This is a genomic window from Cupriavidus sp. 05T41 (assembly GCF_056396525.1).
In genome coordinates, this window is the sequence record NZ_JBFTLQ010000016.1 from 1 (window position 1) to 110,106 (window position 110,106).

The 110,106-nt window shown below is 68.5% G+C and carries 89 protein-coding genes and 1 pseudogene; 40 read left to right on the top strand and 50 right to left on the bottom strand.

The features are described from left to right. The 4 genes from AC1DKV_RS12145 to AC1DKV_RS12160 all read right to left on the bottom strand — a co-directional run. Window positions 1-930: glycosyltransferase family 2 protein (locus AC1DKV_RS12145; RefSeq protein ID WP_477137612.1), on the bottom strand; the 930-nt coding region annotated here is incomplete at its 3' end. After that, window positions 927-2,237 carry a hypothetical protein gene (locus AC1DKV_RS12150; protein WP_441611771.1) on the bottom strand — a complete coding sequence of 437 codons (1,311 nt, stop codon included), beginning with the start codon at window positions 2,235-2,237 and terminating at the stop codon, window positions 927-929. The genes AC1DKV_RS12150 and AC1DKV_RS12145, both read right to left, overlap by 4 nt. Window positions 2,238-2,248: 11 nt before the next feature. Then, a complete protein-coding gene (locus AC1DKV_RS12155; RefSeq protein WP_441611772.1) occupies window positions 2,249-3,463 on the bottom strand; it encodes a glycosyltransferase in 1,215 nt (404 codons plus the stop codon). 39 nt (window positions 3,464-3,502) lie between these two features. Then, window positions 3,503-4,351: a class I SAM-dependent methyltransferase gene (locus AC1DKV_RS12160; protein ID WP_441611773.1), complete on the bottom strand. Its 849-nt coding sequence runs from the start codon at window positions 4,349-4,351 to the stop codon at window positions 3,503-3,505. Window positions 4,352-5,237: 886 nt separating this feature from the next. Between AC1DKV_RS12160 and AC1DKV_RS12165 the strand changes: the two genes are divergently transcribed. The 4 genes from AC1DKV_RS12165 (at window position 5,238) to AC1DKV_RS12180 (ending at window position 10,416) form a co-directional block, all read left to right on the top strand. Next, window positions 5,238-6,134, top strand: coding sequence for a helix-turn-helix transcriptional regulator (locus tag AC1DKV_RS12165; RefSeq protein WP_441611774.1), 897 nt, complete (start codon window positions 5,238-5,240; stop codon window positions 6,132-6,134). A 465-nt stretch (window positions 6,135-6,599) separates the two neighbouring features. Beyond that, complete coding sequence (locus AC1DKV_RS12170; RefSeq protein ID WP_441612253.1) at window positions 6,600-7,694, top strand: polysaccharide biosynthesis/export family protein; 1,095 nt, start codon at window positions 6,600-6,602, stop codon at window positions 7,692-7,694. An 11-nt stretch (window positions 7,695-7,705) separates the two neighbouring features. Continuing rightward, window positions 7,706-8,170 carry an arsenate reductase/protein-tyrosine-phosphatase family protein gene (locus tag AC1DKV_RS12175; protein ID WP_441611775.1) on the top strand — a complete coding sequence of 155 codons (465 nt, stop codon included), beginning with the start codon at window positions 7,706-7,708 and terminating at the stop codon, window positions 8,168-8,170. Further along, on the top strand, window positions 8,167-10,416 hold the full coding sequence (locus tag AC1DKV_RS12180) for a polysaccharide biosynthesis tyrosine autokinase (protein WP_441611776.1): 2,250 nt from the start codon (window positions 8,167-8,169) through the stop codon (window positions 10,414-10,416). The genes AC1DKV_RS12175 and AC1DKV_RS12180 overlap by 4 nt, the downstream gene beginning before the upstream one ends. Window positions 10,417-10,528: 112 nt before the next feature. Here AC1DKV_RS12180 and AC1DKV_RS12185 read toward each other — a convergent pair whose 3' ends face one another. The 15 genes from AC1DKV_RS12185 to AC1DKV_RS12255 form a co-directional block, all read right to left on the bottom strand. Continuing rightward, a complete protein-coding gene (locus tag AC1DKV_RS12185) occupies window positions 10,529-10,837 on the bottom strand; it encodes a hypothetical protein (RefSeq protein WP_441611777.1) in 309 nt (102 codons plus the stop codon). A gap of 26 nt (window positions 10,838-10,863) precedes the next feature. Beyond that, window positions 10,864-11,055, bottom strand: a complete 192-nt coding sequence (locus AC1DKV_RS12190; RefSeq protein ID WP_441611778.1) for a DUF2141 domain-containing protein — start codon at window positions 11,053-11,055, stop codon at window positions 10,864-10,866. Between the two features lie 57 nt (window positions 11,056-11,112). Further along, a complete protein-coding gene (locus AC1DKV_RS12195; protein ID WP_441611779.1) occupies window positions 11,113-12,960 on the bottom strand; it encodes an alpha/beta fold hydrolase in 1,848 nt (615 codons plus the stop codon). A gap of 207 nt (window positions 12,961-13,167) precedes the next feature. Further along, complete coding sequence (locus tag AC1DKV_RS12200; protein WP_441611780.1) at window positions 13,168-15,561, bottom strand: polysaccharide biosynthesis tyrosine autokinase; 2,394 nt, start codon at window positions 15,559-15,561, stop codon at window positions 13,168-13,170. A gap of 42 nt (window positions 15,562-15,603) precedes the next feature. Continuing rightward, a complete protein-coding gene (locus tag AC1DKV_RS12205) occupies window positions 15,604-16,326 on the bottom strand; it encodes a Crp/Fnr family transcriptional regulator (RefSeq protein WP_441611781.1) in 723 nt (240 codons plus the stop codon). Window positions 16,327-16,604: 278 nt separating this feature from the next. Then, window positions 16,605-19,184, bottom strand: a complete 2,580-nt coding sequence (locus tag AC1DKV_RS12210) for a glycosyl hydrolase 2 galactose-binding domain-containing protein (RefSeq protein ID WP_441611782.1) — start codon at window positions 19,182-19,184, stop codon at window positions 16,605-16,607. Window positions 19,185-19,209: 25 nt separating this feature from the next. Then, complete coding sequence (locus AC1DKV_RS12215; RefSeq protein WP_441611783.1) at window positions 19,210-20,202, bottom strand: DUF1839 family protein; 993 nt, start codon at window positions 20,200-20,202, stop codon at window positions 19,210-19,212. Continuing rightward, window positions 20,202-21,197 (bottom strand): amino acid--[acyl-carrier-protein] ligase, encoded by a 996-nt coding sequence (locus AC1DKV_RS12220; RefSeq protein ID WP_477137613.1) that lies wholly within the window; start codon window positions 21,195-21,197, stop codon window positions 20,202-20,204. Before AC1DKV_RS12220 ends, AC1DKV_RS12215 begins: the two co-directional genes overlap by 1 nt. 10 nt (window positions 21,198-21,207) lie before the next feature. Then, a complete protein-coding gene (locus AC1DKV_RS12225; protein WP_441611785.1) occupies window positions 21,208-22,407 on the bottom strand; it encodes an acyl-CoA dehydrogenase family protein in 1,200 nt (399 codons plus the stop codon). After that, window positions 22,404-22,655, bottom strand: a complete 252-nt coding sequence (locus AC1DKV_RS12230) for an acyl carrier protein (protein ID WP_420997529.1) — start codon at window positions 22,653-22,655, stop codon at window positions 22,404-22,406. The genes AC1DKV_RS12225 and AC1DKV_RS12230 overlap by 4 nt, the downstream gene beginning before the upstream one ends. 126 nt (window positions 22,656-22,781) lie before the next feature. Next, window positions 22,782-24,185: an undecaprenyl-phosphate glucose phosphotransferase gene (locus AC1DKV_RS12235; RefSeq protein ID WP_441611786.1), complete on the bottom strand. Its 1,404-nt coding sequence runs from the start codon at window positions 24,183-24,185 to the stop codon at window positions 22,782-22,784. 104 nt (window positions 24,186-24,289) lie between these two features. After that, window positions 24,290-24,958, bottom strand: coding sequence for a phosphatase PAP2 family protein (locus AC1DKV_RS12240; protein ID WP_441611787.1), 669 nt, complete (start codon window positions 24,956-24,958; stop codon window positions 24,290-24,292). Window positions 24,959-25,643: 685 nt separating this feature from the next. Further along, window positions 25,644-25,955 (bottom strand): hypothetical protein, encoded by a 312-nt coding sequence (locus AC1DKV_RS12245; RefSeq protein ID WP_441611788.1) that lies wholly within the window; start codon window positions 25,953-25,955, stop codon window positions 25,644-25,646. A 99-nt stretch (window positions 25,956-26,054) separates the two neighbouring features. After that, window positions 26,055-26,507, bottom strand: a complete 453-nt coding sequence (locus AC1DKV_RS12250) for a DNA-binding response regulator (RefSeq protein WP_441611789.1) — start codon at window positions 26,505-26,507, stop codon at window positions 26,055-26,057. A 209-nt stretch (window positions 26,508-26,716) separates the two neighbouring features. After that, window positions 26,717-27,574, bottom strand: coding sequence for a helix-turn-helix transcriptional regulator (locus AC1DKV_RS12255; RefSeq protein ID WP_441611790.1), 858 nt, complete (start codon window positions 27,572-27,574; stop codon window positions 26,717-26,719). 499 nt (window positions 27,575-28,073) lie between these two features. On the opposite strand from AC1DKV_RS12255, the gene AC1DKV_RS12260 reads away from it, so the two are divergent. After that, a complete protein-coding gene (locus AC1DKV_RS12260) occupies window positions 28,074-29,678 on the top strand; it encodes a phage integrase family protein (protein WP_441611791.1) in 1,605 nt (534 codons plus the stop codon). Window positions 29,679-29,777: 99 nt separating this feature from the next. On the opposite strand, the gene AC1DKV_RS12265 is transcribed toward AC1DKV_RS12260, so the two are convergent. Together AC1DKV_RS12265 and AC1DKV_RS12270 are read right to left on the bottom strand one after the other, a co-directional pair. Then, window positions 29,778-30,791, bottom strand: a complete 1,014-nt coding sequence (locus AC1DKV_RS12265; RefSeq protein WP_441611792.1) for a ParB/RepB/Spo0J family partition protein — start codon at window positions 30,789-30,791, stop codon at window positions 29,778-29,780. A 2-nt stretch (window positions 30,792-30,793) separates the two neighbouring features. Beyond that, complete coding sequence (locus AC1DKV_RS12270) at window positions 30,794-31,453, bottom strand: AAA family ATPase (protein WP_441612254.1); 660 nt, start codon at window positions 31,451-31,453, stop codon at window positions 30,794-30,796. 368 nt (window positions 31,454-31,821) lie between these two features. Here AC1DKV_RS12270 and AC1DKV_RS12275 point away from each other — a divergent pair, with 368 nt between their 5' ends. Then, window positions 31,822-32,025 carry a cold-shock protein gene (locus tag AC1DKV_RS12275; protein ID WP_006159056.1) on the top strand — a complete coding sequence of 68 codons (204 nt, stop codon included), beginning with the start codon at window positions 31,822-31,824 and terminating at the stop codon, window positions 32,023-32,025. A 241-nt stretch (window positions 32,026-32,266) separates the two neighbouring features. Here AC1DKV_RS12275 and AC1DKV_RS12280 read toward each other — a convergent pair whose 3' ends face one another. Together AC1DKV_RS12280 and AC1DKV_RS12285 are read right to left on the bottom strand one after the other, a co-directional pair. Next, complete coding sequence (locus AC1DKV_RS12280; RefSeq protein ID WP_441643134.1) at window positions 32,267-33,310, bottom strand: replication protein RepA; 1,044 nt, start codon at window positions 33,308-33,310, stop codon at window positions 32,267-32,269. Between the two features lie 1,826 nt (window positions 33,311-35,136). Further along, a complete protein-coding gene (locus tag AC1DKV_RS12285) occupies window positions 35,137-35,340 on the bottom strand; it encodes a cold-shock protein (protein ID WP_017228340.1) in 204 nt (67 codons plus the stop codon). Window positions 35,341-35,719: 379 nt separating this feature from the next. Here AC1DKV_RS12285 and AC1DKV_RS12290 point away from each other — a divergent pair, with 379 nt between their 5' ends. The 3 genes from AC1DKV_RS12290 to AC1DKV_RS12300 all read left to right on the top strand — a co-directional run bounded on the left by AC1DKV_RS12290 (window position 35,720) and on the right by AC1DKV_RS12300 (window position 39,644). Next, window positions 35,720-37,069, top strand: coding sequence for an NCS2 family permease (locus tag AC1DKV_RS12290; RefSeq protein WP_441611793.1), 1,350 nt, complete (start codon window positions 35,720-35,722; stop codon window positions 37,067-37,069). 638 nt (window positions 37,070-37,707) lie between these two features. Then, window positions 37,708-38,148 carry a hypothetical protein gene (locus tag AC1DKV_RS12295; RefSeq protein ID WP_441611794.1) on the top strand — a complete coding sequence of 147 codons (441 nt, stop codon included), beginning with the start codon at window positions 37,708-37,710 and terminating at the stop codon, window positions 38,146-38,148. A 125-nt stretch (window positions 38,149-38,273) separates the two neighbouring features. After that, window positions 38,274-39,644, top strand: coding sequence for a sigma 54-interacting transcriptional regulator (locus tag AC1DKV_RS12300; RefSeq protein WP_441611795.1), 1,371 nt, complete (start codon window positions 38,274-38,276; stop codon window positions 39,642-39,644). Window positions 39,645-39,711: 67 nt separating this feature from the next. Here AC1DKV_RS12300 and AC1DKV_RS12305 read toward each other — a convergent pair whose 3' ends face one another. The 7 genes from AC1DKV_RS12305 to AC1DKV_RS12335 form a co-directional block, all read right to left on the bottom strand. Then, on the bottom strand, window positions 39,712-41,052 hold the full coding sequence (locus tag AC1DKV_RS12305; protein ID WP_441611796.1) for a transporter: 1,341 nt from the start codon (window positions 41,050-41,052) through the stop codon (window positions 39,712-39,714). Window positions 41,053-41,113: 61 nt separating this feature from the next. After that, on the bottom strand, window positions 41,114-41,896 hold the full coding sequence (locus tag AC1DKV_RS12310) for a hypothetical protein (protein WP_477137614.1): 783 nt from the start codon (window positions 41,894-41,896) through the stop codon (window positions 41,114-41,116). Window position 41,897: 1 nt separating this feature from the next. Then, on the bottom strand, window positions 41,898-42,590 hold the full coding sequence (locus AC1DKV_RS12315) for a C39 family peptidase (RefSeq protein ID WP_441643111.1): 693 nt from the start codon (window positions 42,588-42,590) through the stop codon (window positions 41,898-41,900). 104 nt (window positions 42,591-42,694) lie between these two features. Further along, window positions 42,695-43,498, bottom strand: coding sequence for a hypothetical protein (locus AC1DKV_RS12320; protein WP_441611799.1), 804 nt, complete (start codon window positions 43,496-43,498; stop codon window positions 42,695-42,697). An 18-nt stretch (window positions 43,499-43,516) separates the two neighbouring features. Then, a complete protein-coding gene (locus tag AC1DKV_RS12325) occupies window positions 43,517-44,104 on the bottom strand; it encodes a hypothetical protein (protein WP_441611800.1) in 588 nt (195 codons plus the stop codon). Next, complete coding sequence (locus AC1DKV_RS12330) at window positions 44,101-44,421, bottom strand: hypothetical protein (RefSeq protein ID WP_441611801.1); 321 nt, start codon at window positions 44,419-44,421, stop codon at window positions 44,101-44,103. The genes AC1DKV_RS12325 and AC1DKV_RS12330 overlap by 4 nt, the downstream gene beginning before the upstream one ends. A gap of 682 nt (window positions 44,422-45,103) precedes the next feature. Then, the gene (locus AC1DKV_RS12335; protein ID WP_441611802.1) at window positions 45,104-45,253 is read right to left on the bottom strand and encodes a hypothetical protein; all 150 of its coding nucleotides are present in this window, start codon (window positions 45,251-45,253) and stop codon (window positions 45,104-45,106) included. Between the two features lie 198 nt (window positions 45,254-45,451). Here AC1DKV_RS12335 and AC1DKV_RS12340 point away from each other — a divergent pair, with 198 nt between their 5' ends. The 3 genes from AC1DKV_RS12340 to AC1DKV_RS12350 all read left to right on the top strand — a co-directional run bounded on the left by AC1DKV_RS12340 (window position 45,452) and on the right by AC1DKV_RS12350 (window position 48,355). Continuing rightward, window positions 45,452-45,616 carry a DUF1328 domain-containing protein gene (locus tag AC1DKV_RS12340; RefSeq protein ID WP_441611803.1) on the top strand — a complete coding sequence of 55 codons (165 nt, stop codon included), beginning with the start codon at window positions 45,452-45,454 and terminating at the stop codon, window positions 45,614-45,616. A 43-nt stretch (window positions 45,617-45,659) separates the two neighbouring features. Continuing rightward, on the top strand, window positions 45,660-46,646 hold the full coding sequence (locus AC1DKV_RS12345; protein ID WP_441611804.1) for a YihY/virulence factor BrkB family protein: 987 nt from the start codon (window positions 45,660-45,662) through the stop codon (window positions 46,644-46,646). A 134-nt stretch (window positions 46,647-46,780) separates the two neighbouring features. After that, window positions 46,781-48,355: a peptide chain release factor 3 gene (locus AC1DKV_RS12350; RefSeq protein WP_441611805.1), complete on the top strand. Its 1,575-nt coding sequence runs from the start codon at window positions 46,781-46,783 to the stop codon at window positions 48,353-48,355. 180 nt (window positions 48,356-48,535) lie between these two features. Here AC1DKV_RS12350 and AC1DKV_RS12355 read toward each other — a convergent pair whose 3' ends face one another. Beyond that, on the bottom strand, window positions 48,536-50,728 hold the full coding sequence (locus tag AC1DKV_RS12355) for a TonB-dependent receptor family protein (RefSeq protein WP_441611806.1): 2,193 nt from the start codon (window positions 50,726-50,728) through the stop codon (window positions 48,536-48,538). Window positions 50,729-51,054: 326 nt separating this feature from the next. Here AC1DKV_RS12355 and AC1DKV_RS12360 point away from each other — a divergent pair, with 326 nt between their 5' ends. From AC1DKV_RS12360 to AC1DKV_RS12370, 3 genes are all read left to right on the top strand, one after another. Then, window positions 51,055-52,308, top strand: coding sequence for an MFS transporter (locus tag AC1DKV_RS12360; RefSeq protein ID WP_477137615.1), 1,254 nt, complete (start codon window positions 51,055-51,057; stop codon window positions 52,306-52,308). Between the two features lie 268 nt (window positions 52,309-52,576). Then, window positions 52,577-53,071, top strand: coding sequence for an asparagine synthase-related protein (locus AC1DKV_RS12365; RefSeq protein ID WP_441611808.1), 495 nt, complete (start codon window positions 52,577-52,579; stop codon window positions 53,069-53,071). Window positions 53,072-53,143: 72 nt separating this feature from the next. Then, complete coding sequence (locus AC1DKV_RS12370) at window positions 53,144-54,028, top strand: mechanosensitive ion channel family protein (RefSeq protein WP_441611809.1); 885 nt, start codon at window positions 53,144-53,146, stop codon at window positions 54,026-54,028. A gap of 35 nt (window positions 54,029-54,063) precedes the next feature. Here AC1DKV_RS12370 and edd read toward each other — a convergent pair whose 3' ends face one another. After that, entirely contained in the window at window positions 54,064-55,890 is a 1,827-nt protein-coding gene (edd, locus tag AC1DKV_RS12375) for a phosphogluconate dehydratase (RefSeq protein ID WP_441611810.1), read from the bottom strand. Between the two features lie 661 nt (window positions 55,891-56,551). Between edd and fusA the strand changes: the two genes are divergently transcribed. Next, complete coding sequence (gene fusA / locus AC1DKV_RS12380; RefSeq protein ID WP_441611811.1) at window positions 56,552-58,585, top strand: elongation factor G; 2,034 nt, start codon at window positions 56,552-56,554, stop codon at window positions 58,583-58,585. 99 nt (window positions 58,586-58,684) lie between these two features. Here the strand turns inward: fusA and AC1DKV_RS12385 are convergent, their stop codons facing one another. From AC1DKV_RS12385 to AC1DKV_RS12400, 4 genes are all read right to left on the bottom strand, one after another. Continuing rightward, the gene (locus tag AC1DKV_RS12385; protein ID WP_441612256.1) at window positions 58,685-59,440 is read right to left on the bottom strand and encodes a glutathione S-transferase N-terminal domain-containing protein; all 756 of its coding nucleotides are present in this window, start codon (window positions 59,438-59,440) and stop codon (window positions 58,685-58,687) included. A gap of 111 nt (window positions 59,441-59,551) precedes the next feature. Beyond that, window positions 59,552-59,830 (bottom strand): type II toxin-antitoxin system HicA family toxin, encoded by a 279-nt coding sequence (locus tag AC1DKV_RS12390; protein WP_441611812.1) that lies wholly within the window; start codon window positions 59,828-59,830, stop codon window positions 59,552-59,554. Between the two features lie 172 nt (window positions 59,831-60,002). After that, on the bottom strand, window positions 60,003-61,550 hold the full coding sequence (locus AC1DKV_RS12395; protein WP_441611813.1) for a class I adenylate-forming enzyme family protein: 1,548 nt from the start codon (window positions 61,548-61,550) through the stop codon (window positions 60,003-60,005). Window positions 61,551-61,635: 85 nt separating this feature from the next. Beyond that, window positions 61,636-62,427: a crotonase/enoyl-CoA hydratase family protein gene (locus AC1DKV_RS12400; RefSeq protein WP_441611814.1), complete on the bottom strand. Its 792-nt coding sequence runs from the start codon at window positions 62,425-62,427 to the stop codon at window positions 61,636-61,638. A gap of 200 nt (window positions 62,428-62,627) precedes the next feature. Between AC1DKV_RS12400 and AC1DKV_RS12405 the strand changes: the two genes are divergently transcribed. From AC1DKV_RS12405 to AC1DKV_RS12430, 6 genes are all read left to right on the top strand, one after another. Beyond that, a complete protein-coding gene (locus AC1DKV_RS12405) occupies window positions 62,628-63,425 on the top strand; it encodes a PaaX family transcriptional regulator (RefSeq protein WP_441611815.1) in 798 nt (265 codons plus the stop codon). A 112-nt stretch (window positions 63,426-63,537) separates the two neighbouring features. After that, a complete protein-coding gene (zwf, locus tag AC1DKV_RS12410) occupies window positions 63,538-64,986 on the top strand; it encodes a glucose-6-phosphate dehydrogenase (RefSeq protein WP_441612257.1) in 1,449 nt (482 codons plus the stop codon). Between the two features lie 95 nt (window positions 64,987-65,081). Further along, window positions 65,082-65,762, top strand: a complete 681-nt coding sequence (gene pgl, locus AC1DKV_RS12415; RefSeq protein WP_441611817.1) for a 6-phosphogluconolactonase — start codon at window positions 65,082-65,084, stop codon at window positions 65,760-65,762. 4 nt (window positions 65,763-65,766) lie between these two features. Then, window positions 65,767-66,771 carry a glucokinase gene (gene glk / locus AC1DKV_RS12420; RefSeq protein ID WP_441611818.1) on the top strand — a complete coding sequence of 335 codons (1,005 nt, stop codon included), beginning with the start codon at window positions 65,767-65,769 and terminating at the stop codon, window positions 66,769-66,771. A gap of 13 nt (window positions 66,772-66,784) precedes the next feature. Further along, on the top strand, window positions 66,785-67,492 hold the full coding sequence (locus tag AC1DKV_RS12425; RefSeq protein WP_441612258.1) for a response regulator transcription factor: 708 nt from the start codon (window positions 66,785-66,787) through the stop codon (window positions 67,490-67,492). Next, window positions 67,492-68,823, top strand: coding sequence for an ATP-binding protein (locus tag AC1DKV_RS12430; protein WP_441611819.1), 1,332 nt, complete (start codon window positions 67,492-67,494; stop codon window positions 68,821-68,823). Before AC1DKV_RS12425 ends, AC1DKV_RS12430 begins: the two co-directional genes overlap by 1 nt. Window positions 68,824-68,877: 54 nt before the next feature. On the opposite strand, the gene AC1DKV_RS12435 is transcribed toward AC1DKV_RS12430, so the two are convergent. Continuing rightward, on the bottom strand, window positions 68,878-69,813 hold the full coding sequence (locus tag AC1DKV_RS12435; RefSeq protein WP_441611820.1) for a 2-hydroxyacid dehydrogenase: 936 nt from the start codon (window positions 69,811-69,813) through the stop codon (window positions 68,878-68,880). A gap of 285 nt (window positions 69,814-70,098) precedes the next feature. Here AC1DKV_RS12435 and AC1DKV_RS12440 point away from each other — a divergent pair, with 285 nt between their 5' ends. Continuing rightward, entirely contained in the window at window positions 70,099-70,818 is a 720-nt protein-coding gene (locus tag AC1DKV_RS12440) for an SDR family oxidoreductase (RefSeq protein WP_441611821.1), read from the top strand. Window positions 70,819-71,226: 408 nt separating this feature from the next. Next, window positions 71,227-71,517: a hypothetical protein gene (locus AC1DKV_RS12445; RefSeq protein ID WP_441611823.1), complete on the top strand. Its 291-nt coding sequence runs from the start codon at window positions 71,227-71,229 to the stop codon at window positions 71,515-71,517. Window positions 71,518-71,542: 25 nt separating this feature from the next. On the opposite strand, the gene AC1DKV_RS12450 is transcribed toward AC1DKV_RS12445, so the two are convergent. Beyond that, window positions 71,543-72,949 carry a class II fumarate hydratase gene (locus AC1DKV_RS12450; RefSeq protein WP_441611824.1) on the bottom strand — a complete coding sequence of 469 codons (1,407 nt, stop codon included), beginning with the start codon at window positions 72,947-72,949 and terminating at the stop codon, window positions 71,543-71,545. Window positions 72,950-73,560: 611 nt separating this feature from the next. On the opposite strand from AC1DKV_RS12450, the gene bcsD reads away from it, so the two are divergent. The 8 genes from bcsD (at window position 73,561) to AC1DKV_RS12490 (ending at window position 86,335) form a co-directional block, all read left to right on the top strand. Beyond that, window positions 73,561-74,016, top strand: a complete 456-nt coding sequence (gene bcsD / locus AC1DKV_RS12455; protein WP_441611825.1) for a cellulose biosynthesis protein BcsD — start codon at window positions 73,561-73,563, stop codon at window positions 74,014-74,016. Between the two features lie 73 nt (window positions 74,017-74,089). Then, entirely contained in the window at window positions 74,090-74,809 is a 720-nt protein-coding gene (gene bcsP / locus AC1DKV_RS12460) for a cellulose biosynthesis protein BcsP (RefSeq protein WP_441611826.1), read from the top strand. After that, window positions 74,806-75,579 (top strand): cellulose biosynthesis protein BcsQ, encoded by a 774-nt coding sequence (bcsQ, locus tag AC1DKV_RS12465; protein WP_441611827.1) that lies wholly within the window; start codon window positions 74,806-74,808, stop codon window positions 75,577-75,579. The genes bcsP and bcsQ overlap by 4 nt, the downstream gene beginning before the upstream one ends. Window positions 75,580-75,659: 80 nt before the next feature. Beyond that, entirely contained in the window at window positions 75,660-77,822 is a 2,163-nt protein-coding gene (gene bcsA, locus AC1DKV_RS12470; RefSeq protein ID WP_441649667.1) for a UDP-forming cellulose synthase catalytic subunit, read from the top strand. Between the two features lie 86 nt (window positions 77,823-77,908). Then, window positions 77,909-80,248 (top strand): cellulose biosynthesis cyclic di-GMP-binding regulatory protein BcsB, encoded by a 2,340-nt coding sequence (bcsB, locus tag AC1DKV_RS12475; RefSeq protein WP_441611828.1) that lies wholly within the window; start codon window positions 77,909-77,911, stop codon window positions 80,246-80,248. Next, window positions 80,245-81,459, top strand: coding sequence for a cellulose synthase complex periplasmic endoglucanase BcsZ (gene bcsZ, locus AC1DKV_RS12480; RefSeq protein WP_441611829.1), 1,215 nt, complete (start codon window positions 80,245-80,247; stop codon window positions 81,457-81,459). The genes bcsB and bcsZ overlap by 4 nt, the downstream gene beginning before the upstream one ends. Next, window positions 81,432-85,922 carry a cellulose synthase subunit BcsC-related outer membrane protein gene (locus AC1DKV_RS12485; RefSeq protein WP_441611830.1) on the top strand — a complete coding sequence of 1,497 codons (4,491 nt, stop codon included), beginning with the start codon at window positions 81,432-81,434 and terminating at the stop codon, window positions 85,920-85,922. The genes bcsZ and AC1DKV_RS12485 overlap by 28 nt, the downstream gene beginning before the upstream one ends. Before the next feature lie 83 nt (window positions 85,923-86,005). Then, window positions 86,006-86,335, top strand: coding sequence for a hypothetical protein (locus AC1DKV_RS12490; protein ID WP_441611831.1), 330 nt, complete (start codon window positions 86,006-86,008; stop codon window positions 86,333-86,335). Between the two features lie 25 nt (window positions 86,336-86,360). Here AC1DKV_RS12490 and AC1DKV_RS12495 read toward each other — a convergent pair whose 3' ends face one another. Then, on the bottom strand, window positions 86,361-88,331 hold the full coding sequence (locus AC1DKV_RS12495; protein WP_441611832.1) for a sensor domain-containing diguanylate cyclase: 1,971 nt from the start codon (window positions 88,329-88,331) through the stop codon (window positions 86,361-86,363). A gap of 299 nt (window positions 88,332-88,630) precedes the next feature. On the opposite strand from AC1DKV_RS12495, the gene AC1DKV_RS12500 reads away from it, so the two are divergent. Continuing rightward, window positions 88,631-91,837, top strand: a complete 3,207-nt coding sequence (locus tag AC1DKV_RS12500; RefSeq protein WP_441611833.1) for a bifunctional diguanylate cyclase/phosphodiesterase — start codon at window positions 88,631-88,633, stop codon at window positions 91,835-91,837. Between the two features lie 662 nt (window positions 91,838-92,499). On the opposite strand, the gene AC1DKV_RS12505 is transcribed toward AC1DKV_RS12500, so the two are convergent. Continuing rightward, window positions 92,500-92,817, bottom strand: coding sequence for a PadR family transcriptional regulator (locus tag AC1DKV_RS12505; protein WP_441611834.1), 318 nt, complete (start codon window positions 92,815-92,817; stop codon window positions 92,500-92,502). A 355-nt stretch (window positions 92,818-93,172) separates the two neighbouring features. On the opposite strand from AC1DKV_RS12505, the gene AC1DKV_RS12510 reads away from it, so the two are divergent. Continuing rightward, window positions 93,173-94,096: a DMT family transporter gene (locus AC1DKV_RS12510; RefSeq protein ID WP_441611835.1), complete on the top strand. Its 924-nt coding sequence runs from the start codon at window positions 93,173-93,175 to the stop codon at window positions 94,094-94,096. Window positions 94,097-94,112: 16 nt separating this feature from the next. Here AC1DKV_RS12510 and AC1DKV_RS12515 read toward each other — a convergent pair whose 3' ends face one another. The 5 genes from AC1DKV_RS12515 to AC1DKV_RS12535 all read right to left on the bottom strand — a co-directional run bounded on the left by AC1DKV_RS12515 (window position 94,113) and on the right by AC1DKV_RS12535 (window position 97,482). After that, window positions 94,113-94,931, bottom strand: coding sequence for a MipA/OmpV family protein (locus AC1DKV_RS12515; protein ID WP_441611836.1), 819 nt, complete (start codon window positions 94,929-94,931; stop codon window positions 94,113-94,115). 127 nt (window positions 94,932-95,058) lie between these two features. Beyond that, window positions 95,059-95,337 (bottom strand): hypothetical protein, encoded by a 279-nt coding sequence (locus AC1DKV_RS12520; RefSeq protein ID WP_441611837.1) that lies wholly within the window; start codon window positions 95,335-95,337, stop codon window positions 95,059-95,061. A 91-nt stretch (window positions 95,338-95,428) separates the two neighbouring features. Continuing rightward, on the bottom strand, window positions 95,429-95,875 hold the full coding sequence (fur, locus tag AC1DKV_RS12525) for a ferric iron uptake transcriptional regulator (protein ID WP_441611838.1): 447 nt from the start codon (window positions 95,873-95,875) through the stop codon (window positions 95,429-95,431). A gap of 613 nt (window positions 95,876-96,488) precedes the next feature. Continuing rightward, the gene (locus tag AC1DKV_RS12530) at window positions 96,489-96,620 is read right to left on the bottom strand and encodes a hypothetical protein (RefSeq protein ID WP_441611839.1); all 132 of its coding nucleotides are present in this window, start codon (window positions 96,618-96,620) and stop codon (window positions 96,489-96,491) included. Between the two features lie 97 nt (window positions 96,621-96,717). After that, window positions 96,718-97,482: a sulfite exporter TauE/SafE family protein gene (locus AC1DKV_RS12535; protein ID WP_441611840.1), complete on the bottom strand. Its 765-nt coding sequence runs from the start codon at window positions 97,480-97,482 to the stop codon at window positions 96,718-96,720. Window positions 97,483-97,579: 97 nt separating this feature from the next. Here AC1DKV_RS12535 and AC1DKV_RS12540 point away from each other — a divergent pair, with 97 nt between their 5' ends. Further along, the gene (locus AC1DKV_RS12540) at window positions 97,580-98,485 is read left to right on the top strand and encodes a LysR substrate-binding domain-containing protein (RefSeq protein WP_441611841.1); all 906 of its coding nucleotides are present in this window, start codon (window positions 97,580-97,582) and stop codon (window positions 98,483-98,485) included. A gap of 160 nt (window positions 98,486-98,645) precedes the next feature. On the opposite strand, the gene AC1DKV_RS12545 is transcribed toward AC1DKV_RS12540, so the two are convergent. Beyond that, window positions 98,646-100,202 (bottom strand): methyl-accepting chemotaxis protein, encoded by a 1,557-nt coding sequence (locus AC1DKV_RS12545; RefSeq protein ID WP_441611842.1) that lies wholly within the window; start codon window positions 100,200-100,202, stop codon window positions 98,646-98,648. Window positions 100,203-100,580: 378 nt separating this feature from the next. On the opposite strand from AC1DKV_RS12545, the gene AC1DKV_RS12550 reads away from it, so the two are divergent. From AC1DKV_RS12550 to AC1DKV_RS12570, 5 genes and pseudogenes are all read left to right on the top strand, one after another. Then, window positions 100,581-101,216 (top strand): PepSY-associated TM helix domain-containing protein, encoded by a 636-nt coding sequence (locus AC1DKV_RS12550; protein WP_441611843.1) that lies wholly within the window; start codon window positions 100,581-100,583, stop codon window positions 101,214-101,216. Between the two features lie 57 nt (window positions 101,217-101,273). Next, entirely contained in the window at window positions 101,274-101,798 is a 525-nt protein-coding gene (locus AC1DKV_RS12555) for a DUF2271 domain-containing protein (RefSeq protein ID WP_441611844.1), read from the top strand. 98 nt (window positions 101,799-101,896) lie between these two features. Next, a complete protein-coding gene (locus tag AC1DKV_RS12560) occupies window positions 101,897-102,721 on the top strand; it encodes a DUF4198 domain-containing protein (protein WP_441611845.1) in 825 nt (274 codons plus the stop codon). Window positions 102,722-102,914: 193 nt separating this feature from the next. Beyond that, window positions 102,915-103,925, top strand: a pseudogene (locus tag AC1DKV_RS12565) (FAD:protein FMN transferase). 120 nt (window positions 103,926-104,045) lie between these two features. Beyond that, complete coding sequence (locus tag AC1DKV_RS12570; protein WP_441643135.1) at window positions 104,046-105,632, top strand: sulfite reductase subunit alpha; 1,587 nt, start codon at window positions 104,046-104,048, stop codon at window positions 105,630-105,632. 20 nt (window positions 105,633-105,652) lie between these two features. Here the strand turns inward: AC1DKV_RS12570 and AC1DKV_RS12575 are convergent, their stop codons facing one another. The 4 genes from AC1DKV_RS12575 to AC1DKV_RS12590 all read right to left on the bottom strand — a co-directional run. Next, a complete protein-coding gene (locus AC1DKV_RS12575; RefSeq protein ID WP_441611847.1) occupies window positions 105,653-107,761 on the bottom strand; it encodes an acetate--CoA ligase family protein in 2,109 nt (702 codons plus the stop codon). Window positions 107,762-107,815: 54 nt separating this feature from the next. Next, complete coding sequence (locus AC1DKV_RS12580; RefSeq protein ID WP_441611848.1) at window positions 107,816-108,814, bottom strand: tripartite tricarboxylate transporter substrate binding protein; 999 nt, start codon at window positions 108,812-108,814, stop codon at window positions 107,816-107,818. Between the two features lie 85 nt (window positions 108,815-108,899). Further along, window positions 108,900-109,268, bottom strand: a complete 369-nt coding sequence (locus tag AC1DKV_RS12585; protein WP_441611849.1) for a Zn-ribbon domain-containing OB-fold protein — start codon at window positions 109,266-109,268, stop codon at window positions 108,900-108,902. 106 nt (window positions 109,269-109,374) lie between these two features. Further along, window positions 109,375-110,106: thiolase family protein (locus AC1DKV_RS12590; protein WP_477137616.1), on the bottom strand; the 732-nt coding region annotated here is incomplete at its 5' end.

The window sequence follows — 110,106 nt, forward strand, 5'->3', positions numbered from 1 at the left end:
CGCCAGCCGGCGTCCGGCGAAGAACCCGCTCCAGCCGCCCAGCAGCTGCCCGGGCAGGCAACGCGGGCGCCGCAGCAGGCTGTGCGCGAGGAAGAACGCGCCGGGACAGCCGCGCGAGCCGATCAGCAACTGGTGCAGCACCAGGCGCGCGCGCATCGCCGGCGGTGCGTACGCCATCGTGATGGCCGTCATGTTGCAGGTCTCTTCGAAGCAGCGCTTGCGCGCGAAGCTCTCGCGCTCGTAGTTGTAGCGCACCGCCGGGTAGTGATCGACGATGGCGGCGGGATCGAGCACCAGCCGCCAGCCCGCGTGCCGCAGCATCTGGCACATCCATGTCTCGTTGCCGGGCTGCGCGCCCTGTCCGTGCAGGCGCTCGTCGAAGCGGGCCGTGCCCATCGCCGCGCGGCGCAGGATCCAGTTGCAGCCCTTCAGGGTCTCCGCCGCGCGCGGCGCGCCGCAGACCCTGTGCGTTTCGCCGATGATGCGGCCCCAGCCGTCGCGGTAGGCGGCAAGCGGCACGTCGGGCAAGGGCAGCGGCCTGCCATCGGCGCCATGCACGACATCGCGCCCGCCAACGCCGCCCACCTCCGGATCGGAAAAATGCGGCAGCACGCGCGCCAGCCAGTCCGCGCGCGGCAGGGCGTCGTCGTCCAGGATCGCCAGCAGTTCGCCAGTGACGTGCGGCAGGCCGGCGTTCATCGCAGCGATCACGCCGGGCTCGACCACCGTGACTGCCTGCAGGCCGGGATAGCGTTGCGGCGCGGTCCGTGCCAGCCAGTCGGCCGTCTCCGCGTCATCGGCGCCGCGGCAGACCACGATCCATTGCGCGGGCGCGGGCGCCAGCGCGCTCGCTGCCTGCAGGCAGCGCTGCAGCATGTCCAGGCGGCGGAAGGTCGGGATCATCAGCGTGACGCTGGGCGCATCGCTCATGGTGCGCTTCCTCCGTTGGCGGCAAGCTGCTCGTCGGCAGGCAGCAGGCGCCCGGCGCGCACGGCGCCGGCAATCTCGCAGACGATGGCCGCGGCCAGCCCCGACGACAGTCCGAGCTGGAACCACAGCACGCCGTCCAGCGTGGTGAGGTCAAGCAGCCGCGGGGCCAGCGCGCACCACGCCGCGACCACCGGCACCTGCACAAAGGCAAAGTGATTCAGTCCGCGGTTGGCCAGCAACTGCCAGGCGATGCCCACCACGCTGGCAAACCCGGAGCCCAGGCACGCGACCACCAGTTCGGCGTGCAGCGCGGCGTAGTTCGGCCCGACCAGCCACAGCAGCAGGCCGGGCCACAAGATCGCGAGCAGGACCAGCGCGGCCGCCGGCAGGCAGGCCAGCGCCACCCATGCCGCAAAGCGCCGCAGCACGCCTTCGCGTGCCTGCGCAAAGCGCGGAATCACGTATGCCGCCACCACCGCGCCCACCGGCATCAGCAACTGGCCGATACGCGACAGCGCACCCAGCGCCGCGGTCTGCCCGACCGCGCCGTGGAACGCCACGATGGCGAACACCATCTGGCCCTGGATGCAGTAGAACGCCTCGAGCGGCAACTGGCGGCGCATCACGCTGCCGATGAACTGGCGGTCGGCGGCGGCGCGGGCGCCATGTTCGGCATGCGATAGACCGGCACCAGGGAGCGTCGCGCCCGCGCCGGGAATCTCGCGTGCGATCCAGCGCCTGACCACCGGCACCCGCAGCCCGGCGCACAGTACGTTGACAAGCGTCGCGCCGAGCACGCCGAGCATGCCCAGCGCGTAGAGCGCCGACGACAGCACCAGCCGGGCGACGGACAAGGCGGTATCGAGCGCCTGGAGCGCCGGCGCGCGGTTGGCGAACAGCAACACCTGGTCCACCACGCGCGACTGCATGTCGAAATACCAGGTAGCCAGCAACAGGGCCAGCAGCAGCGCGGTCAGCACCATGCCAGCATGATTGCGATGCAACAGCCAGGCGGCGATCGCCAGCACCACCGGCAGTAGCCACGCGGAGAGTTTCCAGCGCTGCCCCATTGCCGCGCGGGCGAGTTCCGCCGCGCGCTGGCGGTCCGGCCAGGTCTTGCCGAGCAGCGCGTTCAGCCCGAGCTGGATGCCGCCCTTGGTGACCACGGCGATGGCACCCATGATGATGCCGACGACCGTATAGATGGCGTAGTCGCCAACGTCGAGCCAACGCGCCAGCAGCAGGCCGGTGATGGCGCCAACCCCCTGCGACAGCACGGCATAGACGAGGAAGTTGAGCAACTTCACGGCGTGGCCCCCTAGGCCGCCGGCGCGTGTTGCGCGCGCTGCGCAGGCGGTGCGGCCCCGATGGCGCCGCCCGCGCCCGTTTCCGCCCCGATGATCTCGAGCAGCCGAGCCGCCGCCTGCTCGGCGCGGAAGCGCCGGCTGAAGCATTGCCCTGCGGCCGCGCGCATGCGCGCCTGCGCGGCGGGCGCCATGCGCAGCCACCGCTGCAGGCACGCGGCCGTGCCCTGTGCAGTGTCCGGGCCGACCAGCCCCGCCCCGTCCTCGACGATCTCGCGCCAGATATTGACCTTGTCGGAGATCAGCACGGGCACGCCGCAACCAAGCGCCTCGGCCACCGCCACGCCGAAGTTCTCCTGGTGCGAGGGCAGGCAGAACAGCTCGGCCGCGTGGAAGGCTCCCCACTTGAGATCGCCCTTGAGCATGCCGGTCCAGCATGTGCGCGCGGACAGGCCGTACCCGGCAAGGCGCTGCTCCAGCGCCGTGCGCATCGCCGCATCGTACGGGCCCGCCAGCACCAGGTGCAGCGCCGCATCCTGCGCAGCCACGCCGGCGAACGCGTCGACCAGCAGGTCGCAGCCCTTCTTCTCGTGGATACGTCCGAGAAAGAGCACGATGCGCTTGCCGCGCGTGGCGGGGAAGGTGCAGAAGAACGCTTCGCGCAGTGGCGCGGCCTGCTGCGGCGGCTGTGCCGTACCGTAGGTGGCCACCACTTCGCGGCAGCGATACGGCCAGAAGGCGCCGTGCGCGCGCAGGCGTTCCTCGCTGCAGGTAAACAACACGCCGCGCGCGCCGCGCAGCACCCAGTAGTCGCCCAGCAACCAGTAAACGCTTTTCTTGAGATGCTTGAGCGGATAGTGTTCGCGGAACCACGGGTCGAGCATGCCGTGCGTGAAGACGAAGTACGGCACCTGCTTGCCGCGCAGGGCCAGGCACACGGCCAGCGCGTGGAACTGCCACAGTCCTTCGACGATCACCGCGTCATAGCCTTCGGCGTGCGCGCGCAGCCATTGCAGCATGCGGCGACTGAAGCCGTACTTGAGCGAGGACGGCCCCAGCGCGATCACGTCGAGTTCGCTGTCGCGCACGCAGGCCGCATCCGGCGCGTCACCGCAGCACACCTGCACCTGCACGCCGCATTCGCTCAGGGGCGCGCGCAGCTGGCGCACGCCCTCGATGGGCCCCCCGCCACCGGGATCGATCGAGGAGATGACGTGCAGGATCCTCATCGCTGACTCACTGCCGACTCATTGCCGATCATTGCCGGCTCATTGCCGCAATGGCGGGGTGGCGGGTGCCGCTGCCTTGCGCGCAATGAAGTGGAACCAGTAGACCTCGTCGAGCGCCTGGCCTTCGCGAAGGGGCTCCTTGTCCACGTTGCCGTACACGACTTCCGTGTCCAGGCCAAGTTGCGCCAGCGCGCGGCGCTGCGCCTCGAGCTCCGTGTAGACGATCACGATGCCGAACTTGTGCGCGGCGCATACGCGGATGGCGTAGCCGTCGAACTCGCGGTTCAGGCGCGAATAGCGCAGGTAGTTGAACGTGGCCAGCGGCAGGTTGCACAGCACGCGAGCGGTATCGATGCCCACCGCGATCGGGTTGCCCGACAGATGCGGCAGGCGCAGGAACATCGAGAGATTCTCGCGATAGCTCGGCCCGCGCATGTTGTGGCTGGAGAAGAGCACCAGGCCGCCGGGGCGCAGCACGCGCGCGAACTCGCGCAGGATGGCCTCGCGGCCCGGATAGTCCACCGCGTCGATACCGTTGAAGCTGAACATCACCAGCGCGAAGCTGTTGTCGGCGAAGCGCGACATGTCGCGCGCATCCATCTGCGCGACACGCACGCCAGGATGGTTGCGCTGGCAGATCTCGACCATCTCCGGCATGTAGTCGACCGCGGTGTAGTCGTCGCTCAGCGCGCGCAGCATCGGCACGGTACGCCCGCCGCCAACCCCCACGTCGAGGATCGGCTGTCCGCGGACTTCCTCGGCGAGCCAGGCGATGGCAGCCGCCTCGCCGGGATCGGTCCAGTCGCTGGCGGTGCCAAACCACCGCCGCGCGCCCCAACTACGCCATGCGTGCTGATTGATGCGATCTTGTGCCGTGCCTGACGCCATGGGAACCTCGCTCGAGAAGAGCCGCCGTGGACCAGAGCGCCGCGCTGCCGCAGGCATGCTCCGGGGGCAGGTGACCAGCCTGCGTGCATCGAGAATGCCGAGGCGAGGGACCGGGTTCTGTTCGTTGGCACACACGCTTGCCGCCACCTTGTCGCCGTCTTGCCGGTACCGCTCCGGCCGCCCGGCGCGGCGCGGCGACGACCCGCGCAGAAGGTGCCGGCGACGCCGCACGCAAGCATTTTGCAAGGGGATTAGCACCGGCGCGGCAGGGGTTCAGGCAGCGCTGTCTCTCCCCTCATCCTGATGGCTGAGATGGTCCTCATCCGTTTGTCGTGCGACGGCCAGCGCATGGGTGCAGAGGTAGCCCGTAAATGCGCCGTACTTCACCCTGCAGGAAGTTTCAATTTTGTGCCGAAGGCCTCGGGCGACACCTTCCCGCACCATAGGAATGCGGGCTCCCGGTATTTTCTGTTGCAGCGGTGAAACATAATCCGGCGATGACTGTTTCACTCCTGAAACTTAATCTTTTTGATTATCCCTAACCCGTTCGGGTACCCCGCCATTCGGCCTCCACCAAGGCTTTCCGGATGATGAAAGCAAACCGCACCATCCCATCCCGGGCGCCGACAAAGCAACTTGATTTCGTGCAGATCAGACCATAAGATGACCTTAATTCGTTTTAAGACGAATGGCATTTTGGGGTGGGTTCAGGGGGTCAGCCTTCCGCCATGCTTCTAGTTTCCGACAATAAGATGAGCGGAACTTTCATGGCGGTAGTACGGGGATAAATTAAGGCGGCGCAAGTCAGCAGCTTGGGTCGTGCAGGTCATTATTCCGCGCTGCGTTCAACCTGTTCCTGCCTCAATCATACGGGGGGAATAAGAACATGAACGCGCTTCTCATAGAGGGTCATCCATTGCTGCGTCTCGGGCTGCTTCAGATGCTCGAGCGTATCCACGGCGTGGACCATGTCATCACCGTCGATCCGGGCGACGTTGCGCTGCTCGACGGCAATCACTGCGACCTGCTCGTCTTTGGCATGCCCGCCGATCTCGATGCGGGATGGCAGCTCCTCAACAAGGTGCGTTCCGTGCTCTCGGCGGAGCGCCTTCTGCTGCTCGCCGATGTCCTGCCGCTGCAGATCCCGGCGCTGGCCATGGCGCAGGGTATATGCGGCTGCCTGCCCAAGTCGGCCTCGCTCGCCGTGCTCGAGGCCGGCATCCGGCTGGCGATGGTGGGCGGACAATACGGGCGCGGCCAGAACGGCCGCCAGGCTGGCGGCGCGCCGGGGATGTCCGCCGGCGGCTACCCGCTGGGCGGGCGCGTGCCGGTGCTGGCGCCGCTGACGGATGGCGCCGCCTGCGGCCCCTCGGGCACCCGCATCCAGGGCACGCCTTCCTCGCGCGACTCGCTGGGCGCCGTGGCGCGGCAGGGCGCCGCGGCCGGCGACGGTGGCAGCCAGAACAGCCATGGCGAAACCGCCTACGACGAAGCCGAGATGCTGCAGATCACGCCGCGCCAGTACGAGGTGCTGGTGCTGCTCGCGCGCGGTCATCCGATCAAGACCGTCAGCCGCATGCTCAATATCTCGGTCGCCACGGTAAAGAGCCATGCGTGTACGCTGTACCAGCGGCTCAAGGTGCGCAACAAGGGCGAAGCGGTCTATGCGGCGCTCCAGCGCGGCGCCTTGCTGGAGTGGGTCAGCGGTGACGACGCGGCGCCGCGCAACTCGGTGCGCGCATCCGCCGAATACAGCACCGGAGCTTCCGCGGCGATGCGCTGACACGCTGCATCCTGCACACCTGGCGGCGGCCCCCGGCCGGAGCCGGGGCGTGCAGGCTAGCTTGCACAGAACAGGCCTGTGCGGCGAAGAGTTGGGCGGGAAATGCCGCCGGGAGTCCCCGGCGACCTTTCCCGCAGTGCATTTCACGGTCGCCAATCTGTCGTCGCGAGCCGCCAATGTGTCGCCGCCAGACGACCGCCGCGGCCGCCCCGCGCAGCCCGCTACGCCTTGCCTGGCGCCGTTTCCAACGATTTCCCCGGTGCCGGCTCAATGTGGGACAGCGCACCGATGGGAGGTCATGCGCATCCTAGGATGACAACACGGGGGATTGTCGCAGTCGTTGCGATGGACCTGTCACCGTTAGAGCGGGAGCCTGCCGTGAACGAGACCATCGACCTTGGGATGCAACACTCGACTGGCCAGCTTGCAGAACGGCGCGGCTCCAGCCCACTGGCGTGCCTCGCCATGCTGTGCGCGGCGCTGCTGCTGGGCGCGTGCTCGAGTTCTCCCGGCATGCACTTCGACGCCAAGGCGCCGGTCAGCGCGATCGGGCCCGACGCCATGCCGAACATCACCCCCATCACGCTGGACCTGGTGCGCAGCCAGAAGAACGTGGCCCAGCGCGAACTGGACAAGCTCGACGAACTGTACGGCAAGCCCGAGCCCTACCGCATCGGCGCCGGCGACATCGTCTCCGTGGTGGTGTGGGATCACCCGGAACTGGTCTTCCCCAACCAGACCTACAGCATCGGCGCCGCCTATGAGATACCCGCGGTCGGCGGAGGCGCCAACGTGCCCGGCTACGTGGTCAGCGCACAGGGCGACATCCAGTTCCCCTACGCCGGCGTGATGAGGGTGGCCGGCAAGACTTCCAACGAAGTGCGCGACCAGATCGCGCGGGTGCTCGCGCGCGTGGTGCGCGATCCCCAGATGACGGTGCGCGTGCTGGCGTTCCGCAGCCAGCGCATCTACGTCGACGGTGAAGTGCGCACGCCCGGCATGCAGCCCATCGACGATGCCCCGATGACGCTGATCGAGGCGCTCAACCGCGCCGGCGGCGTACTCAACACGACCGGCGACAACAGCCGCATCCGCATCACGCGCGGCGAGCGCAGCTGGCGCGTCAACATCCCGGCGTTGCTGGCCCGCGGCGTCGATCCGTCGCGCATCATGCTCAGGAACGGCGACATCGTGCGCGTGGAGCAACGCGAAGACAGCAAGATCTTCGTCACGGGCGAAGTCGTGCGTCCCATCACGCTGCTGATGCGCAACGGCCGCATGACGCTCAACGAAGCGCTGGGCGACGCCGGCGGCGTCAATCCGGGTTCGGCCAACGCGGAACAGATCTTCGTGATCCGCAAGGCGGAGGACGGCGAGCCGAAGGTCTTCCACCTCGACGGTACCTCGCCGGTAGCGCTGGCCATCGCCGAGGGCTTCCAGCTCGAGGCCAAGGACGTGGTGTACGTGGATGCGCGCGAGCTGGTGCGCTGGAGCCGTGTGATGAACCTGCTCATACCATCGACCGGCCCGGTCCTTGGTACGGCGACGATGGTGAAATAGGCGCACGCGTCATGATCCGCTCGATCCTGGTGGTGTGCATCGGCAATACCTGCCGCAGTCCGATGGCGCAATGCCTGCTCGGCAATTCGCTGCCCGGCTGCACCATCACGTCGGCAGGCCTGGCGCCGCTCGAAGGCGCCGCCGCCGATCCGCACATCGTGCGCCTGCTTGCGGAGGACGGGCTGGATCTCCCCGGACACCGCGCTCGCGTGCTCGACGCAAGCATGGTCAGCGGCGCCGACCTCGTACTGGTGATGGACACAGAACAAAGAGAGGCGCTGGAGCGCCTGTACCCCCATGCGCGCGGCAAGGTCTACCGGCTTTGCGAATTCGTGCACGCCGACGTACCCGATCCCTATGGCTGTTCGCAGAACATGTTCAGGATCGTGTTCGGGCTCATCAAGCAAGGCGTCGATACATGGGTGGTGCGGATTCGCGCCATTGCACGGGATGCATATCACGGGGAGGTAGCATGAACACGTTCAACCCGCACGAAGCCCTGAGCGGCCCCCAGCGGGGCGCGGCCCGGGAAAAAGGGATCGACCTGACCGGCTATCTCGACATCCTGATGCGGTACCGCTGGACGTTTCTCCTGGTCGCCGGCGTGATCTTCCTGCTGGGCGCGACCTATGCCTTCTTCACCAGGTCCGTCTACCGCACCGATATCGTGGTGCAGGTAGAGGATACGGGCGGCAGCAGCAACACCAGCAAGCTCGCCGGCAGCGTGGCGCCGGTATTCGACGTCAAGCCCGCGGCGGCCTCGGAGATCGAGCTGCTGCACTCGCGCATGGTGGTGGGCAAGGCCGTCGACAACCTGCGCCTGGCCATCGACGCCAGGCCGCGCTACTTCCCGCTGATCGGCCAGCCGCTCGCGCGCTACAACCCGGGCCTGTCCGATCCCGGCCTGTTCGGCTGGGGTGGCTTCGTGTGGGGCGGCGAACACATCGCGGTCACGCGGCTCGACATGCCCGCGCGCATCGAAGGCACCCACATGCTGGTCACGGTGCTGGACAACAACCGCTATAGCCTCAAGATCGAAGGCGAGGACACCGTGGCCACCGGCACCGTCGGCCAGGCGCTGCTGGCGCCCACTTCGCGCGGCAACGTCGGGATCATGGTCTCCGAACTCGACGGCAAGCCCGGCGCGACCTTCACGGTGATGCGCGTGCCGCGCGCCAATGCGATCGCCAAGTTGCAGGAGACCCTGCAGATCGTCGAGCGCGGCAAGTCCAGCGGCGTGATCGGCGTCACCCTCGAAGGCCCGGACCCGGATCTGATCGCCGCCACGCTCAACGAGATCGGCGCCGAGTACGTCGACCAGAACGTGCGCCGCAGGGCAGAGGAAGCCGAGAAGTCGCTGGCCTTCCTCCAGCAGCAGTTGCCGCAGGTCAAGCAACAGGTGGAGACCGCCGAGACGCGCTACAACGCGCTGCGCAACCAGCGCGGCACCATCGACCTGAACGAGGAATCAAAGCTGATCCTGTCGCAGTCGGTGCAGATCCAGACCCGCGTGCAGGAGTTGCGCCAGAAGCGCCAGGAGCTGGTGACGCGTTTCACCGGCAACCATCCCAGCATCGGCATCGTCGACGAACAGATCGCCAGCCTGACCGCCGCGCTCAACGGCGTGACCGCGCGCATCCAGAAGCTGCCGGAAGTGGAGCAGAACGTGGTGCGGCTGATGCGCGACGTGAAGGTAAGCACGGAGATGTACCAGTCGCTGCTCAACGATGCGCAGCAATTGCGGCTCACCAAGGCCAGCAAGGTCGGCACCGCGCGCCTGGTCGACCCCGCCGAGGTGCCGCTGCTGCCGGTGCGGCCCAACCGCAATCTGCTGGTGATCTTCGCCGCCCTGCTGGGCACCGTGGGCGCGTTGATGATCGTGTTCCTGCGCCACCTTCTCGACGGCGGCGTCTCGGAAGCCGACGACATCGAGAGCCAGACCGGCTTCACGGTGTACTCCACCATCCCGTTCAGCCCGGAACAATCGCGCCTGATGGCCAAAGGCGGGCCCAACGCGCTGCTGGCCTGCCGCATGCCGGAAGACCCCGCGATGGAGAGCCTGCGCAGCTTCCGCACCGCCTTGCAGTTCTCGCTGCTGGGCGTCCATCATCCGGTGGTGCTGGTGACCGGGCCCTCGCCCGGCGTGGGCAAGTCCTTCATCTGCGCCAACTTCGCCACGGTGCTGGCCGCGGGCGGCAAGCGCGTGGTGCTGATCGACGCGGACCTGCGCCGCGGCAACCTCAACCACCGCTTCGACACCGAGCGCGGCCCCGGCCTGACCGAGCTCCTGCGCGGCGCGCCGGTGGAAGGCGCGGTGCGCAGGCAGGTGGTCCCCGGCCTGGATTTCATTCCCACCGGCACGCTCCCGACGCACGCCGCCGACCTCCTGCTCAGCCCGATGATGGACACGTTGCTCGATGCGCTGAAGTCGAACTACGACGTCGTGCTGATCGATACGCCCCCGGTGCTGTCCGCCTCCGATACCGGCATCCTCGCCACCAAGGCCGACGCCGTGTTCATGGTCGCCCGCGCCGACTCCACCACGGTGGACGAGCTCGAAGCGGCCGGCAGGGCGATCCGGCAGGCCGGCGGCGAAGTAAAGGGTGTGCTGTTCAACGGGCTGAACGTGCAAGGCCGCTGGTACCGGGCGCACTACAGCTTCGGCAAGTACCGGTACCTGAGCTATCGGTACCAGGATGTGGAAACGGTGGAGGGCAGATAGGCCGGGCGGCGGCCTTTGCCAGGGTGCAGCCAGAGTGGTCTTCTTCGGTCACCCGGGCCGCATTGCGGGCGCGCCGGCGGCTCGCCGCCAATGCGGCGCGCATCGTTCGCGTTCAGGCCCTGCGGGTCGCCTTCATCGGGAACCGCCCGAACACGCCGGCGGTGATCGTGCCTTCCATCGTGTCGCCCGAAAGCTGGGCTTCCACCTTGAGCGTCAATGGCATCGGCGCCGTGAGCTTCATCTTGAAGGTCACGCGGTCGCCATTGAGCTCGCCGTCGATGACCTCGGCCGTAGCCTTCTCGCCCGCATTGGTCCCGCCGAAGCCGCCGGCCCCGGTGCCGACGATGGTAAGCACCGAGCGCTGCTCGCCGCCCGGCGTCTGGGAGATACAGTCCCATTGGCCTTTGATTTCTGTCGTCATAAACAATTTCCTGCTGCTTTTTTTCGTCAACGTAAAAACCATACGGATGTCCCGCCAAATCCCGGCGGCCCGGCTGGAAAGCCGATGGCATTCCTGTCGAGCCGTCCATTGGCGTTGGCGTTCTTGTCCTGGTACGCGATGATCGCATAGTCGCCGGCCGGCACATGCTTGAAGATCACGGCAATACCGGCACGATGGGCAACTGCGCAGGCGGCCACCTGGCAGGCGCTGGCCGCCTGCCATCACGTTCAATGGCACCAGCGCGCGGCGCCGCCTCAGGCTTGCACCGTACCCGGCACGACGTCGTCCAGCGCATTCGACGCCTCGGCCTCGCTGGCGGCTTCGGCAAGCGCGGCGCGCGCGACCTGCGCTTCCATGTACCACACCAGGTGCGCCTGCAGCGCCGCGCGGCTTTCCGCCAGGAACAGCGAGTGATCGAACTTCGACAGCGTCCGCACGCGGATATGATCGAGTCCCTGCAGCGCCTCCAGATTGCCGCCGAAGCGGTCCCGCGCTTCCTCCAGCCCGATATCGCTCATGCCGTAGAGGAAATCCGTCTGGACGCCGCGCCGGTCGAGCTCGCGCATGGCGGCACGCGCGAAGCCCGTCACGGTGGTGGTGTCCTCGCCGCCGCGCCAGCGTGCCACGGCGGACACCGCGCGCTGGCTCAGGCGGCGCGCGCTGCGGCGCACGAACCCGTTGAGGATCGGCACGACCTTCATCTGGCCGCGCATCAGCCGCAGCCAGGTCTCGGCGCGGCGCGCCGCGGCGACGTAGCCGCGCATCGATTGCACGCGCTCGTTGACCGCGGCGGTATCGGTCTCGTCCCAGCGGAACTTGGCCAGGTTGGCCAGCACCACGCCCGCTACGGCCGGGTTGCGCAGGGCCACGTGCAAGCTGATGAAGGCACCCGAGCACACGCCCGCGACCACGATCCGCCGCATGCCCCGGGCACGCAGCCAGTCCACGGCGGCGCTGGCGTCTTCGCAGGCGCTCGGGTCGTATACGGCGGGAATGCTCATCTGGCGTGCCGGCGCGGGGCTGTCGCCGAGCGCGGAGAGGTCCAGGCGCAGCGCGGTGACGCCGTGGCGCGCCAGCTCGCGCGACAAGGAGACGAACAGCCGCCCGTCGCCGACATGGTGGTTGCCGCCGGTGTTGGGGAACAGGATCGCGACCCCGCCGGCGGTGCGCCGCGCGGGTTCGCACAGGATGCCGAACTGGCGGCCGCGGTCCAGCCACACGCGCTGCTCGCGCACGCCGTCCACTTCGCATTCCAGCGCCGGGCGGTCGTCGTGGGCCGCCGGCGCGCCGCGCGCGGCGCCTCTGCCGCCGGCGGCCAGCGCCGGGCGCATCCAGGCCAGTACCGCCTGCCAGGCGGCTTCCGGCACCTTGGCGTATTCCGGCGCCTGCATCATGCCCGGGTACTCGGCAAAGCCGTCCAGCGTGACCTCGGCTCCGGCGTTGCGGTAAAGCGTACCCATTTCTGCGACCGGCGATGCGGTGCCTGGCCATGCATCGAGCAAGAGCACGCGGGGCGCCGGGCAACCCTTGCGACGCGCCATGCGCAGGCCCTCGAGCGCGGCCACGGTGTCGGGCTGGAAGCGGTAGGCGAGCACGTCCAGCGAGCCGTCGGTGGGCGGGATCAGCTGGATATCGGGGATGACGTTGTTGACCCAGCCGGTATGCAGCGCACGCAGTTCTCGCAGGTAGGCGCGCCCGCTCGCGACCGGCGCCAGCAGGACCAGCCCGGCCACCACCCCGGCATCGCGCGCGGCCAGCGCCTCGGCGGCCAGCACGGCCAGCGCGGCGCCAAGGCGCAGGCCGCACAACACCACGCGCGTCACGCCGCCCTGCTCGCGCAGGGTCCGCACCGCGGCCAGGATGCCATGCACGCAACAGGCGATATGGTCGACATCGGCATCGCTGCCGGCGGAGTCCCCGGTGCCGGGATAGTCGAAGCGCAGCACCGGCAGCCCGGCCGCCGCGAGGTCGCCGGCAAGGTGCCGGTAGGCGCGGTGGGACCACATGGCTTCGTGGCCGTGCGGATTGCATAGCACCACGCCCGTGGTGCCCGGTGCTTCATGGAGCCACCCGGCGCACCCCTCGAACAAGACCGGTTTCATCGCTTCTCCCAAGGGAAAACGGGGCTCGGACCCCCGGCATTCGCGCACGCAGAAACGGGTACGCTTTTGTTCTGCTTGTTGTCCTGGCGGGCCATTACCGCCCGCGGCCCGCCGCGCCGGGAGGGCGCGCGGGCCGCCTTGTCTCGCGCTGCGAGGAAGCACGCAGAAACGGGTACGCTCATGGCCGCCTCGCCGCGTTGCGCGCCGTCAGGCCGCCGGCATCGAGTCTTGTCCGGCCGGCCGGTCCTGCTCCTTGGACGGCGCGCTGCGCGCCTCGAGGGCCAGCGCCTCGGGCTGCGCGGGAGGCAGCGGCAAGCCCAGGTAGGGATTCATGGCGGCGAAATCCGCGCGGTTGCTGCGCCGGCGGATGACGCCGTTGAGCATGCCGCCGGCCAGGCGGGCCTCGGCGCGGGCCAGGCGCTTGACGGCTTCGTCCACCTGGCTCGCCGGCGTCACGTCGGCACGCACCACCAGCAGGGTGGAGCCGGCCAGGTTGGCGACCAGGGTGCCGTCGGCCACGGCCAGCACCGGCGGCGTATCGATGATGACCAGGTCGAAGCGTGCCTTGCAGACCTGCAGCATCTCGGCCAGCGACGGCATCATCAGCAGCTCGGACGGATTGGTCGGCGTTGCGCCGGCAGTGATCAGGCAGAGGCCGGACACCACCGTGGGGCGCACGACTGCCGCCAGGTCGGCGCGGCCCGCCAGCAGTTCGGCCAGCCCGGGCTCCGGCGCCTGGTCGAACCAGTTGGCGATCTTGCCGCGACGCAGGTCGGCGTCGACCAGCAGCACGCGCTGGCCGGCTTCGGCGAACAACACCGCGAGGTTGACCGAGGCGAAGGTCTTGCCCGCGCCGGGCGCGGGGCTGGTCACCGCGAGCACGCCGTCGGGCGCGTTGCGCACGGCGAAATGCAGCGCCGCGCGTACGCTGCGCAGGCCTTCCACCGCAAGCGCATGCGGCGAACGCCGCGCCAGCAGGAAGCGGTCGTGCAGCCCGCAGCGCAGCATCCGCTCGCCTTCGCCGGCGGCAAACGCACCGGGCTCGGCCAGCGCGCTGCCGGGCGCAGGCGCATACAGGCGCGGGCTCGCCGTGGCGGCAAACCCCATCATCACGCCCAGGCGGCGATGCACCTCGGCCTCGTGCTCGAGCTCGGTCTGCTCGCTGCTGAAGGCGATCTCGCCCAGCATGGGCATGCCGAGCCGCGCCTCGGCGTCGGCCGCATCGGCCACCGAGGGCTTGTAGCGCTGGCGCGCCGCCGCGCCGGCCAGGCCCAGGCACAGGCCAAGCAGCGCGCCGCCGAAGGTCAGCGGCACGGGGCCAAGGCCGTCCGGGCGCGAAGGCGGCATCGCCGCATCGACGATGCGCATGGTGTTGGAGCGGTCGGACTGGGCCAGCGAGAGCTGCTGCGCGCGGTTGCGCAGGGTCATGTACATATCCTCGGCCACCTTGACGTCGCGCGTGAGCGCCACCGACTCGCGCTCGGTCTCGGACAGGTTCTGCATGCGCGAATCCATGTCGCGCCGCACCTTGCTGAGTTCCTGGATCTGGGTATCGACCGTGCGCACTTCGTTGCTGTCCGTGGTGAAGCGCTGCAGCAGGCGGGTACGCTCCAGGCGCAGGGCGGCGATCTGGCGCTGGTAGTCCATGCTGCCGCTGAGGTAGGACTGGGCCTCCTGCGAGGGCGCCATGGTGCCGCTGCGCGTGCGATAGCGCGTCAGCGCCGCTTCCGCGCGCTCCAGCTCGCCCTTCACGCGCGGCAGCTCGCTGCTGACGAAGGCCAGGCCGCCGGCCGCGTCATCGCGGCGCTGGGTGGTCTGGCTGTCGATGTAGGCCTGCGCCACGCCGTTGACCAGCGCAGCCGCGAGCTTGCGGTCCGGATAGCGCCACGCAACGCGTACCGTGCCGGCGTCACGCGTGTGTTCGTCCACCACCAGTTCGCGCGAGATGCTGTCCACCGTGGAGAGCGGATCGCTGCGCATCAGTTCGAAGCGCGTGCCGGGCTGCGCATCGATTTGTGCGACCTGCAGCTCCACCTCGTTGGCCGATGCGGGTTCGCCCGTCACGCCTTCGAGCAGCATTGCGTCGCCGGCATAGAGCTGGTAATGGCCCTGGGGCTGCGCCACCAGTATCAGCGGCACGTTGAGCAGGCGCTCGGGCACCGAGAGGCTGTCGAGCTGGATCCGCTCGCCGCCCCAGGCGTAGCCGAGGCCTTCGGGCCACGGCCCGATGGCATGGCCCGGCTCGGCGAAGCGCGCCGCGAGCGCCCCGAGCAACGGCGCACGCACGGGCGCCGCCGAGACGTCCAGGTGCAGACGCTCCACCACCGGCCCGACCACCGCGCGGCTGGTCAGCATGCCGGTATCGAACTGCACCGCCGAGGCATTGACCTGGCCGGAGTTGCGCGGCGCTACCTGCACCAGTGCCTCGACGCGGTAGCGCGGCGGCGTCGACAGCGCCACGAACGCGCCGATCCCTGCGCCGGCAAGCGTGAGCCCGATGATCCAGCCGAGGTGATCGAGCAGGGCGCGCCGCCGGCGTGCGCCCGGCGGCGCCGGCTCATCCGCAGCCGGCCTCGTGGCGGAGAAATACAACCTGTTCACGACGTTCTCCCTGGGCAATGGCCATGTCCTGCCGCTCCTGCCTCAGACGCTTGCCAGCGCCGGCAAGAGACGGTCGAACTCACGCTTGACGAGCTTGTAGCACTCGCACGAATGCGCTTCCAGGCCAAGGCGGTCGAGCACGGTGATGTGCCCGCGGCTATGCTGGATCAGCCCAAGGTCTTCGAGCTTGCCGGCGGCTTCGGTCACGCCTTCGCGGCGCACGCCAAGCATGTTGGCGATGACCTGCTGCGTGATGACCAGCTCGTTGGACGCCATGCGGTCCAGCGCGAGCAGCAGCCAGCGGCATAGTTGCTTGTTGAGCGAATGGTGACGGTTGCACACCGCGGTCTGGGCGATCTGCGTGAGCACGGCCTGCACGTAGAGCAGGGTCACGCGCTGGATTGCCGGGGAATGCAGGAATTCCTGCTTGAGCGTGGCTGCCGACAGGCGGTAGGCAAAGCCCGGCGTGCGCACCTCCACGCGGCACGGCATGGTGTCTCCGCCGGTGAGCACCGGAATGCCGACCAGCCCTTCCTTGCCGATGGCGGCGATCTCTACGGTGGCGCCATCTTCCAGCAGCGAGAGCATCGAGACGATGGCAGTCGTGGGGAAGTAGACATGGTGGATACGCTGGCCCGAGTCGGTCAGCAGCTGGCCGGCACGCATGCGCACCAGCTCGAGGTGCGCCGACAACGACTCCCAATCCTTGCGCGGCAAGGCACCCAGCACATGATTGACGTGCAGATCCGAACGCTGACTGATCATTTTCCTCTCCCCGTGACCAGCCGCACGAACACTTACGACCGAAGCCGGTCCGTCGCATAGCGGGGACCCGCGCCGACCACCTATTCTTTAACCCCGGTTCGTACAGCCTCTGTGTCTGTATTAAGTGCCATATGTGGTCCTCCCAACAGTAGCCGCACGGCTGAAACCTGATCATCCTTCGGTAGGTCTTAGAGCGCCGGAAATCACAACACCGGCGACCAAGCCATGAAGCCCCGGCGCCGCGTGGCACAGCATTCGTACTCCGCGTGTACGGCGTATCAGGCGCCTGGCGCGCTGTAGGCCACCGCACGTCTCGCATTGAGCGCATGGACCTCCCCCATCGGGATGGGAGCCGCACACGCCAGCCCTACATCCTGGCCTCCTCCATTCGGGTCGCCCTCGGGCAGCAGCTTCACGCGCCGGCACGCACCTGGCGCCAGGTGGAACCAGTCGTACTCGGGGCGCATGGCCGCATCGTCGATATGCACCCAGCGCGCGAAGCGCCGCGCCGATATCGTCAGCCACCAGTCGCCGTCCTCGCGCGCCAGCGCCACCGCCAGCTCGGGCGGCTCGAGCGCGGCCGCGCTGCGTTCGGGCAGGTAGCAGGCCTGGCTTATCTGGGTGCCGTCGGCGGGATCGCACAGCGTGGCGCACACCACATCATGCGTACGCGGGCCGAAGCGGTAGGCATAGGTGAAATCGAAGAACGTGCCGGCCAGTTCGGCGCCGCCCATGCGCTGCATGGAGTGCGGCGGCAGGCACAGCTCGCGCGCCACGTCGAGCAGCGCCGTCTCGCCGTCGCGCCAGCATTGCAACCGCAGGCGTACCGCGCGCGGCGCCGGGCTTTCGTTGATCAGGTGCACATGGATGCCGTTGAGGCCTTCGTCGGTGATCAGCACCTGCAGCGGCTGCCATACCTGGCGCAGCGCGTGCCATGCCGATTTCGGCCGCGCCAGCGCATCGACGATGCCCCAGCCCGCGCCCGGCAGCAGGTCCTGCAGCTGCCACACCAGCGCGCCGGAGCAAGTCGAGCCGCTGCGCCGCCATTCGCTGAAGACGTCGGTCATCACCTCGGCCACCACCGCGCGCGACAGCGCCAGGTAGCGCACGCTGTCCTCGTAGCGCAGGCGCGGCGGGTCCACCTTGAACAGTTCGCGCAGGTAGAAATCCCGCACGTCCTCGAAATCCCATCCGCTGCCCGCATCGCGCGGCACGCGCGCCTTCCAGCGCGGGTCATGCGCGGGTGCGACCGGCAGCGCGTCGGCCAGGGTGCGCGCGCACGGCACGTTGGAAAAGGCCAGGCATTCGGACGTGAAACGCACATTGGCACGGCGCGCGTCGTCGAGCGGGCGCTGGTAGGCACCCACGCCGTAGTAGTGCGAGACGCCGCTGTCGGGCTGGAATGGCCACGCGCCGCCACTCGGCGAGTTGCGCACGTATACGGCGTCGGGATGCCAGGCGGCCACGCAGGCCGGGATGATTTCGTCGAACAGCGGTTGCCGCCAGCTCGCGCAAGGCACGCCCATCATGGCGGCCTGCTGTTCGACCTCGCTGCCGCCGCACAGCACCGCCACGCTCGGATGGTGACGATGCGCGGCCAGCCACTCGCTGACTTCGCGCGTGGCCTGGGCCATGAGCGGACGCGCGGCTTCGGCGTTGGCGCAGTAGTCGAAGTTGGCGAACATGAAATCCTGCCAGACCATCAGGCCGAGCGCATCGCAGGCAGCGAAGAAGGCCTCTCCCTGATAGCAGGTGACGCCGCTCACGCGCACCATGTTCATACCGGCCCCGTGCGCCAGCGCCAGCCATTTCCCGACTTCCGCGGGCGCATCGACGTGGCCGGCGAGGTCGTGGCTGGTCCAGCAGGCGCCGCGGCAGAAGATGCGTTCGCCGTTGACGCGCAGGGCGAAGCCATCCTCGCCGGCTGCGGTGCGGCGGTCGATCTCGATGCGGCGAAAGCCCACCTGCGCGCAATCGATGCGCGCGTCGCCCAGCCGCAACTGCACTGCATAGCGCTGCGGCGCACCGTGGGTATGCGGCCACCACAGGCGCGGCGCGCTCACGGCAAGCTCGCCCTCGTACACGATGCCGCCGGGGCCGGCGTCCACGGCGGCGAGCGGCGCCTCGCGCCCGTCCGCGCACAGCATCAGCGGCACGCCCGCCGGCAGCGGCGCCACGTCGCGCAGGCGCAGGCGGATCACGCCGCGTGCAAGATCCGCGTCGAGCGAGGCCTGCAGGTCGTAGCGCGCCGTCAGCAGCGGGCTGGCGCCAGCGTCGAGCGGCAGCAGGTCGACGCCGCGCCAGGGCCCGATCGTATGCACCGGCGGGCACCAGCCAGGCATATGGCCGAGCAGCGTGGTGCGCACCAGCCGCAACGAGGGCGGCGAGACCAGGCGCGGCTTCCACCGCACCGGTCCGCGCTGGCTGCGCAGCCAGCGGTGCAGCGAGCGGAAGCACAGGCAGAGCACGTGGTCGCCGTCGAGATGCAGTTCCGCCTCGTGCGCCGTAAACATGTTCTGCGCGTCGAGCACGCGCAACTCGTCGAGCCATACCTCGGCCACCGTGGCCAGGCCGTGCAGGCGCAGGCGGCAGGCACCCGCGCCGGACAGCGGCACGCGGTACCAGTAGTCGTGGTCGTGCAGGGCGCGCGGCGCGTCGGCCTGCCATTGCCCTGCCGCCTGCAGCGCCTGCGCAACGGTGCCGGGCACCGCCGCGGGCAGCCATGGGCCGCGCCCTTCCAGCCCGGCCGGCGATGCAGCGGCGCCGCAGGGCGTCTCCAGCAAGGCCCAGGCGCCGGCGAGGGGCTCGCGGTGGACTGGCCGCCCGGGAACAGGCGTGAGGACGAGAGGCGCGTGCATGGCGGCGGGCGCAGGTCGGCGGTATCTAGTATTCGGCCTCGCCCACGTAGCTTGCCAGCGCCGGGATCGCCGCGTCGTAGGAGACTTCGAGCTGGTCCAGGCAATCCTGGCAACGGTCCACCCTGCGGCTGATGATGGAGCGCACCAGGCGGAACTGCATCACCATGGCTTCGGAAGCGAGCTTCTGGCATGCACCCGCGATGCTGTCGGGCATCGGCTGGCCATGCTGGGCCAGCCAGCGCAGGTACTGCGCCAGCAGTTCGAAGTTGGCGCCGAGCTGGCGCAGCACGCTGAAGGCGTAGGGATGGAAGACCTGCTCGCCGCCCGCCATGAGCGCTTCCTGGTGCGCGGGAAACGCCGTGCGGAAGGCGGTGATGGGGTTTTGCCGCGGGCGCCGCGCGAGATGCTTGCGCAGCAGCGCGAGCGAGGCGCGTACCAGCATCGCCCCTTCCAGCGCCGGGAAACGGCGGCGCACCACCTCGGCATAGGGGAACAGCAGGTTCACGTCGTCGACCAGGCCGGGCAGGCGGCGGAACAGCCCGCCGTAGTCCTCGCCGCTGGCCACGTGGTAGCCCTCGTTGTGGTAGTAGCCCACCGACTGCGCGTCGGGCATCATCACGTCGATGCCGATGGTGGTCTTGGTGTGCTCGCGGCGGTACGAGGTGGCGCGGTTGTCGGGCAGGTAGAATCCGTCCACCTCGAGCAGCACCACGTGCCCGCGGCAGGTCTGCGCGGCCACGCGCGCTTCCATCGATTCATACAGCGACAGCTCCTGCACCACCACGCCGTACAGGCGCTCGAGATCGTCGTGCGGGTATTTGAAGAAGGTGAACTGGTCGCCCTCGAAATCCTGCGCCACTGTGAAGCCGAGCGCTGCCACGGGGTCGAGCCCCCAGCCGTGCAGCAGCTCGATCCACAGGTCCACATAGCAGTTGGTCTGCGGCCAGACCGGGTTGCCATTGTGCAAGGCGTGCGACACGTGCGTGCCGCGCTCCAGGGTATGGGGGTCGACCAGCATCACAGCCCTCCCAGCGTGGCGCGTACGTCCTTGGGCCAGTGCCCCACGTCAAAGCCGTGGTGGCGCAGCAGCGCCAGCGTCAGGCGCTCGATGCCGAAGCCGACGCAGCCGGTGTGGGCCGGCTCTCCATCGGCGGTGCGCAGTTCCCAGACCTGGCCGAAATGATCCATGTGATAGTTGAAGCTCATGCAGGCGGTCGGCGGGGCGCCGTCGTTGATGGGAACCAGCAGCTCGAACTTGAGCTTTCGCTCGCGCTGGCTGTCGGCCACGATCTTGCCGCCGCGGCCGAAGAACGGGTCATTGGCGACCTCCACCTCGTGCGGCAGCTTCAGCATGCCCGCGAGCTGCTGGCCGCGCTCCATCCACAACTGGCGGAACGCGATGATCTGCGCGGCATTGCCCAGGCGCACGTACTCGCGCTGGCGGAACATCTGCATGCGCGCCGGATCGATCGACGGCTCGTGGCGGAAGCAGTACGACAGCACGTCGACCACCAGTCCCTGCGGCGGCATCGGGCCGCGCCGGGCCACCGCGGGGTAGATCGGATAGCAGGCCGCGGGCGTCAGCACCACGCGCGTGGGACGTTGTTCGTCGGCCCATTCTTCGCCGTCTTCGAGCCGCGCCAGCAGGCGGTGATGATCGCGGTCGTTGCCGCAGAAGCTGTGCACGGTGCCGGCCAGTTGCGGGAAGCTCTTGAGGTAGTCGCTGGCCTCGAAGTCCTTGCGCGACATCGCCGGCGGAAAGCGCATCACTTCGGCGCGCTGGTCCGCGCCAAGCGCGGTGACAGCCACGTTCAGGCCATCGGCGATCGCCTCGAACACGGCGCTGCGGCCATACACGCCATCGACGCCGCCGGGAATCAGCAGGCCGGCTTCGATCAGCGCCTGCTGGTAGCGCCGCTGCCCGACCAGGGGATCGCCATAGGGTGGCGCAGCCGCGGCAGCGGGCTCGAAGGGCGCCGTGCTGGCGTTGTCCGCGCTAATGTTGGCATCCATATCGTGCTCCTCAGCTCGAACGCTCCGCCAGCAGCAGGCTGGCGGTGTTGGTCAGGATCCGGTCGTTGTTGATCATCAGCGGCGCTGACCAGAGATCGCGCAGATGGCGCCCGAGGCTGTAGGGGGTACCGTGCTTGTAGCCTGCCATGCCGCAAATCAACATCGCCTGCTGGACCGCCTCGATGCCCAGCGCGGAGACGCTGGTCTTGAGGCCGTTCATCTCGGCGGCCAGGGAGAACAGCGCCGATACCGACAGGCCGGCATGGCGCTGGCGCTGGTGGGTCAGCGCGAGTTCGAGCCGGCCTTCCATCATCTGCACCATCGCCACCGCATCCGCCACGCGCGTGGCCGACGGCGGCAGCGAGCCGGGACGCGCGCGCGCCTGGCCCTGGAAGAAACTCTTGGCGCGGTGCACGGCGTCGCCCGCGATGCCCGTCCACAGCGCCGCCCACAGGATGTGCGAAACCGGCGTCATGGTGCCGTCGGCGATCTCACCGAAGGCGACCGGCAGGATCTGCTCGCACGCGCCCCGCGCCTCCAGGCGAAAGCCGTTGCTGCAGGTGCCGCGCATGCCCAGCGTGTCCCAGGTGCTGAGGGACTCCAGCGTGAAATCGGGCTTCAGCAGGCACACCATGACCTGGTCGGACGGCGAGGCATCGGCATGCCGGCGCGCGGTGGCCAGGATGGCGTCGGCGTGCGCACCGTAGGAGATCGTCGGCGCCATCTTGAGCAGATGGAAGCGATCGTGCTCCACGTTGACCGCGCAGCCGCTGTTGCGCAGCGCGCCGCCGATGGCCTCTTCGGAGGTGGCGGAGGCCAGCAGCAGCTGTTCGCCGGAGATGCGGTCGAGCAATTGCTCATGCCAGGGGCTGCCGCTGCCATGCTCGACGATGCAGGCGACCTGGATCTGGTGCATGGCGTAGATCATCCCGGCCGACGAGCAGGCCGCGCCGAGCACGCGGCAGATCGCCGCGATGGTGTCCAGCGAAGCGCCCGCGCCACCGTGCTCGGCCGGCACCAGGGCGCTGAGCAGGCGGTGCTGGCGCAGCACGGCGAACGCCTGGTGCGGGAAGGCGGCGTCGCGGTCCACCTGGTCGGCATGCTGCGCCGCCTCGGCGGCAGCCAGTGCCGCGCCGGCCATCAGCTCGGCGGTGCCGGTGTGGGCCGACATCGGGCGCGCCAGCTCCACGCTGGCCAGCGGGGGGCTCATGCTGCCTCCTGCTGCTGTCTGAGTTGCTCGGCCGCGGCCGCCAGCGAATTCACGCTGCGGAAGAGTTGACGGGTGAGCATCGCATCCGGGATCTCGATATTGAACGCATTCTCGATGGCCAGCATCACATGGACGGTTGCCAGCGACGAGAGGCCGGCTTCGTAGAGGTCCGCCTGGTCATCGAGTGCTTCGACCGATACGTCCAGCCGCGCCACGTCGGCGAGGATTTGTCGAATGGTTGCCTTCATCTCTGTACTCCTCGGTGAGGATGATCGGGTGCCACCATTGGGCCGCAGGCGCCATGCGGCTTCGGTGCGTTGGCCCACCAACTTCGCGCCGCCGCAGCCGGGCAGCAACACCCGGCGCCCACGTGCTCAGTACGCCGCGTGCCCCGTCCAGCCATGCAGGGCGGTGCGCAGGATGATCTGCAGGTCGAGCCGGAACGACCAGTTGCGGATATAGAAGATGTCGAACTCGATGCGCTTGCGCATCTTCTCCACGGTGTCGGTCTGGCCGCGCAGGCCGTTGATCTGCGCCCAGCCGGTGATGCCGGGCTTCACGCGATGGCGCAACATGTAGCGGTCGATGATTTCCTTGTAGATCTCGTTATGCTCGATGGCATGCGGGCGCGGGCCCACCACCGACATCTCGCCGTGCAGCACGTTGAAGAACTGCGGCAGCTCGTCCAGGCTGGTGCGGCGCAGGAAGGCGCCCAGGCGCGTGACGCGCGGATCGCCCGGCACGGCCTGGGGCACGCCGCTGTCCTGGTGCATCACCATGGTGCGGAACTTGTAGACGTGGAAGGGCTTGCCATCCATGCCGAGGCGCGCCTGGCGGAACAACACCGGCCCCGGCGATGAGGCCTTGACCAGCACCGCGATCAGCAGCAGCAGGGGCGACAGCCCGACCAGCGCGGCCAGCGAGAAGACGCGGTCGAAGCTGGCCTTGAGCAGGCCCGTGATGCCCGACTGCGGCGGGCTGTTGAGATCGATCACCGGCAGGCCGAGGAAGTCGCTGAACCGATGTCCCAGCAGTTCGACCGCCATGATGTCGGGCACCCAGCGGATGTCGATGAGGTCGTTGCGGAAATGGGAAACCACGTCGTAGAGATCGCGGCAGGCGGCCATCGGCAGCGTCAGCCAGATCTCGCGCACGCCGTTGTTGCGCACGAAGGTGCAGACTTCCTGCAGCGATTCGAGCCGCGTGACGCCGGCAGGCACCGGTTGCATGCCTTCGTCGTAGATGCCGGCCACGTTGTAGCCGGCGCCGCGGTTGTTGCGCACGCGCTGGTACATCTCATGCCCGAGCGAGCCATAGCCGAGGATCACCACGCGCTTGGCGTTGATGCCGAGTTCGCGCACGCTGCCCAGCATGCGGTAGAGCATCACGCGCGAGAGCAGCAGCATCACGGCCACGCTCAGCAGCCAGCCCATCGACCACAGCCGCGACAGCGCAGCCGACTGGTGCATCAGATACGCGGTGACCAGGCCCAGCATGCAGACCGCACCCCACGCCGCCAGCGTGCGCAGCGCCAGCGCCACGTGGTTGCGGCCGCGCCAGGAGTTGTACAGGCCGCAGGCGGGGAACACCAGCAGCGTGCTCACCGAGCACAGAACAGTGATAAAGCCGTGCACGGGCGCGGCGCCGCGCAGGCCTTGCGGGAACAGCAACTCGCCCACCGCCATGCCGCAGGCGGCGACGATGCCGGCGTCGGTAAAGCGATAGAGGATCTGCAGGGCAGCCTGGCGCTCGCCCACAAAGGCGCGGATCGCGGACATGATTCGCCTCCATCCGGCAAGCCGGACTAGTCATGCAAATCATGGTTGTGCCGCGGCGACGGCGAGGTCTGTTAGCTGGCGCACACACAGCGCGCCCCCGGCGCTCAGGACGCCACGCGCGGCTCCGGCACGCAGACCAGCACCGCGGCGCTCTCGGGCTGGCCGGCCCATTCGCGCCACTGTCCGCGCTGGAATGGCTTGTCGCGACCGGCCAGGCGCGCGGCAATCACTTCGAGCCAGTGGTGGGTGGGCGCCGCCACGCCGGCGACCGGCACGCCGAGCATCACTGCCATCAGGAGCGCGGCCGCCAGCGCGGGGGCGGAGCGCCGCGGGCGCACGCTCCACAGGATGAAGGACAGGCTCACGGCAAAGCCGATGGCGAGTCCGCTGGCGACTTCGGAATCGGAATGCGCCTCGAGCTTCAGGCGCGACACGCCCACGAGCAGCGCCAGCAGGATGCCAAAGCAGGATGCGACGAGTGCAAGGCGGGGATAGCGTGCCGACACCACCAGGTACAGCAGCACCGGCAGCACCGAGGCCGCCATCATGCTATGCCCGGAGAAGCCGGTGAAATTCAGCGCTTCGCAGCCGATGCCCCAGCCCATGAATGCCAGCTTCGAAGCCAGCACGAGCGCTGCCCCGAGGCCGAATGCCAGCAGCCAGCGGCGGGCGCTGGCGTAGGCCCCGGCATAAAGCAGCCAGACCGTGATCAGCACCGCGCAGGGCAGCAGCAGGGAGGTTTCGCCAAAGCGTGAGATGAAATGCCAGTGCATCGAGGTGGCCGTCGTCAGGTATCGGAACGCGAGAAAAGTATCACAGTTGTGGGGCAGCCCCGTCTACGGCGGCCCCTGCCGCCCTCATCCTTGCCCGTTCCGGGCAGCGATTCCTGCCCTGCCTCATCCCAGCCAGAAGCATGAAACGGCCAGGGTGGTCCATGGCGCGGCGCCCTGTGCGTCGCGCCGCGGCGAAGCGCGCATTGGGCTGGCGGGTTTCGGCGCGCCGCGGCGGCGTGCGCATTTGCCAAGTGGCAGATGCTGCTTATGGTCGATACAGCTGCCGCCAGGCTTTCGCTATCGTCGGAGAGTGGTCTGCCCGAGCGGAATCGCGCAGGCCACTTAGAGTCCGCATGGTCCCCCGGTCGGCGGACTCTTTTTTTTGCTTGGTGCCGGCGCGCCGGGCATATCGTGCTGGCCACCGGGCGCAAGGCAAAAGAAAAAGCCACGGCGTGCCGCCTGTACCGGCCGGCTCGACCGTGGCCCTAAAGTTCTGGCGCAGCACGCGCTGCGGCCGAACTACGCGTGCGCGCATGCCGCACCGACAGGCATGCGCACCGGATCGCTCCGGTCCCCCGAACACGCGCTCGTCGCTCCCTCCGTTATTTCGGTCCGCGCCGATCCTGCCTGCCGCGCGCCCCGCAAGGGCGCATCGCGCAGGACACCGCCCGAGGGCGGCGGCGGCTCAGTTGTCCGCCGGAACCTGTAGAGGCTCACCTAACGGCTCGCCCGCTACCATCACGCAGTATTCATGGCGGGCGAGCAGCCCGGCTCGCACGGCCGCCACCTGCCTGCGCGCTTCCTGCTCGCCGGCAAAGGTTGCCGCGGCGATTGCCGCGGCCTCGCAGGCATAGCGCCGGCCGTGCAGCTCGCCGCGGTACAGCAGCGGCTCGTCGCGCCCGGTGGTCAGTCTGATCTCGTAGCAGCATGCCCACTTGCCCCGGCCTTCCGGCACGGCAAAGCCACGCACGACCAGGATATCCAGCCCGTTTTCCATATGACCCCCTCTGCAGTGCGCGTCGGCCGGATTGACATTGGCTGTCTCGGCTTCGTTGTGCGCGCGTCTCCAGCATAGGAGGCCGGGCCTGCTGGCGCATCATCCCCTTGCCGTAGACCCACCTGAACCGATGGGGGAAGAAGGCTGCTGCAGGGCGAAAGCCCGGCGCGGGAAGCACTGGCCGCCGGCGCGCACCAGCGCCACGGCGGCTCGGGTCTGCTCGGGCGAGGCAGGCACCGCCAGGCATCCGCTGGCGCCGAGGTGCGCCGCGTGGCCGGCCAGGATGGCGTCAGGCGCCTCGCACATGACCAGCCAGCGCCGCGGCGCCAGCCGGGTGCTGAGCGCTTCGAGCAGTTCGAAGGGATCGGCGTCCGTGCCGCTGCAATCGAGCAGTGCAAAATCGATGGGGCCGCGCGGCAAGTCCGCGGGTGCCGCCTCCAGCAGCCATTCGGGGGTCTGGGACAGGACCGGGGCGATCGCTGACAGCTCGCGAAGCTGACGCAGCACGCCCCGGCGCAGCATCATGTTGTGGGCAAGCAGAAGCGTTGTCATCGGCGCGGGTGACAGCGGGTTGGCAGGATCCGCGCGCCGGGACCGGCTGGCCGCGCGAAGGCACTTGTTGGCGTTGCTGCAGATCAGGGTAGCAAGTACGACAATACGCCGCCTCGTGCTTTCGGATGAGGCAGCGTACTGAAGAAGATGGAGCCGCTAACGCAATCGGCCGCCCGGGCCCACCATGGGCTCCGGGGCGGGACAATCCCTCATGCAGCCTGGCAGATGCTGATCAGTTCGACCGACTGCGGGCCCACACCGCGCAAGGTGGTGGCGGCCGGTGCCGGACCGGGCCAGCTCAGCTTGGCGCCGCGCTGGAGTGCCACGTAAACCGCCTCACCCTTGTTACGCACCTGGAGCCGCTGGTACAAGGTGCAGGCATGGGTCTTGGCGGTCGCCACCGAGATATTCAGCAGCCGGCTGACGGTCTTGATGGGATATCCGCGCGCCAGCAGCGCCAGCACTTCATATTGGCGCTCGGTGATATTGAGCAGGTGCGAGCCGGCCGAGGGCGTCTCCGGTTCGGACTCGGCGGGGCCGGCATGCTGCGTCGGCCGTGCCGGGTACGGGTGGCCGTCGTCCGTCAGCGGCGCGCCGCCAAACCGGTGCACGGTATTCGGGGTCGGGGCCGCCTGCGCGGTGCCCCAGTGTGCGGCGTGCTCGCTGGCGCGGGCGGCCTGGGCACGGGCAGGGAAGCATTCGCCGTCCGCGAGCACGAGCCGGATGGCCGCGTCGAGCATATCGGCGCTGCATGCCTTGGACAGCAGGCCGCGCACGTTGCCGGGGATCTCGCCGGCATGGGGCGGGGCGCAGACCTCGTCCGCCAGCACCAGCACGCGGCGCGGCATCAGCGACCTGCAGGCTTGTTCCAGCTCCTGCCAATGCGTGGCCGGATCCGCGGACAAGCCGTAGATCATCAGGTCTGCGTGGCACAGCCATTCGGCCGGATAGGGCAAGGATCCTGGGTCGATATCGACCAGATCGCCGTGGAGTCCCGCTTGCGTCAGCAAATGGCGCAGACCCAGGCGCAGGAGTGGATGAGGCTCGATCAAGAGGATGGTGGCCATGGCCGCTCTCTTTCTTATTGCTGCATGGCGAGTCCCGCGACAACCCGCGCATGCTGTTGGAAAAGCCCACTATGCTGTGGTTGCATTTCCATACGATCCGGCTTGACTCCCGGTCGCCGCCGCTGCCCCCGTCCGGGTTTCGCTGCGCGCCTGACCATCCCTTGGAATCGTGTCGAACCGCCCCGTTTTGCGTTGTTCTTACGCTTTCGTTGCTTCTTCGATGCCTCTTAAAACAGAGTTAAAAAATACTAACTCTGGTCTGAGCATATGCACTGCAACACGCGATTGCAAGTGAGGGTTACACGGGTCCGCACTACGGGTCGAGGTCACGGCGACTGTCGAATCGGAGAACGTTTACGCGCTTCCATTGCGGTTTTCGGGATATTCCGCGTTATAATTATCGGCATTACATTTCACTATGCATTTGCCTCCGGATGCATTTAGTGGCTGTTTAAGTGCCTTATGAATCAACACCTTAGCATCACAATCGGGCCGTGCGATGCAGCCCGCTAAAACACCCAGTCTGACACTCACACGCAGCCAGTTTGCCGCGGTACGCGCCTACGTCCAGGGCATGCCTGCGGCGATGGTGGCCGATCGCTATCTATCCGACGACGCCGATGACGATCCCGGCGGGGAGTCCGCGCTGCGCGTATTGCTGGGCTTGCGCGACCGGATGGTGCAGCTCGCCCACCTGCATAGCAGGCCGGATCTGGCCGAATTGCTGGAAATGGGTCCAGGACGCTCCAATCGCGGCATGGACCGCCGCGTGGAGGCGCTGGCCGAGCTCGAGCGCCTGGGTACGGCGCGCCCGCGCGCCGACCATGGCATCGAGCTGTGGTTTTCTCCTGCGCTGGCGCGGCGGCTGCGCGCCCAGAAAATATCCAACCTGCATATCCTGGTCGAACTTGCCAACCGGCATGGCAACGCATGGTGGCGCTCCGTGCCGCGCATTGGCTCGCTTGCCGGTGGGGCCATCAATCGCTGGCTGGCGGAGCACAGGGATATCGTCCGGGACGAGCATGGTGCGCCGCTGCTGCGCGAACACGTGGGCGCGCGCGGCCGCCTGGGCGAGGCCGTGCTGGCACCGGGCCTGCGGCAGCTCGTGCCATTCGAACTGATGCGGTGTCCAGAGATAACGCCCGGCGCATCAAGTGACGCAAAGGCATCTTTTCCGGAAGATCTGTCCGCGGTGAGAGCTTGGCTCGCGGCAAATGAAGCGCAGCAGAGTACCTGGCTGGCATATCGGAAGGAAGCCGAGCGTCTCCTGCTCTGGTCGGTCACGGAGCGCCGCAAGACGCTGGCTATGCTGGATGGCCAGGACAGGCTCGATTACCTTGCCTTCTTGCGCAAGCCTGTGCCCGAGCGCCTCTGGGTGGGTCCGCGCGCGCCGAGGGATTCGGTCGCATGGCGGCCGTTTACCGGCCCGCTATCGGATAGCAGTGTTCTGCATGCCTCGCGCATCCTGGGCGCGTTGTTCGAATGGCTGCAACTGCAGGGCCATGTGGCATCGCATGTCTGGCAAGCGGAAACACAGGCGCAATTGCGGTTGCCGCGCGCCGCCCGGCGACCGCCGGGAACACAGTTCGATCGGGATTCGCTGGCACGCTTCCTCGCATGGCTGACAACGCAGGGGCAGGCCGAGGATGGCCGGCGCTATCGAGCCGCCGAGGCTGCCGTGCGCGTATTGCAGGCGTTGCCGATCGGATTCTCCGATCTGGCCGAATTCAAACGCGAGCAGCTTGGTACGCTTGGAGAGTCCGACGGAGATTTTGCGCAGGAGGGTCTGGACGATCCGGCCCGCGCGGCGCTGGCACGACACTGGCAAGACCGGGGGCTGGACTGGGAGGGCCAGGCCGGGCGACCCGTGGCCCTGGTCGGGCCGCCACGCTTGCCGCCTACCGGGCGCGCACAGCGCAAGGCCGATAGCTCGCCGGGCGCCGGATACTCGGTGCGCGGACTGCATGCGCTGCTGAGCCAGGCGATCGAGCGTTATCGGGCGGAGGTGGATGGGGAATTCGCGGCGCGCTCGCCGCGCGATCTTGCCGGACGGAGGACGCGGATGCGGCCCCAACCTTCTGGTGAAGCTACCGCGCCTGAGTGAGTGAATGCGGTGGGCGGCGCCGCACGGGACGCCGCGTCCTGGCTTGCAAGGCGGACGGCCAGGCTGAGCGCGCGTTGCTGGCCGCCGTGGTTCGTGTTGTCAGCCCGCCTTCTTGTCGAGGCCGAAACGTACCTTGAGTGCATCGACAAGGGCTTCGCGCGTCGCGCTGTCGCCGACCTGCACGTCGAGCATCACGCGGCCGGAATCCCACTCCTTTATGGTGCCCAGTAACTGGCCGCCGTCGCTGCGAATCTTGTATTGGCGGCTGATCTCCTTGACCTTGCGCGACTTGCCTTCCTGGGCATGCTTGCGGATGGCCTCGACTTCCCGGCTCGACAAGCCCTCCACCATGATGCGCGCGGCGAGGTCACGGGTCCGGTCCTCGCCAACGATCTTGCAGTAGAGCGTCAGTTCGTAGCCGGTGGCGATGCCGATGGCAGCGGGCCGTTCACGCATGACGCCCAGCACGGATTCCGGCAGGCGCAGCAGTGCCAGTGTCTTGTTGACGGTGCCCGCGGACATACCCGTCAATTCACATATATCTTCCTCTTTCTGGACTTTCCCTTCATCCAGCAGCTGGCGCCAGGCGATGGCGTTATCCAGCGCCGACTGGTCGGAGCGCTGCTCGTTGAGCAGAAAGGAAAGGCGGTAGAAGTCGAGATCGCTGAGGTCGCTCTCGATGAAGCATTCCATCTCGAGCTTGCCCGCCGAGGCCAGCGCGCGTTTGCGGTAGTGTCCATCGACCAGGATGTAATGCCCCGGGCGCGCCGGATCGGGCGTGGCCAGGCCTGGCGTTTTCTGCCCGTGCGTGGCGATGGATGCCGCCCGCTCCTGGACCACGACCGGGTCGTAGATACGACGGGCATTAAACGGATTGTCGTGGAGTTGCGCCAGCGGGACCTTCATCAGGATGCGTCCGCCCTCCTCCTCCGGCTCACTTTCAGCGCTGAAAATCGGGCTCGGTTCGCGCGAGCGTGCCTGGAGCAATCCGTTCGGGTGCTGGGAAATCGCGGCTTCGGCGCGCGCAAAGCGGTCGAGGGCATCGCCGCGTGTTTTCTCGGCAGCCATCCCCGCCAGCATGCCCGCCTTCAGGCTCTTCAGTTTTGTAGCCATTCTTATTGCTCAATCAAAGACAATACCTCGTCGACCATCATGTCGACTTCCTGCACCGACTCGCGTGCTCCAACCACACCATGCACCGTGCAGCCAATCGCCTGACATTCGCGGAATGCCGAGCGCGAGCCGATCATTGCATTCATCAGCGGAACCTCCGCGTCATCGCCGAGGATCTCGATCGCCTGCCGCGCAATCGAGACGCGCCGCTGCACCATGTTTGCCATTACCCGAATCCGCAGGGTTTCGTTCTGTACCTGCGCGTGCTGGGCCAGCGTCTTGGCGGCCACTGCCGCCCAGAGGTCCGGCGGGGAGGGCACTACGGGAATGATGGCCAGATCCGAAATCAGCAAGGCACTCGACGGCGCGGCCGAATGCACCGCCGGCGGGCAATCCACCACGATGTAGTCATAGTCCTGGACGAACTTGCGGACCTCCCTGTGCATTGCGCCCCCCGAAGGCGCCAGACCGATCACTGAAGCGGGAAAAGGACGTTCATCGCTGGCCTGTGCCGCCCAGCGCGTCGCGGTGCCCTGCTCGTCCATATCCACGAGCATGGAGCGTGCACCGCGCAGGCCAAGCGTGCCGGCGAGATGCATGCTGACCGTGGTCTTTCCGCACCCGCCCTTTTGATTGAAGACCGTGATGATTTTAGCTGGCACTTGCGACCTCTCTTTCAGCGCTGAAAGCGCACGATTATCTCTAGGCGCAACTTTAGTCAAAGTGACGTGCGGGCTCAACTGTTTTTTGATTTTATATTTTTTACATAAAATTAGCGAAAACATTTCGTGTTATGGAAATGAAAGATTTTCGCTTGAAATGCGGCATGGAATCCGCCTACAGTAGGCATAGTGCGTCTTTCGCCGCACATGACACAACTAGACAAACTGGTTATGATGCCCGCTACAGTCGAGTCAAGTCGTGTCAACCTCGTCGCATCCGTTCGGTAACTACGAGAATTTAGCGTGCTTGAGCGGTTGTTAGCGTTGTTTGCGTTGTGTACAAGAACTTGCTTCGAAAGGAAATTCACATGGCAACCGGTACGGTCAAATGGTTCAATGAGACCAAAGGCTTTGGCTTCATTACCCCGGACGACGGCGGTGCGGATCTGTTCGCGCACTTCTCCGAAATCCAGGGTTCGGGTTTCAAGACGCTCAAGGATGGTCAGCGCGTCACGTTCGAAGTGAAGCAGGGTCCGAAGGGCTTGCAGGCATCCGCCATCAAGCCGGCCTGATCTCACGAATCACGCCGAACTCGCCGGCCGAGCCGGGACCCCATCGGTCCCGGTCCGGCCAGCAAAGCAAAAGGCAAGCGTTCCACGCTTGCCTTTTGTCTTTTCTGCAATCCCAAGCGAGGCAAGACGCCCACATCGTTCCCGGACGGCAAGGAGCCCGGTAACGCATGCCGCGCGCACTGTCCTGAAAGCAAAAACCCGCTGGGCTAGCCAGCGGGCGGATCGTGCGACAAGCCGGATCTCAGGCCAGCTTGCGAACGCTGGTGCGCGAGGGCTGCAGGATCAGTGCCTTGGACGAGTCTGCATCCACCTTGGCACCCGGATACACCACCAGCACATCCTTGAGTGCCTTGCGGAACAGTGCGCGGAACTTGCGCTCGCTTTCCGTCTCGGTGCCGAACTGCATCTGCAGCGCTTCCCATGGGATCTCGGTGCGGCGCTGGATGGTGAAGAAACGATACGTCAGCCAGGAGTAAACATCGAGCGCAAAAGGCGACTGCTTGAGCGCCTTCAGCGCCCGCATGTCCACTGGCACAGGCCGGTTAACCAGCTCGTTGAAGAAGGGCTCGGACAGCACCACGAAACTCTCGAACATCGAGCCCTGCCCGGGCTGCATCGGATCCCACCAGGTCGACAACTGATCTGCCAGCAGGTACCCGACCCGGTCAATGGACAGCGGTTCGTGATTTGGGTTCTGGTTCTGGCTCGGCGTGGACTTGTTCTGGACGATCGCAATGGTGGCGGAGAACAGACGGATCATCTGCTGGCGCACCAGGGTCATGGTGCCGCGCTTGCCACCCGTGGCCATCGGGATGCCCAGGTTGTACATGAATTCGGAAAGCGAGTTGCCCAGCGAAATGCGGCGATCCTCGACCGTGCCCGTAAACTCCCCTCGCTTCTTCTTGGCCATGATTTCCTTGCCAATCCAGGCAAGCATCAGGCGCGGGTAAGACCCGTAGGGATAGCCGAGCGACACCGTCTCGGACACCAGTTTCTGGCGACCGTTGCTCGCCTTCTCGGATCGCTGCTGCGTGAAGTAACCAGGCTGGATCATCAGGGAAATATTCCCGCTGGTCCGTGTCCACACCGGCGGCGCACCTTTCGGCGCCCGATAAGGCAGGGTCACTTGTACGCTGGCGCGGCTAAGGAAGCCGACTTCGCCACTTTGCCATGCATCTTCCCGTTCCATGGCCTGGGCTTCGTCGAACAGGCGCTGGAATTTCTCGGACGGAACCAGACTGTTCTCGTCGCCGGGAACGATGATGCGGGACGGCTCACGGTCCATGTTGGCCGGATCGTGAGATCCCAGGATGGTCTGGGTGCGTTTGATGGGCATATTGGCGGGCTTCGGAATACACGACTTTTTACGCGAAGCAAACCGCCTTGTCACGCAGAAACAGGTTCGGTAGGCGAATTTCCTGTCCTGCCGCGGGTTTTGGGTCAGGTGGGTCTCATGACTGGTAGCAGGGTGGTCTGCGGTGGGCAACCCGGCAGGGTTGTCCACGGAAGGCCAGCACTGAGCTACCAGTAAACGATAAGCGTATGGGTTAACTACTCGTAAACCGTATACGTAGCCCCCAAGCCACTGATTCGTATACGGAAAAAGCCCCCTTCCGAACCCGATTCTGCGTGAAACCGTACTCGATTCTGCGAAGTGCTGTACCAGATTCTGCGGTATACCGAACCCGTTTCAGCGTAAAGCGCGAACCGGATTCTGCGGGGATAACTCCCTGTTCTCACAGGCTTTTCCACAGCCGGACCGCGCCAAAGCGTACCCGTTTCTGCGGGTCAAGTGCGGTATACGCTCCGTGCCGAGGTAAACAAGGGGTCGTACCGGAGTTATCCCCGCAGAAACGGGTACGCATCCCACTCCCCGACTGCCCTTTTCACCCCGCACCGTACCCAATTCTGCGTCAATCGGGGCGGCGGCGTTCCAAATGCGTACCCAATTCTGCGTGAGCACTTCGAAGCCCGGTTTCGGTCGTGCCAGCGTACCCGTTTCTGCGGCGTACCCAATTCTGCGAAACATCCACCAGGGCCGCTCCGAACTCCGAAGCGTACCCGTTTCTGCGTCACCGCAAGGCGATCATTCGGCGCTGGGCGTACCCGTTTCTGCGTGTATCTGACGCCCTGAAATTCAAGCCGGAAATTTCACCTCTATTATACACAAGGTTCTCAGTAAAAGCGAGCGCTTGCACTCGGAATTATCCAGGCTGCCAAAGGGTATACGTCGGCGTACCCGTTTCTGCGGGACGCTGGAGATGCTGGTGATGAGGGGTGGTCAGCGATCAGGGATATACAAGCGAGTGGCGTACCCGTTTCTGCGAGGCGGGCGCCGGACTACGCGCTTAGCGGGGCGTACCCGATTCTGCGTGGAGCAGGGGATTCGTTGTCGCGACAGGAAACCGGCCAGCCGTGCGGCCGGCCATCAGGCTTGAGGATGGCTCGCGGGGTCGATGCGAGCGGTAAATTCGCCCGAAAACGGGCGGCAGCGTACCCGTTTCTGCGTACGGGCCAGGCGCCCAGCTGGCGGGGAATTGCGTGAGGCGTACCCGTTTCTGCGTTGCACCAATACATCAGCAGGGCGATCTTGGATGCGGTCAGGAGGCCGCAGGCGTATTCGGTGCGCGCCAGGCAGAGCAAAGCGTACCCGTTTCTGCGCTGCAATATGGCTGCGGTGTGGAGCGAACCAGGGCCTGGACGGCTCAGTCCAGGCCCTGGCTGCGTGTCGATTTCAAGCTCAGCGTACCCGTTTCTGCGGACGTTCAAAAGGCGCTGCGCCCGAAGCCCGGGCGTGCGTGGCCCGGCCGGTGCGGCCAAAGCGTACCCGTTTCTGCGCGCTTGTCATCTCGCCGAAGACATGGCTCGCCTGGCCTGTGCGTACCCATTTCTGCGGGCCCGGCGTGTCTTCCGGTGGCTAAGGGCTCAGGCGTGGCTGGACAAGCGGTGCGGCTGCTTTCGGGCGTAGCGAGGCGGGTCGACGGGGCGCAGGCCGCGGGCATGTCGCCACCGTCCGCTTGCGGGCCCCGGCAGGACGAAAAAAAAACCCCGCCTCGAGAGGCGGGGTTTTCTTGACTGGGCGCACCCCAGGAGGGGTGCCAGTCTTACTGCTTACAGCGGCGTGATGTTCGCAGCTTGCAGGCCCTTCGGGCCGTTCTTGACTTCGAACGACACGCGTTGGTTTTCCTGCAGCGACTTGAAACCGTCGGCGCGGATTTCAGAGAAGTGCGCGAAGAGATCGTCACCGCCTGCGTCCGGCTTGATGAAACCGAAGCCCTTGGCGTCGTTGAACCATTTAACGATACCGGTTTGCATGGTATTGCTTTTCCTGACAAAAATTTAAAAAGAAACGGATAGCTCACGCATATCCAGCAAAGCAACTCAAGGAAAGGACACCATGGACAACGGAAGTACCATGACGGTGGCTAACGAATGTGCTGTTGCCTCGTCGCTTGAATCTAGCGGGGTTTATACGGTGGATTAGCGCCAGCGTCAAGGTAGGGTGATTCTGGATGTCTGTCCGGATCCACCGCCAAGCATCGCGGGATCATCACATATTTCGTATGCCACACATTCTCCACCGGCTCTGCCGCAGGGGAGAATCTGTAAGACATTACGCCCGGCCCGGGCTGGGCCCGCCGGGGCGCGAACCCCTTTGAAACATACGCATCACAACAGAATAAGAGGAACCTCCATGCCAACGCAGGATCCCTTGCGCAATCCCCCGGCGGCGTCTGCCGGCCCTTCGCTCGTCGAGCGCGTGTTCAAGCTGAGCGAGCATCAGACCGACGTGCGCACCGAGTTGCTTGCCGGCCTGACGACCTTCCTGACGATGGCCTATATCATCTTCGTCAACCCGAGCATCCTCAGTGACGCCGGCATGCCGAAGGACGCGGTGTTCGTGGCCACCTGCGTGGCGGCGGCGATCGGCACCCTGATCATGGGCTTCTACGCCAACTATCCGATCGCCATGGCGCCGGGGATGGGGCTGAATGCCTACTTTGCCTACACCGTGGTCAAGGGCATGGGTTTTCCGTGGGAGGCCGCGCTTGGCGCGGTATTCATCTCCGGCTGTCTGTTCCTGCTGGTGACCCTGTTCCGTGTGCGCGAGCTGATCGTCAACGGCATCCCGCATTCGATCCGCATCGCCATTACCGCGGGCATCGGGCTCTTCCTTGCCATCGTGGCGCTGAAGAACGCCGGCATCGTCACGGCCAGCCCCGCCACCCTGGTCACCATCGGAGATCTTCACCAGACTCCCGCCATCCTGGCCATCGTCGGCTTCTTCGCCATCGTCGCGCTCGATCACCTCAAGGTCAAAGGCGCCATCCTGATCGGTATCCTGCTGACGACCATCCTCAGCTTCGTGGCGGGCGACAACACCTTCCATGGCGTATTTTCCGCGCCGCCTTCCATCGCCCCGACCCTGCTCAAGCTGGATATTCCCGCCGCGCTCTCGATCGGCATCATCAACGTGGTATTGGTGTTCTTCCTGGTCGAGCTGTTCGATGCCACCGGGACACTGATGGGCGTGGCCAATCGCGCCGGCCTGCTCAAGGCCGGCAAGATGGACCGTCTGAACAAGGCGCTGATGGCCGACAGCACGGCCATCATGGCCGGCTCGTTCCTGGGCACCTCGTCCACCACGGCCTATATCGAGAGCGCCTCGGGCGTCCAGGCCGGCGGCCGCACCGGACTGACGGCGGTGACCGTGGCGGTGCTGTTCCTCGCCTGCCTGTTCATCGCGCCGCTCGCCGGCACCGTGCCCGGCTACGCGACCGCGCCCGCGCTGCTTTATGTCTCCTGCCTGATGCTGCGCGAGCTGGTGGATCTCGACTGGACCGACGCCACCGAAGTCGTGCCGGCCGTGCTGACCGCGCTGGGCATGCCCTTTACCTACTCCGTTGCCAACGGCGTGGCGTTTGGCTTCATCACCTATGCCGGGCTCAAGCTGCTGACGGGCCAGGCCAGGCGCGTTCCGGTCATGGTATGGATCATCGCGGCCGTGTTCGTCTTCAAGTTCTACTACCTTCCCGGCCACTGATCCCGTGGCTGCCGTGCCCGCCAGCCGCGGGCACGGCGCTCCGCGCACGAGCCCGTGCGTACCCGTTTCTGCGTCGCTTCGCGCGCGTGCCGCCGTGGCCCCGGGCGCGGCGACCGTACCCGTTTCTGCGGGCCTGGCCAACCCCGCCCGTGTTCGTCAGGAAACGGAAGCGCGTACCCGTTTCTGCGTACGATGTAAGTGGATAATTACCTGCAATGCCAAGTCGTGTGTAGCAAGGTGCTCATACTAAAGGATGATATTGGGTTGAGCCCCCATACTGAGGGCTGGACAAACTGACCTAAATGCACTGAACTAGAGGCGTGGCAAATTGCGGGGCGCTTCGAGGGCGCCCCTTCTTGACTCCGGCGTTCCGGAGTTTGCGCCGGCTGGCGCAAAGCAACACCAGACATAACGACGGAAACAAAAGTCCCACGCCCGCAGAACGGCCAAGGACTGACCGACCAGACCATCGTCCAGATGGCTTCGCCACCACGGAAGGGAGCGCGCGGATACACGCCCGCCCCACAAGAAAGCAAATAAGAACATCAACGATAAGTGGTAATCGCGAACGTGTAGTGCCGGGGGTGTTGTTCAACGGGGATCACATCATGAATGCAGGAGAAATCCGGCGACCCGCCATGGGAACCATCAGCGAGTCCGCCAGCCTTTCCATTCATCGCGCCTGGACGGCTTTGGGAGAAGCCGCAGCCGAGACGCCACGCCGACACCGTAGCACCGGAGACGCCAATCCGGCCGCCAGCGTCGTCGAAGACTTCCTGAGCCAGGACCGCATGCTGCCGGCACATGCTCGCGCAGCGATCGAACAACTGCTGCAACGCCAGCGCTCGCTCGAAGGTGAACTTTCGCGCCAGCGCAGCCTGCTGCAGGAATGGATTCTCAGCCAGCTCACCTACAAGACGCTCTACTACCGATACTCCGGCCAGTCTCCCGACGCGCCCCGCAGCGAATTGCTGCGCGAGAAAGACCTGGTGCGCCGACGCATCCGCGATCAGCTCCAGGCCGGTGGCGAGCATGCCGCCATTCTCGGTGAGCAGTCCCGCAGTCTGTCCAAGCCGTAATGCCGACGTTGCGCATGGGGGAAGCCCCCCAACCGGCTCAGCTCGACCGCACCCATGGCCCGCATCGAAGCGAGGCCGCGGTGCAAGCCGGAATCATCAAGATGCTCAACGGCAGGGAGAACGCTATGGACCGACTGTGCAAGGTGGCGACACGCACCGCACAGGTGCTGGTCGTGTCGCGCCACGAACCCTATGGATTCGATCCGGCCCAGTTCGGGTCTGGCTGGGAGATTCGCCATATCCAGCAGATCCGCGACCTGAGCCGCGTGGTACGAGGCAGCGCGCCGATGGCAGGCGTGCTCGACCTCGAGAACGAGTACAGCGATGCCGAGCTGGCGCAGCTCGAGCAAAGCCTGCAGTACCTGCACGTGATGTGGGTGGCGATCACCTCGTCGCGCATGCTCGAAGACGAGCGCGTGCGCCGGCTGATCCGCGATTACTGCGTCGATTATGTGCGCACGCCGTTCTCGTTCAGCGAACTGCTTTACACCCTCAAGCACGCCCACGGCATGGCCTGCCTGCACGGCGCGCGCAGCCACGAACTGATCGGCCACGGCCCGATGATCGGCGAGTGCGCGGCCATGCGCGCCATGTTCCGCTCGCTGGCCAAGGTGGCGCACAACGAGGCGCCCGTCTTTATCTCGGGCGAATCGGGCACCGGCAAGGAGCTCGCCGCGCAAGCCGTGCACGAGGCGTCGAGCCGGCGCAAGGGCCCGTTCGTGGCGATCAACTGCGGCGCGATCCCGCCGCACCTCGTGCAATCCGAGCTGTTCGGCTACGAGAAAGGCGCCTTCACTGGCGCCAACCAGCGCAAGATCGGCTGGATCGAGCAGGCCCAGGGCGGCACGCTGTTTCTCGATGAGATCGGCGACCTCCCGCTGGAAAGCCAGGTTGCCCTGCTGCGCTTCCTTCAGCAAGGCACCATCACCCGGCTCGGGGGCCACCAGTCGATTCCGTTGGACCTGCGCATCATCTCGGCCACGCACGTGGACCTGGTCGCCGCGCAGTCGGACGGACGCTTCCGTTCCGACCTGTTCCACCGGCTATGCGTGCTGACCTTGTCGATCCCGCCCCTGCGCGAGCGCGGCGAGGACATCCTGCTGCTGGCCAACGCCGTGCTCGCCGAGCATGGACACGAGGCGCACCGGCGTATCCGTGGCTTCTCGCCATGTTCCACGCAGGCGATGATGCAGTACGAATGGCCGGGCAATGTGCGCGAGCTGATCAACCGGGTGCGACGCGCCATCGTGATGACGGACAACCGCAAGATCACCGCGGAAGACCTGCAGCTGCACGGCGGCACGGATGCCCCGCGCAAGACGCTGGATGCCATCCGCGAGGAAGCCGAGCGCGAGGCGATCCGCACCGTGATGGCCAGTCACGGCTTCCACGTGGTACCGGCCGCGCGCGAGCTCAACGTGTCGCGGGTCACGCTCTACCGGCTGATGCACAAGCACAATATCCGCATCGAGGCGCGCCCGGGAGCAGGCGAATAGCGCTCGTCAGGCGGCATTGAAAAAAGCGGGCTGCGGCCCGCTTTTCTTATCCGCTCCCCGGCACCCCCTAGAACGTATAGGGAAAGCGCAGCGACACCGTGTAGTTCGGCGCGTCCGGCGTCAGGCCGATGCCGAACGCGGTGCTGACCGACAGGCCCTTGGTGATGACGTGGTTGAAGCCGAACGTCATCGTCGCCACATTGGCGCGGCTGCCGATCACGGTCTGCGTCACGCCCGACGTGGTGACCTGCGTGCTGCCCGAGAAGGCCGCATTGAACGCCAGCGACATCGACGTGCGGTCGTTGAGCGCGAGCGCCAGGCCGCCGCCGAAGCCGATGGTGTCGCCCAGCTTCACGTCGGCCGGCGTGACCTGGCCCTGCACCGACGAGATATCGCTCACCGAGCGCTTGATGTTGTAGGTGTAGCTCGCATTGGCGAACAGCACCACCGGGTCGTAGGTCTTGAGCACCGACAGGCCGGCGGTGACCGCCCACACGCCGTTGCCCGTGGGCAACTGGTCGGCGATATTGAGGTTGTTGTTGTTCCGGTCGGCCGACACCAGCTTGATGCCGAACGGTGTGCGCCCGGTTGGCGCGCGCACGCGCACGCTGCCCACCACGTCCGGCGCCGCGCCGCTCTCGCGCAGGAACTGGTAGTACACGCCCATGCTGACGTCGGCCAGCGCGGTGGTGCTGAGCGTGGCGTCCGACAGGCTCGAGGCCGAGCCCCCCGCGCCGCCCGAGATGAAGTTGGTACTGCGGTAGGTCACCGGCACGTCGAAATCCATCGACAGGCGGTCGGTCAGGCCGTAGCGCGCGATGGTGTCGTAGGTGAGCGTGTGCGACTTGGTCTGGTTCAGGTTGATGGTGCCGAGGAAGATCGCATCGAGCGCGAGAAAGCCTGACAGCGACAGCGCTCGCCGGTCGTAATAGCTGTAGACGAAACCGCTGTCGATGGTCAGGCGCCGCTCGAACAAAGGCGCATGCTCGGTCTGGTAGACCAGGTCCTTGCTTTGTACGCGCGCCTGCTGCTGCGTCTCGCGCGCATCGGAGCCCACCACCTGCGCGCTCGTGCCGCTTGCGCCGATTGCGGTGCCGCCCGCGGACGTGGATGGAGTCGCCTCCTGTGCCAAGGAGGGAACACCGGCAGCGGCCATGGCGCTGCTGGCGTTCCCGTCGGCACTGCTCCCCGTTCCCCCCGCTACCCCTCGCCCGCGCGCCCCGACCATTTCCAGGTCGTTCAGGCGCTGCTCGAGAGCCTTGATGGTCTGTTCCTGTTTCTCGACCAGTTCTGTCAGTCGTTCGATCCGCTCGTCCGCGCTCGGCTGCCGGGCGCCAACCTGCGCGTACGCAGCCGCGGAGAGCAGGGTACCCGCGACGGTACCCAGCACAGCGAATTCGGTCTTCATCTTTCCCCCCGGAAATCTGAATGCGCGTGAAGCGGGTGCGCCAGCCCTAGGCATGCAGCGATTATCGTCGCATCGATGCGATTGCCGCTAGTGCGTCGCGCATGCTGGATTGCGTCAGTTGCCAGATCGTCAATTGCTGCACCTGCAGCGTGATATTGGTGAGGTTGAGCACCTGTTGCGCGTCGCCCGTGATGCGCGCGGTCTGCATCAGGCTGCCGCTTTGCGCGTTCTGGGTGGCGCTCCCCGCCGCCGACTGGATCGCCACCGATATCCCGCCGCCAGGGTTGACCGTGGCGCTGGCCGTCATGCCGTTGGCCTGCGCCTGCTGCGGCAGGGTACCGTTGCCAGCCGCAGGCGACTGCGCGACGATGGGCGTGGTCTGCGTGGTGATGGTGCTGACGTTGCTGACCGAATTGCCATCGCCCGCGATCTGCGTCACCTGCCCGACCCCCGCCGCCTGCACCGCGGAGCTGGCCACGCCGCCATTGCCTTGCACCGTGCCGCCCGCCAGGCTTTGCACGCGTGCCGACAGGCTCGCGCTGGCCTGCGCCACGGCCGCGCCCGCCGCCAGGTTGGCCGCCGCCACGCGCGCAGTTGCCGTGGCGACCGCGTTGTCGTTCTGCCAGCGCGACACCATCTCCACCATGAAGCCGCTGACCAGGCTGGCCCCGAGGTATTTGCCGCGCACGCCCGCCAGTTCCTCGTCGGACACCAGCTCGGCCATCACCGGCGCGCCGACGATGTCGCCGACGTCGTCGGCGGCCGAAGCCGCGCGCGTCGGCGCCGCGGCCATCGCCATGCCGGCGGAGCAAGTCAGGCAGAAGAGGCGCAGCGCGGTGTCCATGTCAGAAGTAATCCATCCGGATCAGGCCGAAATCCAGCGCCGCCGGCACCATCCCCCCGGCCAGGGCGGCGTTGGTCCGGTCGCGCAGGGCCGGCGCGGCGAAGTCCAGCAGCGGCGAGTTCGGATCGAACGGCCGGCCGACGATGGCGAACACCAGCCCGTTCCAGTTGGCCGCGAAATCTTCTTCCTTGATGATGCGGTTGCCAAGCGCCGGATCGGCAACGAACACGCGTCCGTCGATCGCCCTGCGTACCACCACGAAGTGCAGGTAGCCGTTGACGTCGAGCAAGGTGATGACCGGGATCTTGAGTTGCCGCAGCGCGCTGTAGTCCACGCGGAAGCCCCGTCCGCGCAGCCCCAGCGTCTCCACGTAGTTGCGCATGTCGAGCATGGAGAAACCGTTTTTGACGACGGTATCGGCATCCGAGATGCGCAGCATGTCTTCCACGATCTTCGGCTCGGCCAGGTCGAGGCCGTAACCGTAGCGCAACAGCGTGCCTACCGCCGCCGCGCCGCAACTGAAGTCGAGCTGCTGGCGCATCATGTTCTGATAGCGCATTTCCAGCATGCTCTTGACCGGCTTCCTGAGCATCGGCTGGCCATCGAGGTTGATGGTCATCGTGCTCTGCCCGCTGGCGCCGAACGCCGCCGACAGCAACAGGCATGCCCCGGCCACGCGAAATAACGCGCGCATCTTGCTACCTCCCTCGGGCTGGATGAGCCGGTCCCCCCCGTGCCCGGCTCTCCCTCCACTGCTTTTTACTGCGTACCGCGGTGCCTTGCGGCGTACTGCTCCACTCAGCGCGTCGCCGTGGAGATGGCGAGCCCGTTGCTCTGCGCGTTGCCCGCGCCGGCAGCGATATTGACGCCGATATTGCCCACTGCGTTGGCCAGGGCGCCGCCGGCGAGGTTGGCGGCATTGTTCGGCTTGCAGCCGCACATCGACAGATCGTTGCCGTAGGTGGCCTGGTCGTTCGACGCGGTCGCCTTGGCCAGCACGCCGACCGGTTGCCCGCCCCGGCCGGTGTAGCCGCTGCCGGTATTGACCGAGGCCGCCAGCGCGTTGCTCTGCAGGTTGCCGGCGCCGGCAGCGATATTCACGCCGACATTGCCCTTGGCCCCGGCGAGCATATTGTCCGCCATGGTGGCGCTGTTGGCCGCGCCGACCATATGCACGCCATTGCCGGCGGTCTTCTGGCTGGAGAACACCTGCGCGGAGGCGAACACATCCGATGCATCGATGCTCGCCAGCGCAGCCTGGTTGGACTGGCCGTTACCCGCGCCGGCGGCAATGTTCACGCCGATATTGCCCTGCGCGTTGAAGAGCGCGTTGCCGCCGCCGAACGCGGTGTTGCTGGACGAGCCCATGCGCACGTTGTTGTCACGGGCGCTTTGCTGGCTGTTGACCACCGCGCCCGACTCGGACTTGAACTTGATATCCCCCCAGGCAAAGCCGAAGCCGCGCACATAGATGTCGTTGCTGATGGCAGTCTGGTTGAAGATGTCGGCGTCGTCGGGGCGATCGAAATAGCTGAATCCACCTGCAAATGCGCTGGTAGACAGCGCCATCATCGCTGCGATGGCGAGGATTTTCGTTTTCATGATTTTCTCCTTCCCTTTTTAGAAAAAAGTGCCCGCCGGGGGACGGAGCACAAATACGTTGGATGAGACATTCCCCGATCCGGCCGTCTGGTTCAGCTGCACCAGGCCCGTCGCGTTGCGGTAGGCATCCGGCTGGATGACTGCCTCGCGGGGTCCTGAGGCGTGGCCCGCTGAACCCGGGCGACTCCCTCCGGCCGATTCGGCGGCCAGCAAGCCGTCCGAGATGGCCTCGATCCTTACCGCGGCGGACGGTGCCAGTACCGCCGCATTGCCCTGCAGATTGCCGTTGCCGCTGGCCACGTTTGCCGAGAGCAGCCCGCTGCCGCTGGCGAAGGCGCCGTTGCCGATGCGGCTGACGGCACCGGCCGCGGGTGCAACCGCGGCGGCGCGCTGCACCGACAGCACTTCCGCGGCACCGGTGCCGATCGCGGCCTGGTTGGTCTGCGCATTGCCGATGCCGGCGGCCACGTTGACGGCGGCGCGCCCGCTCGCACCGGCAAGCGCGCCCGGATCGATGCCGGCGCTGTCCACGCCCGGGACCTGCGCATGGCCCTGCGCGCAACCCAGCGCCAGCGCGGCGCAGACGATGACCGGAGCCCGTGTCATGGATGGGCTCCTGCAGCAAGCGGCGCCAGTCCGCGCAACAAGGCGCCGCTCATGTTTCCGGTAGCCTGCGCCACTTGTCCCGCGATACCGCCCGTGGCGCCTGCCGTGCCGCTGCCCGTGGCCAGGCCCTGCAACTGGCCTGGCTGGCCGGCGAGCAGGCCGGCCACGGCCTGGCCGGCGCCAGGCACGGCGCGGCCGGCGGTGCTGCGACCCACCGCGGCAGCGAGATCGCTGTCGGTCAGGTCGCTCACCACGGCGGCGGCGGATTGTTCGAAGCGTTTGGACGGAAACGGCTCGACAGCGGCAGCTATCGGCATGTCCCCCGACGGTATGCCGCGATAGGCAATGCGCGGCTCGACGCTGCGCAGTACGACGATATCGCCTGGTTCTGCAAGCGCGCAGATGGGAGCAAAGGCGGCGACAAAAGCTGCAAGACCGATGGCGCAGGTCGCGCCAGCCGATAAGAGCGCCTTCGTGCCGTCATTCGTGCAGGCGGCTGACGCATGGCAGAACTCACTCCCGCGTTGTAGGACTCGTCGCGTCATTTTTTTATGTCTCCCTGCCGGTGAGAGAGCGACAAGCGTGCCAATCCCCGCAAAACCAGCACTGGCGCCGGCTCTCGGGTGGTATACGGCCACGCGCGGAAGTTCCCCGCGGAGGCGGGAACATTTTGGTTGCAGCGCTGAAACGCGCGTTTGCGGCCGTGGCTGGCGGGCGCTGCCCGCCAGCGGCTGCACGGCTTTGCTGCATCAGGCGCCGGGCCTGCCATGGCGTGGCCCGGAAGGCCGCCCGGCTTTGGTTGCAGCGTTGTAACAGGCCATTCCATGGCCAACTGGTCTGACCGCGGCCGCAACGTTCACGCAGAAACGGGTACGCCGCGCGCTTGCAGTGGGGCGCAGGAAGTGGCGCAGGACGTGGCGCGGACGCACGAAGGCGGGCGCAATCGCTGGTGTATCAAGGCGCCGCGCAATGCGCCGGAGCGCGGGCCGTGCGGCCCGCCTAGCGTGCCGGCAAGGTGCCGGCCTGGGCGGCCGCTTCGCTGGAGATCGGCTTCGGGCCTGGCTGGCTGCGCTCGCAGCCCGTGGCGGCGAGCAGGCCGAACGCCAGCAGGACAGCGATGCCAAGCCAGCGCGTGGTGATCCGGTTCATGGTGCCTCCTTGTGACAGGGAAACAGCCTCGGTGCTGGAGGAAGACTGGGCGGACGGCGGCCTGCGCGACGGCGAGCCGCCCGCCTTCCAGTCTAGCCTCTGGCCGCCCGCCCGCGGCTTGGGCAAAGCGCGCAGGCGGCTGTATCATGGACTTTCGGACGCATAACAAGAACGGGAGAGCCTCACTGGAGTCTCATCATGTTGCGCTATGCCGCGCTCTTCTTCGTGATCGCCGTGGTCGCCGCGCTGTTCGGCTTTGGCGGCGTCTCCGCCGGAGCGGCCCAGGTCGCCAAGCTCTTGTTCATCGTCTTCCTCGTGCTGTTCATGGTCTCGCTCATCTGGGGCCTGCGCAAGGAGCGCTAGCCGTGCTCGTGCAGCTTTCGCCGCCAAACCTCCGGACCCCAGCGTGAATCCCGCCGACACCCCTCGCCGCCCCCTGGACCCGAAGACCCCCAGGCCCCGCCCGGGCCACTGGTTGCCGGACCGCCACACCGCCGCGCGTACCGCCAGCGTGGTGCTGGCCGCGATCCGCTCGTGGCTGGCCCATCGCGCCGCCAGCAAAGGCGCGGCGCTCTCGTTCTATATGCTGTTCTCGATGGCACCGATCCTGGTGCTGGTGATTTCCATCGCCGGCATCTTCTTTGGCGCGGAAGCCGCGCGTGGCGAGATCTTCGCCCAGATCGACGACCTCGTCGGCGCGCAGGGCGCGGCCGCCATCCAGCAGATCCTGGCGGCCACGCACCGGGCCGGTGGCAGCGGCCTGGCCACTGCCATCGCCACCGGCATCCTGTTCGTCGGCGCCACCAGCGCCTTCGCCGAGCTCAAGGGCAGCCTGGACGAGATCTGGGCCGCGCCGGTGCCGCAAGGCGCGGGCTGGCAGCAATTGCTGCGCGCGCGGCTGTTGTCGTTCAGCCTGGTGCTGGTGCTTGCCTTCATGCTGCTGGTATCGCTGATCGTCAACGCCGCGCTGGCCGTGGTGGAACGCTTCTGGGGGCAGATGTGGACACAGTCGTGGTTCGCGCCGGTGGCCGACGTGCTCTCCACCGCGTTTTCCTTCGCCGTGGTCACCCTGCTGTTCGCGGTCATCTTCAAGATGCTGCCCAATGCGCGCATCGCCTGGCGCGACGTGATCATGGGCGCGATCATCACTGCGCTGCTGTTCTCGATGGGAAAGCGGCTGATCGGCCTCTATCTCGGCAACAGCGCGGTGGCGACCTCCTACGGTGCTGCCGGTTCGGTGGTGGCGCTGATGTTATGGGTGTACTACTCGGCGCAAATTTTCTTCTTCGGGGCCGAGCTTACGCGCCAGTACGCCCTGCAGTTCGGCAGCTTGCGGGGGCAAAACGCCGCCTCGCCACCCGATCAGCACGCCGCTGGCCCCGCGAACCGGTAAAATACCGCCCGATTCCCTTCGTGCATGCCCGCAGTGCCCGGCGCCCGACCGCAAGCTGATGGTCCCGCCGGCCCCTGGCGCCGGTCCGCTGCGCCCCGGGCCCCTTCCATCTTCTGTTTGCCGAATCCACTGCCGTGAGCTCGCTCGTATCCGAAATTGCGCGTCGTCGCACCTTTGCCATCATTTCGCACCCTGACGCGGGTAAGACGACCCTGACCGAAAAACTGCTGTGGTTCGGCGGCGCCATCCAGGTCGCCGGCGAAGTGCGCGCGCGCAAGGCGGATCGCCACGCCACTTCCGACTGGATGGAGCTGGAAAAGCAGCGCGGCATCTCGGTGACCTCCTCGGTGATGCAGTTCCCGTACCGCGAGAACATCGTCAACCTGCTCGACACCCCGGGCCACGAAGACTTCTCCGAAGACACCTACCGCACGCTGACCGCGGTGGACTCCGCGGTGATGGTGATCGATTCCGTCAACGGCGTGGAAGCGCAGACCATCAAGCTGCTCAACGTCTGCCGCCTGCGCGACACGCCGATCATCACCTTCATCAACAAGCTCGACCGCGAAGGCCGCTCGCCCATCGAGTTGCTCGACGAGATCGAGGACGTGCTGAAGATGCAGTGCGCGCCGATGACATGGCCGATCGGCATGGGCAAGTCCTTCCGCGGCGTGTACCACCTGATCGATGACCGCGTGCAGCTGTTCGACCCGCACGGCGAGAAGGGTACCTCCGCCATGGTCGACGGGCTGGACAACCCCGAGCTGGACCGCGTGCTGGGCAGCCAGGCGGAAGAGCTGCGCATCGAGATCGAACTCGTGCGCGGTGCTTCGCACGCCTTCGACAAGGACGCCTTCCTCTGCGGCAAGCAGACCCCGGTCTACTTCGGCTCGGCCATCAATAATTTCGGCGTGCAGTCCCTGCTCGACGCGCTGTGCGAACTCGCGCCGCCGCCGCAGGCGCGCAACACCGAGACGCGCGTGGTGGAGCCGGACGAAACCAAGTTCACCGGCTTCGTGTTCAAGATCCAGGCCAATATGGACCCGCGCCACCGCGACCGCATCGCCTTCGTGCGCGTGTGCTCGGGACGCTTCGAGCGCGGCATGAAACTGCTGCACGTGTCCACCGGCAAGACCGTGGCCATCAACAACGCCATCACCTTCATGGCGCAGGACCGCAACACCACCGAGGAAGCCTACTCCGGCGACATCATCGGCGTGCCCAACCACGGCACCATCCGCCTGGGTGACGTGTTCACCGAAGGCGAGGCGCTCAAGTTCACGGGCATCCCGTCGTTTGCACCGGAATTCTTCCGCCGCGCGCGCCTGAACAACCCGCTCAAGGTCAAGCAGCTGCAGAAGGGCCTGCAGCAGCTGGCCGAGGAAGGCGCCACGCAGATGTTCCGTCCCATTGCTTCCAACGACCTGGTGCTGGGTGCCGTGGGTATTCTGCAGTTCGACGTGGTGGCGCACCGCCTGGAGCACGAATACGGCGTGGACGCGATCTTCGAATCGCATGAATGCGCCACGGCGCGCTGGCTCAAGGGCGATCCGGCCGAGATCGAGAAGCTGATCGAGAAGGCCGGCCACAACGTCGCGCTGGATGGCGCCGGCGATCACGTCTATCTCGCGCCGAGCATGGTGAACCTGCGCCTGACGCAGGAGCGCTTTCCCAAGGTCGAGTTCAAGGAAACGCGCGAGATCGTCTGAGCCCCGCGGGCTTCGCAGCGTCACGCTGCGCCCCGCCGCCAGGCCTGCATCCGCATACACGCCCGCCAGCGCGAACGGCACCAGCCGCGTGAGCGTGCTGACGCCGATCGGTGCCTGCGCGCGGGACTGGAAGCGAAAACGGCGCCCCGGGGCGCCGTTTTCTTGCTGCGGGATGCCGGCTTAGTAAGCCAGCGAAGCCTGGATGTAGAACGTGCGCGGCATGCCCACGTACTTGCCCGCGTTGTTGTCGGTCGAGCGGGTGAAGTAGCGGCGGTCGAACAGGTTCTTCACGCCCACGGCGATCTTCAGGTTCTGCGCCGCCTTGCCGAAGTCATAGCCCAGGCGCATGTTCACCAGCGCGTAGCCCGGGATATCGCCCAGCGCGCCATTGGCGCTCTCGGCGGTCTGGTAAGTGGCCGACGTGCTCGGGTCGCCCGGCGAACGCTGCTTGGACTGCGCGAAGGTGTCCACGTTGAGCATCCAGCGGTTGCGCAGGTATCGCATGCCCAGCGTCGCCACGTGGCGCGAGTAGAACGGCAGGTCGCGGCCGGCGAAATTGCCCTGGTTGTAGGTCGCGTCGGTGAACGTGTAGGTGGCGTACGCCGACAGGCCGATCAGGGTCTTCGACAGCGTGCCGAAGTCGTAGCGCAGTGACGATTCGACGCCGCGGTGCGTGGTCGCGCCGAGGTTGGTCCACGCGTCCGGCGCGCCGCCGGTGCCGCCGCGCAGCTGCAGTTCGTCGTCGAAGTCGATGTTGAACAGCGTCAGCTCGCCGCCCCAGCCGTTGGCGTTGAAGTGCGTGCCGACCTCATAGGTCTTGGCCTTCTCCGGCGTCAGGCCGTTGGTGGTCGAGGCGATCTGGAAGTACTGCAGCGGGCCGAACGACACGCCCGCGTTGGCGAACAGCGTCCAGTTGTCGCTCACGTGGTACATCACGGCCAGCGAGGGCAGCGGCTCGTTGGACGAGACATCGGTGCGCACGTTGGTGAAGCGGTCGGTCAGGTTCGAGCGAATGAACTCGTAGCGCAGGCCCGGCGTGATGGTCCAGTTGCCGATGTTGATGGTGTCGTCGATGTAGACCGCATTGGCGGTGGTGCCGCCGGTGCGCCACTGGTAGACCGGCGAGGCCAGGTCCGGCGCGTTCACCGAGCCCGGCGTGTAGAAGCTCGTGCGGCTTGCCTGTTCGTCGCTGGCCTCGCGCAGGTAGCGGTAGCCCACGCTGACTTCGTTGCTGACGTCGCCGGTGCGGAACAGCTGCGAGTAGCGCGGCTCGATCGCGAACGTGTGGTAGTTGCGCGGCGCGGCGGTCAGGCGGCGCTGGCTGGCCTGGGCGCCCGTGCCCTGTTGCTCGATGTTGCTGCCGCGGAAGCTGTCCGTGTAGTACGTCAGCACTTCGAACTTGCGGTCCTTGTCGTTGTGCGCGTACTTGAACGAGAAATCGTTGCGGCGGCCGCTGAAGTTGTCGAAGGGGCGCACCGACTGGAACGGGTTGGCCGCGTACTGCGCCGACGTCAGGCCGCCGGGCATGCCGGCGTTGCCCTCGTAGTAGTAGAAGGCGGCGCTCAGCTCGTCGGCCGGCGTGATGCGGTAGGAACCCTTGAGGATCAGGTCGTCGATGCTGACGTGGTCGTTGCTCTCGCGGAAGCCGTTGCCATGCACGCCGGAGTACAGCAGCGCGCCGCCCAGGCCGTTTTCAGCGGTGCCGCCGATGAATGCGCTCGGGGTGGTCTTGACGCTGCCGCCATGGGAGTAGATGTCGGTTTCGACCGAGGCATCCGCGGCGAACGTCTTCGGGATCGCGCGCGTCACGAAGTTGATGATGCCGCCCACGTTCTGCGGGCCATAGCGCACGGAGCCTGCGCCGCGCACCACGTCGACCGCGTCCAGGTTGCCCAGCGCCACCGGCGCCATCGACAGCTGCGGCTGGCCGTAGGGCGCCACCGCCAGCGGGATGCCGTCCATCAGGATGGTCGAGCGCGGCGACAGGCGCGAGGCCAGGCCGCGCACGCCCACGTTCAGCGATATATCGCTGCCGCCGGTGCCGTTGCTCTCCTGCACCTGCACGCCCGGGATCTGGCGCAGCACGTCGCGCACATTGCTGGCGCCGCTTTGGGCGAAGGTCTCGCGCTCGACGATGGTGCGGGCGCCGGGGTGCTCCAGCACCTTGGTCTCGCTGGGATTTTCCAGCCAGTTGCCCACCACGGTGACGGCGCCGAGCGTTTTCTCGCCCTGGGAGGCGGGTGCGCCGGCCGCGTCTGCCGCCGGTGCGGCGGCGGCCTGCGCAGGTGTGGCGTCGGCTGCGCGTGTGGACAAAGAGAGGCAAAGCAGGGCGGCGCCAAGGGCGGCACCCGTGAGTCGGATGGTGGGCTGCAAGGGTGGACTTCCTGGAATGCGCGGGCGGGAACTAGGGTTTGCCCGTACCGTATCGAGGGCTCGAATTATAAATACGAATCATTATCGGAATCACTTCATTTTTCGGCTCTGTGGTGACATTGCATCAAAGTTGATACATGGAAGTTGCCGCCAGCGTCGGCGGGCGCGCCCTCGCTCGGATAGAATCCGATACTTGTGGAATCAAGCATTAGCCCCGATCGGAAGTCCCGATGTGAGCAAAAGGGCAGCGTAAGGCGCTTTTCTTGTGTTTCGCCGAGTGCGGCGCGCCATGTGCCGCGCCAACTGTCCCGTCCTTGCCGCCATCCATGTCGACCCCTGCCTCCGTTCCGGCCGCCGAGCCGGACTCCGTCTTCCGCGATCCTTCGTTCCGGCTGTTCTGGTTTGCCCGCCTGTGCACCACCATCGGCTACCAGATCTTCACGGTGGCGGTGGGCTGGCAGATCTACGACCTCACGCGGGATCCCTTCATGCTCGGCATGGTGGGCCTGGTGCAGTTCCTGCCCTCGGTGATCCTGCTGCTGATGTCCGGCCACGTGGCGGACCGCTTCGACCGGCGCCTGATCGTGCGCACCTGCCAGACGCTCGAAGCGCTGATCGCCGCCTCGATGGCGCTGGCCAGCCTCAAGGGCTGGATCGCGCGCGAGCATATCTTCGTGTTCGTCGCCCTGATAGGCGCCACGCGCGCCTTCGAGACCCCCACGCTGCAGGCGCTGCTGCCCAGCGTGGTCACGCCGCGCCTGCTGCCGCGCGCGGTGGCGATGTCCAGTTCGGCGGTGCAGACCGCCATCATCATTGGCCCGGCGCTGGGCGGATTCGCCTACGTGGCCGGCCCCGGCGTGGTCTATGCCATCAGCGCCACGCTGTTCGCGGTGGCGGCCTGCCTGGTAAGCGCGATCAAGCTGCGCCAGATCGCGCAGCGCGTCACCACGCCGGTCAGCCTTTCCACGCTGTTCGCGGGCATCGCCTATATCCGTGGCCGGCCGGTACTGCTGGGGGCGATCTCGCTGGACCTGTTCGCCGTGCTGCTGGGCGGCGCCACCGCGCTGCTGCCCATCTACGCGCGCGGCATACTGCACACCGGCCCGTGGGGCCTCGGCCTGCTGCGTTCGTCGCCCGCCATCGGCGCGCTGGCCACGGCGCTGTGGCTGGCGCACCACCCGATGAACCGCCGCGTGGGCCGCATCATGTTCGGCGCGGTGGCCGTGTTCGGCGTGGCCACCATGGTGTTCGGCATCTCGCGCTGGCTGCCGCTGTCGATGGCGGCGCTGGTCATGCTCGGCGCCTCCGACATGATCAGCGTGGTGGTGCGCTCCACCCTGGTCCAGCTCGACACGCCCGACGACATGCGAGGGCGCGTGGGCGCGGTCAACTCGGTCTTCATCGGCGCGTCAAACCAGCTCGGGGAATTCGAGTCCGGCGTTACTGCGGCATTGCTGGGGCCGGTGGGCGCGGTGCTGCTGGGCGGCATCGGCACGCTGGTGGTGGTGGCGGTGTGGATGCGCCTGTTCCCGTCGCTGGCCGAACGCGACCGCCTGCACGATCATCCCGTCACGGCCTGAGCGCCGCCATGGTTGTCCCGGCACGGCGCTCCTGCCCTGCCGGCATTCCCTTGCGGACGCCAAAGCGCGAAAGCGTACCCGTTTCTGCGTGCCCTGCGCGCCGCGCCCCGCGGCCGCAACGCCGAAGCCAAAACACCCCGATCGGCACATCGGCAAATTTCTTCGATTCGCCGCCAGGCCTTGCCACGCAAGGGCTGGTGCCGCTTCGGCGCCTGCGCTTTGCCGCCACGCTGGCGGCGCTGCTGGCTGCGCGCTGCCATGCGCAGCCGTGCGCCGCCGCACCGTGGCCGATGTGCCGGTGGGCATGCTGCCTTCGGGCGGCGTGGACTCGAGCCGGATCACCGGCCTGCACGCAGAAACGGGTACGCCCGGCCTGCGCACCCATGCAATCGGCTTCGAATCGGTGGGCGGCGAAGCCGGTGACGCGTCCCAATACCCGGACCTCGTGGCCAGTCATTTCGGCACCCACCGCGAGAAGATGCCGATCCCCGCGCCGGGCACGATGTGCGTACCGCGCTGCTTTGCTTCGGCGCAGGTGCATCGCATGGCGACGAGCGCACCCGTCTGCCCGTGCCCGTGCCTCTCGCGGAGCTGCCCACCGTCTATATTCAGAGCGGCCCCACCTTGCCGGAAGACCGCCAGCGCCACACAGGCTCGGCGGCCGGCTTCTCGCACCAGCCCGATCCGGGCCAGTCCGCGCGCAGCGCCGCTGCCCGATGCGGGCGAACGGATGCATCGCCATCGCGAAGATCGCTCGTCCTGAGCCGTCGCGCTCAGTTCTTTCCTTTTTTTCAGTCATTCCCGCGTTTACGTTTACTCTCCGGAGCCGATTGCCATGAACCTCAACTTCATCGAGCCCCACAAGCTGGAAGCGGCCTGGGCCTACCTTGCGCAGCTGATCGTGCAGCAGGGCCTGAACTGCATTGCCGCCGTGCTGATCCTGGTGCTGGGCTGGTGGTTTTCCGGGCGCGCCCGTTCTGCCGTGCTGCGCGCATTCGACCGGCCGCGCGTGGACGCCACGCTGCGTCCCATGCTGGCCAGCGTCACGCAATGGGTCGTGCGCGTGATCACCGTGGTGCTGGTGCTGTCGCAATTCGGCGTGCAGACCGCCAGCATCATCGCCATGCTCGGCGCGGCCGGCCTGGCCATCGGCCTGGCGCTGCAGGGCACGCTGCAGAACATCGCGGCCGGCATCATGCTGGTGTTGCTGCGGCCGTTCCGCGTGGGCCAGTACATCGACGCGCAGGGCGTGGCCGGCACGGTGCGCGAGACCGGCTTGTTCATGACCGAGCTGACCACGTCCGACGGGGTTTGCCTGCGCGTGCCCAACGGCAAGATCTGGGGCAGCGCCATCACCAACTACAGCGAGAACCCCACGCGCCGGCTGGATATCGAAGTCACCGTCACCTTCGGCGCCGACATCCAGGCCGCGCTCGACGCGCTGCGCGCCATGCTTGCCACGGAAAAGCGCCTGCTGCCCGATCCTGCCGCCGAAGTCATGGTGGTCAACTACGCCGCGCAGGGCGTCACGCTCAACGTGCGCTGCTGGACCCGCGCCGACAACTACTGGAGCGTGCGCTTCGGTTTCTACCAGCGCATCAAGCCGGTGCTCGAAGCCGCCGGCTGCCCGATCGCCGTGCCGGTGCAGGAAGTGCGCGTGCCCGACGATGCGCAACGCTCCGGGCCTGTCGCCCCCGGCGCTGCGCAGCGCCTGAGCTGACGCGCATCTTCACGCGACCCGCAGCGCCGCAGCACTCAGCCCTCGTCGGCCAGCAAAGAGCAAGCGCCTTCCTCGGCCGTGCTCACGTGCCTGCGGAAGCCGCTGAACAGGTCGCGGCCCACACCGTGCCGGTTGGCGGAGAGATCCGGCGGCGTGATGTCGCGCGCGTCCCATTGCGCCTGCGGCACCATCACCGTCAGCACGCCGGCATGCGCGTCCACGCGCATCGGGTCGCCGTCGCGCACGCGCGCGATGCCGCCGCCGTTCAGCGCCTCGGGGCAGACATGGATGGCGGCCGGCACCTTGCCCGATGCGCCCGACATGCGCCCGTCCGTCACCAGCGCCACGTGAAAGCCGCGATCCTGCAGCACGGTCAGCGTGGGTGTGAGCTTGTGCAGCTCGGGCATGCCGCAGGCGGCCGGCCCCTGCCATGGCAGCACCGCGACGAAGTCGCGCTCCAGCTCGCCGCGCTTGAACGCCGCGATCAGTGCATCCTGCGTGTGAAAGACCAGCGCCGGCGCCAGCACGACATGGTGCTCGGGCTTGACGGCGGAGATCTTGAGCACGGCGCGGCCGATATTGCCGTCGAGCAGCTTGATGCCGCCCTCCGGCGCGAAGGGCTGCGCGGCGGGACGCACGATGGCGTCGTCCAGCGGTGCGGCCGGCCCGTCGATCCACGTCAGTTTGCCGTCGCGCAATACCGGTTCGCGCGTGTAGTCGGCCAGGCCCTTGCCCACCACGGTGGTCACGTCGTCATGCAGCAGGCCGAGTTCCAGCAGGCCGCGGATCACCACGGGCAGGCCGCCCGCCGCCTGGAACTGGTTCACGTCCGCGCTGCCGTTCGGATACACGCGCGCCAGCAGCGGCACCACTTCCGACAGTTCGGCGAAATCGTCCCAGCCCAGCACGATGCCCGCGATACGTGCCATCGCGATGAGGTGCAGCGTGTGGTTGGTGGAGCCGCCGGTGGCCAGCAGCCCCACGATGCCGTTGACGAAGGCGTGCTCGTCGAGCACGTCCGCCACCGGCGTATAGCGTTCGCCACCATGCACCAGGCGCAGGGCCTGGCGCGCGGATTCGCGCGTGAGCGCTTCGCGCAGCGGCGTGTTGGGATTGACGAAGGCGGTGCCGGGCAGATGCAGGCCCATCATCTCCATCAGCATCTGGTTGGAGTTGGCGGTGCCGTAGAAGGTGCAGGTGCCGGGGCCGTGGTAAGACTTGCTCTCCGCTTCGAGCAGTTCCGCGCGGCCGATCTTGCCCTCGGCGTACTGCTGGCGGATGCGCGCCTTTTCCTCGTTGCCGATGCCGGTGGTCATGGGCCCGCCCGGCACGAAGATGGCAGGCAGGTGACCGAAGGACAGCGCACCCATCACCAGTCCCGGCACGATCTTGTCGCACACGCCCAGGTACAGCGCGCCGTCGAACATCTGGTGCGACAGCGCCACCGCCGTGGACATCGCGATCACGTCGCGCGAGAACAGCGACAGGTCCATGCCGTCCTGGCCCTGCGTCACGCCATCGCACATGGCAGGCGTCCCGCCGGCGAACTGCGCGGTGCCGCCCGCCTCCAGCGCGGCTTCCTTGAGCCACTGCGGATATTCCGCCAGTGGCTGGTGCGCGGACAGCATGTCGTTGTAGGACGAGACGATGGCGAGATTCGGCCGCTCCTGCGCCTTCAGGCGGATCTTGGCCTGCTCCGGCATGGCAGCCATGCCGTGCGCCAGGTTGGTACAGGACAGGTTCGCGCGTTCCACTTTCTGTCCCGCCATGGCGTGCGTGCGCGCCAGGTAGGCTTGCCGGGTGCCGGCGCTGCGCTCGACGATGCGGGCGGTGACCCGTTCCAGGACTGGATGGCTTGGCATGGGGATCTCCTGCGTGGGGTATCGTTGTCAGCCTGCGTTTTTCAGCGTAGTGCACTTTGTCGGGGGATGCACGCATGCATCGCGTCCTGCACGTGGCGCCGACAAGTGCTAGACTGCGCTCCATTCTCCGGAGTTCAGACGACATGAAGCAAGCAGCCCGACGCACCGCCGCATATGCCGCATTCGCAGCGTTTGCAGCGTTTGCCGTGGCACCTTACGGTGATCGCGTGCTGCTGGCCTTTCACGTCTAGTCTTCCGAGCGTCGCGCCCGGAAGGCACAGAAGCCATTCCGGGAAACGACGAAGCAAGAACATCGCCAACCCCGGACGGCCCCGCAGGTCTTCCGGGGTTTTGTTTTTGCAGTTCACCACCATCTGATGCGCCATGCGTACCTACGACAAGCTGATCGCCACGATTCACTCCGGCCAAGGGAACGGGAGCTTGCGCTCGTCCCTTGGCTTGGTAGCGGCGCCGGTTGTCGCAGCCGTCGATGTCATTGCGTGCCGCATGCGGCATGCCGGCGCCGTTCCGCAAGCGATTCCATAGCCCCCTGGCTGCCATGCGCAGTCCCGGGGCATCGCACGGACCGCCTGCCCGGGGACACCAGAAGCACCCTGGCAGGCACGCACCCGCCAGGGTGTTTTTGCACAGGCAGCCCATCATGGAACGCAAGGAACCCAGGAACGACAACGTCAGGAACATCGGCATCATCGCCCACGTGGACGCGGGCAAGACCACCACCTCCGAACGCATCCTGTTCTACACCGGCGCCAGCCACCGGCTCGGCGAAGTGCACGACGGCGCCGCCGCCATGGACTTCGACCCGCAGGAGCAGGCGCGCGGCATCACCATCAACAGCGCCGCCACTTCGGTGGCCTGGCGCGGCCACCGCATCAACCTGATCGATACGCCCGGCCACATCGATTTCAGTATCGAGGTGAACCGTTCGCTGCGCGTGCTCGACGGCGCCGTGGTGGTGTTCGACGGCGTGGCCGGCGTGGAGCCGCAGACCGAGACCAACTGGCGCCTGGCCGACCGCTACCGCGTGCCGCGCCTCGCCTTCGTCAACAAGCTCGACCGCACCGGCGCGGACTTCCTGCGCGTGGTGGGCATGATCGAGGCGCGCCTGGGCGCGGTGCCGCTGGTGCTGCAATTGCCCATCGGCAGCGAAGCCGCGTTCGCGGGCGTGGTCGATCTCGTCGCCATGCAGGCGCTGCTCTGGCCCGACGGCAACGGCACGCAGGTGTACGCCACGCAGCCCGTGCCGGCCGGAATCGCGCAGCAGGCCACGGCCTGGCGCCAGCGCTTGCTGGAGACGCTGGCCGAGCACGACGAGGCCATGCTGGAAGACTATCTCGCCGGCCGCGAGCCGGACGAGGTGGCGCTGCGCGCGGCCATCCGCCGCGTCACCGTGGCCGGCGCCGGCGTGCCGGTGCTGGCTGGTTCCGCCTTCAAGAACAAAGGCGTGGAACCGCTGCTCGATGCCGTGACCGGCTACCTGCCCGCGCCGCAGGACGTGGCACGCCCCGATCTCTGCGCGGACCCCGCCGGGCCGCTGGTGGCGCTCGCCTTCAAGGTGGTGCACGACGCGCACGGCACGCTCACGTTCGCGCGCATCTACCGCGGGCGGCTTGCCGCCGGCGACACCGTGCTCAATGCCCGCAGTGGCAAGCACGAGCGCGTGGCGCGCTTGTACGAGATGCATGCCGGCTGCAAGCAGGAGCGCGGCGTCGCCGTGGCTGGCGATATCGTGGCAATCGCGGGCCTCAAGGCCACCGTCACCGGCGACACCCTGGCCGACCCCGCGCATCCCGTGGTGCTCGAGACCATCGACGCGCCCGAGCCGGTGATCGACGTCGCCATCGAGCCGCGCACCCATGCCGACCAGGCCGGCCTCGCACGCGGCTTGCAGGCGCTGGTGCAGGAGGACCCGAGCCTGCGTCTGCGGCAGGATCCGGAGAGCGGGCAGACGCTGCTGTCTGGCATGGGCGAGCTGCAGCTCGAGGTCACGCTGGAGAAACTGCGCACGCGCTTTCACGTGGAGGTGACGGTGGGCCGCCCGCAGGTGGCGTATCGCGAGACACTCACGCGCGTTGCCGAGGCGCGCCATCTGCACCGCAAGCAAAGCGGCGGGCCGGGCCAGTACGCGGAAGTGCTGCTGCGCATCGAGCCGCTGCCGCGCGGCGAAGGCCTGCAGTTCGAGAGCCGCATCTCAGGCGGCGCGGTGCCGCGCGAATACGTGCCGGCGGTGGAAGCCGGCATCCGCCGCGCCGCCGCGCAGGGCGTGCTGGCGGGCCATGCGCTGGTGGATTTCAAGGCGGTCCTGCTCGACGGCAGCTATCACGAGCGCGATTCCTCGGCGCTGGCGTTCGAGACCGCTGCCGCCGCGGCGCTGCGCGAAGCCGCGCGCGCCGCGGCACCCGTGGTGCTGGAGCCGCTCATGGCGGTCGAAGTCATCACGCCGGTCGATCATGTGGGCGATGTGATCGGGGATCTGCACCGCCGCCGCGGCGTCGTGCGCGGGCAATCGCAGCGGGCGGGTGGCGCATCGGTGATCGAGGCGCATGTGCCGCTGGCCGGCATGTTCGGTTATATCGGCAGCCTGCGTGCGCTGAGTTCGGGACGTGCCAGCTTCGGCATGCAGTTCGATCACTACGCGCCGGCGCGTGCCAAGGTGGTGGAGTCGGTTGCGTAGCGCGCTTCGCCAGATGAGAAAAAGCCCGCCCGGCGTCGCGCCGGTGCGGGCTTTTTTACCTGTGCCCGCGTCTGGCGGGCTGGTCCTGCTTGCGGCGCCTCAGTCGCGCTTGGGGATATTCAGGCCCCTGGCCACTGCTGGCCGCGCCAGGAAGGTGTCCAGCGCGCGCGTGACTTGCGGGAAGTCCTCGATGCCCACCAGTTCGCCAGCCTCGTAGAAGCCGATCAGGTTGCGCACCCACGGGAAGGTGGCGATGTCCGCGATGGTGTATTCGGCGCCCATGATCCAGGCGCGGCCCGTCAGGCGTGCCTCGAGCACGGCCAGCAGGCGCTTGGCCTCGGCCACGTAGCGGTCGCGCGGGCGCTTGTCTTCGTAATCCTTGCCGGCGAATTTGTTGAAAAAGCCGAGCTGGCCGAACATCGGGCCGATGCCGCCCATCTGGAACATCAGCCACTGGATGGTCTCGTAGCGGCCGGCCGCATCCTGCGGGATCAGCTTGCCGCTCTTGTCGGCCAGGTAGAGCAGGATCGCGCCCGATTCGAACAGGCCGAGCGGCTTGCCGTCCGGGCCGTTGGGATCGATGATCGCGGGGATCTTGTTGTTCGGGCTGAGCGAGAGGAACTCAGGCGAGGTCTGGTCGCTGATATCGAAGCGCACCAGATGCGGCTCGTACGGCAGGCCGGTTTCCTCCAGCATGATGGAGATCTTCACACCGTTGGGCGTGGGCAGGGAGTAGAGCTGGATGCGCTCGGGATGCTGCGCGGGCCATTTTCCGGTGATCGGGAAGGTGGACAAAGAAGCGGACAAAGAAGCGGACAAAGAAGCGGACAACGAAGCGGACACGGGAGGGGACATGGAGGGGGAAAAAGGAGCGGACAGGTCTGTCATGGAGAATCCGGTTGGCTGAAAGGGCGACGGCGCAACGCGCTGCGCATTGCGCACGGCATGACGACGCGGGGACTGCGCCTATCTGGCCTTGTCGTCGTCGCCGGGCGGGCTGACGCCCGCGGCCGTCAGGCAATCGCGCAGATGCTTGATTTCCTGCTTGGCGCAGACATTGCCGTGATGCGGATGATGCAGGTAGAACTCGTGCTCGTTGAGCACCACCCGGAAACGCGCGCCCTGGATGGGCTCCACTTTGGCGCCGAGCTGCTGCAGGAGCGATTCGACCTCGCGCCAGTGGATATTGTTGCTGAGCGGGTGGCTGAAGATCGACTGCAGCAGGCTCCGGGATTTATGGCTCATAGCGGGCTCGATCGGCATCGGCGGCAATAGCCGTAGCATACAAGAGCGGATCGCTTGGCGCTCGCGTTACGCCAGGCGACGTATCCGGCATCTCCGTGTTCAATGCTGCTTGCCGCGCGGCGCCGACCAAAGCCGGGCGGGGCGGCAAGCAGCGCGGCGGCGACGGCGAGCCCTAGGCGGCGCCGCCGGCCGCGCGGTAGCGATCGCGCAGTTCGCGCCGGTTCATCTTGCCGACCGCGGTCTTGGGCAGGTCGGCGGCGAACAGCACGCGGCGTGGCTTCTTGTACGCGGCCAGCCGCGCCGCCACGTGGCCAGCCAGTTCTGCTGCCAGGGCCTCGCCGGCGGGGTGGCCGGCATGCAGCACCACCACCGCGCTGACGGCTTCCACCCATTTCTCGTCGGGCAGCCCGATCACGGCGCACTCGCGCACGGCGGGGTGGGTCAGCAAGGCGTTCTCGACTTCGCCCGGATATACGTTGTAGCCGCCGCTGACGATCATGTCGGAGGTGCGGTCCTTCAGGTGCAGGAAGCCGTCCGCGTCGAACACGCCGATATCGCGCGTGCGCACCCAGCCGTGCGGCAGGAAGGTCTGCGCGGTGAGTTCGGGCGCGTCGTGATAGCCGGCCACGGCCGACGGTGCGCGCACGGCGATCTCGCCGGGCTGGCCGCGCGGCACGTCGTGGCCGGCCTCGTCGACCAGGCGCAGTTCCACTTCCGGCGCCACCTGGCCGCAGGCACCGAGGCGCTCGCCGTGATGGTCCTCGGGGCGCAGCACGGCCAGGCACAGCGGCACCTCGGTCTGGCCGTAGTACTGCCAGAAGCGGTGCCGGCCCCACAGCGCCATGGCGCGCTCGATCACCGGGCGCGGCATGGGAGAGGCCCCGTAGATCACGTAGCGCAGCGCGTCCACCTTGCACGTCGCCATGGCCGGCAGCGATACCAGCATCTGCAGCATGGTGGGCACCAGGTTGATGGCGGTGACGCGCTCGCGCTCGATGGCGGCGAGGAAGGCGGCGGGTTCGAAGCCGGGCAGGATCACGGTCTTGCCGCCGCGCAGCCAGAACGGCAGCACGAACACGCCGCTGGCGTGGATCAGCGAGGCAGCGTGCAGCATGGTGTCGTCCGGCGTGGCCGGCAGCAGGTTGAGCAGCACGTTGCGGCAGATCGCCGCGTACGACGCCTGCGTGTGCTGCGCGGCCTTGAGGGTGCCAGTGGTGCCGGAGGTAAACAGCGTGAGGATGATGTCGTCCTCGGCCACCTGCACGTCGGGGTCGGTGGCGGGCTGCGCCCGCGCGGCCGCCAGCAGGTCGGTGCCACCGTCCAGGGCCGTGCCGATGCCGTGGCACGCCAGGGCGGGCAGGGCATCGCGCAGTGCCTGCGCGCGCTCGGCCAGGTCGGCGCCGAACACCAGCATGCGGCAGCCGGTGTCCTGCAGCATGCGCAGGTGCTCGGCCAGCGACAGGCGCGCGTTCAGTGGCACGCGGTTTACCGCAGCCTTGACGCAGGCGAAGTCGAGCGGGACGCTGTGCAAGCCATTGTTGAGCAGCAGCGCGACGCGTTCGCCCGGCGCCGCGCCGGCCGCGCGCAGGGCATGGGCCAGTTGCGCGCTGAGCGCGTTTACCTGCGTATACGTCATGCTGTGTTCGCCGAAGACAATGGCCGTGCGCGGGCCGTGCTGAGCCGCGCCGCGGCGGATCAGTTCAAGCGTGGTGGTGGTCATGGGCTTGTCTCTTCCTCGTTGTTTTCATGGATCTTTTTGCGCAGAAACGGGTACGCCCGGGCTTTCGCGCGGGCGCCGCGCGCGTCTAGCCCGCGAACTTGCCGTGCCGTCCGGCGCCCCCGACGAAGCGCGCGGCGCCGGGTATACCTTCCTCGAACACGATCGGCGTGCCGTTGGCCCCTTCGGCGCGCAGCGCGTCGGCCAGCGGCAGCTCCCATTGGCTGAGTGCGGAGGCGCGGTCGGTCAGCATGCAGCGCTGCGGGAAGGCTGCCAGCTCGTGTGCCAGCGCCTCGGCGGCGGCGCGCGCCTGGCCTGTCTCCACCACGCGGTTGGCCAGGCCCATGCCGAGCGCCTCGTCGGCCGGCACCGCGCGCCCGGTGAGGATCATGTCGAGCGCCCGTCCCATGCCGACGATGCGCGGCAGGCGCACCGTGCCGCCGTCGATCAGCGGCACGCCCCAGCGCCGGCAGAACACGCCGAATACGGCGTCGCGCTCGGCCACGCGCAGGTCCGCCAGCAGCGCCAGCTCCAGCCCGCCCGCCACCGCGTAGCCACTGACCGCGGCGATCAGCGGCTTGGACAGGGCCATCCGGCTCGGACCCATCGGCCCCGCGCCGCCGCCCTGCGGATCCAGTTCGTGGCGGCGCGCCGGATCGCCGACCGCGCTCAGGTCCGCGCCGCCGCAGAAATGCCCGCCGGCGCCCCACAGCACCGCCACGCGCAGCGCCGGGTCGGCCTCGAATTGCGTGAAGGCCGCGCGCAGGGCCAGCGCCATGGGGCCGTCCACGGCGTTGCGCTTGCCGGCGCGGTCCAGAATGATGGTGAAGACCGGGCCGTCGGTCTCGGTCCTGACATAGGGGTTGGGCGTACTATCCATGCGCGTCCTTGGGCAGTGAGGTGCGGTTGGCGGAAGATGTGTCAGAGTGGCGGCTTAGGTGTTTGTCCAGATGCCGAAATGTTTCAGCAAATGATATATATATGTCATGTGTAGAAATATTCATCGTATACCCCCGGCCGTTCGCTCGCCTCATTCGTCCCACTCGTCCCACTCTTTCCATTTGTCCCACGCCCCCATCCATGCATGAAATAGAGATCCGCGAGCCTTCGGCCACCGACCTGGTCCTCGACCTGCTGTTTGGCCACCCGGAGCGCACCTTGCCGGTACACGCGCTGGCGCGCGGCGCCGAGGTGATGGGCATCGGCACGCCCAGCGTGCGGGTGGCGCTGACGCGGCTGCAGCACCAGGGCCGCATCGTCAAGACTGAGCGCGGCTGCTACGCGGTGCTGCCGGAGGGCAACCCCGTCTACGACGAAGTCGAGAACTGGTTCGAGAAGGAGAGCCGGCTCGAGCAATGGAACGGCGGCTGGCTGGTGGTGCAGGATGCCGCGGTGGCGCGCGCCGAGAAGACCGCCTGGCGCCACCATGCGCGCGCGCTGGCGCTGTGCGGCTTCCGGTCCCTGGCGGCGGCCATCAATGTGCGGCCGGACAACCTTGCCGGTGGCGCCCCGGCGATGCGCGCGGCGCTGGGCAGGCTGGGCATGGCCAGCGCCAGCCTGCTGTTCGTGGGCCGCGAGTTCGACGAGGACGCCACCGCTCGCATGCTGCAGTTGTGGGACGTGCCGGCGCTGCAGGCGGCCTACCGCCGCGCGCTCGCCCAGCTCGAGCGCAGCCGCGCCAAGCTCGCGCGCATGGAGCCCGACGCCAGCGCGCGCGAAAGCATGCTGGTGGGCCGTGCCATCATCCGTGCCATCGTGCGCGATCCGCTGCTGCCCGAGGCCATCATGGACCCGGCGCCGCGCCGCGACCTGATCGAAGCCACCCGCGCCTACCAGCTCCACGCCAGGGCGCTGTGGGTGGAGCTGCTCGGCGCCTAGCCTCGCCAAGTGGCGGCGACTCACTTAAACTTGCCGGAACTGATGCGATGCATCGTGTCACTGACCAAGGTGACGCATCCACGCTGGCCACGACAAGGAGTACAGGGTGAGCATGCCCGATTTCGACATGGTGCTGTTCGGCGGCACCGGGGACCTGGCGCGGCGCAAGCTGCTGCCCGCGCTGTTCGATGCGCACCGCGCGGGGCTGCTGCATCCCGCTGCCCGGATCCTCGCCACGGGCAGCCACCCGCTGACCACCGCGGACTACATCGGCTCGCTGGAGCAGAGCGTGCGCCCGGGGCTCGAGCACGCGCCGCCGGAAGCCTGGAACGCCTTCCTGGCCCGCATCACCTACGTGCAGGCCGACGCGCGCGAGCCGGCACACTTCGACGCGCTGGCGCGCATGGTCCTGCAGCGCGCCCCCGAGGTGGTGGTCTGCTACCTGGCCACCGGTCCCCATATCTTCGTGCCGATCTGCGAGCAACTGGCGCGAACGGGGCTCAACCACCCCAATGTCCGCATCGTGCTGGAGAAGCCGCTGGGGCATGACCTGCAATCGTCCGACGCCATCAACTCGGCGGTGGCGCAGTATTTCGCCGAAGACCAGATCTACCGGATCGACCACTACCTCGGCAAGGAGTCGGTGCAGAACCTGATGGCGATCCGCTTCGGTAACGCGCTGTTCGAGCCGCTGTGGCGCCGCGAATGGGTGCAGGACGTGCAGATCACCATCGCCGAGGAGCTTGGCGTGGAGACGCGCGGCGATTTCTACGACAACACCGGCGCCTTGCGCGACATGGTGCAGAACCACCTGCTGCAGCTGCTGTGCATGGTGGCCATGGAGCCGCCCACCAGCCTGTCCGAGGACAGCATCCGCGACGAGAAGATCAAGATCCTCAAGGCGCTCAGGCCCATCCTGCCGCAGGACGTGTCCGAGAAGACCGTGCGTGGCCAGTACCGCGCTGGCGCCGCGGGCGGCAAGCCGGTGCCGGGCTACCTGGATGAAAAAGGCATCGCGCCGGACAGCCGCACCGAGACCTTCGTCGCCATCAAGGCGGAGATCGCCAACTGGCGCTGGGCCGGCGTGCCGTTCTACCTGCGCACCGGCAAGCGCATGCAGTCGCGCGTGGCGGAGATCGTGATCCACTTCCGCGATGTGCCGCATGCGATCTTCCCGCGCCCGCTCACGCTGTCGCCGCAGAACCGGCTGGTGATCCGGCTGCAGCCCGAGGAGAGCATCCGCCTGTACTTCCTGGTCAAGCAGCCCGGCGATACCGTGGCGCTCACGCCCACCTCGCTCGACCTGGATTTCGCCAACTCCTTCAAGGTGCGCCGTGCCGGCGCCTACGAACGCCTGCTGCTCGATGTCATCCGCGGCCGGCTGGGCCTGTTCGTGCGGCGCGACGAGCAGGCGCAGGCCTGGCGCTGGGTCGAGCCCATCCTCGATACCTGGCAGCAGAGCACGGTGCCGCCCAAGCCGTATACCGCGGGTACCTGGGGGCCGGCCGCATCGTCGGCGCTGATGTCGCGGGACGGCTCGCTCTGGCACGAAGAGGTATGAGCCGGGCGCCATGCGCAACGCGCCACAGGCCATAGGCCATAGGCCACAGGCCATAGGCCATAGGCAGCGGACAAACCAAACCACGGGAGACCGGCATGCGACGCTTCGAACATACCTCCGAGATGGACCTGGCCGAAGCGCTGGCAATCTCGGTGGCCCATGCGCTGGAACTGGCCATCGGCGTCAACGGGTGGGCCGTGCTGGCCGTCTCGGGAGGCCGCTCGCCGGTGGCATTCTTCGAGCGGCTGCGCTACCGCACCATCCGCTGGGAGGCGGTCACCATCACGCTGGTCGACGAACGCGCGGTGCCGCCGGACCATGCGGACAGCAATGGCGTGCTGGTGCGCCGCCACCTGCTGCGCGAGGCCGCCGCCAAGGCCGCCTTCGTGCCGCTGGTGGCCAATGACGCGGAAGCGGCCGATCCCGCCAGCGCGGTGGCGCGCCTCAATGCGGCCTGGCACCAGCCCGACGTGGTGGTGCTGGGCATGGGCGAGGACGGCCACACCGCATCGCTGTTCCCGGAGGCTCCCGAGCTGGAGCATGCCCTGTCGGACACGCATCCCGGCTACCTGGTCACCCATCCGCGCGAGGCGCCCCATGCGCGCATCACGCTCAACCTGGCGGCACTGCTGGCGGCCGGGCGCGTCTTCCTTTCGATCGCGGGACCGGCCAAGGCGGCCGTGTTCGCGCGTGCCTGCCAGGCCCCGACCCCGGCACTGCCGGTCAGCCTGGTGATGAGCCGGCACCGGCACGGCACCGACGTTTTTTCTGCCTGAGACCATGCAAAACTACCCGCGCCTGCTCGGCGATGTCGGCGGCACCAATGTGCGCTTCGCGCTGGAGACCGCGCCGCAGCGCATCGGTCCGGTGACTGCACTCAAGGTGGCCGATTTCAACTCGCTGGAAGCGGCCATGCGGCATTACCTGGAAGGCCTGCCGGCCGGCAGCGGGCGCCCGCGCTACGCCGCCGTCGGCCTGGCCAACCCGGTGACCGGCGACCGGGTCAAGCTGACCAACCATGCCTGGGCCTTCTCGATCTCGGAGATGCAGCGCGCGCTTGGCCTGGACCTGCTCGTCGCCATCAACGATTTCACCGCGCTGGCGCTCGGCCTGCCGCACCTCGGCCCGCACGACCTGGCGCAGGTGCGCGACGGCAGCCCGACGCTCCATGCGCCGCTGGCGCTGGTCGGCCCCGGCACGGGGCTCGGCGTCTCGGCCCTGGTGCCGGCAAGCGCCGGCCCCGCGGTGGCGCTGGCCGGGGAGGGCGGCCATATCGAACTGATGCCCGACACCGACGACGAATGGATCGCCTGGCGCGCGGCCCACGCCGCCTTTGGCCGCGTGTCCGCGGAGCGCCTTTTGTCGGGCAGGGGCCTGTCCCTGACACACGCCGCGCTGCACGCAGAAATGGGTACGCCCCTGGCACGCCCGCTCGATCCGGCCGAGGTCACGGAGGGTGCGATCGGCCAGGCCGACCCCGTCTGCCGGCGCGCGCTTGGCGTGTTCTGCGGCTTGCTGGGCTCGGTGGCGGCCGACATCGCACTGGTGCTGGGCGCGCGCGGCGGCGTATACATCGGCGGCGGCATCGTGCCGCGCTTCGTGCCGGTGCTGCGCGAGTCGGCCTTCGGTGCGCGCTTTGTCGCCAAGGGCCGCATGGGCGCCTATCTGGAAAGCCTGCCGGTATACGTGATCACCGCCCAATTCCCCTCGCTGCCGGGCCTGGCGCAGGCGCTGGCCGATGCGCTGGCGCACGGCCGGCACGGCAAGCGCGCCGATCCAGCCTGATGCGGACCTGACCATGCGCGTATTGCTGGTGGAAGACGATGCCATGATCGGCGACAGCGTGAGAGTGGCGCTGCGCCAGGAAGGCTTTGCGGTGGACTGGGTGCAGGACGGCGAGGCGGGCCTGGCCGCGGCCACCCGGCAGGGCGGCCCGGACAGCGAGGACTGCTATGCGCTGATCCTGCTTGACCTTGGCCTGCCGCGGCGCTCCGGGCTGGAGGTGCTGGCCGCGCTGCGCGCGCGCGGCGTGGCCACGCCGGTGCTGATCCTGACCGCGCGCGACGCCGTGGCCGACCGCGTGGCCGGCCTCAACGCCGGTGCCGATGACTACCTCGTCAAGCCCTTCGACCTGCAGGAGCTGGCCGCGCGCATGCACGCGCTGGCACGCCGCGCGCAGGGGCGGGCCGAGCCGCTGCTGCGCCATGGCGACATCGTCATCAATCCGGTGACGCGCGAAGTCACGCTCGCCGGCGAGCGGGTCAAGCTGTCGGCGCGCGAGTTCGGCCTGCTGTCCGCGCTGCTGGCGCGGCCCGGCAAGGTGTGGTCGGTGGCGCAGCTCGAGGAGCGCCTGTATGGCTGGGGGGACGAAGTGGGCAGCAACACCGTGGAGGTCTACATCCACGCGCTGCGCAAGAAGTTCGGCGCGGCGCTGATCCGCAATATCCGCGGCGTGGGCTACGTGGTGCCCAAGCCCGAGGCCGGCGCGCCCGGGGGCGCGGCCTGATGCGCTCGATCCAGAAGACCCTGCTGTGGTGGCTGGCGCTCGGCCTGGTGCTGGGCATCGCCGTCGCCACCGCGCTGATCTATGGCCAGGCGCGCCAGGAGGCTAATGCGCTGTTCGACTACCAGATGAAGCAGGTAGCGGCGGCATTGCCCAGCCAGTTCGCCGATCCGGTGATGCCCTCGTTCGCGCAGCCCGAGCCGGGCGGCAGCCTGTTCCATGCCGACGAGGACGTGGTGATCCACATCTGGGACGGCTCGGGCCGCAGCCTCTATCTCTCGCATGCGCATCCGGAGCTGCCGCAGCGCGCCGAGCTGGGCTTCTCCAATGTCAGGACGGACGAAGGCGAGTGGCGCATCTACAGCGTGCAGCTCGGGCCAGCCGTGGTGCAGATCGCTCAGCCCATGTCGGCGCGCAGCGACGTGGCCGCGCGCATGGCGCTGCGTACGGTGACGCCGCTGCTGCTGTTGCTGCCGCTGCTCGGCTGGCTGGTGTGGGTGGCGGTGGGGCGCGGCCTGCGGCCATTGCGCGAGATCGCCGCCGGGGTGCGCCAGCGCGACGCCAATGCGCTCTCGCCGCTGGCCGTGAGCCGCATGCCCGACGAGATCGCGCCGCTCACCGAAGCGCTCAACCAGCTGCTGGCGCGCCTGTCCCATGCGCTCGACACCCAGCGCGCCTTCGTGGCGGACGCGGCGCATGCGCTGCGCACGCCGCTCGCGGCGCTGCAACTGCAGGCGCAGCTGGTAGAGCGCGCCGACACCGCCGAGGCGCGCCGCGAGGCCGTGGGCAAACTGCGCCAGGGGCTGGAGCGGCTTACGCACCTGGTGGCGCAGCTGCTGACGCTGGCGCGGCAGGAGCCGGGCGCCGCGACGCCGCCGCATGAGCCGGTCGACCTGCGCGCGCTGGCGCAGAGCGTGGTGGCCGAGATGACGCAGGCCGCGCTCGATCGCCGGATCGACCTCGGCCTCGACGCCAGTGGCGGCGCGCAGCCGCTCCTCGTGCGTGGCGACCCGGACGCGCTGCGCATCTTGCTGACCAACCTGGTGGACAACGCGCTGCGCTACGTGCCGGCAGGAGGCCGGGTGGACGTGCAGGTCGCGGCCGACGGCAGCGGCGCCGCGGAACTGGTGGTGCGCGACGACGGGCCGGGTATTGCGGCCGACGAACGCGCGCGCGTGTTCGACCGTTTCTACCGCGTGCCGGAGGCGCCCACCGGCGGCAGCGGGCTGGGCCTGGCCATCGTGGCCGAGATCGCGCAGTCGCACGGTGCGCGCGTGGCGCTGGAAGACGCGGCGCCGGGCCTGCGCGTGCGCGTCGCCTTTCCCGCTGCCTGAGGCACGGCGGCACCGCGCTTCAGGCTTCCGGCTTCCGGCCGCAGGCCGCAGGCTTCAGGCTACCGGCGTGAGCACCGCCTCGCCGGCGAAGTGGCGGCGGCTGTTCTCCACGAACTGCCGAACCGACGCGTCGATGGCTTCCGGCGACCAGCCGGCCACGTGTGGGGTCAGGACTACGTTCGGGCAGTCGAACAGTTCGGTGGGCGGCTCGGGTTCGGTCTCGTAGACATCCAGCCCGGCCCCGCCCAGCTCGCCGGCGCGCAGCGCGGCGGCCAGCGCGGCAGTGTCGAGCACGCTGCCGCGCGCGATATTGACCACGAAGCCTTGCGGCCCGAGCCGGGCCAGCACCCCGGCATCGACCAGGTGGCGGGTTTGCCCGCCGCCGGGCGTGGCGATCACGAGGTAGTCGGCCCATTGCGCCAGCGCGCCGACATCACCGAAATAGCGGTAAGGCACGTCATCGCGCGGCGAACGGTTGTGGTAGCCCACTTCCAGGTCGAAGCCCAGGCCGCGCTGCGCGATGCGCCGGCCGATGGTGCCCAGGCCGAGGATGCCAAGGCGCTTGCCCGACACATTGGGTCGCAACGGCAGCGCGGTGCGCCACCGGCCGGCGCGCGTGGCCTGGTCCAGCGCCGGGATCGCTCGCACGGTGGCCAGCAGCAGCGCCATCGCATGGTCCGCCACGCAACTGTCGTTGGTGCCGGCGCCGTTGGCCACGGTGATGCCGCGCGCGCGTGCGTGCGCCACGGCGATGTTCTCGTAGCCCGCGCCCAGCGCGCACACCAGCTCCAGCGCCGGCATGGCGTCGATTTCCGCCGTGGTCAGCCCCACCGAGCCGATGGTCAGCACGGCGCGCACGCGCGCCCCCGCCTCCTGGATCTGCACGGCGCGCGTGGCGTCGTCGGGTGCGTAGCGCACTTCGTATTGTTCGGCGATCCAGTCGAGGTGTTTGGCGCTGAGGTGGCTGAGAACCAGCAGGAGGGGCTTCATGAGGGAACGGATGGGAACGGGTCTTGGGCTGTTGGTGCGATGCGTGAGAGGCCTCCCGGGCGGCGCCGGGGTGCACTGCAGCATTGTAGCGGCGCTGTCGCGGGCCTGCTGGCGGCAGGCTCGCCTTCGTTGCCATGCCGCCTATTATCAAATTCCCGCCAAGATTGCTTCCAATGCAGGGTGGATGATCGAACGCCCGCCAGTGGCCATACTGCCTGGCATGCATTGGGCCGTACGCGAGTCGGCTCGTTTCCCCCAATACCGTGCTTTCAAGGAGCCATTGCCATGTTTCCCGAATTCAAAGACGCCAGGGTGCTGGTGGTTGGCGGCAGTTCCGGCATCGGCCTGGCCGCAGCCAGCGCCTTCGCCGCCCACGGCGCGCGTGTGACCATCGCGTCGCGCTCGAAGGAAAAGGTCGATGCGGCCGCGCGCGGGATCGGCGCCGGCAGGGTATCGGGTGCCGTGATCGACATCACCGACGATGCCAGCGTCGAGCAGTTCATGCGTGGCGCCGAGGCCTGGGACCACGTGGTGATCTCGGCCGCGCAGACGCCCACCGGCGGGGTGCGCCAGTTGCCGCTGGGCGACGCCTATGCCGCCATGAACAGCAAGTTCTGGGGTGCCTACCGCGTGGCGCGGCTGGTGCCCGTGAGGCCGGGCGGCTCGCTGACGCTGGTGTCCGGCTTCCTGTCGGTGCGGCCAAGCAAGTCCTCGGTACTGCAGGGCGCCATCAACGCCGCGCTGGAATCGCTGGGCCGCGGGCTGGCAGTGGAGCTGTCGCCGGTGCGGGTCAATACCGTGTCGCCGGGGCTGATCGCCACGCCGCTGTGGGACAAGCTCGATGCGGCCGCGCGCGAGGCGATGTACAAGAGCGCAGGCGAGCGCCTGCCGGCGCAACGCGTCGGCCGGCCGGAAGACGTGGCCAACGCCATCATCTACCTGGCCGGCACGGGTTACGCTACCGGCTCGACGGTGCTGGTCGACGGCGGCGGGGCCATCGGCTGAGACCCACGCAGAAACGGGTACGCTTTGGCGCAAGCGCGGGGCCGGGAGCGCTGCAGAGCGCCCCGCATCCGGACGCGAAACCGTCCGGCGAGCGCCGCAAGGCGACCAGAAAGCGGCACGGCCGCCGGCGCTGCCACCGGGCAGGATTGCTCCGCAGAAACGGGTACGCTCTGGTTGCCGGGACCGGCGGCTGGCCGGCTCGTTTGTCAGACATTCACCGATAGCGGGCACGCTTTCGCCGCACCATACTTCCTCCCAGGCAGTACCGTGGCGTAACAGCCAATGTGCCCTGACAGCCCCGCGTGCCACCCGTCGCGCGGGGTTTTTTCTTTGCGGCCCGGTCGAAGATGAGCCTGGCGACCCTGGCGTCGCCCGCGGCCCTGGCAGCAAGCAATCCGGATGGGAGACATGATGCACACCGTCTCGCCCAAGCATGAAACCCGGACCCATCGCAAACCCGGCCGGGCACCGCTCGCATGGCGGCGCCCGGTGCACCGCGCCTGCACGGCGCTGGCCGTGTGCAGCGCCGTGGCGGCGCTGGGCTGGATCGCCTGGGTCTGCTGGTCCCTGATCCTGGCGGCGGCACCGGGCAGCGTCGGCTTTATCGACGCCCTCGAGATCCTGGTGTCGCTGGTTTTCGTCTGCGGAGCGGCCGTGGCGGGCTGCGCGCTGTGCGAGCTGGGGCAGGAGCGGGGCTAGTCCCGCGCCTGTGCCGCGCCCGGCCTCAGATCTCCTTCGTCATTCCCTTCAGGTCGATCCACTCGTCGAACTGGGCTGCGGTGACATGGCCGGAAGCCAGCGCTGCCTCGCGCAGCGACAGGTTCTTCCTGACCGCCAGCCTGGCGATCTCGGCCGCGCGGTCGTAGCCGATATGCGGGTTGAGCGCTGTGACCGGCATCAGCGAGCGAGCCAGCAGGTCGGCAATCCGTTCGCGGTCCGCCTCCACGCCTTCCACCATGTGCTCGGCAAAGCTTGCCGCCGCGCCGGCCAGCAGCGTCACCGATTGCAGCAGGCTGTAGATGATCACGGGCTTGTAGGCATTCAGTTCGAGCGTGCCCAGTGCGTTGGCCAGGGTGATGGTGGTGTGGTTGCCGATCACCCGGCAGCACACCATGGCCAGCGCTTCGGCCTGGGTGGGATTGACCTTGCCCGGCATGATCGAGGAGCCGGGTTCGTTGGCCGGCAGCGCCAGCTCGGCAAAGCCGGCGCGCGGGCCGGAACCCAGCAGCATGAAGTCGCGCGCGATCTTGAGGAAGGACGAAGCGGTGGTGTTCAGCGCGCCCGAGAGATCGGCCAGCGCATCGTGCGAGGCCTGCAGCGCATAGCGGTTGGGTGCGGGCTCGAAGGGCAGGCCGGTGTAGTCGGCCAGCGCGCGCGCGAAGGCGGCGGCAAAGCCGTGCGGTGCGTTCAGCCCCGTGCCCACCGCGGTGCCGCCCTGGGGCACCGGCATGGCACGCAGCATGGCCTGCTGCAGGCGCGACTGGGCATCGGCCACCTGGGCTTCGTAGCCGGAGAATTCCTGGCCGAGCGTGAGCGGCACGGCATCCTGCAAATGCGTGCGGCCCACCTTCACGATGTCGGCAAAGGCAGCCACCTTGCGCCCGAAGGTCTGCTGCAGGGTCTCCAGCGCCGGGAGCAGTTCCAGCCGGATCGCGCGCGTGGCGGCGATGTGCATCGCCGTGGGGAAGCTGTCGTTGGACGACTGGCTGGCGTTGACGTGGTCATTGGGATGCACGGGCTTCTTCGAGCCCGGCTCGCCCCCCAGCTGCTGAATCGCGCGGTTGGCGATGACCTCGTTCAGGTTCATATTGGTCTGCGTGCCCGAGCCGGTCTGCCAGACCGAGAGCGGGAATTCTTCCGGCCACTTGCCGGCGATGATTTCCTGCGCGGCCTGCTCGATGGCGTCGCCCAGTTCGGGCTTGAGCACGCCCAGCACGCGGTTGGCGCGCGCCGCGCACAGCTTGAGGATGGCGAAGGCTTCGATCAGCCCCGGCGGCATCTTCTCGGTGCCGATGCGGAAGTTCTGGCGCGCACGCTCGGTCTGCGCGCCCCACAGGTGCCCGGCCGGCACCGGCACGTCGCCAAGGCTGTCCTTCTCGATCCGGGTGGCGGCTTGCTTGCGCTCGGTCATCGCATTCTCCTGGCCGGTGGATGGGGTGCTGCAAGGGATGGGCGGGGACGCTGGCATGGCAACCCGCAAGGCGGCCGCAGGCCTTTAGAATAGGCTCCCGGCGCGAGCGGCGCGGCCCGGTGCGCAGGCGATGCCGGCCTGGCCGGCCTTAATTATTTTTACCGGCCATATTCAGCCGGATGGAAAAAATTACATGCCCGGTTTATATGCAGCGTCACTGCATGCGGGCAATTGCAATCCACACCAGCGCCAAGCGGCGTGGCGGCACGGGAAAATCATTGCCATATTGCGGCGCGGCCGGCCGGCGGCTGCGGGGTGCGCCCGGCCACGCTTTCCCCGCTTCCGCAGGGGGAGGCTTCCCACACCGCGCGGAAACTGTCAGGCTCGCTAAACGGGCACCGCGTGTGGCTTCACGGGTGCCGGCCAGGCCGAAGTGCCTCTCCCGCCTTAGCGCGCAAGGGCAACAATGTCAGATTGTTGCGGGGATGAAACATGGCCTGCCGGCGAGGTATTGTTGCGCGCAAAGCATTTGCCGACCGCACCGGGTTCGACAGAAAATAAGCCCCACAATAAAAAATATCGGCATACGATTTTCAAGCAGGACACCCGGGGTGAATCAGGCAATTCTGCAATATCTCAGCGAGCGCCACTGTTCGTCGCAGTGGCGCGACGTATTGTCGGCGCTCGCCGAAGAACTGGGGGAGGTCATGGACCTCGCCAGCCTGCGTGCGGTGATGTGGCGCGTCGGCGTGCGTTTTGCCCAGCGTTTCGATCCCGGCACCTGCGCCACGCTGGCGGAGCTCGAGCGGGCCATCGCCCAGATCTGGCTGGACGTGGACTGGGGCTGGACCAGCATCGAGGATGCCGGCGGCGCACTGCTGATCCGGCATTACTGCGCCCCGCTGAAGGCGGCGCTGGGCGAGTCGGCCGATGGCTGGTCGCCGGCGTTCCTGGAGGGTGCGTATCAACACTGGTTCCGCATGCTCGGGTCTTCCGAGACCCTGAAGGTCAGCCAGAGCACGCCGATGGATGCGACCGGGTGCGTGGAATTCCGGTTTGGCCGCTGAGGCGACGCAGCGCGCGCCAGCAAGACAGGAGCGGTCCGCGAGCGCCAGCAACCCCTTTCCGTGAGCAATCACCATGAGCCAGTCAGACGATTTGTCCAAGCTGTTCCAGCGTTTTGGCGGCAAGACGGAAACCTATAAAGAGATCGTGCGCGAAGACGCCGCCACGCAGGCCCGCGAGCGCTGGCCGCTGCTGTCGGCCGTGCGCGTTGACCGCGCCGCAGCGGTGCCGCCGGTCCAGCCGGCCGGCGCGCAGGCACAGGAGGGCGCCCCCGCGTCCGCTGCACCGTTATGGCGCAGCCCGCTGCCGGCCGCGCCCGCCGCCGAACCGGCACGCGCCCAGGTCCCCGCCAGTCCGCCCGGCCCGCAGTCCTATGCGCCGGCGGCACCCGTGACGCCGGCGCCTGCCGAAGCCGCTGCGCCGGTGGTGCCCGGCGCGGCGATGGAGCCGCGCTTCCGCACGCCGCAAGGCATGGCGCCGCTGTGGTCGGCCGACGCGCCGCCGGTGGCGGCAACGCCCGCACCCGCGCAGCCCGTCGAGGCGGCACAAGCGTCGCATGTAGCACATGCCGCACATGCCGGACAGGCGTCACCGGCTCCGTTCTGGGCACCCGCTGCCCAGCCGGTCCGGCCGCCACAGCCCGCCCAGGCGGCGCAGCCAGCCCAGCCCGCGCCTGCCGCGGACACGGAACTGTCCCGGGTATTCGCGCGGCTCGAGGGCCGCCAGGAGCCGGCCCCCGCCAGCGAGCGCGCACCCGCGCGCCGCTCATTCCTTGACCGGCTGAAGCGCTCGTGAAAATCATTGCTGTTGTCTCGGCCAAAGGCGGCGTGGGCAAGACCACGCTGTCGGCCAACCTTGCCGAAGCGCTGGCCATGGCCGGCGAGAACGTACTTGCCGTCGACCTCGATCCGCAGAATGCCCTGCGCCTGCATTTCGGCATGCCGCCGCACGATGTCGCCGGGCACGCGCGCGCCACGCTGGCCGGCGAAGCCTGGCAGCAGAGCATGTACCGCGGGCGCTCGCGCGCCCTGGTAGTGCCGTTCGGCTCGCTCAACGAAGCGGACCGCTCGGCGTTCGAGGCCCATCTCGCCACCCACCCGGGCTGGCTGCGCACGCAGCTCGGCGCGCTCGGCCTGGGCCGCGACGACGTGGTGGTGATCGATACGCCGCCGGGGCCGTCGCCCTACATGCGGCAGGCCTTGTCGTGCGCGCAGCTATGCGTGATGGTGTCGCTGCCGGACGCCGCCTCCTACGCCACCATGCCGCTGATGGAAGACCTGATCCGCACCTATTGCGAAGGCCGGCCCGACTACCTGGGCCATGTGCTGGTGATCAACCAGGTCGACGTCAGCCGCCAGCTCGGCAAGGACGTGGTGCAGGTGCTGCGCGCCCAGCTGGGCGAGCGCGTGCTGGGCGTGATCCACCAGGACCAGGCGGTGGCCGAGGCACTCGCCTATGACCGCAGCGTGCTCGAATACAACCCCCACAGCCAGGCCACGCACGACCTGCAGCGCTGCGCGGCGTGGCTGCGCCAGGCCCTGGCCGCATACGGAGAAGCCGCGTGAAGCCAGCCCGACCAGCCCGGACCGCCGCCGCAGGCGGCCCCGGCAAGGCCCCGACCAAGCCCGACGGCAATCCCAACGCGCTGTCGGCCGCGCTGCAGCGCTTCGGCAACGCCTTCGTGGAGATGCCGCTGTGGAACAGCGCCCCGGTGCGTGCGCTGGCGCTCGTGCTCGCGTTGTTCATGTTCGCGCTGGTGATCACGGTACCGCTCGATTTCTGGCAGCAGGTCGGCTTTGCCGCGGTGTGCTTCGCGCTCGCCGTGTGGCTCAACCGCGTCAAGGGCCACCTCGCCACGCTGATGATGGTGGTGTTGTCGATCGCGGCGTCCAGCCGCTATATGTACTGGCGCCTGACCGAGACCGTGGGCCTGGGCGGCTGGGTCGACGCCGTCTTCGGCATCGGCCTGGTGGCGGCCGAGCTGTATGCCTTCATCGTGCTGATGCTGGGCTACTTCCAGACCGCCTGGCCGCTGCAGCGCCGCCCGGTGCCGATGCCCGCGGACAGCGCGAGCTGGCCCACCGTCGATATCTTCATCCCCACGTATAACGAGCCACTGTCGGTGGTCAAGCCGACCGTGTTCGCCGCCATGTCGCTGGACTGGCCGCGCGACAAGATCAACGTCTATGTGCTGGACGACGGCCGGCGCGAGGAATTCCGCGCCTTCTGCGACAAGGTCGGCGTCACCCACGTGACCCGCAACCACAACCGCCACGCCAAGGCCGGCAATATCAACGAGGCGCTCAAGAACACCCACGGCGAGTACGTGGCGATCTTCGACTGCGACCACATTCCCACCCGCTCCTTCCTGCAGATCTGCATGGGCTGGTTCCTCAAGGACCGCAAGCTGGCCATGCTGCAGACGCCGCACTATTTCTTCTCGCCCGACCCGTTCGAGAAGAACCTGCGCACCTTCCAGGAAGTGCCCAACGAGGGCGAGCTGTTCTACGGCCTGGTGCAGGACGGCAACGACCTGTGGGATGCCACCTTCTTCTGCGGCTCGTGCGCCATCATCCGCCGCGCGCCGCTGCTGGAAGTCGGCGGCATCGCGGTGGAGACCGTGACCGAGGACGCGCACACCGCGCTCAAGCTGCACCGCAAGGGCTACGGCACCGCCTACCTGGCCATCCCGCAGGCGGCGGGGCTGGCCACGGAGAGCCTGTCCGGCCACGTCGGCCAGCGCATCCGCTGGGCGCGCGGCATGGCGCAGATCTGCCGGGTGGACAACCCGCTGTTCGGCCCGGGCCTGTCGATCCCGCAGCGGCTGTGCTACCTCAACGCCATGCTGCACTTCTTCTACGGGCTGCCACGGCTGGTGTTCCTGACCGCGCCGCTGGCCTACCTGCTGTTCGGCGCGCACGTGATCCAGGCCTCCGCGCTGACCATCGCCATCTTCGCGCTGCCCCACCTGCTGCACGCGAACATGACCAACTCGCGCGTCCAGGGCAAGTTCCGGCATTCGTTCTGGAACGAGGTCTACGAATCGGTGCTGGCGTGGTACATCATGCGCCCCGTGCTGGTGGCCTTCGTCAATCCCGCCGCCGGCAAGTTCAACGTCACGCCCAAGGGCGGCGTGATCGAGGAAGCCTACTTCGACTGGGTGATCTCGCGACCCTACCTGGTGCTGCTGCTGTTCAACCTGCTCGGCGTGGTGGTGGGTTTCCTGCGACTGTTCCTGTGGAACCAGTTCGAGGCCACCACGGTGGTGCTCAACCTGATCTGGACGTTCTACAACCTCATCATCCTCGGCGCCTCCATCGCGGTGGCCAGCGAGACGCGGCAGATCCGCGTGGCGCATCGCGTGGCGATGAAGCTGCCGGCCACGCTGCATTTCGCCGACGGGCGCGCCGTGGTGTGCGAAACCATCGATTTCGCCGAAGGCGGCATCGGCATGCGCCTGCCGCCGGGCATGAAGGCCACCGTGGGCGAGCCGGTGCAGATCTCGCTGTACCTGCAGGACGACGAGCACATGTTCCCGGCCAAGGTGGTGTTCCAGGGTGAATCGCACACCGGCCTGGTGCTCAGCGAGATGAGCCCGCGCGAGGAGATGGCCTTCGTGCAGTGCACCTTCGCGCGCGCCGACGCGTGGATCGATTCCTGGGGCCGCAAGCGCCCGGACGCGCCGGGCCTGGCTGCCGGCCAGATCCTGCGCATCGGCCTGCTCGGCTTCCACAACGTGATGTTCCACCTGGGCCGCGAGATGCGCCGGCTCCTGCGCCGGCCCGAGCCCGGCGCTTCCACCCATTGACACGGCCTGAGCCGCCACGCGCCACGCCCGCCGTCTGTCGCGGGCGCCGGCCAGAACACGCAACGGACCACCGGCACAAGAAGAGAATGCGTTTGAACAAGACACCACGCCTGCCCGTACGCTTGCCCGCGCTGACTCGCATGGGCGCCCTGTTTGCCTTCGCCATGCTGGCGACGCACCCGGCCGGCGCGCAGCGCGCCGCCATGCCGGACACCAGCCGCAGCTCGGTTGCGGCGCAGGCGCCCGGCGCCGCAGCGCCGGCCGCCGCCGCACCGCGCAGCGGCAGCCGCACGGTGCAGATCACGCTCAAGCAGCTCGGCGCCGATGCGCCCTTCCAGCTGCGCGGCGTGGACGCGATCAACGGCGTGCCTTTCTCGATCCGCGCCGACGAGGTGGTCACCGCGGCGCGGCTCAAGCTGCGCTACACGTATTCGCCGGCGCTGATCCCGGCGCTGTCGCACATCAACGTGATGGTCAACGGCGAAGTGGCCGCGACCGTCCCGGTGCCCAAGGAAACCGCGGGCACCAGCCTGGAGCGCGACCTGGCCATCGAGCCGCGCCTGATCACCGAGTTCAACCGCCTCAACCTGCAGCTGATCGGCCACTACACCACCGACTGCGAAGACCCCTTCCACTCCAGCCTGTGGGCCACCGTGGGCAACAGCAGCGTCCTCGAGCTCACGCTGACGCCGGTGGCGCTGGCCAACGACCTGGCCCTGCTGCCGCTGCCGTTCTTCGACCGCCGCGACGTGGGCCGGCTCAAGCTGCCGTTCGTGTTCGCGGGGGCACCGTCGGCCGCCACGCTGGAGGCCGCGGGCACGGTGTCGTCGTGGTTCGGCGCGCTGGCCGGCTATCGCGGCGCGTCGTTCGCCGCCACGCTCAACCAGGTGCCGGCCAGCGGCAACGCCGTGGTGTTCGTCACCAGCGAGGAAAAGCCCGCCGGCGTGCCCGTGCCCGCCATCAACGGCCCGTCGATCGCCGTGGTGCCCAATCCCGGCGATGCCAATGCCAAGCTGCTGCTGGTGATGGGCCGCGACAGCGCCGAGCTCAAGACCGCCGCGCGCGCGCTCACGCTGGGCGCGCGCGCGTTGTCCGGCCAGAGCGCCACCATCAACAAGCTCGACGACGTGGCGCCGCGCGTGCCGTACGATGCGCCCAACTGGATTCGCAGCGACCGTCCGGTGCGCTTCGGCGAACTGGCCGAAGTACGCGACCTCAATGTCTCGGGCTACAACCCGGATCTCGTGCGGGTGAACTTCCGCCTGCCGCCGGACCTGTTCGGCTGGCGCAGCAAGGGCATCCCGATCGATCTCAAGTACCGCTACACGCCGCGCCCCGTGGTGGATAAATCCACCCTCAACATCAACGTCAACCGGCAGTTCCTGCGCGCCTATGCGCTGCGCGCGGTCAAGAACCAGGACGGCCGTGCCGGCCAGTTGCTGGCCAAGGTCCTGCCGGACGGCTCGGTGCCCGTGAGCGAGCGCATCGAGCTGCCGCTGTTCATGCTGCCGGCGCAGTCGCAGCTGCAGTTCCACTTCTACTACGACTACCTCAAGCAGGGCGCCTGCAAGGACGTGATGCTGGACAACGTCAAGGGCGCCATCGATCCTGACTCGACCATCGACGTCACCGGCCTGTCGCACTTCATCGCGCTGCCGGACCTCGCCGTGTTCGGCAACAGCGGCTTCCCGTTCACGCGCCTGGCCGATCTCTCGGAAACCGCGGTGATCCTGCCGGACAAGCCCGGTGCCGAAGACTACACGGCCTACCTGACGCTGATGGGCCGCATGGGCGAATCCACCGGCTACCCCGCCACCGGGGTGGCCGTGGCCGCCGCGGCGCAGGTGGACAAGCAGGCCGCGCGCGACCTGCTGGTGATCGGCACCACGCAGAACCAGCCCTTGTTCACCCAATGGGCCGAGCGCATGCCGGTCTCGCTGGCGGGCAACGAGAAGCGCTTTGCGCTGACCGACGTCGTCTCCACGGTGATGGGGTGGTGGAACGGCGCCGACGGCACGCGCAACCGCCCGCTCGAGACGCGCCTGTCCATCAGCAGCGCCAGCACCGACGGCGCGCTGAGCGCGTTCGAGTCGCCGCTGGCGAGCGGGCGCAGCGTGGTGGCGCTGGCCAGCAATGCGCCGCAGGGCCTGCAGGCCCTGACCGAAGTGCTGCTCGATCCGGACCAGGTCACCCATGTGCAGGGCAGCCTGGCGCTGGTACGCGGCAAGGAAGTCGATAGCCTGGCCGCCCAGCAGAACTACTACGTGGGCAAGCTGCCGCCGTGGACCTATGTGCAGTGGTGGCTGTCGCAGCGGCCGCTGGCCATGGTGCTGATGATCGGCGGCGCCGCGCTGCTGCTGGCGGCCCTGCTGTTCCTGTCGCTGCGCGCGCGTGCCAGCCGGCGCAAGCGGGGAGACCAGGCGTGAAGGTGAATCGCCCGCGCCGGCGCTGGCTGGCGGCCCTGCCGGGACTCGGTGCCTGCGGCGCGCTGGCGGCGCTGGGCGGCTGGCCCGTGCTGGCCGCCGCCGCCGTGCCCGCCGCTTGTCCTTGGCCGCTGTACCAGCAATTCCTGGCGCGCTTCGTGCAAGGCGATGGCCGCGTGCTCGACCCGTCCACGCGCGAGCAGCACAGCACTTCCGAAGGCCAGTCCTACGGGATGGTGTTCGCGCTGGTCGCCAACGACCGCGCCACCTTCGACCGCCTCTGGCAATGGAGCATCGCCAACCTCGGCGCGGGCAACCTGCAGGACAAGCTGCCCGCGTGGCAGTGGGGCCGCCGCGCCGACGGCTCGTGGGGCGTGATCGACGCCAATCCCGCGGCGGATGCGGACCTGTGGTTCGCCTTCGCGCTGCTGGAGGCCGCGCGCCTGTGGCGCCAGCCGCGCTACGCCGAGCAGGCGCGCGCGCTGCTCAAGCTCGTGGCAAAGCAGGAAGTGGTGTCGCTGCCCGGCTTCGGCGCCATGCTGCTGCCGGGCCCGCAGGGCTTCGCCGAAGGCAAGGACGACGGGCCGCGCCAGTGGCGCCTGAACGCCAGCTACCTGCCGGTGCCGCTGCTGCGCCGGCTGGCGGGCGCCGACCCGTCCGGCCCGTGGGGCACGCTGGCGGCGCAGACCGGCAAGCTGGTCGAAGGGGTGGCCAGGCAGGGCATCGTGCCGGACTGGTCGGCGTACCGCGCGGACCCGTCCGGCTACGGCTTGCTCACCGATCCGCTCAAGGGGGATGTGAGCAGCTATGACGCCATCCGTGTCTACCTGTGGGCAGGCATGACGCCGCGTGGCGATGCCGCCGGCCGCGTGCTGATGAAGGCGCTGGCGCCGCAGGCGCAGCGCATGGTGGGCCGCGCCGCGCCGCCCGAGCGCATGCACGCCGACAGCGGCGCGCTCGAGGGCGATGGCCCCCTGGGTTTTTCCGCCGCGCTGGTGCCCTTCCTGCAGGCGGCCGGATCGCCGGCCGCGGCGGCGCAGCGCACGCGCGCGGAAACCATGCTCGACGCGGGGAAACCCGCCGCGACGTATTACGACACCGTACTAGGACTATTCGGCCTCGGCTTTGCCGAAGGCCGCTACCGGTTCGCGCCCTCGGGCCAACTGGAGCTGGAGTGGGAGAAGACATGCAGAACCGCAAGCGCCCGGCCGTGAACGGACGCGCGACCCTTTCTACGCTGGGGCAAGGCGCGAAGAACCTGCGCGCGAAGACGCTCGTGCTGAGCTTGCTGGCCGCGTTCGCCGCCGCCGCGGCCGCGCAGGAGGATCCGGTCAAGCTGCTGGTGGACCAGGGCAGGTACTGGCAGGAACGCGGGCGCAGCGATCGCGCCGCCGAAGCCTGGCAGAAGATCCTGCGGCTCAACCCGAACCAGCCTGAAGCGCTCTATGGCATGGGCGTGGCCGAGGCCGAAGCCGGCCGCGCCGACAGCGCGCGCACATACCTGGAGCGCCTCAAGAAGGCCCAGCCCGGCTCGCCGCTGGTGGCGCGCCTGACCCAGGCCATCAGCAGCGGCGGCACCGGGCAGCAGGTGGAACAGGCTCGCCAGCTCGCGCGCAGCGGCCAGAGCGAGGAAGCGGTCAAGCGCTACCAGCAGGCCGCGGGCGGTGCCGTGCCTCAGGGCAACCTGGCGCTGGAGTACTACCAGACGCTGGGCGGCACCGCGCAGGGTTGGGAGGAGGCGCGCAAGGGCCTCGAACAACTGGCGCGCGCCAACCCGTCCGACAACCGCGCCCAGCTCGCGCTGGCGCAGCACCTGACCTACCGCGAAGCGACCCGCCGCGACGGCATCCGGCAGCTCGAAGCGCTCTCGAAAGGCACTGACGTGGCCGGCCCCGCCGCCGAAAGCTGGCGGCGCGCGCTGACCTGGCTGGGCGGCCGGCCCGCCGATGTATCGCTGTACCAGGCCTGGCTGGCCGGCCATCCTGACGACGCCACCATCCGCGCCAAGCTCGATGCGGTCAAGGCACCGCAGCAACAGCAGCAGGAGGCCACGCGCGTGGCTGGCGCCGGCGCGAGCCCGGTACGCCAGATCGTGCAGCAGGGCTTCGACGCCATGGATGCCGGCGATCTGGAGCGTGCCGGCGAACGCTTCCAGACCGCGCTGGCGCAGCGCCCCGAAGACGCCGATGCGCTCGGCGGCATGGGCGTGCTGCGCCTCAAGCAGGAGAAGTTCGCCGAGGCGGTGGATTACTTCGACCAGGCCGCCAGGCGCGGCGCGGGCGGGCGCTACCGCAGCGCGCAGAACAGCGCCACCTACTGGCTGCTGTCCGAGCAGGCTACCGCTGCGCGCAACGGCGGCAACCGCGCCGAGGCGCGCCGCCTGCTCGAGCGCGCCATCAAGCTCGATGCGCGCGAGCCGTCCGCGCAGGTGGCCCTGGCCGACCTGATGGCCGAGGAAGGCCAGTACGCGCAGGCCGAAGCCGCCTACCGGCGCGTGCTCAAGCAGCAGCCCGACAATCCCGACGCCACGCGCGGGCTGGTCGGCGTGCTGTCCGCGCAGAACAAGAGCGCGGAGGCGCTCGCCATCGTGCAGAACCTCACGCCGGCCCAGCAGGAAAAAGTGGGTTCGCTCGGCAAGCTGCGCGCCGACGAGGCGCGCGGCCAGGCCCGCGCTGCCCTGCAGCGCGGCGATACCGCGGGCGCGCGCCGCGCGCTCGAAGACGCGATGGCGGCCGACCCCACCAATCCGTGGGTGCGGCTCGACGTGGCGCGCACCTATGCCGCGATGGGGCTCAAGGAACAGGCCCGCAGCATCATGGACGGCCTGCTGCTGTCCAACCCGAACATGCCCGACGCGCTCTACGCCAGCGCGTTGCTGTCGGCCGAGACCGGCGAATGGCAGAGCGGGCTCGATGCGCTCGAGCGCATCCCGCCGCAGAACCGCACGCGCGACATGGGCACCCTGCAGCGCCGCCTGTGGGTGCACGCCGAGGCCGAGCGCGCCAGCGGCCTGGCCGCGGCCGGCCAGCAGCCCGCGGCGCTGGCCGTGCTGCAGGAGGCCGAGCGCTACGCCCAGCAGGATGCCGACCAGCTCGGCGCACTGGCCCTGGCCTACGCCGATGCCGGCGACGAGGCGCGCGCGCTGTCGCTGATGCGCAACGTGATGAGCCGCACTCCGCGCCCGGATATCGGCATGCAGCTGCAGTACGCCGCCATCCTGCTCAAGACCAGGCAGGACGTGGAGCTGGCCGGCGTGCTGCGCCAGCTTGCCGCGGCCAACCTGAGCGCGTCGCAGCGGCGCGACTACGACGACCTGCGCGTGGCTTATATCGTGCGCCAGGCAGACGCGCTCACCGAGAGCGGCGACCTGGTGGCGGCGTACGACATGCTGGCCCCGGCGCTGTCCGAGCGCCCCGGCAACAGCGCCGTGCGTGCCAGCCTGGCGCGCATGTACGCGCAGGCCGGCGAGAACAAGAAGGCACTCTCGCTGTACGAGAGCGTGCTGGAAAAGGACCCGCGCAACCTCGACCTGATGCTGGCCGCGATCGGCACCGCCACCGCGGCCAAGGAGTACAGCTGGGCCGAGGGCACGCTGCAGATGGCCCTGGCCCAGGCGCCCAGGTCGCCCAAGGTGCTGACTGCCGCCGGGCGGCTCTACCGCGCCGAGGGCAAGACCGCGCGCGCGGCGGAATACTTCCGCGCCGCGGTGGCGGCCGAGACCGCGGCGGGCGCGCCGCCGGCGGGGCGCCCGGGCGGCGCGGGCTTCGACCGCGTGCCGTCCAATCCCTTCGTCGGGCTGCCGGGCCAGCGCTCCAGCTCGCAATTGCCGCTGCCCGGCTCGCAGGCGCCGTATCTCGCCGTGCCGGGTCCGGTGGCCGCGGCCCAGCCTCAGTCCCAGGCGGTCATGGCGGCGCCGGTGATGATGAATACCGGCGGCCAGGCCTATGGCCAGCCCTACATCCCGGCACCGGTGGGTGCCGCCGCGCCGGCGATGGCGCCGGCCATCCAGCCACCGCAGGCTTACTATCCCGCGCAACAGGCGCCCGCGCCGGCGCGCGCCCCTGCCGCCAGCGCCAGTACGCGCGGCAAGGCTGCGCGGGGCAGCACGACCGCCGCCAGCGGCGCGGCGCAGGGCTACGGTGCCTATCCGGCTTATCCGGCGGCACAGGGCGCGCAGCAGGCGGCCCAGTATCCGGCTCAGTATGCGGCCCAATACCCTGCCCAATATCAGGCGCAAACCGCGGCGCAGGGTGCCGGCCAGTATCAAGGCCAGTATCCGGTGCCGCAGGCCGCGGCGGCTGCCGGCGGCTACGCGTCCGCACCTGCGCCAGTGGCCGCCAGTGCGCCCGCACCTGCCCGCCAGCCATTCGGCGCGCAGTCGCGCGCGCCGTGGCTGGCCGAGGCCGACTCGCAGGCCAATCCGACCGGGCCGAAGACTGCGCTGCAGGAGCTCAACGAGATCGAATCGCAGCGCTCCAGCACGCTCGCCGGCGGCCCCATGCTGCGGGGGCGCAACGGCGATTCCGGCATGAGCCAGCTCACCGAGATGCAGGTCGTGGCCGAAGCCAAGGTCGCGGCCGGCAACGGCAAGCTGGTGGCGCGCGTGACGCCGGTCGCGCTGGACAGCGGCTCGGTCGGCAGCGACTTCAACAATGCTTCGCGCTTCGGCGGCGGCCCGCTGGCCTACGGGGTGAACGGCACGCCCGTCAACCTGGCCGGCACCCCGCTGCAATCCGCCTCGGCCGGGCCGCAGAACGCCTTCGGCGTGGCGCTCGGCGTGGCGTATGAGTCCGAGCGCATCACCGCCGATATCGGCAGCACGCCGCTGGGATTTCGCTACGCCGATGTCAACACCGGTGCCAGGCTGAACCTGCCGCTGAGCCAGCGCACCACGCTGTCGCTCGGCGCATCGCGCCGCCCGGTGACGGACAGCCTGCTGTCCTACGCGGGCGTGCGCGACGAGCGCGTAGGCTTGCAGTGGGGCGGGGTGATGAACAGCAGCGCGCGCGCCGACCTGGGCTGGGACGATGGCTACTTCGGCATCTACGGCTACGGTGGCTACGGCCTGCTGACCGGCCACGACGTCAAGCGCAACACGCGCTGGGAAGGCGGCGGCGGCTTCTACCTGCGCGTGATCGATAGCCCGGACCAGCGCCTGATGAGCGGGGTCAACTTCACGTCGATGGGCTATGCCGACAACCTGCGCTATTTCACCTTCGGGCAGGGCGGCTATTTCAGCCCGCAGACTTACTTCGCCGTGACGGTGCCGCTGTCACTGACGGGGCGCACCGGCCGGCTGGCCTACAATGTGCGCGGCGCGCTGGGCATGCAGGCCTTCCGCGAAGACGATTCCAATTACTTCCCGACCGATGCGGCAGCCCAGTCGGCGGCCAACGCGGCGGTGGCCACGGCCAACAGCAAGGGCCTGACCAACTCGACCAACGCTGTCTATTCCGGCCAGTCCAAGACCGGCCTGGCCTACAATCTGGTGGGCTCGGTCGAGTACCAGGCGGCGCAACAGCTGTATGTCGGCGGCCTGCTCGGCATCGACAACGCGCGTGACTACCGCCAGTGGTATGCCGGCGTCTACGTGCGCTATGCGCTGCAGCGCCAGACCGGGCTGATCGCGTTCCCGCCGGCGGCGCCGCATTCCGCGGTGGGCCCGCTGCCGTTCTGAGCGCGGTGGGCGGGATGGGCGGGACCGGCCATCAACTTAATCAGAGATAGCGCAGCAAATCGGCTGTAGAAAGGAAGGGCATCATGGGTGAAGCAAAACGCCGGGGCAGCCAGGCAGAACGCGCGGAGCAGGCCCGCGCAAAACTGGAGGGCATGCGGCCCGCGCAACTGGTGTGCGGCGCGTGCAAGACCGCCTTCAGCACCTTCGACGCCATCGATGCGCCCAACCTGCGCGGCATCGACGCCGTGTTCGGCGGGCAGTGTCCCAACTGCGGCAACGATGTGCTGGTGTTCAAGGGCGAGCCAAACGCCGTCGCGGATGCCATGGTGGCCTGGGAGAAGATGATGGGTGCCGACACCAGGCTCGGCTACCAGTCGCGCGACGGCAAGCACGTGCCGTTCGAGGGCAAGTAGGCAGGCGGTCCCGCGCCGTGCCGGCTCAGGACGCGGCGCCGCCGTCGTGTTCCAGCAGTTCGGGCGGGCCCATCTCGAAGCGGCCGCGGCCCGCGGCCTTGGCGCGGTAAAGCAGGGTGTCGGCCTGGCGCATCAGTTCCTGGTCGGGCATCTCGGCGCCCTGGTAGAGCGCCACGCCAATGCTCACGTCCACATCGGCAAACACGCCGTCGATGAAAAAGCGCCGGCTGACCGAATGCACGATGGCCTGGGCGATGCGCCGCGCATTGGCCGCGCCGCCGATATCCTCCAGCACCACGGCGAACTCGTCGCCGCCCAGCCGGGCCACCGCGTCGCGCTCGCGCACGCAGCGCTGCAGGCGCCGCCCGAAGGCCTGCAGCAGCAGGTCACCGGTGATATGGCCGTGGAAGTCGTTGACGGCCTTGAAGCGGTCCATGTCCAGGTAGAGCAGCGCAATCAGCCGGCCGTCCTCGCGGCTGCGCGCCATGGCCGCCTGCAGCAGCGATTCGAACGCGCTGCGGTTGAGCAGCTGGGTCAGGTGGTCCAGGCGCGAGATGCGCGACAGCCGCATGGTTTCCAGCTTGCGCTGGGTCACGTCCTGCACATGCACGTGCACGCCGATGACCTTGCTGCCGTCGGCATTCCATTCCGGGCGCAGGTTGGTCTCCATGCAGCGGTATTCGGGATCGCTGTCCTCGACCTCGAAGGTCACCGCGGTGCCCGCCAGGGCCTTCTGCAGGAACGGCCGCGAGCGCGCGTAGCGGGCCTCGCCGATCAGCTCGCGCACGGTCATGCCGCGCAGCTCGCTGACGGGGATGCCGAAGGTCCGCTCGTAGGCCAGGTTGTTGAAGACGTAGCGCTCCTCGGTATCGACGAAGCCCAGCAGCGCGGGCAGGGTGTCGGTGACCGCGCGCAGCTGGCGCTCGCTGAGGTCGAGCTGTTCGCGCCGCTGGCGCACGTCGCGCATGAGTTGCGCGAAGGCGCGCGCCAGGTCGCCGATCTCGTCGTGCTGCTGGGCCGGCAGCCGCTCGTAGGCGGCGAGGTCGTGCGCGCTCTCGCGCACCACCTGGTGCAGGCGCGTGAGCGGGGCCAGCAGATGGCGCAGGGTCAGCCAGATCATCAGCGCCACCACCGCCAGCGCCAGCAGCGCCAGCCCCAGGAAGCGCCCCTGCATGGCATGCAGCGGGGCGAAGGCCTCGCGCGCGGGCAGCACCGCCACCAGCTCCCAGCCGGTGCTTTCCAGCAGGTAGCGCGAGATCAGCGGCCGCTCGGGCGCGAGGAATTCGGCCCGTCCGCTGCGGTCGTCCACGCCGCAGGTGTCGCCCAGCGCGCGCGCCGGCTGCATCGCCCTGGAAGAATCCGGGTGACGGACATAGACCGGCGTGCGCCCGGCCGAGACCAGGCAGTAAAACCCTGTGGTGCCGAGCCGGTTGTGCGTGATCTCGACCAGGAAGTTGGCGCTGGACAGATCCAGCCAGCCGCCCAGCAGGCCCTGGAATTCGCCCTGCGGGGAGATGACCGGCACCGCCACCAGCACGCCGGTCGCGCCATTGGTGCGGGCGCGGATCGGTGGCGTGATCACAGGCTCCAGCGTGCGCGCGGCCTGGCGGAAGTAGTCCCGGTCGGCAATGCTCACCGGCACGCCCTCCTGGGTCAGCATATTGCCCTGGGCGTCGGCGACCATGAAGGCATTGAAGGTGGCCGGGACCGGGATGCGGCTCTCGAGCAAGCGGCGCAGTTCGGGCCGGGGAAGCGTCAGCTTGCCGACCAGCTGCGGTGCCAGGTGGGACAGCAGCGTGATGCGGTCTTCCATGGCGGTGTCGAGCTGGTTGGCGGCGAGCTTGACGATGGAGTCCTGCTGGTCCTGCAGCGCGGCGCGCAGGTCGTCGTGCGCGTAATAGAGCGAAGCCAGCACGATGCCGGTACCGAGCACGGCGGCGAGCGCCGTGCTGATCAGCGCGAGGCGCGCCTTCAGGGAAAGCGAAACGAATGGCATGCTGGCCGGCAAAGTCGGGAAATGGCGCGTGCCTGCTGGCCGGCCTGCCCGCATGGCTACCGGGACGTCCGGCTTCGGCGGGGTTGCGGGCCCGGCAACCCTACCACAAGCGCCAGCCATGCGCGAGCCCGGCATACCCGTTCCGGGGCCGCGGCATGTGCGTGTGGCATCGCACGTTGCGCCGGTGCGCCAGGGCTGGGCGAGCCATGGCCGCCAAGGTATAGTGCCTCGTGGCCCGGCGGCGGCAGGGCGAAGCCTTGAGGGTTGATTGAGGGCTGACAATCGCGCCAACTCCATACATGAAACTGCCCTCACTCTCGCCTGTCCTGCTATCCCTGCTGGTTGCCGCTGCCGGCGCGCTGGTCACGGGCCGCGCGTGGTACGGCATGCGCGCGCTCGAGCGGGAAGTGGCGCGCGACGACTTCGACGGGTACTACACGCCGGTCTTCAGCGCCTTGCAGCGCCGGCTGCAGGAGAACGAGCAGCTGCTGCGCGGCGCCACGGGGCTGTTCGCCGCGGATCCCGCCATCACACGGGCGCAGTGGCGCAACTACCTGTACACCACGCAGGTCGACGACCTGCCGCCCGGTACCCACTCGATCGGCTATGCACGCCTGACCGCGGCGCGCGACCTGGAGCGACTGGGCGAGACCATGCGCCGCGAAGGCGTGCCCGTGTTCGAGGTCTACCCGCGCGGCGCGCGCGACGAATATGCGCCCATCGTCTTTGTCGAGCCGCTTTCGGGTCGCCTCACGCGCGGACTCGGCTTTGACATCCTGAGCGATCCCGCGCGCCGCGCCGCGGCCGAAGCCGCCCGCGACAGCGGCGAGGCGCGCCTCACCGCCGGCCTGCAAACGGTGCGCGAGAGCGAGGCACAGGCGCCGCAGCGCGCCGCAGCGATCTATATGCCGGTGTATGGCAACGGCCTGCCGCTCAATACGACGGCGCAGCGCCGCCAGGCGGTGACCGGCTACGTGTATGCCGCGCTGCGGCTGGACGATCTGCTGCGCGGCGTCAGCCTGCCCGCGGCCGGATCGCTTTCGCTGATGCTTTTCGACGGGCGCGATGCCGCGCCTGCCACGTTCCTGGCCGGCGATGCCGAACCGGCGGCGGGCGACCTGCGCCCGCCGGCACCGATGATCGAGGCCGAACGCGAATTGACGTTCGGCGGGCGCGTGTGGATCCTGCGCGGCGCCACCATGCCCGCCTTCGAGGCCGCGCACCGGCCGCGCCGCGCGCTGCTGGTGCTGGCAGGCGGCTTGCTGGCCTCGCTACTGCTGGCCTGGCTGGTGCTGGCGCTGGCTCGCCAGCAACGCCGCGCGTGGCAGCTGGCGGTGCGGGCGCGCCAGGCGCGCCAGGCCGACGGCGCACTGCAGCGCGCCGGCCTGGCCGGCGCCACCGACGCCTTTTTCGTGTGCGACGACCAGGGCAGCGTGCAGACTGCCAGCGCCGCTGCCACGGCCATGTTCGGCAAGGCGCGCGACCAGTTCGCGGGCGTTGCCATCGCCACCCTGCTGCCGGAGGCCGTCACGCTGGCCGGGGGCGCGCTCGCAGGCCGCATCGATACCCCCGCGCGCAAGGCCGACGGCACGGTGTTTCCGGTGCGCGTGACAGCCACGCCGGTGCCTGCCGCAGGGGCCGGCCGCGTATTGTGGATCGTGACCGACCTGAGCGCGGTGCGCCGCGCCGAACTGGCGGCTGCCGAACAGGCCGAGCGCAGCGCGCGCGTGCTCGACCATACCGCGCTGTGCGTGATCACCTTCGACCGCGACGGGCTCGTGACCGGCCTCAACCGCGCCGGCCAGCGCATGCTGTGGTACCAGGCCAGCGAAGTGGCCGGGCGCATGCGCTATCTCGATTTTCTCGACGCAGGGGAAGTCACGGCACGCGCGGCCACGCTCAGCAGCGAACTGGGCGAGCCGGTCGCCGCCGGCCTGCCTGCCGTGATCGGCAAGGCGCGCCTGGGGCTCGCCGACGAGCAGGAATGGACCTATGTGCGCAAGGGCGGCTCGCGCCTGCCGGTGCAACTGACGCTCACGGCGCTGCCCGGCACGCCGGCGCACGATGCGGGGCAGGGCACGGTGCAGGCAGCCGCGGCGATCGATGGCGGCGGCTACCTCGCCATCGCGCACGATCTCACCGAGCGCAAGCGCGCCGACGAGTACATCCGCCACCTGGCGCACCACGACGCGCTCACCGGCCTGCCCAACCGCGCCCAGTTGCATGCGCGCACGGAACTCGTGCTGCAGCGCGCGCTGCGCAAGGGCGAACGCATCGCGCTGCTGCTGCTGGACCTGGACCAGTTCAAGCGCATCAACGAGTCGCTGGGCCACCATATCGGTGACGAAGTGCTGCGCATCGTGGCCGACCGCCTGAAGGCCGCCGTGCGCCACGCCGACCTGGTCGCGCGCATGGGCGGCGACGAGTTCGTGGTGGTGCTCGATGCCGTAGCCCAGGACAGCGAGGCCGAACTGGTTGCCGCCAAGATCCTGGCGCGCCTGTCGGAAGAACTGCAGCTGGGCAGCCAGCGCCTGCGCGTGACGCCGTCGATCGGCATGGTGCTGTGCCCGGACGACGGCGACAACCTGGCCGACCTGCTCAAGAATGCCGACGCCGCCATGTACGCGGCCAAGCGCCGGGGTGGCGCGCAGCTCAGCCGCTTCTCCAGCGAGATGGCGGAGGCCTCGATGGCGCGATTCACCATCGAAGGCCTGCTGCGGCGCGCGCTGGCCACGCAGGCGTTCAGGCTGCGTTACCAGCCCATCGTCGACGCCGCGACGCTGCGCATTGCCGGCGTGGAAGCGCTGATCCACTGGGCGACGCCCGAGCGCGGCGTGATCCCGCCGGCCGAGTTCATCCCCATCGCCGAGCAGAGCGGGCTGATCATGCCGCTGGGCGAGTGGATCCTGGCTACCGCCTGCCGCGAGATCCAGCAACTGCGCAGCCAGCTGGGGCTGGAGCTGGAGGTGGCGGTCAATATCTCGCCGTTGCAGCTGCGCCAGGCCGGCTTCCCCGCCATGGTCACGCAGTGCCTGGAGGCGGCCGGGCTGCCCGCGCGCGCACTGACCATCGAGGTCACCGAGGGCATCCTGATCGAAGGCGGCAGCAAGACCATCGATACCTTCGAGCGCGTGCGCGCGCTTGGCGTGGGCTTGTCGATCGACGATTTCGGCACCGGCTATTCGGGCCTGAGCTACCTGACGCGGCTGCCGATCGACAAGCTCAAGATCGACAAGTCCTTCGTCGACGACGTGGCGCACGACGAACATCACCAGGCCGTGGCCGCCGCCATCATCACGCTTGGCCACCAGCTTCATCTGCAGGTGGTGGCCGAAGGGGTGGAGTCGCAGGCGCAGTTCGCCTTCCTGCGCGAGCATGGCTGCGACGCCGTGCAGGGCTACCTGTTCTGCCAGGCCGTGCCGCTCAGCGGGCTGATGGAGATCTGCGCGGCCGGGGGCGGGGCGGCCATGCCGGCGCGCGCGCAGCGGGTGGCGTCCAACCAGTAAGCCCGGGGGCCGCCCGCGCGGGCCGGTCCAAAATCCGCCGATACCTGCATCGGCATTCTTTGCCCGACTGCCATCTGCATGGCACGCACCGTCCCTAAGCTGCCAGTTGTCATCATGGCACCAAGGGGTGTTCATTCATGCAGGCAGGTGGGTCCGGGCCGGGCCGCGCGTTCCTCGCGGTCGAACAGGTAGGCAAGCGGTTCGGCGTTGTCAGTTTGGCATAGCGAATAACCGCTCCTCGATAATCGCGCAGGCTCAGGTGGAAGCGGAATTACTAGCGGACCGCCTGACTGATGACCGCTGCAGCGAATCGATGACCGCGGTAGAGCGAATTCGTCGTCTTCATCCCCACGTCCAATGACAACGCTTCGGCAACGTGACGGTGCCTCGCCGAGTGGGGCAAGCGCTACGAAGGCAAGGCCGAGAAGAAGTGAGGCAGCAGGGGATGCCTGCAGCCGGCGCGAGCCGCAGGCCGGTCACGCATGGAAGACCACGGCCCGGGAACGGCGGTGCGATCTGCGCTGCCTTGTCCGGGTCTTTGTCATGTCGGGGAGCCGATCTTGGCCACGCAGAAACGGGTACGCAGCGGGTGCACAGCGGGTGCGCGGCGGCCCGTGGATCCCTGCTGGCGCCAGGCAGGAGGCGCCACCATCTCGCCAGCCTCAGCCGTTGGCGACTTCCGAGGGGTCCGGGCGCGCGTGCAGGCGGCGGTACAGTTCGTCCACATGGGCGCGGCTGCTGCGCAGTTCTTCGCGCCCGCGTTCAGTGATCAGGTAGACACGTCCGATGCCGTCGCGCAGGACGCTTTCGATGTACCCTTCCATCTGCAGCGCGCGCAGCAGCGGCCGCACGGAACCAATATCCACCTGGAAGCCGTACTCCATCAGCATTTCGGCGAGCATGGCCACGGTGGCCGGTACTTCGACGGCAAACTGGAGGACGTAGATGCGGGCGAGCAAGCCAAGGAACTGTCGTTTCATGTCGCTGCAAACGCGGGATCTCCCATTGCGGTTGACGTTGATTTATAGTTGTGGATCACGCGCCGCAAAAAAAAGAAGCCGCCACGTATGTGGCGGCTTGTCGGGAATGCGTCGGAGGGGTCAATTAACTCTGGCGCAGACCAGATTTTAAAATAACTTAATACGGCTTGTCACGTCCCATTTGAGTCACCCCTCTTTTGTGGGGCGGCTGCCGGGCAGTCCGCGGCGAAGTGACACGGATGAGGCGAAAACGCATCTTTTACGGGCATTTCCGCGCAGGCAGATGTCCGAAAGCAGCTTGCATCCCACCCCGGCCGCGCGTCTAATCCGGCCATCTCCCGTCAGCCCCGAAGCCATGAGACCCGCCGACCTGTTTCGCCTGCTAAGCCTGGCCGCCATCTGGGGCGCCAGTTTCCTGTTCCTGCGCATCGGCGCACCGGTGCTCGGCCCCTTCACGGCTGCCTTCCTGCGCGTGCTGGTCGGCGGGCTGACACTGGTGGCCTATCTTGCCCTGATGCGCGTGCGCTGGGATATGCGCGGCAAGTGGCGCGCGGCGATGGCACTGGGCGTGATCAACTCGGGCATTCCGTTTGTCATGTACGCGTTTGCGGCGTTGTGGCTGCCGGCCGGCTATTCCGCCGTGTTCAATGCGATGACGCCGCTGATGGGCGTCCTGATCGGCGCGCTGTGCTTCGGCGAGCGCCTGACGCTGGCCAAGGCAGGCGGGGTGGTGCTTGGCGTGGCGGGGGTGGGGGTGCTGACCCGTACCGGCCCCGTGGCCTTCACGCCACAGGTGCTGCTGGGCGCGGGCGCCTGCCTGGTGGCCACGGCCTGCTATGGGCTGGCCGGCTTCCTGGCGCGGCGCTGGATCACGGCGCAGGGCGGGCTCGACAGCCGCCTGGTGGCCACCGGCAGCATGGTGGGCGCCACGCTGTTCCTGCTGCCGTTCTGCGGTGTCGCGCTGTGGCGCGAGAATACGCTTCCGGCCGCCGGGGCGGGGGTGTGGCTGGCGATGCTGGGCGTAGGGATGCTGTGCACTGCCATCGCCTACATCCTCTATTACCGCCTGATCGCGGACCTGGGCCCGGTGCGCTCGCTGACCGTGACCTTCCTGATCCCGCCGTTCGGCATCGTGTGGGGCGCGCTGTTCCTGGGCGAGAAATTGTCGTGGGCGCACGCCGTCGGCGGCGCGCTGATCGGCCTGGCGGTCTGGCTGGTGCTGAGGCCGGCCTCGGCTGCGCCCGTGGCGGCGGCCGTACCAGGGTCCGGACGACCCTGAGCGGCGCGATGCCGATTCAGCGGAACCGGTAGGTCACCGCGGTCATGGCGGTCCATTGCTGGCGCCGCTGGGTGACCGGGCTGCTGGCCGCATCCCCCTCCAGCCGCGCGAAGGTGAGCAAGCCCAGCGCCGACCAGTTGCGCGAGATCTCATAGCTGACGATGCCGTTGGCGTGCCATTCCCTCAGCCCGGCTCCCACCGCATGCGTCGGCAGGCCCGACCGCGCGCTCTGGTCCGCCGTCACGCCGAAGAAGGTCTGCATGTACTTGCTATTGGTCCAGGTCACGCCCGGGCCCAGCGTGAAGAGCCACTTGCCGGCTGGCAGGCTGAACAGCACGTCGCCGTTGGCGATCAAGCCCTGCCCCTGGCCGGCGATGTCCTGCGCCACGTCCGCCGAGAAAGTGATGAACGAGACCTGTGCCTGCGCGAATGCCCGCGCCCGCATGGTCATGTTGACGTCGCCCAGGCCATTGAGGCGGTGATCGTCCTTGCTGCGCCGCCAGGTCGGGTCGAACTGGAAGTCGGCGCCGATCTGCCAGATATCGTTGTTGAGCGCATACACGCCGAGCAGGTCGAAGCCGCGCGAGAAGAAGCGGCCGCCGTAGTCGATGTCCTGGTAGATGATCGGGTAGACCAGCGAGGTGCGCGCGCCGGGGAAATCCGGTGCTACGTAGACGCCGGGGCCGGCCGAGATCTTCCACTTGCTGGCGGGCGGCGTCGCGGTTGCCGTGCCTGCCGCGCCTGCCGGGTCGCTGTCTGCTGCCCAGCCGGCCGAGGCGCTGATGGTGATGGCGAGTGCCAGTAGCGCGCGGCGGGGCGCAGAGGTGGTGGGCATGGACAATCCGGCTTGAACTTGATGTGGGCCGCGTCGTGCGCGCGGCAGCAGGGGGGGATTCTAGCCGGATGTGAGAGCGAGGGGCAGGGGTGGGGGGCGACGGAGGACGCGCCCGCCAGCCGCCGGCCTAGGATGCCGGGGCCAGTGCGCCGCCGCCGTTCAGTCCCTCGACATTGAAGCGTTCGCGCACCCGCACCACCACCCGCCGGGCCAGCGGCAGGCTCCGCACGGCGTCTTCCTCGCTGCGGTCGGGGAAATCCACCTCCGCACTCCAGTTGCAGCCGGTATGGTCAGGCCGGTGGATGCACACCGCGCGCAGCTGGCAATCCTGGCAGCCGGGTTGCTCGCGCAGCCAATGGCTCAGCAAGCGCTTGAGTTCAGGCAGGGGTTTGATCTGGCGATCCATGGCGGACTCCGGTAGCTGCCCGGCGGCCGCATGGGTCGGAGGCCGGGCGGGGCCGAGGTTCCGGGGCAGGGGAAGGGAACCGCGGGCCGTGTCAGTTGATGGACTTGTCGGCCCGGCATTTCGGGCACAGGCCGTACAGCACCAGCATGTGTTCGCGCAGTACGAACGCATTGGCGGTGGCCACCTCGCGCTGGCGGGCTTCGATGGCTTCGTCGCGGAATTCCTCCACGTGACCGCAGGCCACGCAGATCAGGTGATCGTGGTGGCCGCCTTCGTTGAGCTCGAAGACCGCGTGATCGGACTCGAAGCTGTGGCGCAGCAGGATATTGGCTTGCACCAGCTGGTTGAGCACGCGATAGATGGTGGACAAGCCGGCGTCGACGTCCTGTGCCAGCAGGATGCGATAGACATCCTCGGCGCTGCGGTGGCGGCGTTCGCTGGCGCGGAAGACTTCCAGCACGCGAACACGCGGCGAGGTCGCCTTGAGGCCGGCGCGCTTCAGGTCAATGGGTTCGGTACTGTCGGGAGGCATCAACATGCTGCGGCTTTGCGCCCGGGCGGGGACGCATCAATCGGAAATGACGTGCTCCGGCCGGCCGCGCCGCCGCGCGCTGCGCGCCAACGTACGCCATCCAGACCGCAGGAATGCAGCGGGCGGCATCCTGCAAGGAAGGCCGCCCGCTGGCTGCAAGACGTGTTGCCACGGCTTGCGGAATAAAAAGATGGCTTGGCTTGTCAGCCGAAGAGCTGATCGGGAAAGCGGGGTCTGGTTGCTTTCCCGATCTTCCGGTGACTGGCTACTGCCAAACGCTCCGCGGTACGGAGCGGTCCCCACAAAAGACGGTGATGGATGCCGCGCCATGCGCGACATCGAAAATCCTGTTTGCCGCGGGCTTGCCGCCGGCCTTCCTGTATTGCGCTACTTTGCTCTGCTACTTGCTCTGCTACTTTGTTCCGTTGTCCTCGCCGGGCTGGTCTTGCTTGCCTCGCGTCAGACAGTGATGCCATAGTAAATGGGAATTAATCTCATTACAAGGGGAATTTGCAGCTTTTTTCGAGGGGGTCGAGGGGCGTTCGCGGGATGGGCGGATGATGACGGGCGGACGGGTGTCACGACCTGGCGCCCGTATGCCGATGGAGTCGGATCGGGGCTAGCGGCGGCGAGTCGCCGGCCGGGCGTCGCGCCCGGCCGGCTTTCCGCGAGGCAGGAGGAGGGCGATCCTGGCAGAGATGCTGGCGAGCATGGCAAGCGCGCCAATGGTTTCCATGAGTGCGGCAATCATCGAAGTCTCCCGGTTTCCCTGAAACTCGCGCAAGTGCAACATGCACGGCGAGGCGGTTCGGGCCTGCCACGGCCACCTGGATCGGCGGACCACGGGTCTACCAGGGCCGTACAGGCATATAGGCACGGACGAAGAACGCCAGGGTGATGCAGGCCGTCAGCGTCAGGGTCACGGCGCGCACCACGTTTGCAGGCGTGCGGCGGCCGATCTGCGCGCCCGCGTAGCCGCCGACGGTTGCCGCCAGCAGCATCACGATCGTGTTCGGCCAATGCACCGCGCGCGCGGCCATGAAGATGAAGACCGCCATGGTGTTGGCGGCGGTGACGAGCAGGGTGCGCGGGGCATTCAGGCTCTTGAGGTCGCGGCTGTCGAGCAGGCCCCACACGGCCATCATCATGATGCCTACCGCGCCGCCGAAGTAGCCGCCGTAGACCCCCAGCCCGAACTGGACGGCGAGAACGGCCGCAGGCCGGATGTGGTAGCGGCTCCGCAGCCATTCCCCGGCCCGGCGCCCGAACGACAGCGCCAGGCTGGCCACCAGCAGCAGCCAGGGCAGCACGACGTCGAAGGTCTTTGCCGGCGTCCACAAGAGCAGTACCGCACCGACCACGCCCCCGATGACCGTCGACAGCAGCAATGGCCGCAGCGACACGGCACCGACCGGCCCGAGGTCGCTGCGGTAGGCCCACGCACTCGCGATTCCGCCCGGAAACAAGGCAACCGTGCTCGAAGCATTCGCTTGAACCGATGGCACGCCGGTGGCAATCATGGCTGGCAGGCTGACGAACGAGCCGCCCCCGGCGAGTGCGTTCATGGCGCCTGCAGTCAAGCCGGCCAGGGAGAGCAGCAGAGTATCGTTCATGCCAGCCATGGTAGGTGCGCGAGCTGGCATGGGCAATCTGGCAATTCCAGTGCTAGTCTTCGGAGAAACCGAAAGCAGCTAAGCGAGGACCGACCCCATGCGCTTCGATCTCACCGATATGCGCCTGTTCCTGAGCGTGGTCGAACAGGGCAGCCTCACGGCGGGCGCGCAGGCCGTGAACCTGGCGCTGGCTTCCGCAAGCGAACGCGTGTCCGGCATGGAGGCCGCACTGGGCGCGCCCCTGCTGGAGCGCACCCGGCGCGGCGTGCATACGACCGCGGCCGGCGACGCGCTGGTGCGGCACGCGCGTCTGATCCTGGGGCAGGTGGAACAGATGCGCGGCGAGTTGCGGACCTACGCCACCGGCCTCAAGGGCCGCATCAGGCTGCTTTCGAACACGGCGGCACTGGCCGCGTTCCTGCCGCGCGAGCTGCGCCGCTTCCTGGTGGCTCACCCGGACCTGTCGGTCGACCTTGACGAGCAGCCGAGCGCCGAGATCGTCCGCGCCATTGCGGAGGGGCGCGCCGAGCTGGGCATCGTCGCCGACATTGCCGACCTGGCGGCGCTGCAGACCCGCTTGCTGGCAAGCGACCAGCTTGTCGTGGTGGCGGGCAGCGCGCACCGCATCAGCGGCCAGCCGCGGGTGGCCTTCGCGGACATCATCGGCGAACCCTTTGTCGGCCTGGCGGATGCCGCGCTGGAAAGCCACCTGGGCGAACGCGCGACCCGTCTCGGGCGCCAGATCGGATACCGGGTCCGGCTCAGAAGCGTGGCCAGTGTCGGGGAGATGGTGGAGGCGGGCGTCGGCATCGCCATCCTGTCCGAAGCCTTCGCGGCGGAACTGCGCCGGCCCGGGCTGGCGCTGGTTGCGTTGTCGGAGCCGTGGACGTCGAGGCAGTTGCACCTGTGCGCGCGCGATTTCTCCGCACTGACACCGCATGCGAACCTGCTCGCCCAGCAGCTCATGGCGAGCGGTGCCCGAGCGCCGGGCGAATCGGCCTAGGGCAGGCTGGGCGGGAAGAAAATCGTGCGCCGGGCAGCGGGAAAGTCCCCGGCGCACGAAAAGTGCGTATCACGCACAACACATGGCGCCGGCTTTCCGGCGCCCCCTTCTACTGACCCCTCATTGCTCTTTCATTGCACTGTCACTGCGCGGGCTGCGCTCAGGCGCCCGCCAGCCGGAACGTGCCGACCGCCTTGTGCAGGGCGTCGGCCTGGTCTTCCAGCGAGGCCGCGGCCGCGGCGGCCTGTTCCACCAGCGCGGCGTTCTGCTGCGCCATCTGGTCCATCTGCGTGACGGCCTGGTTGACCTGCTCGATGCCGCCGGTCTGCTCTTCGGTGGCGGCGCGCATCTCGCCCATCAGGTCGGTCACGCGCTTGACGGCCTGCACGATCTCGTCCATGGCCTGGCCCGCGGTTTCCACCAGCGCCGCGCCGTCGTCCACGCGCTGCGCGGAGTTGCCGATCAGGCTCTTGATCTCCTTGGCCGCGGTGGCGCTGCGCTGAGCCAGGCTGCGCACCTCGCCGGCCACCACCGCGAAGCCGCGGCCCTGGTCGCCGGCACGCGCCGCTTCCACGGCGGCATTGAGCGCCAGGATGTTGGTCTGGAAGGCAATGCCTTCGATCACACCGATAATGTCCACCACCTTGCCCGAGGCCGCCTTGATCTCACCCATGGTGTTGACCACCTTGCCGACGATCTCGCCGCCGCGCACCGCGATCTCCGAGGCGCCTTCGGCCAGCCGGCTGGCCTGGCGCGCGTTGTCGGCGCTCTGGCGTACCGTGCCGGTGAGCTGCTCCATGCTGGCCGCGGTCTGCTCCAGCGAAGCCGCCTGTTCCTCGCTGCGGCGCGACAGGTCCGAGTTGCCGGCGGCGATCTCGCGCGCGGCGTTGGCGATCGAATCGGCCGAGCCGCGGATGCTGCCGATGGCGCCGGTCAGCCGGTTCTGCATCTGCTGCATGGCGAACAGCACGCTGTGGCGGTCGTTCTGCGCGAGGCGCACCTCGCTGGCCAGGTCGCCTTCGGCAATCCGCGCGGCAATCTGCGAAGTCAGCGCCGGCTCACCGCCCAGCTGTTTGTGCAGGCCGCCGGCGATGCGCATCACCACCACCGTCATCAGCGTGCCGATACCCAGCAGCAAGGCCAGTGACTTCAGCAGGGACTGGCGGAAGGCGGCGTCGATATCGTCCAGGTAGACCCCGGCGATGAAGTTCCAGTCCCAGGGCTTGAAGTTGGCCACGTAGCTCAGCTTGGGCTGCGGCGCCTCGGAGCCCGGCTTGGCCCACAGGTAATGCACGAATCCGTGGCCCGCGCCCTTGCCGATCTCGGCGATCTCGCGGAACAGGAAGGTCCCGTTGGGATCCTTCATGTCACTCATGTCCTTGCCGTTCATCTCCGCCTTGAACGGGTGCATCACCACCACGGCGTCGGAACGCATCAGGGTGAAATAGCCGTCTTCGCCGAAGCGCATGGCGCGCACGCGGTCCAGCGCCTGCTGCCGGGCTTCGTCCATCGGCAGCTTGCCGCTGCGGCCCAGCGCCTCATATTCCTTCACCATCGATAGCGCGGTATCGGTCACATGCGCCAGGTCCAGCTTGCGCTCGTCCAGGCGCAGTTCGCGCATCTGCCAGGCATCCCACAGCGTCAGGCCCAGCAGGCAGACCCAGCTCAGCAGCAACGGCAACAGTAATTTCTTCCTCAGGCTCAGGCGCTCCAGCATTCTCTCCCCCTTCTTTTAGGTATCGCGATTCATTTCATTGCTGACGCGATAACGGCCGCGACAAAGCCAAACTTGACGGTAGCGGAGTAGGGAGTTTCCTCAAGTGCAGCAAGGGTTGCAGCCGTAGACAGCGTAAGTGTGTACTACTGCACAAACGGATTCGCGGGGCTGGCGCGGCCCGCCAGGCCATGTAATTCCGCGTAATCTTCGCCCCCCGGGCGAGGCATTGCGGTTTCAAATGAGAACCATTATCCTTTCGCCTTATTTGCCTGAAGCGTCACCTCGCGGGGCGCCGTAGCATCAGCGCGCATCGGGCAGGCCGGCCAGCCAGGCGCCATCCATGGCCTCGCACCGCTTGCCGCGCGCCGGAAAACCGATATGACCGAAATCTCGCTGGGAGCCGGCCAGCAGCGCCGCGCCTTCTGGCTCAAGCACCTGCATCAGTGGCACTGGATCAGCTCGGCGCTTTGCCTGATTGGCATGCTGCTGTTTGCCGTGACCGGATTTACGCTCAACCACGCCGGCCAGATCGAGGCCAGGCCGCAAGTGGTCACCCGCACGGAAAGCGCGCCCGCCGCGCTGACCGGTTCGCTGCGCCAGCTCAAGCACGGCGACAAGGGCCCGGTGCCCCCCGTGCTGGCCGAGTGGCTGGCACGCACGCTGGATATCGACGCCGCCGGGCGCGAGGCCGAGTGGTCGGGCGAGGAGATCTATGTTTCGCTGCCGCGCCCGGGGGGCGATGCCTGGGTAAGCCTGGCGCTGGATACCGGCGAAGTGCAGTACGAGAAGACCAGCCGCGGCTGGATTTCCTACCTGAACGACCTCCACAAGGGCCGCAATACCGGCCGCGCGTGGAGCCTGTTCCTCGATGTCTTCGCCGCGGCCTGCCTGATCTTCAGCGTCACGGGGCTGTTCCTGCTCAAGCTGCATGCGGGCGGGCGCATGGCGACATGGCCGCTGGTCGGCCTGGGGCTGGTGGCGCCGCTGCTGCTGGCCCTGCTGTTCATTCACTGAGCGCGCGCTTCGCCGTTCAACCGTTTCACCTTCAGCTGCTAAAAACGAGGTTTCGCTATGCGTCGATTGCTCACCGTCACTCTCACCGGCATGGCCGCGGTACCGTTCGCCAGCCCGGCCGTGGCGGCCGAAATGAACGTCAAGGTCGAGATCCCGCGCCTGAACGTCGCGGAATACCACCGGCCCTATGTCTCGATGTGGATCGAGCGCGCCGACCAGAGCCCGGCCGCCACGCTGGCGGTCTGGTATGACGTCAAGCACAAGGATGGCGAAGGCACCAAGTGGCTCAAGGACATGCGCCAGTGGTGGCGCAAGGCCGGGCGCGACATGCAGATGCCGGCCGACGGCATCTCCGGCGCCACGCGCGCCGCCGGCGAGCAGACGCTCACTTTCAGCGACGGCAAGACGCCGCTGGGCAAGCTGCCCGCCGGCGACTACCAGCTGGTGGTGGAAGCCGCGCGCGAGGTCGGCGGCCGCGAACTGCTGCGCGTGCCGTTTGCATGGCCTCCCAAGGCGGCCGCTTCGGCCAGGGCCAGGGGCGAGCACGAACTGGGCACGGTCTCGGTCGACCTCAAGCCCTGAGCGGCATGCTGCCGTTTCGTCGCCAGCCTTTCCCTTCCACAGCCCGGCTTGTGCAGCCGGAACCCGATTCCTTGCCCGCTTCCCTTAGGAGCATGACGATGAAGACGATCGCCACCAAACTGTCCGTCCGCGCCGCCGCGCTGGCCCTGGCCGCGCTGATGCCGCTGGCCGCCCATGCCCACCGCCAGTGGCTGCTGCCGTCGGCCACCGTGCTCTCGGGCAGCGACCCGTGGGTGACCGTGGACGCCGCCGTGTCCAACGACCTGTTCTACTTCGAGCACGTGCCGCTGCGCCTGGACAACCTGGCCGTGACCGCGCCCGACGGCGCCGCCGCCAAGGTCGAGAACGCCAGCACCGGCCGCTACCGCAGCACCTTCGACGTACACCTGACCCAGCCCGGCACCTACAAGGTGGCGATGGTCAGCCACGGCCTGTTCGCCAGCTACAAGGAAAACGGCCAGACCAAGCGCTGGCGCGGTTCGCCCGAGGCCTTCGCCAAGGAAGTGCCGGCCGGCGCGCAGGACCTGCAGGTGACCCAGGCCGACAGCCGCCTGGAAGCCTTCGTCACGGCCGGCAAGCCGAGCGCCAGGGTGCTGCAGACCACGGGCCGCGGCCTTGAGCTGGCTCCGGTCACGCACCCGAACGACCTGGTCGCCGGCGACGCCGCCAGCTTCCGCCTGTTGCTCGACGGCAAGCCCGCCGGCAATGTGAAGGTGGCCGTGGTGCCGGGCGGCATCCGCTACCGCGACCAGCTGCAGGAGATGTCGCTGACCACCGACGCCGACGGCAAGTTCAGCGTCAAGTGGCCGGCGCCGGGCATGTACTGGATGGAGGCCGAGGTGCGCGACGACAAGGTCGCCACCAAGGAAGCCAAGGTCCGCCGCGCGAGCTATGCCGCGACGGTGGAAGTGCTGCCGCAGTAAGCGCGCTTCCCGCGCGCTTCAAGCGCGGGCGGGCCGCCCCCGGCGCAAGTCCGGCGGCCCGCGCAAGCCATGAGCCCCCAGCGGGCTTTTTGTCTTTGCGGATCGCGTCTCCAGGCTGGCGTCATTTTCTTCAGCCTCTTGTCGTCGTTTCTGACCTATTCCAGCTTTTTCCAACTCCTCCCGCTTGGCCCGCATGCAGCGCGTCCTTATTCCTCTCTCGCTCGGCGCGGCGCCGCCCGCGCCCGATGCGGCCGCGCGCGTGTGCCGGCTGCAGGGCGAGACCATGGGCCCCACCTGGTAGGTGGCCTGGGCCGCGCCGCCGGGCAGCCCCGCCGCGGCGGCGCTCGACGCCGGCATCCGCGCGGTCCTGGCCGGCGTGGTCGCGCAGATGAGCAACTGGGAGGCCGGCTCCGATCTCAGCCGCTTCAACCGCGCCGCGCCGGACAGCTGGCAGGTATTGCCGGCGGACTGCTTTGCCGTGCTGCAGGCCGCGTTGCAGGTGGCGCGCGACAGCGGCGGTGCCTACGACCCGAGCGCTGGCCCGCTGGTTGACCTGTGGGGCTTCGGCCCGGCACCGCGTCGCGATGTCGCGCCGCCGCTGGCCGAGATCGAGCAGGCCCGCGCCCTGTGCGGATGGCAGCGCATCGAACTCGATCCCGAAAGCCGCCGCGCGCGCCAGCCCGGCGGCGTGCGCCTGGATTTTTGCGCCATCGCCAAAGGCTTTGGCGTGGACGCGGTGTCGCGCTACCTGGACGCGCAGGGCCTCGCCAGCCACCTGGTGGAGATCGGCGGCGAACTGCGCGGCCACGGTGTCAAGCCCGACGGCATGCCGTGGTGGGTCGCGCTGGAGACGCCGCCCGCCGCCGCGGGAGCCGCCGGCGCCGACACGCTCGTCGCGCTGCATGGCCTGGCCGTGGCCACCTCGGGCGACTACCGGCGCTACTTCGACAGCGGCGGGCGCCGCTACGCCCACACGCTGGACCCGCGCACCGGCTACCCGGCCAGCCACGCGCTGGCCTCGGTCACGGTGCTGCATCCCCAATGCATGATGGCCGACGCGCTCTCCACCGCGCTGACCGTGCTCGGCCCCGAAGCCGGCATGGTGTTCGCGCGCCGCCATGCGCTTGCCGCCCGCTTCCTGGTCCGCCACAGCGGCGGTTTCGACGAACGCCTGTCGCCGGCCTGCGAGGCCATGTTGTCATGAACACGCCATGAACACGCCATGAACACGCCCGAGAGCGCATCCTCCCTGCCGATCGACCTGCCCGCCCCCGCGGCCGAGCCGCCGCGCGCCCACGCCGGCCAGGCCGCCCGGCGCAGCCGCATGCACCAGGCCGTGACCGCGCTGGGCGTGCTTGCCGGGCTGGCCGGCGTCGCCCTGGGCTTGCTCGCCCCCAGCCGCGCGGGCATGGCCGCCGGCGTGGTGGTCGCCTACCTTGGTTTTTGCGCGGCCGTGATCGCGCGGCACCGCCGCCGGCACGCGCGCCCGGCCCAGCTGGCACAGCCGCGCGAAGGCGCCACGCTGGTTGCCTATGCCAGCCAGAGCGGGTTTGCCGAGCAGGTCGCGCTGCACACCGCGCAGGCGCTGCAGGACGCCGGCGTGCCCGCGCAATGCCTGGCCTTCGATCAGCTCGAAGCGGGGCGCCTGGCGCATTGCCGGCAGGTCCTGTTCGTGGTCAGCACCACGGGCGAGGGCGATGCCCCCGACAGCGCCTCCGGCTACGCGCGGCGCCTCACGGCAGCGGCCGGCACGGGCGGCCTGCGCGAACTGCGCTACGGCATCCTCGCCCTTGGCGATCGCAGCTACGCCAACTTCTGCGCCTTCGGCCGCGCGCTCTCGGCGTGGCTGCAACGCCAGCAGGCGCAGGCACTGTTCGACATGGTGGAAGTCGACAACGGCGACGCCGGCGCGCTGCGCCACTGGCAGAACCACCTCAGCGCGCTGGGCGGCGGGGTCGAGATCGCCGACTGGGACAAGCCCCGCTACACCGACTGGCACCTGGCCGAGCGCCGCCTGCTCAATTCCGGCAGCCCCGGCGCGCCCGCCTTCCACCTGGCCCTGCTGCCGCCCGCAGGCGCACCCGCCTGGCAGGCCGGCGACATCGCCGAGATCGGCCCGCGGCTCGCGCCGGCCGAGGTCGGCCGCATGCTGGACAAGCTCAAGCTCGACGGCATCACGCCCGTGCGCTGCGACGGTGCCGCCACCACGCTGGCGCAGGCGCTGGCCACCCGCATCATGCTGCCCGAGCCGCATCTCGTCGCGCTGGCCGGCGTGGCGCCGCAGCGCCTGGTCGACACGCTGCCGCCGCTGCCGCACCGCGAATATTCGATTGCCTCGCTGCCTGCCGAGGGCCGGCTCGAACTGCTGGTGCGCCAGACCCGCCACGACGACGGCCGCCTTGGCCTCGCCTCCGGCTGGCTGACCGCCCACGCGGCGCAGGGCGCCGCCATCGCGCTGCGCATCCGCACCAACCGCGGCTTCCATCCGCCCGCCGACGAGCGCGCGCTGATCCTGATCGGCAACGGCACCGGCCTGGCCGGGCTGCGCGCCCACCTCAAGGCACGCGCCGTCGCCGGCCACCATCGCAACTGGCTGCTGTTCGGCGAGCGCACCGCGCAACACGACGCCTTCCACCGCGACGAACTCGCGGCGTGGCAAAGCGAAGGCGTGCTGCAGCGCATGGACCTGGTCTACTCGCGCGACGGCGGCCCGCTGCGCTATGTGCAGGACGCCGTGCGCGCCGCCGCCGGCATGCTGCGCGAATGGGTCGAAGACGGCGCGGCCATCTATGTGTGCGGCAGCCTGCAAGGCATGGCCGGCGGCGTCGACGCGGCGCTCACCGAGGTGCTGGGCGAAGAAGCGCTGCTGCGCCTGGGCGAGGCCGGGCGTTACCGGCGCGACGTCTATTGAGGCGGCCGACCGCCGCGGCGCTATGCCGCGGCCACCTCCATCAATCCGTCCACCACCACCGCCCCGTCCGCGCCCGCCATCACCGGATTGAGATCGATCGAGCGGATTGCGCCACCGGCCTCGTGCATCAGCCGGCCCACGCGTACCGCGATCCGGCACAGCGCGGCCACGTCCACGGCCGGCTCGCCGCGCACGCCCGCCAGCAACGGTGCGATGCGCAGTCCGGCCACGGCGCGCGCCACCGCGGCCTCGCTGCACGGGGCCAGCAGCACGGCGGTGTCGCACAGCACTTCGACGTACTTGCCGCCGTCGCCGACCAGCACCACCGGCCCGAACACCGGGTCCCAGTGCGCGCCCACCATGCATTCGCGCTCGCCGCGTTCCATGCGCGCCACCACCACGCCTTCGCAGGCGGCGTCCATCCTTTGCAGGATGTCGGTCTGCACGATGTAGGCATGCGCGACGGCATGCTCGTCGTTGCAGTTGAGCGCCACCAGGCCATGCTCGCTCTTGTGCGGCACCTGCGGCGAACTGGCCTTGACGGCCACCGGGCCCTTCAGTTCGCGCCAGGCCGCCACGGCTTCGTCCGCGCTGCGGCACAGCTTGTGGGCAACCACGGGAATGCCGGCCGCCGCCAGCCGGGCCAGGCTGGCGGCCTCGCTCAGGGTTTGCGTGGCGGGTGTCGCGGGCGCGGCGGCCTTGCCGCTTGCGCGCGGCCGGTACGTTGCCGGCAGAGCGTCTTCGTGCGCGATCTCGCGCAACTGCTGCTGGTGCGTGACGAGTTGCGCGAAGGCGGCCAGTGCGTCGGCCGCGCTGTCATAGGTGGGCACCCCGGCGGCGCGGAACGCCGCCGCAACCGGCGGCTGCCATGCGGCCACCGCGATGGGCTTGCCGGCGCTGGCGGCAAAGGCCGCGGCGTCGCGCGCGAAGCGCGGCAGCTCGTAGCCCATGCCGGCCACCGGGATGTCGAGCAGCAGCAAGTCGGCGGCCGGGTCGGCGGCCACCACTGGCAGCACGTCGCCGAACAGGCCGCTGTTGGTCAGCAGCGCCGCGGTCACGTCGACCGGATTCGCGGTGGCGGCGAAGCCGGGCAGGCGTTCGGCCAGCGCCGCCTGCGTGGCGCTGGCCAGCGGCGCCAGCGTGAGTCCGAGCGTTTCTGCCGCATCGGCGGCCATCACGCAGCTCGCGCCCGAGTTGCTCACCACCACCAGGCGCCGCCCGCCGGCCTGCCAGCCGCGCAGGTAAAGCGGCGCGCAGCGCGCCAGCGCGTGCGCATCGTCGACGCGGCAGATGCCGTGGCGCGCCAGGAAGGCGCTCACCGCGCGGTCCTCGTTGGCGATGGCGCCGGTGTGCGACGCCGCCGCGCGCTGGCCCGCGCTGGAGCGGCCGGCCTTCACGGCGACCATCGGCACGCCGCGCCGGCGTGCCACCGCCGCGGCTTCGGCCAGCACCGCCGGGTCGGTCAGGCTCTCCAGGTACAGCAGGATCAGCTTCACGTCCGGGTCGTGCGCCACGGCCAGCGCCAGTTCGCTGACCGTGATGTCGGCCTCGTTGCCGGTGGCGTGCATGTGGCGCACGCCGATGCCCTGGCCGCGCAGCAGGCCGTAGACCATGGCACTGACGCCGCCGCTCTGGCTGACCACGGCCACCGGCCCGTCCTGCGGCGGTACTTCGATGAACATGGTGGAGAAGCTGGCGATGGTGCCGGTGCCGAAGTTGGCGAGGCCCTGGCTGTTGGGCCCCACCAGGCGCAGCCCCGCGGCGCCTGCCACGCGCACCATCTCGTCCTGCTGGCGGCGGCCTTCCTCGCCCGCCTCGCCGAAGCCGGAGGCGATGACGATGGCCGCGGCCACGCCCAGCCGCGCGCAGTCGCGCACGGTCGCGACCGCCGCCTCGCCGCTCACCACGATGATGGCCAGCTCCGGCACCTCGGGCAGCGCATCGAGCGAGGCAAAGGCGGGCAGGCCCTGGATGGTGTCGCGCTGCGGGTTGACCGGGTAGAGCTTGCCGGCGTAGCCGTGCTCGCGCATGTAGTGGATGGGCCGGCCGCCGATCTTGTGGATATGGTCGGAGGCGCCGATCACCGCGATCGAGCGCGGCGCCAGCAAGGCTTGCAGGGTCTGGTTCATGATGAATTGCAGCGTGAAGGCGAAAGGATGAGTGTGAGAGAGAGAGGGCGGGAGTCAGTCGATGGTGGCGCCGGAGGCCTTGACCACCTTGCCCCACTTGTCGATCTCGCGCGCGAGGAACTGACCGGTGGCGGCCGGCGCGGTCCATTCCGCGGCGAAACCCTGCGTAGCGAACCTGGCGCGCACGTCGTCCTGCCCGAGCACGGCCTTGAGCGCGGCGCTCAGCGTGCCGATCACGGCGGGCGGCGTGCCGGCCGGCGCCAGCAGCGCGTTCCAGGCGGTGGCCTCGTAGCCGGGCAGCCCGGCTTGCGCCACGGTGGGCACGTCGGGCGCGGCGGGCGAGCGCGCCGCGCCGGTGATCGCCAGCGCCTTGAGCCGGCCCTCGCGCACGAAGGGCATGGCCGAGAGCATGGTGTCGAACATCACGGTGGCCTGCCCGCCCATCACGTCGGTGAGCGCTGGCGCGCTGCCCTTGTACGGCACGTGGGTCATGTGCGTGCCCGCCATGCTGTTGAACAGTTCGGCGGCAAGATGCGTGGATTGCCCGTTGCCCGAGCTGGCAAAGCTGACCTGATCCGGCCTGGCCTTGGCCAGCGCGATCAGCTCGGTCACGTTGCTGGCCGGCGTGGCCGGCGCCGTCACCAGCACCAGCGGGCCGCGCGTGAGCAGCGACACCGGCGCGAAGTCCTTCTGGGTGCTGTAGCCGGGCTTGCTGAACAGCGTCATGTTGATCGCGTGCGCGGTGGTCGCCACCAGCAGCGTATAGCCGTCGGGCGGCGACTTGGCCGCCGCCTCCGCGCCGATATTGCCGCCCGCGCCTGGCCGGTTCTCCACCACCACCGGCTGCTTGAGCTGCTCCGCGAGCTTTTGCCCGACCACGCGCGCGACGATGTCGGTGGGGCCGCCGGGCGGGTAGGGCACGACCAGGCGCAGCGGCTTGGCGGGCCAGTCCTGTGCGTGCGCGCGGGGCATGCACAGCAGCGCTGCCGCGACGGCGATGGCGCCCGTCAGCAGGGCGAGCGCGGGCCGCCGAAGCGGCAAGGTTCGGTTCATGTCAGTCTCCTCGGTTTTGGTGAAGCAGGCCGTGCGGCGGCGCGCCGGGTGCCGCCTGCTGCTGCGGCTTGTCGCCGCTGTCTTGCTATTCGCGCCGGAAGCGCAGCAGCGTGAGCTCGCCGTGGCGCAGGAAGCCGGCGCGCACGCGCTCGCCGATCGCCACGCCGGGCTCGGCATGGGCCATCACGCGCGGGCCTTCGTCCAGCGTGGCCAGCACCAGCGTGTAGGGCGCCAGCGCGCGGAACGCATCGGTCGGCGCGCGCGCGACTTCGGTCACGGCGTGGACGGTGGCGCCGCCGCCGGCGTCGCGCCAGCCCAGGCGCGTGCTGCCGCAGGCACGGCAGGCATGGCGCTGCAGCGGCTGCCACGCGCCGCAATCATCGCAGGCCTGGTAGCGCACGATACCGGCGTCGAGGCCGGACTGGTAGGTGTGGCTGGCTTGGTCGGTGGTCATGGCTGGTTCCGCGGGGGCGCTGTGCATTGCTGCTGGTTTGCTCCCCTCTCCCACGCCGTGGGAAAGGGGCCGGGGGAGCGAACCCGGGGGCTGGCGAGGGGCGGCATCATTGCGCCTCCAGCACCAGGCTCACATGCGACGACAGCACGCCGCCGTCCGCATGGAACAGGGCGCGCTTGCGCCGCGGCAGCTGCCGCGTGCCGGCCTTGCCGGCCAGTTGCCGCCCGGCTTCGGCCAGGTGCATCAGGCCACCCGCCACGCCCGAGTGGCCGAAGGCGAGCAGCCCGCCGTGCGTGTTGAGCGGCAGCGCGCCGTCGCGGCCAAAGTCGCCGGCGGCCAGCCGTTGCGGCGAGGCGCCGCGCGGCGCCACGCCGAGTTCCTCGAGCAGCATCGCCAGCGTGATGGTGAAGGAGTCGTAGATCGCCAGGTAGTCGATATCGGCAACGGTGTTGCCGGCCTCGCCGAGCGCGCGGCGCGCGGCATCCGCCGCGCCCGTGGCCAGCACGCTGTCGAGCGTGCACAGGTGCTGGTGACGGTGCGCCTGCCCGGCGCCGGTGATGCGCACGGGCCTGCCGCTGCCGCCGCCATTTCCCGGTTCGGCCGACACCACCACCGCCACCGCGCCGTCGGAGATCGGGCAGCAGTCCGACAGCCGCAGCGGCGAGGCGATGGGCTTGGCGGCGCGCGCCGCGTCGAGCGTCACCGGCTCGCGCAGGTGGGCATCGGGATGCCCGGCCGCATGCTCGCGCATCAGCACCGCGAAGCCGCTCAGGTCGTCGGCATGCATGCCGGTCTCGTGCAGGTAGCGCGACGCCAGCAGCGCGTAGTACGCCGGCAC

Coding starts and splice junctions, on each gene's coding strand:
- AC1DKV_RS12155 (WP_441611772.1), bottom strand. CDS start 3,463: ATGAGGATCCTGCACGTCATCTCCTCGATCGATCCCGGTGGCGGGGGG.
- AC1DKV_RS12160 (WP_441611773.1), bottom strand. CDS start 4,351: ATGGCGTCAGGCACGGCACAAGATCGCATCAATCAGCACGCATGGCGT.
- AC1DKV_RS12165 (WP_441611774.1), top strand. CDS start 5,238: ATGAACGCGCTTCTCATAGAGGGTCATCCATTGCTGCGTCTCGGGCTG.
- AC1DKV_RS12170 (WP_441612253.1), top strand. CDS start 6,600: ATGCTGTGCGCGGCGCTGCTGCTGGGCGCGTGCTCGAGTTCTCCCGGC.
- AC1DKV_RS12175 (WP_441611775.1), top strand. CDS start 7,706: ATGATCCGCTCGATCCTGGTGGTGTGCATCGGCAATACCTGCCGCAGT.
- AC1DKV_RS12180 (WP_441611776.1), top strand. CDS start 8,167: ATGAACACGTTCAACCCGCACGAAGCCCTGAGCGGCCCCCAGCGGGGC.
- AC1DKV_RS12185 (WP_441611777.1), bottom strand. CDS start 10,837: ATGACGACAGAAATCAAAGGCCAATGGGACTGTATCTCCCAGACGCCG.
- AC1DKV_RS12195 (WP_441611779.1), bottom strand. CDS start 12,960: ATGAAACCGGTCTTGTTCGAGGGGTGCGCCGGGTGGCTCCATGAAGCA.
- AC1DKV_RS12205 (WP_441611781.1), bottom strand. CDS start 16,326: ATGATCAGTCAGCGTTCGGATCTGCACGTCAATCATGTGCTGGGTGCC.
- AC1DKV_RS12210 (WP_441611782.1), bottom strand. CDS start 19,184: ATGCACGCGCCTCTCGTCCTCACGCCTGTTCCCGGGCGGCCAGTCCAC.
- AC1DKV_RS12215 (WP_441611783.1), bottom strand. CDS start 20,202: ATGCTGGTCGACCCCCATACCCTGGAGCGCGGCACGCACGTGTCGCAC.
- AC1DKV_RS12220 (WP_477137613.1), bottom strand. CDS start 21,197: ATGGATGCCAACATTAGCGCGGACAACGCCAGCACGGCGCCCTTCGAG.
- AC1DKV_RS12225 (WP_441611785.1), bottom strand. CDS start 22,407: ATGAGCCCCCCGCTGGCCAGCGTGGAGCTGGCGCGCCCGATGTCGGCC.
- AC1DKV_RS12230 (WP_420997529.1), bottom strand. CDS start 22,655: ATGAAGGCAACCATTCGACAAATCCTCGCCGACGTGGCGCGGCTGGAC.
- AC1DKV_RS12235 (WP_441611786.1), bottom strand. CDS start 24,185: ATGTCCGCGATCCGCGCCTTTGTGGGCGAGCGCCAGGCTGCCCTGCAG.
- AC1DKV_RS12240 (WP_441611787.1), bottom strand. CDS start 24,958: ATGCACTGGCATTTCATCTCACGCTTTGGCGAAACCTCCCTGCTGCTG.
- AC1DKV_RS12245 (WP_441611788.1), bottom strand. CDS start 25,955: ATGGAAAACGGGCTGGATATCCTGGTCGTGCGTGGCTTTGCCGTGCCG.
- AC1DKV_RS12250 (WP_441611789.1), bottom strand. CDS start 26,507: ATGACAACGCTTCTGCTTGCCCACAACATGATGCTGCGCCGGGGCGTG.
- AC1DKV_RS12255 (WP_441611790.1), bottom strand. CDS start 27,574: ATGGCCACCATCCTCTTGATCGAGCCTCATCCACTCCTGCGCCTGGGT.
- AC1DKV_RS12260 (WP_441611791.1), top strand. CDS start 28,074: ATGCAGCCCGCTAAAACACCCAGTCTGACACTCACACGCAGCCAGTTT.
- AC1DKV_RS12265 (WP_441611792.1), bottom strand. CDS start 30,791: ATGGCTACAAAACTGAAGAGCCTGAAGGCGGGCATGCTGGCGGGGATG.
- AC1DKV_RS12275 (WP_006159056.1), top strand. CDS start 31,822: ATGGCAACCGGTACGGTCAAATGGTTCAATGAGACCAAAGGCTTTGGC.
- AC1DKV_RS12280 (WP_441643134.1), bottom strand. CDS start 33,310: ATGGACCGTGAGCCGTCCCGCATCATCGTTCCCGGCGACGAGAACAGT.
- AC1DKV_RS12285 (WP_017228340.1), bottom strand. CDS start 35,340: ATGCAAACCGGTATCGTTAAATGGTTCAACGACGCCAAGGGCTTCGGT.
- AC1DKV_RS12290 (WP_441611793.1), top strand. CDS start 35,720: ATGCCAACGCAGGATCCCTTGCGCAATCCCCCGGCGGCGTCTGCCGGC.
- AC1DKV_RS12295 (WP_441611794.1), top strand. CDS start 37,708: ATGGGAACCATCAGCGAGTCCGCCAGCCTTTCCATTCATCGCGCCTGG.
- AC1DKV_RS12300 (WP_441611795.1), top strand. CDS start 38,274: ATGGACCGACTGTGCAAGGTGGCGACACGCACCGCACAGGTGCTGGTC.
- AC1DKV_RS12305 (WP_441611796.1), bottom strand. CDS start 41,052: ATGAAGACCGAATTCGCTGTGCTGGGTACCGTCGCGGGTACCCTGCTC.
- AC1DKV_RS12310 (WP_477137614.1), bottom strand. CDS start 41,896: ATGGACACCGCGCTGCGCCTCTTCTGCCTGACTTGCTCCGCCGGCATG.
- AC1DKV_RS12315 (WP_441643111.1), bottom strand. CDS start 42,590: ATGCGCGCGTTATTTCGCGTGGCCGGGGCATGCCTGTTGCTGTCGGCG.
- AC1DKV_RS12320 (WP_441611799.1), bottom strand. CDS start 43,498: ATGAAAACGAAAATCCTCGCCATCGCAGCGATGATGGCGCTGTCTACC.
- AC1DKV_RS12325 (WP_441611800.1), bottom strand. CDS start 44,104: ATGACACGGGCTCCGGTCATCGTCTGCGCCGCGCTGGCGCTGGGTTGC.
- AC1DKV_RS12330 (WP_441611801.1), bottom strand. CDS start 44,421: ATGCCGATAGCTGCCGCTGTCGAGCCGTTTCCGTCCAAACGCTTCGAA.
- AC1DKV_RS12335 (WP_441611802.1), bottom strand. CDS start 45,253: ATGAACCGGATCACCACGCGCTGGCTTGGCATCGCTGTCCTGCTGGCG.
- AC1DKV_RS12340 (WP_441611803.1), top strand. CDS start 45,452: ATGTTGCGCTATGCCGCGCTCTTCTTCGTGATCGCCGTGGTCGCCGCG.
- AC1DKV_RS12360 (WP_477137615.1), top strand. CDS start 51,055: ATGTCGACCCCTGCCTCCGTTCCGGCCGCCGAGCCGGACTCCGTCTTC.
- AC1DKV_RS12370 (WP_441611809.1), top strand. CDS start 53,144: ATGAACCTCAACTTCATCGAGCCCCACAAGCTGGAAGCGGCCTGGGCC.
- edd (WP_441611810.1), bottom strand. CDS start 55,890: ATGCCAAGCCATCCAGTCCTGGAACGGGTCACCGCCCGCATCGTCGAG.
- fusA (WP_441611811.1), top strand. CDS start 56,552: ATGGAACGCAAGGAACCCAGGAACGACAACGTCAGGAACATCGGCATC.
- AC1DKV_RS12385 (WP_441612256.1), bottom strand. CDS start 59,440: ATGTCCCCTCCCGTGTCCGCTTCGTTGTCCGCTTCTTTGTCCGCTTCT.
- AC1DKV_RS12390 (WP_441611812.1), bottom strand. CDS start 59,830: ATGAGCCATAAATCCCGGAGCCTGCTGCAGTCGATCTTCAGCCACCCG.
- AC1DKV_RS12395 (WP_441611813.1), bottom strand. CDS start 61,550: ATGACCACCACCACGCTTGAACTGATCCGCCGCGGCGCGGCTCAGCAC.
- AC1DKV_RS12400 (WP_441611814.1), bottom strand. CDS start 62,427: ATGGATAGTACGCCCAACCCCTATGTCAGGACCGAGACCGACGGCCCG.
- AC1DKV_RS12405 (WP_441611815.1), top strand. CDS start 62,628: ATGCATGAAATAGAGATCCGCGAGCCTTCGGCCACCGACCTGGTCCTC.
- zwf (WP_441612257.1), top strand. CDS start 63,538: ATGCCCGATTTCGACATGGTGCTGTTCGGCGGCACCGGGGACCTGGCG.
- pgl (WP_441611817.1), top strand. CDS start 65,082: ATGCGACGCTTCGAACATACCTCCGAGATGGACCTGGCCGAAGCGCTG.
- glk (WP_441611818.1), top strand. CDS start 65,767: ATGCAAAACTACCCGCGCCTGCTCGGCGATGTCGGCGGCACCAATGTG.
- AC1DKV_RS12425 (WP_441612258.1), top strand. CDS start 66,785: ATGCGCGTATTGCTGGTGGAAGACGATGCCATGATCGGCGACAGCGTG.
- AC1DKV_RS12430 (WP_441611819.1), top strand. CDS start 67,492: ATGCGCTCGATCCAGAAGACCCTGCTGTGGTGGCTGGCGCTCGGCCTG.
- AC1DKV_RS12435 (WP_441611820.1), bottom strand. CDS start 69,813: ATGAAGCCCCTCCTGCTGGTTCTCAGCCACCTCAGCGCCAAACACCTC.
- AC1DKV_RS12440 (WP_441611821.1), top strand. CDS start 70,099: ATGTTTCCCGAATTCAAAGACGCCAGGGTGCTGGTGGTTGGCGGCAGT.
- AC1DKV_RS12445 (WP_441611823.1), top strand. CDS start 71,227: ATGATGCACACCGTCTCGCCCAAGCATGAAACCCGGACCCATCGCAAA.
- AC1DKV_RS12450 (WP_441611824.1), bottom strand. CDS start 72,949: ATGACCGAGCGCAAGCAAGCCGCCACCCGGATCGAGAAGGACAGCCTT.
- bcsP (WP_441611826.1), top strand. CDS start 74,090: ATGAGCCAGTCAGACGATTTGTCCAAGCTGTTCCAGCGTTTTGGCGGC.
- bcsB (WP_441611828.1), top strand. CDS start 77,909: ATGCGTTTGAACAAGACACCACGCCTGCCCGTACGCTTGCCCGCGCTG.
- AC1DKV_RS12485 (WP_441611830.1), top strand. CDS start 81,432: ATGCAGAACCGCAAGCGCCCGGCCGTGAACGGACGCGCGACCCTTTCT.
- AC1DKV_RS12490 (WP_441611831.1), top strand. CDS start 86,006: ATGGGTGAAGCAAAACGCCGGGGCAGCCAGGCAGAACGCGCGGAGCAG.
- AC1DKV_RS12495 (WP_441611832.1), bottom strand. CDS start 88,331: ATGCCATTCGTTTCGCTTTCCCTGAAGGCGCGCCTCGCGCTGATCAGC.
- AC1DKV_RS12500 (WP_441611833.1), top strand. CDS start 88,631: ATGAAACTGCCCTCACTCTCGCCTGTCCTGCTATCCCTGCTGGTTGCC.
- AC1DKV_RS12505 (WP_441611834.1), bottom strand. CDS start 92,817: ATGAAACGACAGTTCCTTGGCTTGCTCGCCCGCATCTACGTCCTCCAG.
- AC1DKV_RS12510 (WP_441611835.1), top strand. CDS start 93,173: ATGAGACCCGCCGACCTGTTTCGCCTGCTAAGCCTGGCCGCCATCTGG.
- AC1DKV_RS12515 (WP_441611836.1), bottom strand. CDS start 94,931: ATGCCCACCACCTCTGCGCCCCGCCGCGCGCTACTGGCACTCGCCATC.
- AC1DKV_RS12520 (WP_441611837.1), bottom strand. CDS start 95,337: ATGGATCGCCAGATCAAACCCCTGCCTGAACTCAAGCGCTTGCTGAGC.
- fur (WP_441611838.1), bottom strand. CDS start 95,875: ATGTTGATGCCTCCCGACAGTACCGAACCCATTGACCTGAAGCGCGCC.
- AC1DKV_RS12530 (WP_441611839.1), bottom strand. CDS start 96,620: ATGATTGCCGCACTCATGGAAACCATTGGCGCGCTTGCCATGCTCGCC.
- AC1DKV_RS12535 (WP_441611840.1), bottom strand. CDS start 97,482: ATGAACGATACTCTGCTGCTCTCCCTGGCCGGCTTGACTGCAGGCGCC.
- AC1DKV_RS12540 (WP_441611841.1), top strand. CDS start 97,580: ATGCGCTTCGATCTCACCGATATGCGCCTGTTCCTGAGCGTGGTCGAA.
- AC1DKV_RS12545 (WP_441611842.1), bottom strand. CDS start 100,202: ATGCTGGAGCGCCTGAGCCTGAGGAAGAAATTACTGTTGCCGTTGCTG.
- AC1DKV_RS12550 (WP_441611843.1), top strand. CDS start 100,581: ATGACCGAAATCTCGCTGGGAGCCGGCCAGCAGCGCCGCGCCTTCTGG.
- AC1DKV_RS12555 (WP_441611844.1), top strand. CDS start 101,274: ATGCGTCGATTGCTCACCGTCACTCTCACCGGCATGGCCGCGGTACCG.
- AC1DKV_RS12560 (WP_441611845.1), top strand. CDS start 101,897: ATGAAGACGATCGCCACCAAACTGTCCGTCCGCGCCGCCGCGCTGGCC.
- AC1DKV_RS12570 (WP_441643135.1), top strand. CDS start 104,046: ATGCACCAGGCCGTGACCGCGCTGGGCGTGCTTGCCGGGCTGGCCGGC.
- AC1DKV_RS12575 (WP_441611847.1), bottom strand. CDS start 107,761: ATGAACCAGACCCTGCAAGCCTTGCTGGCGCCGCGCTCGATCGCGGTG.
- AC1DKV_RS12580 (WP_441611848.1), bottom strand. CDS start 108,814: ATGAACCGAACCTTGCCGCTTCGGCGGCCCGCGCTCGCCCTGCTGACG.
- AC1DKV_RS12585 (WP_441611849.1), bottom strand. CDS start 109,268: ATGACCACCGACCAAGCCAGCCACACCTACCAGTCCGGCCTCGACGCC.